General features: G+C 51.5%; 96 protein-coding genes (1 of these 96 running past the window's edge). 45 read left to right on the top strand and 51 right to left on the bottom strand.

Annotated features, from left to right (window positions below):
- The 12 genes from tkt to GJJ30_RS32520 all read left to right on the top strand — a co-directional run.
- On the top strand, positions 1-1,664 hold the 3' portion of the coding sequence (gene tkt, locus GJJ30_RS16205) for a transketolase (protein ID WP_154176206.1). The gene continues 346 nt to the left of window position 1, outside the view; 1,664 of the gene's 2,010 nt are visible here — the last part of the coding sequence; its start codon lies beyond the left edge, outside the window; it ends in the stop codon at positions 1,662-1,664.
- Positions 1,665-1,802: 138 nt separating this feature from the next.
- Positions 1,803-2,249: an RpiB/LacA/LacB family sugar-phosphate isomerase gene (locus GJJ30_RS16200; RefSeq protein WP_154176205.1), complete on the top strand. Its 447-nt coding sequence runs from the start codon at positions 1,803-1,805 to the stop codon at positions 2,247-2,249.
- 157 nt (positions 2,250-2,406) lie between these two features.
- Positions 2,407-3,513, top strand: a complete 1,107-nt coding sequence (gene tal, locus GJJ30_RS16195; RefSeq protein WP_154176204.1) for a transaldolase — start codon at positions 2,407-2,409, stop codon at positions 3,511-3,513.
- A 2-nt stretch (positions 3,514-3,515) separates the two neighbouring features.
- Positions 3,516-4,172, top strand: a complete 657-nt coding sequence (locus tag GJJ30_RS16190) for an HAD family hydrolase (protein WP_154176203.1) — start codon at positions 3,516-3,518, stop codon at positions 4,170-4,172.
- Entirely contained in the window at positions 4,153-5,580 is a 1,428-nt protein-coding gene (gnd, locus tag GJJ30_RS16185; RefSeq protein WP_154176202.1) for an NADP-dependent phosphogluconate dehydrogenase, read from the top strand. The genes GJJ30_RS16190 and gnd overlap by 20 nt, the downstream gene beginning before the upstream one ends.
- Positions 5,577-7,091: a glucose-6-phosphate dehydrogenase gene (zwf, locus tag GJJ30_RS16180; RefSeq protein WP_154176201.1), complete on the top strand. Its 1,515-nt coding sequence runs from the start codon at positions 5,577-5,579 to the stop codon at positions 7,089-7,091. The genes gnd and zwf overlap by 4 nt, the downstream gene beginning before the upstream one ends.
- Positions 7,091-7,819, top strand: a complete 729-nt coding sequence (pgl, locus tag GJJ30_RS16175; protein WP_154176200.1) for a 6-phosphogluconolactonase — start codon at positions 7,091-7,093, stop codon at positions 7,817-7,819. Before zwf ends, pgl begins: the two co-directional genes overlap by 1 nt.
- 205 nt (positions 7,820-8,024) lie before the next feature.
- A complete protein-coding gene (locus GJJ30_RS16170) occupies positions 8,025-8,906 on the top strand; it encodes an oxidoreductase (protein ID WP_154176199.1) in 882 nt (293 codons plus the stop codon).
- Positions 8,907-8,931: 25 nt separating this feature from the next.
- Positions 8,932-9,780, top strand: a complete 849-nt coding sequence (locus GJJ30_RS16165) for an SDR family oxidoreductase (protein WP_229313168.1) — start codon at positions 8,932-8,934, stop codon at positions 9,778-9,780.
- Between the two features lie 66 nt (positions 9,781-9,846).
- On the top strand, positions 9,847-10,650 hold the full coding sequence (locus tag GJJ30_RS16160) for a helix-turn-helix domain-containing protein (protein ID WP_154176198.1): 804 nt from the start codon (positions 9,847-9,849) through the stop codon (positions 10,648-10,650).
- An 11-nt stretch (positions 10,651-10,661) separates the two neighbouring features.
- On the top strand, positions 10,662-11,558 hold the full coding sequence (locus GJJ30_RS16155) for an alpha/beta hydrolase (RefSeq protein ID WP_154176197.1): 897 nt from the start codon (positions 10,662-10,664) through the stop codon (positions 11,556-11,558).
- Positions 11,559-11,678: 120 nt separating this feature from the next.
- Positions 11,679-11,810, top strand: coding sequence for a hypothetical protein (locus GJJ30_RS32520; protein WP_262885375.1), 132 nt, complete (start codon positions 11,679-11,681; stop codon positions 11,808-11,810).
- A gap of 435 nt (positions 11,811-12,245) precedes the next feature.
- Here the strand turns inward: GJJ30_RS32520 and GJJ30_RS32195 are convergent, their stop codons facing one another.
- Positions 12,246-12,443 (bottom strand): hypothetical protein, encoded by a 198-nt coding sequence (locus GJJ30_RS32195; RefSeq protein ID WP_205880570.1) that lies wholly within the window; start codon positions 12,441-12,443, stop codon positions 12,246-12,248.
- Between the two features lie 250 nt (positions 12,444-12,693).
- On the bottom strand, positions 12,694-13,317 hold the full coding sequence (locus tag GJJ30_RS16145; RefSeq protein WP_154176196.1) for a pyridoxamine 5'-phosphate oxidase family protein: 624 nt from the start codon (positions 13,315-13,317) through the stop codon (positions 12,694-12,696).
- Positions 13,318-13,425: 108 nt separating this feature from the next.
- On the opposite strand from GJJ30_RS16145, the gene GJJ30_RS16140 reads away from it, so the two are divergent.
- Positions 13,426-14,895 carry an aminotransferase-like domain-containing protein gene (locus tag GJJ30_RS16140; protein WP_154176195.1) on the top strand — a complete coding sequence of 490 codons (1,470 nt, stop codon included), beginning with the start codon at positions 13,426-13,428 and terminating at the stop codon, positions 14,893-14,895.
- Between the two features lie 9 nt (positions 14,896-14,904).
- Here the strand turns inward: GJJ30_RS16140 and GJJ30_RS16135 are convergent, their stop codons facing one another.
- From GJJ30_RS16135 to GJJ30_RS16125, 3 genes are all read right to left on the bottom strand, one after another.
- Positions 14,905-15,672 (bottom strand): cupin domain-containing protein, encoded by a 768-nt coding sequence (locus tag GJJ30_RS16135; protein WP_154176194.1) that lies wholly within the window; start codon positions 15,670-15,672, stop codon positions 14,905-14,907.
- 139 nt (positions 15,673-15,811) lie between these two features.
- Complete coding sequence (locus tag GJJ30_RS16130) at positions 15,812-17,191, bottom strand: hypothetical protein (RefSeq protein ID WP_154176193.1); 1,380 nt, start codon at positions 17,189-17,191, stop codon at positions 15,812-15,814.
- Between the two features lie 90 nt (positions 17,192-17,281).
- Entirely contained in the window at positions 17,282-17,653 is a 372-nt protein-coding gene (locus GJJ30_RS16125; RefSeq protein WP_154176192.1) for a hypothetical protein, read from the bottom strand.
- A 171-nt stretch (positions 17,654-17,824) separates the two neighbouring features.
- Between GJJ30_RS16125 and GJJ30_RS16120 the strand changes: the two genes are divergently transcribed.
- Positions 17,825-18,541 carry an SDR family oxidoreductase gene (locus GJJ30_RS16120; protein ID WP_154176191.1) on the top strand — a complete coding sequence of 239 codons (717 nt, stop codon included), beginning with the start codon at positions 17,825-17,827 and terminating at the stop codon, positions 18,539-18,541.
- 76 nt (positions 18,542-18,617) lie between these two features.
- Here GJJ30_RS16120 and GJJ30_RS16115 read toward each other — a convergent pair whose 3' ends face one another.
- Complete coding sequence (locus GJJ30_RS16115) at positions 18,618-19,013, bottom strand: T9SS type A sorting domain-containing protein (RefSeq protein ID WP_154176190.1); 396 nt, start codon at positions 19,011-19,013, stop codon at positions 18,618-18,620.
- Between the two features lie 220 nt (positions 19,014-19,233).
- Here GJJ30_RS16115 and GJJ30_RS16110 point away from each other — a divergent pair, with 220 nt between their 5' ends.
- A complete protein-coding gene (locus GJJ30_RS16110) occupies positions 19,234-20,793 on the top strand; it encodes a serine hydrolase (RefSeq protein ID WP_154176189.1) in 1,560 nt (519 codons plus the stop codon).
- Positions 20,794-20,862: 69 nt separating this feature from the next.
- Here the strand turns inward: GJJ30_RS16110 and GJJ30_RS16105 are convergent, their stop codons facing one another.
- Entirely contained in the window at positions 20,863-22,191 is a 1,329-nt protein-coding gene (locus tag GJJ30_RS16105) for a DEAD/DEAH box helicase (protein WP_154176188.1), read from the bottom strand.
- A gap of 194 nt (positions 22,192-22,385) precedes the next feature.
- Between GJJ30_RS16105 and GJJ30_RS16100 the strand changes: the two genes are divergently transcribed.
- The 3 genes from GJJ30_RS16100 to GJJ30_RS16090 all read left to right on the top strand — a co-directional run bounded on the left by GJJ30_RS16100 (position 22,386) and on the right by GJJ30_RS16090 (position 26,721).
- Positions 22,386-22,781, top strand: coding sequence for a Dabb family protein (locus GJJ30_RS16100; RefSeq protein WP_154176187.1), 396 nt, complete (start codon positions 22,386-22,388; stop codon positions 22,779-22,781).
- Between the two features lie 209 nt (positions 22,782-22,990).
- Positions 22,991-23,761, top strand: a complete 771-nt coding sequence (gene budA, locus GJJ30_RS16095; protein ID WP_229313166.1) for an acetolactate decarboxylase — start codon at positions 22,991-22,993, stop codon at positions 23,759-23,761.
- Positions 23,762-23,922: 161 nt separating this feature from the next.
- On the top strand, positions 23,923-26,721 hold the full coding sequence (locus tag GJJ30_RS16090) for a M14 family metallopeptidase (protein ID WP_154176185.1): 2,799 nt from the start codon (positions 23,923-23,925) through the stop codon (positions 26,719-26,721).
- Between the two features lie 267 nt (positions 26,722-26,988).
- Here the strand turns inward: GJJ30_RS16090 and GJJ30_RS16085 are convergent, their stop codons facing one another.
- Positions 26,989-27,399 (bottom strand): DoxX family protein, encoded by a 411-nt coding sequence (locus tag GJJ30_RS16085; RefSeq protein WP_154176184.1) that lies wholly within the window; start codon positions 27,397-27,399, stop codon positions 26,989-26,991.
- A 129-nt stretch (positions 27,400-27,528) separates the two neighbouring features.
- Here GJJ30_RS16085 and GJJ30_RS16080 point away from each other — a divergent pair, with 129 nt between their 5' ends.
- Complete coding sequence (locus GJJ30_RS16080; protein WP_154176183.1) at positions 27,529-27,867, top strand: winged helix-turn-helix transcriptional regulator; 339 nt, start codon at positions 27,529-27,531, stop codon at positions 27,865-27,867.
- Between the two features lie 104 nt (positions 27,868-27,971).
- Here the strand turns inward: GJJ30_RS16080 and GJJ30_RS16075 are convergent, their stop codons facing one another.
- Together GJJ30_RS16075 and GJJ30_RS16070 are read right to left on the bottom strand one after the other, a co-directional pair.
- On the bottom strand, positions 27,972-28,751 hold the full coding sequence (locus tag GJJ30_RS16075; protein WP_154176182.1) for a M90 family metallopeptidase: 780 nt from the start codon (positions 28,749-28,751) through the stop codon (positions 27,972-27,974).
- Positions 28,752-28,867: 116 nt separating this feature from the next.
- On the bottom strand, positions 28,868-30,739 hold the full coding sequence (locus GJJ30_RS16070; RefSeq protein WP_154176181.1) for a CocE/NonD family hydrolase: 1,872 nt from the start codon (positions 30,737-30,739) through the stop codon (positions 28,868-28,870).
- Between the two features lie 146 nt (positions 30,740-30,885).
- On the opposite strand from GJJ30_RS16070, the gene GJJ30_RS16065 reads away from it, so the two are divergent.
- Positions 30,886-31,755: an alpha/beta hydrolase gene (locus GJJ30_RS16065; RefSeq protein ID WP_154176180.1), complete on the top strand. Its 870-nt coding sequence runs from the start codon at positions 30,886-30,888 to the stop codon at positions 31,753-31,755.
- A gap of 3 nt (positions 31,756-31,758) precedes the next feature.
- Here the strand turns inward: GJJ30_RS16065 and GJJ30_RS16060 are convergent, their stop codons facing one another.
- Both GJJ30_RS16060 and GJJ30_RS32190 read right to left on the bottom strand, forming a co-directional pair.
- Positions 31,759-33,144, bottom strand: a complete 1,386-nt coding sequence (locus GJJ30_RS16060; RefSeq protein ID WP_154176179.1) for a DUF4403 family protein — start codon at positions 33,142-33,144, stop codon at positions 31,759-31,761.
- A gap of 134 nt (positions 33,145-33,278) precedes the next feature.
- Positions 33,279-33,458, bottom strand: coding sequence for a hypothetical protein (locus GJJ30_RS32190; RefSeq protein WP_154176178.1), 180 nt, complete (start codon positions 33,456-33,458; stop codon positions 33,279-33,281).
- Between the two features lie 218 nt (positions 33,459-33,676).
- Here GJJ30_RS32190 and GJJ30_RS16050 point away from each other — a divergent pair, with 218 nt between their 5' ends.
- The gene (locus tag GJJ30_RS16050; protein WP_154176177.1) at positions 33,677-33,871 is read left to right on the top strand and encodes a hypothetical protein; all 195 of its coding nucleotides are present in this window, start codon (positions 33,677-33,679) and stop codon (positions 33,869-33,871) included.
- A gap of 10 nt (positions 33,872-33,881) precedes the next feature.
- Here GJJ30_RS16050 and budA (GJJ30_RS16045) read toward each other — a convergent pair whose 3' ends face one another.
- From budA (GJJ30_RS16045) to GJJ30_RS16035, 3 genes are all read right to left on the bottom strand, one after another.
- On the bottom strand, positions 33,882-34,682 hold the full coding sequence (budA, locus tag GJJ30_RS16045) for an acetolactate decarboxylase (protein WP_154176176.1): 801 nt from the start codon (positions 34,680-34,682) through the stop codon (positions 33,882-33,884).
- Between the two features lie 71 nt (positions 34,683-34,753).
- A complete protein-coding gene (locus tag GJJ30_RS16040; RefSeq protein WP_154176175.1) occupies positions 34,754-36,898 on the bottom strand; it encodes a xanthine dehydrogenase family protein molybdopterin-binding subunit in 2,145 nt (714 codons plus the stop codon).
- A 126-nt stretch (positions 36,899-37,024) separates the two neighbouring features.
- Complete coding sequence (locus tag GJJ30_RS16035) at positions 37,025-37,483, bottom strand: (2Fe-2S)-binding protein (RefSeq protein WP_154176174.1); 459 nt, start codon at positions 37,481-37,483, stop codon at positions 37,025-37,027.
- Positions 37,484-37,593: 110 nt separating this feature from the next.
- Between GJJ30_RS16035 and GJJ30_RS16030 the strand changes: the two genes are divergently transcribed.
- The 3 genes from GJJ30_RS16030 (at position 37,594) to GJJ30_RS16020 (ending at position 40,122) form a co-directional block, all read left to right on the top strand.
- Positions 37,594-38,061 (top strand): GNAT family N-acetyltransferase, encoded by a 468-nt coding sequence (locus GJJ30_RS16030; protein ID WP_154176173.1) that lies wholly within the window; start codon positions 37,594-37,596, stop codon positions 38,059-38,061.
- A gap of 97 nt (positions 38,062-38,158) precedes the next feature.
- Positions 38,159-39,067, top strand: a complete 909-nt coding sequence (locus GJJ30_RS16025) for an oxygenase MpaB family protein (protein WP_154176172.1) — start codon at positions 38,159-38,161, stop codon at positions 39,065-39,067.
- Between the two features lie 56 nt (positions 39,068-39,123).
- Positions 39,124-40,122 carry a 3-keto-disaccharide hydrolase gene (locus GJJ30_RS16020; RefSeq protein ID WP_154176171.1) on the top strand — a complete coding sequence of 333 codons (999 nt, stop codon included), beginning with the start codon at positions 39,124-39,126 and terminating at the stop codon, positions 40,120-40,122.
- Between the two features lie 108 nt (positions 40,123-40,230).
- Here GJJ30_RS16020 and GJJ30_RS16015 read toward each other — a convergent pair whose 3' ends face one another.
- The 7 genes from GJJ30_RS16015 to GJJ30_RS15985 all read right to left on the bottom strand — a co-directional run bounded on the left by GJJ30_RS16015 (position 40,231) and on the right by GJJ30_RS15985 (position 49,595).
- Positions 40,231-42,876, bottom strand: coding sequence for an ABC transporter permease (locus tag GJJ30_RS16015; protein ID WP_229313164.1), 2,646 nt, complete (start codon positions 42,874-42,876; stop codon positions 40,231-40,233).
- Positions 42,873-43,208 (bottom strand): PadR family transcriptional regulator, encoded by a 336-nt coding sequence (locus GJJ30_RS16010; RefSeq protein WP_154176170.1) that lies wholly within the window; start codon positions 43,206-43,208, stop codon positions 42,873-42,875. Before GJJ30_RS16010 ends, GJJ30_RS16015 begins: the two co-directional genes overlap by 4 nt.
- Positions 43,209-43,635: 427 nt before the next feature.
- Positions 43,636-45,828 (bottom strand): alpha-galactosidase, encoded by a 2,193-nt coding sequence (locus GJJ30_RS16005; protein ID WP_154176169.1) that lies wholly within the window; start codon positions 45,826-45,828, stop codon positions 43,636-43,638.
- Between the two features lie 89 nt (positions 45,829-45,917).
- Positions 45,918-46,274 (bottom strand): DUF4406 domain-containing protein, encoded by a 357-nt coding sequence (locus GJJ30_RS16000; protein WP_229313162.1) that lies wholly within the window; start codon positions 46,272-46,274, stop codon positions 45,918-45,920.
- 100 nt (positions 46,275-46,374) lie between these two features.
- Positions 46,375-46,911 (bottom strand): RidA family protein, encoded by a 537-nt coding sequence (locus tag GJJ30_RS15995; RefSeq protein ID WP_154176168.1) that lies wholly within the window; start codon positions 46,909-46,911, stop codon positions 46,375-46,377.
- Between the two features lie 42 nt (positions 46,912-46,953).
- Positions 46,954-48,087 (bottom strand): FAD-dependent oxidoreductase, encoded by a 1,134-nt coding sequence (locus GJJ30_RS15990; RefSeq protein ID WP_154176167.1) that lies wholly within the window; start codon positions 48,085-48,087, stop codon positions 46,954-46,956.
- A gap of 338 nt (positions 48,088-48,425) precedes the next feature.
- Entirely contained in the window at positions 48,426-49,595 is a 1,170-nt protein-coding gene (locus tag GJJ30_RS15985; RefSeq protein ID WP_154176166.1) for an alpha/beta hydrolase family protein, read from the bottom strand.
- Positions 49,596-49,724: 129 nt separating this feature from the next.
- Here GJJ30_RS15985 and GJJ30_RS15980 point away from each other — a divergent pair, with 129 nt between their 5' ends.
- From GJJ30_RS15980 to GJJ30_RS15965, 4 genes are all read left to right on the top strand, one after another.
- A complete protein-coding gene (locus GJJ30_RS15980) occupies positions 49,725-51,131 on the top strand; it encodes a sulfatase family protein (RefSeq protein ID WP_154176165.1) in 1,407 nt (468 codons plus the stop codon).
- Between the two features lie 39 nt (positions 51,132-51,170).
- Positions 51,171-52,571, top strand: coding sequence for a sialate O-acetylesterase (locus GJJ30_RS15975; RefSeq protein ID WP_154176164.1), 1,401 nt, complete (start codon positions 51,171-51,173; stop codon positions 52,569-52,571).
- A 237-nt stretch (positions 52,572-52,808) separates the two neighbouring features.
- The gene (locus GJJ30_RS15970; RefSeq protein WP_154176163.1) at positions 52,809-53,840 is read left to right on the top strand and encodes a M4 family metallopeptidase; all 1,032 of its coding nucleotides are present in this window, start codon (positions 52,809-52,811) and stop codon (positions 53,838-53,840) included.
- Between the two features lie 26 nt (positions 53,841-53,866).
- On the top strand, positions 53,867-54,160 hold the full coding sequence (locus GJJ30_RS15965) for a protealysin inhibitor emfourin (RefSeq protein WP_154176162.1): 294 nt from the start codon (positions 53,867-53,869) through the stop codon (positions 54,158-54,160).
- 56 nt (positions 54,161-54,216) lie between these two features.
- Here GJJ30_RS15965 and GJJ30_RS15960 read toward each other — a convergent pair whose 3' ends face one another.
- Both GJJ30_RS15960 and GJJ30_RS15955 read right to left on the bottom strand, forming a co-directional pair.
- Complete coding sequence (locus GJJ30_RS15960) at positions 54,217-55,839, bottom strand: RagB/SusD family nutrient uptake outer membrane protein (protein WP_154176161.1); 1,623 nt, start codon at positions 55,837-55,839, stop codon at positions 54,217-54,219.
- 126 nt (positions 55,840-55,965) lie between these two features.
- Positions 55,966-58,962 carry a SusC/RagA family TonB-linked outer membrane protein gene (locus GJJ30_RS15955; protein WP_170299204.1) on the bottom strand — a complete coding sequence of 999 codons (2,997 nt, stop codon included), beginning with the start codon at positions 58,960-58,962 and terminating at the stop codon, positions 55,966-55,968.
- Between the two features lie 541 nt (positions 58,963-59,503).
- Here GJJ30_RS15955 and GJJ30_RS15950 point away from each other — a divergent pair.
- Positions 59,504-59,686, top strand: coding sequence for a hypothetical protein (locus GJJ30_RS15950; protein WP_154176159.1), 183 nt, complete (start codon positions 59,504-59,506; stop codon positions 59,684-59,686).
- A gap of 14 nt (positions 59,687-59,700) precedes the next feature.
- Here the strand turns inward: GJJ30_RS15950 and GJJ30_RS15945 are convergent, their stop codons facing one another.
- From GJJ30_RS15945 to GJJ30_RS15930, 4 genes are all read right to left on the bottom strand, one after another.
- Positions 59,701-60,609: a Nif3-like dinuclear metal center hexameric protein gene (locus GJJ30_RS15945; protein WP_154176158.1), complete on the bottom strand. Its 909-nt coding sequence runs from the start codon at positions 60,607-60,609 to the stop codon at positions 59,701-59,703.
- A 170-nt stretch (positions 60,610-60,779) separates the two neighbouring features.
- Entirely contained in the window at positions 60,780-62,054 is a 1,275-nt protein-coding gene (locus tag GJJ30_RS15940) for a dipeptidase (RefSeq protein WP_154176157.1), read from the bottom strand.
- Between the two features lie 63 nt (positions 62,055-62,117).
- On the bottom strand, positions 62,118-63,581 hold the full coding sequence (locus GJJ30_RS15935) for a SusD/RagB family nutrient-binding outer membrane lipoprotein (RefSeq protein ID WP_154176156.1): 1,464 nt from the start codon (positions 63,579-63,581) through the stop codon (positions 62,118-62,120).
- A gap of 104 nt (positions 63,582-63,685) precedes the next feature.
- The gene (locus tag GJJ30_RS15930; protein ID WP_154176155.1) at positions 63,686-66,790 is read right to left on the bottom strand and encodes a SusC/RagA family TonB-linked outer membrane protein; all 3,105 of its coding nucleotides are present in this window, start codon (positions 66,788-66,790) and stop codon (positions 63,686-63,688) included.
- 616 nt (positions 66,791-67,406) lie between these two features.
- On the opposite strand from GJJ30_RS15930, the gene GJJ30_RS15925 reads away from it, so the two are divergent.
- The 3 genes from GJJ30_RS15925 (at position 67,407) to GJJ30_RS15915 (ending at position 72,641) form a co-directional block, all read left to right on the top strand.
- Positions 67,407-68,267: a polysaccharide deacetylase family protein gene (locus GJJ30_RS15925; RefSeq protein ID WP_154176154.1), complete on the top strand. Its 861-nt coding sequence runs from the start codon at positions 67,407-67,409 to the stop codon at positions 68,265-68,267.
- Positions 68,268-68,417: 150 nt separating this feature from the next.
- A complete protein-coding gene (locus GJJ30_RS15920) occupies positions 68,418-70,166 on the top strand; it encodes a T9SS type B sorting domain-containing protein (protein WP_154176153.1) in 1,749 nt (582 codons plus the stop codon).
- A 108-nt stretch (positions 70,167-70,274) separates the two neighbouring features.
- Positions 70,275-72,641: a T9SS type B sorting domain-containing protein gene (locus GJJ30_RS15915; protein WP_154176152.1), complete on the top strand. Its 2,367-nt coding sequence runs from the start codon at positions 70,275-70,277 to the stop codon at positions 72,639-72,641.
- A gap of 82 nt (positions 72,642-72,723) precedes the next feature.
- On the opposite strand, the gene GJJ30_RS15910 is transcribed toward GJJ30_RS15915, so the two are convergent.
- From GJJ30_RS15910 to GJJ30_RS15900, 3 genes are all read right to left on the bottom strand, one after another.
- A complete protein-coding gene (locus GJJ30_RS15910) occupies positions 72,724-73,251 on the bottom strand; it encodes a hypothetical protein (RefSeq protein ID WP_154176151.1) in 528 nt (175 codons plus the stop codon).
- Between the two features lie 253 nt (positions 73,252-73,504).
- Positions 73,505-76,759, bottom strand: a complete 3,255-nt coding sequence (locus GJJ30_RS15905; protein WP_154176150.1) for an amidohydrolase family protein — start codon at positions 76,757-76,759, stop codon at positions 73,505-73,507.
- A 216-nt stretch (positions 76,760-76,975) separates the two neighbouring features.
- Positions 76,976-77,299, bottom strand: coding sequence for a hypothetical protein (locus GJJ30_RS15900; protein ID WP_154176149.1), 324 nt, complete (start codon positions 77,297-77,299; stop codon positions 76,976-76,978).
- A gap of 329 nt (positions 77,300-77,628) precedes the next feature.
- On the opposite strand from GJJ30_RS15900, the gene GJJ30_RS15895 reads away from it, so the two are divergent.
- From GJJ30_RS15895 to GJJ30_RS15880, 4 genes are all read left to right on the top strand, one after another.
- The gene (locus GJJ30_RS15895) at positions 77,629-79,059 is read left to right on the top strand and encodes a Gfo/Idh/MocA family protein (RefSeq protein WP_154176148.1); all 1,431 of its coding nucleotides are present in this window, start codon (positions 77,629-77,631) and stop codon (positions 79,057-79,059) included.
- Positions 79,060-79,075: 16 nt separating this feature from the next.
- Positions 79,076-80,482 carry a putative oxidoreductase C-terminal domain-containing protein gene (locus GJJ30_RS15890; RefSeq protein ID WP_154176147.1) on the top strand — a complete coding sequence of 469 codons (1,407 nt, stop codon included), beginning with the start codon at positions 79,076-79,078 and terminating at the stop codon, positions 80,480-80,482.
- Between the two features lie 72 nt (positions 80,483-80,554).
- Positions 80,555-81,727, top strand: a complete 1,173-nt coding sequence (locus tag GJJ30_RS15885) for a Gfo/Idh/MocA family protein (RefSeq protein ID WP_154176146.1) — start codon at positions 80,555-80,557, stop codon at positions 81,725-81,727.
- 108 nt (positions 81,728-81,835) lie between these two features.
- Complete coding sequence (locus GJJ30_RS15880) at positions 81,836-82,684, top strand: ThuA domain-containing protein (protein ID WP_154176145.1); 849 nt, start codon at positions 81,836-81,838, stop codon at positions 82,682-82,684.
- Positions 82,685-82,690: 6 nt separating this feature from the next.
- Here GJJ30_RS15880 and GJJ30_RS15875 read toward each other — a convergent pair whose 3' ends face one another.
- Entirely contained in the window at positions 82,691-83,926 is a 1,236-nt protein-coding gene (locus tag GJJ30_RS15875) for a TlpA family protein disulfide reductase (RefSeq protein ID WP_154176144.1), read from the bottom strand.
- Positions 83,927-83,996: 70 nt separating this feature from the next.
- A complete protein-coding gene (locus GJJ30_RS15870; protein ID WP_154176143.1) occupies positions 83,997-84,908 on the bottom strand; it encodes a serine hydrolase in 912 nt (303 codons plus the stop codon).
- A 141-nt stretch (positions 84,909-85,049) separates the two neighbouring features.
- On the opposite strand from GJJ30_RS15870, the gene GJJ30_RS15865 reads away from it, so the two are divergent.
- From GJJ30_RS15865 to GJJ30_RS15855, 3 genes are all read left to right on the top strand, one after another.
- The gene (locus tag GJJ30_RS15865; RefSeq protein ID WP_154176142.1) at positions 85,050-86,684 is read left to right on the top strand and encodes a Na+/H+ antiporter; all 1,635 of its coding nucleotides are present in this window, start codon (positions 85,050-85,052) and stop codon (positions 86,682-86,684) included.
- Positions 86,685-86,862: 178 nt separating this feature from the next.
- The gene (locus GJJ30_RS15860) at positions 86,863-89,283 is read left to right on the top strand and encodes an ABC transporter permease (RefSeq protein ID WP_154176141.1); all 2,421 of its coding nucleotides are present in this window, start codon (positions 86,863-86,865) and stop codon (positions 89,281-89,283) included.
- Between the two features lie 91 nt (positions 89,284-89,374).
- On the top strand, positions 89,375-91,240 hold the full coding sequence (locus GJJ30_RS15855) for a CocE/NonD family hydrolase (RefSeq protein ID WP_154176140.1): 1,866 nt from the start codon (positions 89,375-89,377) through the stop codon (positions 91,238-91,240).
- 7 nt (positions 91,241-91,247) lie between these two features.
- On the opposite strand, the gene GJJ30_RS15850 is transcribed toward GJJ30_RS15855, so the two are convergent.
- Both GJJ30_RS15850 and GJJ30_RS15845 read right to left on the bottom strand, forming a co-directional pair.
- Positions 91,248-92,318, bottom strand: a complete 1,071-nt coding sequence (locus GJJ30_RS15850) for a hypothetical protein (RefSeq protein ID WP_154176139.1) — start codon at positions 92,316-92,318, stop codon at positions 91,248-91,250.
- A 211-nt stretch (positions 92,319-92,529) separates the two neighbouring features.
- Positions 92,530-93,000 carry a Dps family protein gene (locus GJJ30_RS15845; protein WP_154176138.1) on the bottom strand — a complete coding sequence of 157 codons (471 nt, stop codon included), beginning with the start codon at positions 92,998-93,000 and terminating at the stop codon, positions 92,530-92,532.
- Between the two features lie 243 nt (positions 93,001-93,243).
- On the opposite strand from GJJ30_RS15845, the gene GJJ30_RS15840 reads away from it, so the two are divergent.
- Positions 93,244-94,209 carry a YihY/virulence factor BrkB family protein gene (locus tag GJJ30_RS15840; RefSeq protein WP_154176137.1) on the top strand — a complete coding sequence of 322 codons (966 nt, stop codon included), beginning with the start codon at positions 93,244-93,246 and terminating at the stop codon, positions 94,207-94,209.
- A 4-nt stretch (positions 94,210-94,213) separates the two neighbouring features.
- Here GJJ30_RS15840 and GJJ30_RS15835 read toward each other — a convergent pair whose 3' ends face one another.
- The 5 genes from GJJ30_RS15835 to GJJ30_RS15815 all read right to left on the bottom strand — a co-directional run bounded on the left by GJJ30_RS15835 (position 94,214) and on the right by GJJ30_RS15815 (position 98,957).
- On the bottom strand, positions 94,214-94,417 hold the full coding sequence (locus tag GJJ30_RS15835; RefSeq protein WP_154176136.1) for a hypothetical protein: 204 nt from the start codon (positions 94,415-94,417) through the stop codon (positions 94,214-94,216).
- Between the two features lie 121 nt (positions 94,418-94,538).
- A complete protein-coding gene (locus GJJ30_RS15830) occupies positions 94,539-96,272 on the bottom strand; it encodes a glutamine--tRNA ligase/YqeY domain fusion protein (protein ID WP_154176135.1) in 1,734 nt (577 codons plus the stop codon).
- Positions 96,273-96,336: 64 nt separating this feature from the next.
- Positions 96,337-96,933: a bifunctional nuclease family protein gene (locus GJJ30_RS15825; protein ID WP_124870547.1), complete on the bottom strand. Its 597-nt coding sequence runs from the start codon at positions 96,931-96,933 to the stop codon at positions 96,337-96,339.
- 112 nt (positions 96,934-97,045) lie between these two features.
- Complete coding sequence (locus GJJ30_RS15820) at positions 97,046-98,008, bottom strand: electron transfer flavoprotein subunit alpha/FixB family protein (RefSeq protein ID WP_154176134.1); 963 nt, start codon at positions 98,006-98,008, stop codon at positions 97,046-97,048.
- Positions 98,009-98,219: 211 nt separating this feature from the next.
- Positions 98,220-98,957, bottom strand: coding sequence for an electron transfer flavoprotein subunit beta/FixA family protein (locus GJJ30_RS15815; protein WP_154176133.1), 738 nt, complete (start codon positions 98,955-98,957; stop codon positions 98,220-98,222).
- 233 nt (positions 98,958-99,190) lie between these two features.
- Between GJJ30_RS15815 and GJJ30_RS15810 the strand changes: the two genes are divergently transcribed.
- Both GJJ30_RS15810 and GJJ30_RS15805 read left to right on the top strand, forming a co-directional pair.
- Positions 99,191-99,520 carry a tetratricopeptide repeat protein gene (locus GJJ30_RS15810; RefSeq protein WP_154176132.1) on the top strand — a complete coding sequence of 110 codons (330 nt, stop codon included), beginning with the start codon at positions 99,191-99,193 and terminating at the stop codon, positions 99,518-99,520.
- Between the two features lie 64 nt (positions 99,521-99,584).
- Positions 99,585-100,430, top strand: a complete 846-nt coding sequence (locus tag GJJ30_RS15805) for a sugar phosphate isomerase/epimerase family protein (RefSeq protein WP_154176131.1) — start codon at positions 99,585-99,587, stop codon at positions 100,428-100,430.
- 58 nt (positions 100,431-100,488) lie between these two features.
- Here the strand turns inward: GJJ30_RS15805 and GJJ30_RS15800 are convergent, their stop codons facing one another.
- Positions 100,489-101,607, bottom strand: a complete 1,119-nt coding sequence (locus tag GJJ30_RS15800) for an oxidoreductase (RefSeq protein ID WP_154176130.1) — start codon at positions 101,605-101,607, stop codon at positions 100,489-100,491.
- Between the two features lie 85 nt (positions 101,608-101,692).
- Positions 101,693-102,271: a Crp/Fnr family transcriptional regulator gene (locus tag GJJ30_RS15795; RefSeq protein ID WP_154176129.1), complete on the bottom strand. Its 579-nt coding sequence runs from the start codon at positions 102,269-102,271 to the stop codon at positions 101,693-101,695.
- 162 nt (positions 102,272-102,433) lie between these two features.
- Here GJJ30_RS15795 and glgP point away from each other — a divergent pair, with 162 nt between their 5' ends.
- Positions 102,434-104,092, top strand: a complete 1,659-nt coding sequence (gene glgP, locus GJJ30_RS15790) for an alpha-glucan family phosphorylase (protein WP_154176128.1) — start codon at positions 102,434-102,436, stop codon at positions 104,090-104,092.
- Positions 104,093-104,223: 131 nt separating this feature from the next.
- Here glgP and GJJ30_RS15785 read toward each other — a convergent pair whose 3' ends face one another.
- From GJJ30_RS15785 to GJJ30_RS15775, 3 genes are all read right to left on the bottom strand, one after another.
- Positions 104,224-104,946: a hypothetical protein gene (locus tag GJJ30_RS15785; protein WP_154176127.1), complete on the bottom strand. Its 723-nt coding sequence runs from the start codon at positions 104,944-104,946 to the stop codon at positions 104,224-104,226.
- A gap of 24 nt (positions 104,947-104,970) precedes the next feature.
- Positions 104,971-105,447, bottom strand: a complete 477-nt coding sequence (locus tag GJJ30_RS15780; RefSeq protein WP_154176126.1) for a Uma2 family endonuclease — start codon at positions 105,445-105,447, stop codon at positions 104,971-104,973.
- A gap of 181 nt (positions 105,448-105,628) precedes the next feature.
- The gene (locus GJJ30_RS15775) at positions 105,629-106,870 is read right to left on the bottom strand and encodes a BaiN/RdsA family NAD(P)/FAD-dependent oxidoreductase (protein WP_154176125.1); all 1,242 of its coding nucleotides are present in this window, start codon (positions 106,868-106,870) and stop codon (positions 105,629-105,631) included.
- 108 nt (positions 106,871-106,978) lie between these two features.
- On the opposite strand from GJJ30_RS15775, the gene GJJ30_RS15770 reads away from it, so the two are divergent.
- Together GJJ30_RS15770 and GJJ30_RS15765 are read left to right on the top strand one after the other, a co-directional pair.
- Entirely contained in the window at positions 106,979-108,049 is a 1,071-nt protein-coding gene (locus GJJ30_RS15770) for a DNA/RNA non-specific endonuclease (RefSeq protein WP_154176124.1), read from the top strand.
- Positions 108,050-108,181: 132 nt separating this feature from the next.
- Positions 108,182-108,673 carry a helix-turn-helix transcriptional regulator gene (locus GJJ30_RS15765; RefSeq protein ID WP_154176123.1) on the top strand — a complete coding sequence of 164 codons (492 nt, stop codon included), beginning with the start codon at positions 108,182-108,184 and terminating at the stop codon, positions 108,671-108,673.
- A gap of 146 nt (positions 108,674-108,819) precedes the next feature.
- Here the strand turns inward: GJJ30_RS15765 and GJJ30_RS15760 are convergent, their stop codons facing one another.
- From GJJ30_RS15760 to GJJ30_RS15735, 6 genes are all read right to left on the bottom strand, one after another.
- Entirely contained in the window at positions 108,820-110,073 is a 1,254-nt protein-coding gene (locus GJJ30_RS15760) for an alpha/beta hydrolase family protein (RefSeq protein ID WP_154176122.1), read from the bottom strand.
- 114 nt (positions 110,074-110,187) lie between these two features.
- Positions 110,188-111,141 (bottom strand): hypothetical protein, encoded by a 954-nt coding sequence (locus GJJ30_RS15755; protein ID WP_154176121.1) that lies wholly within the window; start codon positions 111,139-111,141, stop codon positions 110,188-110,190.
- Positions 111,142-111,153: 12 nt separating this feature from the next.
- A complete protein-coding gene (locus tag GJJ30_RS15750) occupies positions 111,154-111,693 on the bottom strand; it encodes an outer membrane beta-barrel protein (protein ID WP_154176120.1) in 540 nt (179 codons plus the stop codon).
- Positions 111,694-111,843: 150 nt separating this feature from the next.
- Positions 111,844-113,184 carry a glycosyltransferase gene (locus tag GJJ30_RS15745; protein ID WP_154176119.1) on the bottom strand — a complete coding sequence of 447 codons (1,341 nt, stop codon included), beginning with the start codon at positions 113,182-113,184 and terminating at the stop codon, positions 111,844-111,846.
- 143 nt (positions 113,185-113,327) lie between these two features.
- Positions 113,328-113,708, bottom strand: coding sequence for a cupin domain-containing protein (locus GJJ30_RS15740; RefSeq protein WP_154176118.1), 381 nt, complete (start codon positions 113,706-113,708; stop codon positions 113,328-113,330).
- 317 nt (positions 113,709-114,025) lie between these two features.
- The gene (locus tag GJJ30_RS15735; protein WP_154176117.1) at positions 114,026-115,288 is read right to left on the bottom strand and encodes an asparagine synthetase B; all 1,263 of its coding nucleotides are present in this window, start codon (positions 115,286-115,288) and stop codon (positions 114,026-114,028) included.
- Between the last annotated feature and the right edge of the window lie 55 nt (positions 115,289-115,343).

Below are 115,343 nucleotides of genomic sequence, written 5' to 3'. Positions count from 1 at the left end.
TCACGACCGGGCCGCTCGGACAGGGTTTTGCCAACGGTGTCGGGTTTGCAATCGGACAGTATCACCTGGCCGCCCGCTACAACAAACCGGACTTCCCGATTTTCGACTATAAAATTTACGCCATTTGCAGCGACGGTGACATGATGGAAGGCATCACGTCCGAAGCGGCTTCGCTGGCTGCTCACCTGCAATTGGGCAACCTGATTTATTTCTACGACGATAACCACATTTCCATCGAAGGCAGCACGGATCTAACGTTTACGGAGGATGTTGCGCAGCGGTTTCTGGCGTACGGCTGGCATGTGCAGGTCGTACCGGACGGCAATGATCTGGAAGCCCTTTCGCTGGCGGTAAAAGCCGCGCAGGCCGAAACCAAGCGCCCTTCGTTGATCAAGGTCCGGACGCACATCGGTTTTGGTAGTCCGAATAAAGAAGATACAGCAGAGGCCCACGGCTCGCCTTTGGGACCGGATGAAGTCAAACTGGTCAAGGAAAACTTCGGATTCGACCCCGAAAAATCATTCGTCGTGCCGGATGAAGTGCTTGATTATTACCGGAAAATCGGTAAGGAGCGGGCGAAGAAGGAAGCCGAGTGGAATGAGCTGTACAAGGCTTATAAAGCAAAATACCCCGAGCTGGCGGCCGAATACGAGCTCACCAGCAACGGGAAATTGCCCGCAGGCTGGGAAGAAAAGATACCGGTTTTTCCGGCTGGCGGGGAGAAGATTGCAACCCGGAAAGCTTCCGGCAAAGTTCTGAATGCCATCGCCGACGATCTGCCGCATTTGATCGGTGGTTCCGCCGATCTCTCGCCATCGACGGATACGGATCTGAAAAACTACAAATCGTTCTCGACCGAAAACCGGGAAGGCCGCATTTTCCACTTTGGCATCCGTGAACACGCGATGGGAGCGGTTTTGAACGGACTGGCCGTCACGAAAGGTATAATTCCGTACGGTGCCACGTTCCTGGTTTTTTCCGATTACATGCGTCCGACCATCCGGCTGGCGGCCATTATGAAACTCCGGCCCATTTACATTTATACCCACGACAGCATCGGTTTGGGCGAAGATGGCACCACCCACCAGCCCATCGAACATTTGATGGCGTTGCGGGCTATTCCCAACGTCGTGGTTATCCGGCCGGCGGATGCCAACGAAACCGCTCAGGCCTGGCGCGTTGCCATTCAGCATCCGGGCGGCCCAGTGGCAATTGTGCTGACCCGCCAGGGTTTGCCGGTTATTGATCAGGAAAAATACACCAAAGCGACGGAGCTGGAAAAAGGTGCTTATATTTTGTCGGATTCCGAAAAAGAGCCCGATTTAATTCTGATTGGCACCGGTTCGGAAGTTTCATTGTTGTTGCAGGCGCAGGAGCAGTTGAAAAAAGAGTCCATTGCTGCCCGGGTGGTTAGCATGCCCTCGTTCGAGTTGTTCGATCGGCAGAATGCTGCTTACAAGGAAAAAGTATTTCCGAAAACGCTGAAAAAGCGCCTGGCTGTGGAAGCCGGAGCCTACATGGGCTGGTATAAATACATCACCGACGAAGGCGATATTCTGGGCATGACGTCGTTTGGGGAATCGGCTCCGGCGGAGGATTTGTTTAAGAAGTTCGGCTTCACGGTGGAAAATGTGGTGAAGCGAGCCAAGGCATTGTTATCTTAAACTTCACTTCATTATTCGGTGTTCGTTATTCGATATTCAATATTTAAAACGTGATAAATGAATATCGAATACTGAATAACGAACACCGAATAACGAAGTGAGGCTAACGAAGTAATTGGAAATGTAAACTCCTCTCTCATGAAAATAGGCATTGCCGCAGATCATGGCGGTTTCGATCTCAAAGAAACGCTGCGCGATTTTCTGACCAATCTGGGATACGATGTTGTTGATTATGGCGCTTATCGGCTGGATAGTCTGGACGATTACCCGGATCTGATTATTCCGCTGGCGCAGGCGGTCGCCAGTCAGGACGTTGAGCGGGGCGTAGCGGTTTGCGGAAGCGGGGTAGGAGCGGCCATTGTGGCCAACAAAATACCGGGCGTGCGGGCGGCTCTGATCAACGACCATTTTTCGGCGCATCAGGGTGTAGAAGACGACGATATGAACTTAATTTGCCTCGGCGGACGTATTACAGGTAATCGCGTCGCCGAAGAATTTGTCCAGACGTTCCTCGAAGCCCGATTCAGCGGTGCCGAACGGCATTTGCGAAGATTGAAGAAAGTGATTAGTCTGGAAAATAAATAGGTTTTAATAGCTGGATGGTTCTGATGGCTAAATGGTTGGCGCACGCGTTCATAAGCGTGCGCCAGCCAACCATTTTTAACCATTTACACCATCCAAGCATCAGAACCAACCAGCAATATTGGAACTCCAACCATAAACAAAAAACCATAAACTACACATGGCTACCAATCGTGTTAAACAGATTCATGAGTTTGGCCAGAGCATCTGGCTGGATTTTATCGACCGGAAAATCATGGACTCCGGCGAATTGCAAAAGCTGATCGACGAAGATGGCGTGCGCGGCATCACGTCGAACCCGGCGATTTTCGAAAAAGCCATCAGCAGCAGTTCCGATTACGATGAGGACATCAAAAAGCTGGCAAAAGAGGACAAGAGCAACGAAGATATTTTTTACGGTTTGGCCGTCAGCGACATTCAGCGGGCGGCTGATCTGTTTAAACCGGTTTATGAAGAAGAAGTAAAGGGCGCTGACGGATACGTGAGCCTGGAAGTTTCGCCGTTTCTCGCGCTGGATACCGAAGGCACCATTCAACAGGCGCGGGAACTTTGGAAAGCCGTCGATCGCGAAAACGTAATGATCAAAATTCCCGGAACGGCACCCGGTTTGGCGGCCATTCAAACGGCCATCAGCGAAGGCATCAACATCAACGTTACGCTGCTGTTTGGCCTGGATCGCTACGAAGCCGTAACGAATGCCTACATTTCCGGCTTGGAAGCCCGCGTGGCGGCTGGGCAGCCGATCGACGGAATTGCTTCGGTGGCGAGTTTCTTTTTGAGCCGTATTGACGTCATGGTCGATCCGCTACTGGACGAAAAAGGAGCACCCGAACTAAAGGCTCAGGTGGCAATTGCCTCAGCCCGCAAAGCCTACGAAATCTACAAACGCGTCTTCAACGGCGAGCGGTTTGCCAAACTGAAGGAAAAAGGAGCGAAACCACAGCGGTTGCTGTGGGCCAGCACGAGCAGCAAAAACCCGGACATTCCGGATACGAAATACGTCGAAGAATTGATTGGCCCCAATACCGTCGATACGGTTCCGATGGAAACGCTGGTTGCATTTCGTGATCACGGGGTAGCCGAAAACCGCCTGGAAAACGATCTGGACAAGGCGACGGCGACGCTGGAAAAACTGAAATCGGTGGGCATCGACATCGACCAGATTACGCAGAAACTGGAAGACGAAGGCATCGAAAAATTCAATAAACCGTACGAAAAACTGCTGGCGGCCATCGACACGCAGAAAAAAGCCCTCGAAACCGCCTGAAAATGGATTTGGCACCGCTCAAAATACTTTTTCTGGATGTTGGCGGTGTGCTTCTGACCAACGGCTGGGGGCACGAATCGCGGCAAAAAGCGGCTAAGGAGTTCGGGTTCGATTACCTGGAAATGGATGTATTGCACGATTTTATGTTCAATACCTACGAAATTGGTCGAATCACACTCGATGAGTATTTGGACACGGTTGTCTTCAATCAGCCACGCGACTTTACGCGGGAGGATTTCAAGGCGTTCATGTTTGCGCAATCGCTCGAACTGCCCGATATGCTGCAATGGCTGATCGAGTGGAAAAAAGAAAACCGGGATATCCGGATTATTTCGATCAACAACGAGGGGCGCGAACTGAACGAATACCGCATCAAAAAGTACAAGCTGCACCGTTGTTTCGACGCTTTTATTTCCTCCTGCGAAGTCGGGATGCGGAAACCGGATCCCGGCATTTTCCGACTCGCGATGGGCGTAGCGCAGGCACGTCCGGAGCAGTGTCTGTATTTCGACGATCGGTTTATGCTGGTCGAGGCCGCCCGTAAACTGGGCATCAATGCCATGCAGCACCAGGGATTTGAATCGACTAAAACCATTCTGGAAAAACTTAAAAACCAACCGATAAACTTGCACGAGTTCAATGGCAGAAACGAACTATAATTTTGGAATGATCGGCCTGGGCACAATGGGCCGTAACTTGCTGCTGAACATGGCCGACCACGGTTTTCCGGTCGCCGGTTACGACATCAACCCGGATCAGGTGGCCGGTTTTGAAAAGGAAGGCGAAGGAAAACCGGTGAAAGGATTTACCGATCTGAAGGCCATGACGCAGAGCCTGACGAAACCGCGGGCCATCATGATGCTGGTTCCGGCGGGAAAACCGGTCGACAGTGTCATCGAAAATCTGCTGCCGTTGCTCGAACCCGGCGACATCATCATCGACGGCGGCAATTCCCACTTTACAGATACCGTTGTTCGGGATAAATTTCTGGATGAAAAAGGGTTTCACTTTTTCGGGATGGGCATTTCGGGCGGTGAAGAAGGTGCCCGCAAAGGGCCGAGCATGATGCCGGGCGGTGACAAAGGCGCTTACCTGACCTTAAAACCGATCTTCGACGCCATTGCCGCCAAAGTGGACGGCGCTCCCTGCGTGACCTACATCGGGCCGGGGGCTTCGGGCCATTTCGTTAAAATGGTGCACAACGGCATCGAATACGGCCTGATGCAGCTCATTGCCGAAACCTACGAGGTGTTGCGCAAAGGACTTCAGCTCAACACGGGCGAACTGCACGCGCTTTTTGCCGAGTGGAATGAAGGCCGTTTGCAATCCTTCCTGATTGAAGTAACGCGCGATATTTTCGGATTCAGGGAACCGGGCGCTGATCAATACCTGCTCGACCGGATCAAAGATCAGGCGAAATCGAAGGGAACCGGCAAATGGACCTCACAGGTGGCCATGGATCTGGAAGTGCCCATTCCGACGATCGATACGGCGGTGGCCATGCGCGATCTGTCCAAATACAAAGCGCTGCGAACTAAAGCCGCCAAGCTGTACGATCAGCCCATCGCGCCACTGGACGTTGATAAAGAAGAGTTTCTGAAAACCATCGAACAGGCGCTGTATTTCAGCACGATCCTGACTTACGCGCAGGGACTTGATTTGCTGTATCGTTCGTCTATTTCATACGGTTATAACCTGAATCTGGCCGAGATTTCGAAAATCTGGCGGGGCGGCTGCATCATCCGGGCGACTTTCCTGAACGATATTTTTAACGCCTACGAAAAAGCGCCGAGCCTGGAGCATCTGCTGCTCGACGAAACCGTTGCCGGTTTGGTTAACGACAGCGTTGCGGGCATGCGGACGGTGGTTGCCAAGGCGGTTTCGGCGGGCATTGCGCTCCCGGCCTACGCGGCAACGCTGACGTATTTCGATGCGTTCCGCAGCGAAAACATGCCGTCGAACCTTATTCAGGCCCAACGCGACTATTTTGGGGCGCATACGTACGAACTCATTGACAAAGAAGGCGTTTTCCACACCCACTGGACGCCATTTCCCGGTAAACCATGAAATCAACGAGTAAACCGCAGCCAACCGTGTTCATCATTTTTGGTGGAACCGGCGATCTGGCCTGGCGAAAACTGGCTCCGGCCCTGTACAACCTCTACTTAGACGGCTGGATGCCCGACCATTTTTCGATCGTGGGAACCGGCCGCACGAAACTCAGTGACGAGGAGTTTCGGGAAAAATTGCTGGAAGGTGTCAACCTATTTTCGCGCAGCGGAAAAGCTCAAAAAGAGCAATGGGACGCCTTCAGCCCGAACATTTATTACCAGGTTTCGGATCTGAAAGACACCAAAACGTACCAGGAACTGGGGTCACGGATTGAGTCGTACGAAACCGCCTGGAACGAGAAAGCCGACCTGATTTATTACCTGGCTGTTGCGCCGAATTTCTTTCCGATCATTGCGGATAACATTGCGAAAAAATGCCCGAAAGAAGGCATGGATCGCACCCGGATTGTGATTGAAAAACCGTTCGGCCACGATCTGGAGTCGGCAAAAGCCCTGAATAAGCTGTTGCAGGGCATTTTCGACGAAAAACAGATTTACCGGATCGACCATTATCTGGGCAAGGAAACCGTACAGAACATCATGGCGTTCCGGTTTGCCAATGCCCTGCTCGAGCCGATCTGGAACCGCAATTACATCGATCACGTCCAGATTTCGGTCACCGAACAACTGGGCGTCGAAGATCGGGGCGGTTACTACGACGGCGCCGGAGCGATGCGCGACATGGTGCAGAACCACATTTTACAGTTGCTCTGTCTGATTGCGATGGAACCGCCGATCAACCTGGACGCCGACGAAATCCGGAACCGCCGGGTGGACGTTCTTAAATCCATGCGTCGGTTCGACGCCGACGCGATCCGGTTTTCGGCCGTTCGGGGGCAATACGGCCACGGCTGGATCGAAGGCAAGGAAGTACCGGGCTATCGCGACGAGCCGGAAGTGAATCCCGAATCGAACACCGAAACCTTTGCCGCCGTGAAGTTTTTTGTCGACAACTGGCGCTGGCAGGATGTCCCGTTTTACCTCCGCACCGGCAAACATTTGAGCCAGTCGGCCTCGGTGATTTCGATTCAGTTCAAGAACATTCCGCACTCGATTTTTCCGTCCGAAGCCGCCGAAAACTGGCAGCAAAACCGTCTGGTTTTCAGCATTCAGCCCGAAATGAGCATTCGCTTGCAGATGCAGGCCAAACGGCCGGGGCTGGACATGACGCTGAATCCGGTGGATCTGGTGTTCGATTACAGCGGCACCTACCACGGAAAACCGCCCGAAGCTTACGAAACCCTGTTGCTCGACACGATGCTGGGCGACCAGACGCTGTTCATGCGGAGCGATCAGGTGGAAGCCGCCTGGGACCTGATCATGCCGATTTTGCACGCCTGGGAAAGCAAGAAAAGCCTGAGCTTCCCGAATTACCCCGCCGGTTCGTGGGGCCCCGAAAACGCGGAAGCGTTGATTGCGCAGGACGGTTTTCACTGGTTTACGCTGCCGCTTAACGGGAAACACTGATGAGCCAGCCCATTCTGCATATTTCTGAAACGGCCGACGCCACCGTCCTGGCGTTGGCCGACTTTTTTGTCCGGACGGCCACCGAATCAATTGCCGAAACCGGGCGGTTTTCGGTGGCGCTGTCGGGTGGGAGTTCGCCGAAAAAACTGTATGAACTGCTCGCTTCGCCCGATTACAGCAGCCGGGTGAACTGGAAAAAAGTCGATTTTTTCTTTGGTGACGAACGCTATGTTCCCGCCGACGATCCGGACAGCAATGCGCTGATGGTGAAAAAAGCCTTATTTGATCCGCTGCGTATTCCAGCGGAAAACATTTTTACGGTCGATACCAGCCTGCCGCCAGACGAGGCCGCCGAAAAATACACCGAAGCCATTCGGAAGCGGTACCAGGCCGAACAGGTTCGATTTGATCTGGTTTTGCTGGGTTTGGGCGACAATTCGCATACGGCTTCGCTGTTTCCGCACACGCCCATTTTGCACGATACGTCCGTGTCAGTCAAGGCGGTTTTTCTGCCTGACCAGAATGTTTACCGCATTTCGATGACCGCCCCGCTAATCAATCTGGCGTACCAACTGGCGTTTCTGGTGTACGGTTCGGGCAAAGCCGAAGCCGTCGCATCCGTCCTCAACGGCACCAAAGACATCGAAAACCACCCCGCCCAACTCATCCGTTCCGCCGAAGGCGATGTGCATTGGTTTCTGGATAAATCGGCGGCTGCTCAAATTTAAATGGTTGGATGGTTTGAACGGTTAAAAATGGATGGCTGACGCACGCTTATGAACGCGTCAGCCATCCATTTTTAACCATTTAGCCATCCAGCCATAAAAAACCATTCTTTAAATATTGAGCTTTCCAACAAACCACCTTTGAGCGTTTCAACAAAGTGGAACGTGTCGTTTCTGCCGACCTTTGTCAAAAATAAAAATAAAGGCAATGACAAAAGTTTGGTTTATTACCGGAAGCTCTCGTGGATTGGGACGCAGTTTGACGGAAGCGGTTTTGGCAAAAGGCGATCGGGTGGCAGCCACGGCCCGAAACATAAGTGCCCTTGATGATTTGGTTTTAAAATATCCCGGTCAGATTTATCCGATAAGACTGGATGTAGTTCAGTATGAGCAGGTTCATCAGGCCGTTGACGAAGCGGTTTCTCATTTCGGGCGGATCGATGTGCTGGTGAATAATGCCGGTTTTGGGATTATTGGAGCGGCCGAAGCCTTTACGGTGGAGCAGGTGCGGAGTCAGCTCGAAACGAATCTGTATGCTCCCATTGAAATCACCCGGGCGGTTTTGCCGCATATGCGTCGGCAACGATCCGGGCGGATTTTGCAAATCAGTTCGGTGGGCGGTCGCGTGGGTAATCCGGGCTTGACGATGTATCAGGCGGCTAAGTTCGGTCTGGGCGGCTTTACCGAAGCTCTGGCTAAGGAAGTTGCTCCCCTCGGCATACACGTAACCAGCGTTGAACCCGGCGGTTTTCGGACCGATTGGGCGGGCGATTCCATGACGTATGCCGCTCAGGTCGAGGGCTACGAAACGACCGTTGGTCAACGGATTGAATTTATTAAAAGTGGCCAGTTTGTGCCGGTCGGTGATCCCGAAAAAGCCGCTCAGGTAATGGTTGAACTTGCTGAACATCCCGAACCGCCGATTCATCTGGTTTTGGGAAGTGAAGCGGTCGGAATTCTCAAACAGGCCGACGTGGCCCGGATGGCCGAATTGGAAAAATGGATGCCGGTCAGCCTTTCAACCGATCACGACGAAGCGGAGGATTTTTTGGCCACTTCGCTGGGACAAACCATTTTGAACGAAAAGTAACACACCATCACACACCAGAATTAGTATGCAAAGTCTGAATAAAACCATCCTGATTACCGGAGCATCTTCCGGAATCGGAAAAGCGGCCGCGCTGAAATTTGCGAATGAAGGCTGGAATGTCATCGCAACAATGCGGAATCCGGAAAAAGAAGAAGAACTGACGAAATTTCCAATGATTTTAATTGCCAAACTGAATGTGCAAAAACCGGCTACAATTGAGTCGGCTATTCAGGCAGGAATGGATCGGTTCGGTAAAATAGATGCGGTGATTAATAATGCGGGTTACGGTCAGAACGGAATCTTCGAAGCCACTAATCCGGAGCAGATTTACCAACAATTTGATGTCAATGTGTTCGGCGTAATGAACGTAATTCGGGCGTTACTTCCCCACTTTCGCCGGCAGAAATCCGGTTTAATTCTCAACATTAGTTCGGGTGCCGGACGGTTTACCTTGCCGTTGATTTCTCTCTACGCGGCCTCTAAATTCGCGCTGGAGGGATTTTCAGAATCCCTTTCCTTTGAACTGGCACCGTTGAACATCAAGGTGAAAATCATCGAACCGGGTGGCACGGAGACGAATTTCAGCAACGTCACCCGTGAACAATTTGCCCATGATCCGACATTGACAGATTACAATACCTTTCTGGAGGCATCGGGTAAGATGTTCGGAGAATTGGTTGCCCACCGTCTGGTATCCGCCGGGCAAGTGGCAGATGTGATTTATGAAGCCGCAACCGATGGTTCGGATACACTTCGGTATATAATTGGTAATGAAGATTTTAAGAAGAGGCTATCTGCCAGGGCGCACCTTCCTGATCAGGAATATGTCAATTTCATCCGCTCGAGTTACACAAAATTTTTACCAGTCAATTGATTGAATTTTGATTCAGGGATGTTTTACCTACGTAGAACATCTCTGATTTTTTCTGACGATTTACCTATGGAAAACCGGGAAGCGGTTAAATCTCCGCAGATTGTTTATAACTGCTATTACACGAGAAGCCGCGAAGGGGAACAGTTTATTCCCGAACACATTTTAAGTTATCAGATAGCGGGAACACTCGTCATGAATGATGGCAATAAGGAGTACGTATTTAATGAAGGAGCTATTCGTTTCTGCAAACGGAATCACCTGGTTAAATTTAACAAAACTCCACCGGATAATGGTGAATTTAAATCGCTTTCGCTTTACTTGGATCAGGAAACCTTACGTAATTTTAGTTTGGAATACGGTATCGAACCCGAAGGAAATAAAAATGATGATGCGGTTTTAAACCTCAATTACAATCCGCTTTATCAAAGTTATATGAATTCGTTGATGCCGTATTTACAGGGGAGTGAAAGTATACCGGCAAGTCTGCAAGCGTTAAAATTAAAAGAAGCCATTCTGATTATCTTGCAGGCTAATCCCGAATTAAAGAATGTCCTTTTCGATTTTGCGGAACCCGGTAAAATTGATCTGGAAGGGTTTATGAATAAAAACTTTCATTTTAATGTCGAATTGAAGCGGTTTGCGTATTTAACCGGACGAAGTTTAGCTACATTTAAGCGGGATTTTGAAAAAATATTTCACTCGTCACCCAGCCGCTGGTTGCTTCACCGAAGGTTGCAGGAAGCGTATTTCCTGATCAAGGAAAAAGGCAAAGCTCCTTCCGATGTGTATCTGGAACTGGGATTTGAAGACCTGTCCCATTTTTCATTTGCTTTTAAAAAGGCGTACGGAATGGCTCCTTCCAAAATTTAATTCAAACGCCAATGTCCTGGCTTCGTTTTCTCTGGCAAATTCCGACCGCACTGCTCGTCCTGACCGCGTTGCTTTTTTTGATCAACGAATACTCGATTGCCCGGCCCAGCGAACGAACCAACGACATTCCGTACCTTTCCCCCAATTCGCCAGAGTTTAGCGCCGAGCGGCACGTGCTTGACGTCTACGCGCCAAACCAGAAAACCGCTCAGTTGCGGCCAGTCGTGATTTTTATTCACGGCGGTAATTGGGATAGCGGCAGCAAAAACTTGTATGCGTTTATTGGTCGGCGACTGGCAAAACAGGGCGTGGTGGCCGTCTTGATCAATTACCGTCTTTCTCCGGCGGTTCGGGTTCCGGCGATGGCCGACGATTGCGCCCGGGCGGTTTTGTGGACGACCCAGCACATTGGCGAATACGGTGGTGACCCCAACCGGATTTTCGTCATGGGGCATTCCGCCGGTGGTGGTCTGGCGGCTTTGGTAGCCACAGACCGTCAGCTTCTTGAAAAATGGAAACTACCCTTCAACGCCGTGAAAGGCGCTATTCTCGACGACCCCGCCGGGCTGGATATGTTCGATTACTTAAAGAAAATGGAGTTTCCCGGCGATGAGCAATACCTCGTTCCGTTCAGCACCGATTCGACGGTCTGGCGCGCCATGTCCGCACTTTATCAGGTTACGGCCGCGGGTCCGCCGATCCTGCTTTATACCGGCAGCCGGACGTATCCGGGCATCATCAGAAGTACGCAGAAATTTCACCAGCGACTGCTGGAATTGGGCGTGAAGCACGAGTACAAAGTTTTTCCGGGCAAAAAACACGTCGGTATGGTGGCACAGTTATTCTGGAAAAATAACCTCATCTACCAGGATTTACTCAAGTTGGTTGGCGCCCCAAAGTCTGACTAAAACGCCAAAAACCGCACCTGCCTCACTTCGCACCGAGAAGCCTCCAACCTAAAGCCTATCAAAAGCCCGAAGGGCTGCCCTATGGATTACCCCGGATGCAATCAGGGGCCACCGACACCCTTGGACACCCTCCTTCGAATCCCACAACCCGCCAAAAGCCCGAAGGGCTGCCTTATGGATAACCCCGGATGCAATCCGGGGCCACCGACACCCCTGGCCACCACCGCTGCCATCAACCTGCCAAAAGCCTGAAGGGCTTTCCCGTGGATAACCCCGGATGCAATCCGGGCCCACAGGGCTACTGACACCATCGCCCCCACGACAACCCCGAACGGGGTTGACTTAATAGAGAACCAATAATTCAACCCCGTTCGGGGTTGTCGAGTAATTGGGTCATTTGTATCCCCGGATTGCATCCGGGGTTATCCACGGGAAAACCCTTCGGGCTTTTGGCGGGTTGTGGGATTCGATGGAGTGTGTCCAGGGATGTCGGTGGCCCCGGATTGCATCCGGGGTTATCCACGGGAAAGCCCTTCGGGCTTTTGGCGGGTTGTGGGATTCGATGGAGTGTGTCCAGGGATGTCGGTGGCCCCGGATTGCATCCGGGGTTATCCACGGGAAAGCCCTTCGGGCTTTTGATGGATTAGTGGTTGCGGTGTCGTGCTTACTATTCGGAGACAAATTCGGTCAAATGGAAAGCGTTTTTTTCAAAACCACCGTCGTCTCCTGTTGCCGCTGGTTGACAAACTTTTTGCCTTTCAGAGCTTTGGCTTTGGCGGCTTTCGGGTCTTTCACCAGAGCTAAAACCGCCGGTAAGATTTTAGCAATATCGGTGTCATTATCAACATCGAACAACCAATCGCCGAGGCCAATAGCGCGCCACATAAAGCCCTTACTGGTCTGTTCGGCCAGGGTCGGCAAACTTAGCGGAAAACCGGACAGTGCGGGGGCTTGTTTCAGAAAATCCCGGCGACTCTAGTTTTGGAATTGGCCCGCTGGACCGGTGAAGTGTTTTCACTGGAAAGCATGAAGGAGAAGTCAGGATGAAAACCGCCGGACTTCTTGTAAGCCTAAGAACGCAAATTTCCTACTCAAACCAGAACCGTTGTTCAATCGTGTTGTTGTTTAATGCTCCTCAGCGGAGATAATCGGGCAGGGGCAAGGAAACGCTCGATTCGTCGGGAATGGCCGCGTGCCGAACTGTTTCGAGGGGAATAACCCCCGACCAGATCGGTAACTCCCGATCCTCGGGTTCGTCATTGGGACCGCCCGTCCGGATTTTGGCGGAAGCCTCATCCAGCGAAAACGCCAGAACCGTCGTCTTACGCACTTCACTGGCGGTTTCCTTGCGCAGATCATCCCAGCGGTTCGGAATCAATTTATTGGTAATCAGAACGAAGGCGGTAACTTTCTCGTCATGGTCCTCCACTTTTCGGGCAGTGGCAAAAATGATCACCGAGCGGTAATTGACAGAATGGCTGAAACCGGATTTGGCCAGCACCAGGCCGTCGAGCAGCGTGACGGAAATGCAAACCGGAATGCCTTTTTCAATTTCCCGGATGAAATGGCTCCCGACCGATCCGTGAATCAGAAGCTGATCGCCATCCCGCGCAAAAGCCGTCGGAATTGACCAGGGCTGCCCGTCGATGGCGTAACTGATGGTACAAAATAACGCTTCGTCCAGAATGGAATAAATGCGTTCGGTATCGTAATGCGCCCGCTTGGCGGAGCGGCTGGGCGTAGTGCGCGGAGTTTGCATAAGCAGGTTGTTTATTGTTTTCAGTATACGGTTTTAAAATAGACTTCAAATTTGCATCTTTACCGGACTATGTAAATCCTCCGGTTTTTATAATAGAAGTAGTCCGGTATGATTCCGCTGAAAACGCTGATCGTTATTGATAAAACCGCCGATGCATCGATTTTTCTGCAAGTGGCCGAACAACTTCGCCGGCTCATCAATGAGGGGTTGTTGCCTGCCGGTCAGAAATTGCCGGGAACGCGGCAGCTGGCCGAATTGCTTCAACTGCATCGCAAAACCGTTATCGCAGCTTACGACGAGTTGCTGGCGGAAGGATGGCTCGAAACACGGGCCGGAAGTGGAACGTATGTTGCCACGCATTTGCCGCTGGTTCGACCGCAATTTATTGGGAAAGAGGTTGATAGTGAATCTGTAAGCGAGCAGCCCGGTTTTACCTTTACACCAAAACTGCACCTGATTCGACCCTTGCTGCTGATGGCGGATGGATTGCGGCTGGACGACGGTTTTCCCGACATCCGGCTTGCTCCGATGGACGAGTTGGCCCGGGCCTACCGCAGTTATTTCCGCTGGGGAAATCCGCAGCAGCACTTCGGTTACGGCGACCCCAAAGGCAACCGGCTTTTGCGCGAGGAACTATCGGTTTTTCTGAATGAAACCCGCGCCTTGCGAACCACGGCGGACAATATTCTCATTTCGCGCGGGAGCATGATGGGGATTTACCTGACGAGTTCAACCATTCTGAAACCGGGTGATGTTGCGGTGGTGGGCGAAACCAACTGGTCGGGAGCCAATATGAATTTTCAACAAGCCGGAGCGGAATTACTGACGATTCCGGTCGATCAGCACGGCATCGATGTGGAAGCGTTAGCGGTTATTTGCGAACGTCGCCCGGTTCGGCTGGTGTACGTGACGCCCCACCACCATTATCCGACAACGGTTACGCTCCCGCCCGACCGGCGACTTCGGTTGCTGCAACTGAGTCGGCAACACGGTTTTGTGATTCTGGAAGATGACTACGATTACGAGTTTCACTACCTCCGTCGGCCGATTTTGCCATTGGCCAGCGCCGATCCGCACCGCATGGTGATTTACATCGGTTCGTTGTCCAAGTCGGTGGCTCCGGCATTCCGGATTGGCTACGTGGTGGCGCCCGAAACCGTGATCGACGAAATGGCCCGATTGCGACGCATTATGGACCGGCAGGGCGACTCGATGCTGGAGTTTGCCGTTGGGCAATTGTTTCGCAACGGAGACATGAGACGGCATCTGAAGAAAGCGCACCAGACCTATGCGGCACGTTGCGCTCATTTTTGTTCTTTGGTAACCAATGAGTTATCGGATGGGGTACAATTCAGTCAACCCGAGGGCGGCCTGGCGGTTTGGGCGACATTTGCTCCGGAAATTAATCTGGTGGAACTGGCTCAAAAAGCAAAAACCGCCGGGCTGATGCTGTCGGATGGCGTGGCACACAACCCGCCGGGGAAATGGCTCAACAGCACGCGACTGGGTTTTGCATCGAGTACCGAATCCGAGCTGGAACAAAGTGTGGCGATTCTGCGGAAACTGACCCGCGGTTGAGGAAAACCGCTACTCGAACTGAAACGCAAAATAGGTACACGAGCCTTTGGCGGTATTCAGAATGCCGTGCGGAACGTTGGATTCCAGGAAAATAATGTCGCCCACCTGCGCCGATTGCATTTTGCCGTCGATGCTTTCCTGTGCGGTATTTTCGATCAGCATCAGGATTTCGGCGGCCCGGTGGGTGTGGGGCGGATGGCTCCATAAACCCTCGTTGAGCGTCGTCACGTGCATTTCGAAGCGTTTGCACATGACGGTAGACTGGTCAAAAATATTACGACGCCCGCCGTTGGTGTTGGGTTTGTACACCACATCTTTCCAGTCGACCCAGAAAGAACCGCCTTCCATGCGGGTCAGATCCAGGTCCGGGACCTCCTTGGAAGTGTACCGCATGACGTGGTAGGTCACCGGCGCCGAGCTTTTATTTTCCAGCCGGTGGGCGTCGCCGGGCACGATCAGCACGACACTGCCCGGCCCCAGGGTTTTGATGCGGCTCCCGAGTGAAACCGTCAGCTCACCGGTTTTGACAATAATCATGGCTTCATCTTCCAGGATTTCAGCCGGTCGGGAAGGCTGATTCGGCGGAATTGTGATGCCGTGAACGCTGAAATTGTTGAAATCCCGCGTCGTGCCTTCCACAATCGTCCGATCCTCAAAACCGCCCCTTTTCTCGACCGGAGCCTTCTCCCAGGAATAAACCTTAGAAGGGATGGTTTGGGCGAAGGCGGATCGCGCACTAAACACGGTCAGGAAGAGGAAGGAAACGAGTAGCTTCATAAAAACAGAAATGGTTTGCTAACCGGAAAAGGCCAATGGCCATCGTAATTACTTTTCTGGTTCTGTGCATTTTTCCAGCTGGACAAAAACACAATCAGGAGCTTTGCGGGCTCCTGATTGTGTTTATAGCGGACGAAACTTATCGGCGACCACCTCCGTGGAAACCACCGCCCCCATGAAAACCGCCCCCGCCACTGCGGAAACTGCCACCGCCACTGCGGAAGCCGCCCCCGTTAAAATTGCCTCCGCCATTCCGGAAGCCACCACCGCTGTAGGTGCGACCGCCCCAATTGCCTCCGTAGGCACCAACCCGGCCACCGGGGCTGTAGGAGCGATTAACACCGGCTCCAACGCGACCTCCGTAAAAGCCGCCCCGGCTCATCATGCCATTCCGGAAATACGGCCGGGCCGAGCCCACGTATCCCCGATAACTTGGCACAAACCGGTTGCTGTACCGCATGCCCCGGTAATAACCTCCGAACCGGTTGTAGAGGTAGGGATACGCGTAATAGCCCCGGTTAATGAACCAGCTGTTAAAACCAAACGCCGGAAAACCGTACAATCCAAAACCACCCAGTCCGTAGGAAAGGCCAAAACCGCCCCAGTAAGCCCCGGGATACCAGAGTGGCGAACCGTACCAGTACGGATAGCCAAACCAGTAGGAGTAGGGGTTCGCGTACATCATACCTCCGGCGTAACCTGCCGGAGGAAGAATGTATCCGTTGGTTTGCGCAAATGCCTGAGCGGCCTGATTGAGTTCACGACCCGCCTGCGGGTCGGCGTCGATTTTCTGTTTGTAGTCGGCCACCTCGCGATCGTGCTGAACGGCCAGACTGTCGTGCAGCGAAGCCAGTTGCTGATTCAGATCACTCGGATTGGCGGCATACTGTTCTCCCAACTGCGCTGTCAAATCAATGTTGTTCGTCAGCGTCACCAGCGCATCCGGGAAATTCAGCAACTGCCGGAAAGCCGCCTGGGTCGATCCGTCAAAGGGACTGATCAAGCGATCGAACGACTGGTCGGCCCGTTGGTTCAGCTCATCGGCCTTGACCAGATCGCGGTTGTGATTTCGGTACAGGTGCCAGGCGGCATCATGCAGGTTTTCGTCCGAATTTGGGACCATCCGGTCGATGGCATCGCGGTTCAGATTGGTCGGCGATTGCGCCAGTTTCCGGAGCAGATCCGGATACCGGGTCAGCTCATAAAACCAGCCCTGTTTTTTACGATCAAATCCGCTGATCAGGTTTTCGAACGAGGAGCGCGTGTCTTCGCGAACGTCCTGCAGTTGCGTCAGCACCTGCGTATACTGGGCCGCGGTGAGAATCGATTGCCGGATGTCGGCATCGTAGGGAGCGATGGAATTAAGTAAACCCTGCTGGGTTTCCAGACGGCTCGACTGGCCGAAAACCGTAATACTCAGCAGAATGAATAAGGTTGTCAATGCGTTGCTGCGGAAACCCCAACGGTTGATCGTGGTTTTCCGGGGAGCCATCCCATTGGCATGAAAAAGCGTTTTCATGACGATTCGATTGGATGAAATGAATACTAAAATGGTAAGCAATGTATTTAATGCAAGTTCCGGTTTAAGCAGCGGAAAAAATCGGTATCATTACCCGCACAAAATCTTCCAGGTGTGGAAAAGAACAAAGAGCGGAGTTGACCGGTAAGCCTTGTGGAACGGCTCAGAACGAAAACCGGCCGTTTCCGATGCCAGTACCCATTTTCCCCGATTAAAATAGGATTCATTGGGAAAACCGCATGCAGTTGACTGGTCGTTGCCGGACGAATTATCGTCCGTTGGCAATACCCACTCTAAAGGAAAGAAATGATCGGTGGGTTGGGCAAATGCGAAATGTGACGATTTGAAGCAGGAAGCCGTTGAACGGTCTGGGGTAAAAGCGGGAACCGCCGGTTTTGCCTGAACGAGCGATCCTGCCACCACCAGGAGCAACCACGTCAATATGACAAACCGTCTGTTCATATACCTTCGATGAAAATTCCCGATTCGATACCTTTTAAACGTAACGAAGTGCAAATTTGTTCTCTCGATTCGTGAATTGATAATCGGGTTCACTCGTAAACTTTCCCCGAAATCTCCGGGTTATGAAACCAGCAGACGGAAGCTGACTAGTAACAAATTTATTTCAGAAACATGGCAGAAATTATCAAAACCGCCCTCATCACCGGCGGTTCGAAAGGCATTGGCTACGGCATTGCCGAAGTATTGATCAAAGACGGAATTCGGGTCGCCATCACCAGCCGGTCGGCGGAAGGTGCAGACAAAGCTGCGGCTGAACTCAATAAAATCAAGGCCGGTTTTGCGCTCGGTTTTGCCGCCGACGTACGCGATCTGGCATCCCAGCAACAGGCCGTCGATGCGGTTTTGCAGCAATGGGGACGGCTGGATTACGTAATTGCCAACGCCGGTGTTGGCCATTTTGCGCCCATTCAGTCGCTGACACCCGAACAGTGGCAGGAAACGATCGACATCAATCTGACCGGGGTTTTCAACTCCATCAAAGCTACTTTATCCGCTTTGAAAGAATCGGAAGGCTATTTTATTACCATCTCGAGTCTGGCAGGCACCAACTTCTTCGAAAACGGGACGGCCTACAACGCCAGCAAATTCGGGCTGGTCGGCTTTTCTCAGGCGCTGATGCTCGACTTGCGCAGCGAAGGAATCAAAGTGAGCACGATCATGCCAGGCTCCGTGGCGTCGTATTTCAACAACCACGAACCGAACGAAAAAGACGCCTGGAAAATCCAGCCCGAAGACATCGGCCAGATTGTCGCCGACCTGATTCACATGCCCGCGCGGACGCTGCCGAGCAAGATCGAAGTTCGGCCATCGCGCCCCGGCGGTAAATAAGATGGGCTGAAACCGCTCCTTAAAAAGAAGCCGACTTTTGCATTCGGCTTCTTTTTTATGCTCACCCAGGATAGGATTAATTCATGGCAATGTGCCGTTCTGTCGCTACGGCGGGGGCGGTGGTGTGCAGTTTGACTTCTTTCACCTGTTTGTTCAAACCGTCGGACACTTCGACCTGGTAATTACCGTCTTCCAGCTGACCCAGGTCAAACCGGATGGCGGATGATTCGGTGCTTTTATTCAGTTGTTCCGTGGCCAGCGTTTCGCCCGCTTCGTTTTTCAGGGTAACGTGGATTCGACTGCCTTTGGCTTTGTTCACGTTAACCCGGATTTTCGCGCTGTTGATTACCGGATAAACGACGGATTGGAAAGTGGCGATTTTTTCGGTGCCGACGTTGGGATCGTTGGCAAAACTCACGGTTGAAGCGCCTAACGTTAAAGCGATTAATGCGGATGCGAATAGTGATTTCATGGTATTTGTTGTTTAGGAGTTGTTTTAGTATCTTTTGTTTTCTGGACTACTGCGGCTGATTGACGATTCGTCGTTGCGATGGTTCAAAGGAATAGCGAAATGAGCTACCTTGCTATGCATAGTACTCGGGCGGTTGTGGCGATATGTGAACGGTTTGTCGGCATGACGAATACAAAAAACCGCTAATTTGCTATATTTAGTGGTCATCAACCTTCTCACTATGAAATCACCGTTACTATTCGTCGCTCTATTTTTCGTATCTTCCTTACTTTGTAAGCCGGTTTTTGCGCAGGTCATTACCTCGGCCCAAATCGATCAGCTGGTCGAACGGACCTTAAAAACCTTCGAGGTGCCGGGCATTGCGGTCGCCGTTGTTAAAGACGGAAAGGTGATTCATTCCAAAGGCTATGGGATTCGCTCGATCCACTCGAAGGAGAAAGTGGATGCCAACACGCTGTTTGGTATTGCCTCCAACAGCAAAGCGTTTACGGCGGCCACGCTTGGCATTCTAATCGACGACGGCAAGCTGAATTGGGATGATAAAGTCGTCGATTACATTCCGGAATTCCGGCTGTATAATTCGTACGTCACCGAGGATTTTACCATTCGCGATCTGCTGACTCACCGCAGCGGTTTGGGCCTGGGCGCGGGCGACCTGATGTTTTTTCCCGATTCCAGCGATTTCACCCTGAAGGATGTCATTCATAACCTCCGGTATCTGAAACAGGTTTCCGGTTTTCGGACCAAATACGATTACGACAATCTGCTATACATGGTGGCTGGCGAGGTCGTCAAACGGGCTTCGGGCCAGAGCTGGGAAGATTTTGTTGAAACCCGGATTATGAAACCGCTGCAGATGGAAAAGAGTGCCGCGTCGTTTTCGCGACTGAAAGACAAATCAAATGTAATTGATGCCCACGCCGTCATTGAGGGAAAACTGCGGACGGTACGACGGGGCCGGCTCGACGTAGGCAACTCGGCCGGAGGCATCAACAGCAGTATTAACGACTTGAGCAAGTGGGTGATCATGCAACTCAACGGCGGAAAATACGGCGACGGTTTGTCCAAAACCCTGTTCAGCGCCAAAGTCCAGGACGAAATGTGGACGCCCCAAACCATCATTCCCGTCCGGAATCCGGGTCCGTACAACACGCACTTCAGTGCTTATGGCCTGGGTTGGGGACTGAGCGATGTGAAAGGGTACAAACAGGTTACGCACACCGGCGGACTGCCCGGCATGGTGACGCAGGTGACGCTGCTGCCAGAACTTAAACTGGGCATTATCGTACTGACCAATCAGCAGGCCGGAGCGGCTTTTACGTCCATCACCAACCAGATCAAGGACAGTTATTTCGGCATCACCGGAACCGACCGGGTAAAGGAATACAGCGATCGATTGCGCGAAAATACCGCCAGTGCCGATAAAGTTACAGATGAGGTCAGGAAAGTAGTCGAAGCGCAAAAGAGCGCAGCCAAGCCGGATCTGAATTTTTACGCCGGAACCTACCACGACAACTGGCTTGGCGACGTTTCCATTGCCGTTAAAAATGACCGACTTCTGTTTGCAGCCAAACGTTCTCCTCGCCTGACGGGCGAATTATACTTTTACAAAGGCAATACGTTTGTCGTGAAATGGAACGACCGTAGCCTGGAAGCCGACGCCTTTGTAATGTTCGGGCTCGATTATGAAGGAAAACCGGTTTCCATGAAAATGAAAGCCATCTCGCCCCTGACCGACTTCAGCTACGACTTCCACGATCTGGAGTTTGGGAGAAAGTGATTGTTGACCATTGACGATGGACGATCGACCATCGGCTTTTGGCAATGGTCGATCGTCCATCGTCAATGGTCATTCCCCCCTCGCTACTTCAATCTTATACCTTTTCCCTTTCATTTTTTCGTCCTTGATTTTGGCCAGAAGGCTTGGGACTTTCGACTTCCGGACGGCCGCGAAGGAGACAAAATCCTTGACTTCGATCAGGCCCAGATCGCCTTTTTCGAGCCCGCCTTTCTGGGAAAAAAAACCGACAATATCGATTTTGTTGAGTTTATTTTTTCGACCGCCACTGATGTAAATGGTCTGAAAACGGGGCGGTTCGGGCAGCGGTTTTCTGGCCGGAATGCTGAATTCTTCGAGCGATTCGGGCAAATACCGGGGGCGTTCTTCGTCGCGGCTGAGCAGGACATAGGCCGTTCCGGACGCTTGCATCCGGGCCGTCCGGCCGTTGCGGTGCAGAAACTCGTGTTCGTGCAGCGGCAGCTGAAAGTGAATGACGTATTTCATTTCGGGAATGTCGAGCCCACGTGCGGCTAAATCCGTCGTAATGAGATAATTAATGCTGCCATTCCGGAACTGGATCAGGGCCCGCTCGCGATCATCCTGCTCCATGCCGCCGTGGTAAAAAGCGGCATAAATCCCCAATTCGTTCAGGAATGCACTCGTCCGCTCGGCGGTATCGCGGTGGTTACAAAAAATCAGCGCTGCTTCGGAATCCAGCGAACAGATCAGCCGGAACAGGGTATTGGTTTTGTCTTTCTCCTCCGAAAAAACCGCTTTGATTGTCAGTAGGTTAGCTCGATCATCGTCGGAAATAAAATCCAGTTTCACGGGCGAACGAACCCCCGTGAAATCCGGGATGGAAATTCCGGCAGTGGCCGAAACCAGGACGCGTTTGCTCAGCGACCGCAAACCGCCGATGATGAACGCCATTTGCTCCTGAAAACCGAGTTCCAGGGATTTGTCGAATTCGTCGAGCACCAGCGCGTGAATGCCACCCGGATCGAAGGTGTTGCGGTCGAGGTGATCGGCAATGCGACCCGGTGTACCGATCAAAACCGCCGGTGGATTGCTCAGATTCTGGATTTCGGTTGCCATTGGATGCCCGCCGTAGCAAACGTTGACCTTGTAACCCGTTCCCATTTTTTTCCAGACGTGCTCAATCTGCAACGCCAGTTCGCGGGTGGGCGCCAGGATCAGGCACTGAACGTTTTTTTGGTCCGATTTGAGCAATTGAAGTACGGGTAACAGAAACGCCAAGGTTTTCCCGGAACCGGTCGGAGCGAGCAACAGTACGGCTTTCTCCCGAACGATCGCTTCCCGCGCTTCGGTTTGCATCGGGTTTAAAGCCGCAATTCCCAGGTTCGCCAGAATGGGCGAAAGATCTAAATTGGTTTCCATACCGCAAAAGTAAGGTAAATTACCGGCCCTGAAGGTTCATTTTCGGGAAGCACTGTATCATGTCTCGGATTTAGTTGGAGAAAGTATTTTGCAGAAAAGAGAAAAGCCCGGTTTTAATTCGGAGAATCTTACCCACTTTTGTCTTTTAACCAACGAAATTACCTCAGAAGCCGCCAGCGCGGACCGAAAGTTTTATGAAAGAACAATCACGTCGGGAGTTTGTAAAAAAGGGTGTCGGGGCCGGGCTTGGACTCGGTTTATCGGGCAACGCTCCGAAAGAACTATTTGTCCATCACGTTTATTTTTACCTGAAAAACCCGGGCAGCGAGGCCGATAAAGCCAAATTGCTCGAAGGGCTAAACAAACTGGCTAAAGTGCCGACAATCAAGCTGGTGCACATCGGAACGCCCGCGCCAACCACACGTTCGGTCATTGAGCGTTCGTACACGTTTTCGTGGCTCTGTTTTTTCAATAACCTGATGGATGAGGAGCTTTACCAGACACATCCGATTCACCTTAAATTTGTCGAAGAATATTCGTCTCTCTGGGAAAAAGTGATTGTCTACGATTCCGTCGGCCCCAAGCGGTAACACCCCAATCCGCAACCCCGGCAGCGCCGGGCCGTCGATGAGTTCGGAAACCCCGTCAGCGGTCGCAGACCCTGACGGCGGTGAATTTAAGCTGAATAAATTTAAACCGCCGTCAGGGTCTGCGACCGCTGACGGGGTGTGCTAGTCCTAAACTCCTCTTGTAAATGATAACTTATTTACCTTTAAGAATCAGTAAACCGCTTGGTTTCTTGCTGACGATCACCACATACCTCCTCCAAGGCTGCTCCCAAAAACAATCCGCCGAAACCGCCAAGCCACCGGTTTCGGATTTTATGTACCAGTATTCGATCATTGACGCGCTGTTGGCGGGCGTTTTTGACGGCAACCTCACGCTCGGCCAGTTAAAAACCAAAGGCGATTTCGGCATCGGAACATTCAACCGGGTGGATGGCGAACTGATTGTCGATCAGGGTAACGTGTACAAAATTAGGTACGATGGCAGCATTCAGGAGGTGCCGGATACGGACAGTACGTCGATTGCGTTTGTCAAGTTTTTCAAGGCCGATTCAACGTTCATTATCAAAAACATCACGCTGGATGAACTGGAGAAAAAACTGCTGGCGGTTTTGCCCGCCAACGAAATGTACGCCATTCGGATGAAGGGCCATTTTGAAAAACTGACGTCCCGCGCACCTGGCGCAGCCAGAAAACCGTACCCCAGCCTGAAAGATCACCTGGCGAAACAGCAGCATCTGTTCAACTTAAGCAATACCGATGGGGTAGTCGCCGGTTTTTTGCTACCAGGCTACATCGCCAAGGTCAACGTACCCGGTTTTCACTTTCATTACCTCGCGAACGATCACAAATCCGGCGGGCATATTTTCGATTTTACCGCGACTGAACTGACGGTTGAGATCGATAAAATTCAGGGTTATACCGTCGAACTGAACACCCATGCGGATTTCGATAAAGTCGGGTTGGAGAAAGACCGGCAGGAAGAGTTGAAAAAAATTGAATAAGCGATTCCGCAGCATCTTTTATAGTATTCGTTCCATTTCTGTAATTTTCAATAAAATATATGGTTATCATTATAAATGGTAAAATTATATTTTGTGACTGGGTTACGGTTGTGAGAAAAAAATAAGTTAATTCGTCTTATCAACGAACGAACCTCCGTCCCATGAAAAGGTATTTTTTACCCGCTTTATTTTGTTTACTGACTCTGAGCCTGACCCAGGTTCAGGCCCAAAATATTCCTTCGCCGAAGGACCATTTCGGGTTTAACATCGGCGACGATTACCAGCTTGCTACCTACACCCAAACCGAAGCGTATTTTAAGAAACTGGCCGCTTCGGACCGGACCAAACTGGTCGATATCGGGATGACTGAGGAAGGGCGGCACCAGTACATGATCATCGTGTCGTCGCCCGAAAACCTGAAAAAACTCGACCGGTACAAGGAAATTTCCACCAAAATGGCCCGCGCCGAAGGCCTGACCGAGGAGCAGGCGAAGGCAATGGCCGCTGAAGGCAAGGCGGTGGTCTGGATCGATGGCGGTTTGCACGCAACCGAAACCGTTGGCACAATGCAACTCATCGAAACCGCCTGGCAACTGGTGAGTCGCAAAGACCCCGAAACGCTCCGGATTCTGGATAACGTTGTCATTCTACTCACACACGCGAACCCCGACGGGCAGGAACTGGTCAGTAGCTGGTACATGCGCGAACCGAAACCGGAGAAGCGCCTGCTTGAAAATGTGCCGCGCCTTTACCAGAAATACGCCGGTCACGACAACAACCGCGACTTTTTTATCATGAACATGAAAGAGTCGCAAAACATTGGCCGTCAGTTGTTTATCGAATGGCTGCCGCAGGTTATGTACAACCACCACCAGCGCGGACCGGCCGGTTCGGTGCTGGCGGGGCCGCCGTATCGCGATCCGTTCAACTACGTGTTCGAGCCGCTGATGATCACCGGGATCGATGCGCTCGGTGCGGCCATGATCAACCGGCTGAACGCGGAAAACAAACCCGGTTTTACGCGCCTGGGCGGTTCGGTTTTCTCGACCTGGTACAACGGCGGTTTACGGACGACTACGCACTTTCACAACATGATCGGTTTGCTGACGGAAATTATCGGCAATCCGACGCCGGAAGACGTGCCACTGGTGCCAAACCGCCTGATTCCCAACGGAAATACGCCCTTTCCGGTGACGCCCCGGAAGTGGTATTTCAGGCAGTCAATCGATTATTCCGTTTCGTTGAATTATGCTACGCTCGACTACGCGGCCCGGCACAGCGATCAGTTGCTGTACAATATTTACCGAATGGGCAAAAACGCCATCGAGCACGGCAGCTCGGATTACTGGACGCTTTCGCCGAAGCGGATTGACGCCATCAACCAGAATTATCAGGCCGATTTAAGGAAAACGCCACCGACGAGCGGAACGGCAACGACGCCCGACCAGTACGGTTTGTTGCCGCGCGGGGGCGGCATTCCCGTGAAATATTACGATGCGGTTTTGAAAGATCCTGCCCTGCGCGACCCGCGCGGATACATCATTACGACCGATCAGCCGGATTTCCCGACGGCGGTCAAGTTCCTCAATGCGTTGATCAAAACCGGTATTCAGGTGCAGGAAGCCACGGCGGAGTTTACCGTAGCGGGCAAGAAATACCCGGCGGGTTCATACGTCGTCAAAACCGATCAGGCGTTCCGGCCGCACGTGCTGGACATGTTCGAGCCGCAGGATCACCCGAACGATTTTCAGTATCCGGGCGGTCCGCCGGTGCGTCCGTACGATGCCGCTGGCTGGACCCTGGCTTACCAGATGGGCGTCAAAGTGGACCGGATTCTGGACGGTTTTGACGGTCCCTTCCGGAAATTGCCCTACGGCGAGTTGCAAATGCCAAAAGGCAAGATGGAAACCGGCACTGTCGCGGGCTACACGTTGAGTGCGCAGACCAATAACGCATTTATTGCCGTCAACGATCTCCTGAAGTCGGGCGTCGACGTATACCGGTTACCGACGGGTACAGCCGGGAAACTGGCAGCCGGAGCGTTTTACGTTCCGGGTTCGGCCAAGGCCAAAACGTTGCTGGATAAATCGGCAAAGGAGTTGGGACTGGAAATTACGGGCGTTGGCAAAAAGCCGATGGGGGCGCTGGTGAAGGTGTCGCCCGCGCGGATTGCGCTGTGGGATGCCTACGGCGGGTCGATGCCGTCGGGCTGGGTTCGCTGGCTGATGGAGCAATACCGTTTCCCGATGCAGGTCATCTATTCGCAGGACATCGACGCCGGTGATTTGCGGAAGAAATTCGATGTGATCGTGTTTGTTTCCCGGGCCATTCCGGCGGTGGGCGCTTCCGGTTCCGGTGGGGGCGAAGGCGGTTTTTCGAATCGGGAGCCCAAAGCTGAAGAATTGCCCGCCGAATACCGTCCGTGGCTTGGCAAAATTACGGCCGACAAGTCGATTCCGCAGTTGAAGAAATTCCTGGAAGCGGGCGGTAACGTCGTCACCATTGGCAGCAGCACAAACCTGGCTTACCACCTGGGATTGCCGGTAAAAAATGCGCTGGTGGACATGAACAGCGCGGGCATTGAGCGACCTCTATCGAACGAAAAATACTACATTCCGGGCAGTATTCTGCGCATTGATCTGGACTCCACCCAGCAAGCCACCTGGGGATTATCATGCCAGACGGACGTTTATTTTGATGCCAGCCCGGTTTTTAAAATCGCGCCGGATGCGGTGGCCAAAGGCATTGTCAAACCGCTGGCGTGGTTCTCGACCGCCAAACCGCTGCGCAGCGGCTGGGCCTGGGGGCAGGCCTATTTGCAGGACGGCGTGGCGGCTTTTATGGCCCCGGTCGGTTCCGGCAAACTCTACGCCTTCGGACCGGAAATCACCTTCCGCGCCCAGGCGCAGGGAACGTTTAAGCTGTTATTCAATCAGTTGTATTCTACTTCATTGCCATAAAAGCGACTTGGTCTATAAATCCCACGGGCCGGGAATGAACGCGGAAGCGGTACATTTCCGGCCCGTTTTCGTTAAAATAGGTTATCAAAATTGAAGCGTTTCCTTGACTTGGATCGGTTCTCAACCAAGCCCCCAATCCCCTAAAGGAGGCTTGAAACTCCGGAGCAGAAGCCCCCTTTAGGGGGTTGGGGGCAACCATAATAGAATGAAGACAGCCTTAACACCCTGCAACATAAAAAGCTTTTCTCCGCGGGATACTAAAACCGCTTATCGTGCCGGAATCGGTGCTTTCCTGGATCTTCCCCAGGCAACAAAAGCCGCAAGCAGGGCAAACACAATATTAGGTGCAATCCCGGCGGCTTCTCCCCGGGAAATATGGAAAATGCCCGCGCAGATCATCTGGACTACGATGGCAATGGCGGTAATGGGCGTCAGGCCGGGCCTGATCCGGAGCAGGGAAGGCAGAAGAATGCCAACTGCCCCCAGAAAATCGAATACGCCGGTGAGTTTCACGAGTTCAGGGGGAATTTGCGCCGTCCAAGGCCACATCCTGGAAAGCTCGGCAATTGGCTGAAAAAGTTTCAGGTAGGCCGCCCAGCTGAAACTGGCGGCAATGAGAATCTGGGCAACCCATAAAGCAATGTGAAGGGCTATTGGCGGTTTTGGATAATGAGTCATGAGTTGATCCGGTTTTAAGAACGGACCAAAAGTATTTATATTCGCTGTCCGTTGGAAAGCACTTTCCGGTTGGAAAGCAGATGCCAACGAGCTAGTATCATTAGAATCACTAAAACGAACCAGAAAAATATGCTGACCGGAGAGGGGTGTCCTAAGAATATGCTTTCGATCAAAGATGCGTTGGAAGCGCTGGAAGGAAGCTGGAAGTTGTTGATTCTTTTTGCGTTATCGTCCGGCCCCAAACGCTTCAAGCAGATTTCGAAGGAAGTCAGCGGGATTTCCGACAAAACGCTCTCGAAAGAATTGAAGAACCTGGAGCAGAACAAACTGATCACCCGGGAAGTATATGACACTTATCCGCCGACTGTCGAATACGCCATCACGGCGCATGGCAAATCGCTGGAGAAGGTAATGGAGGAACTTCACTTCTGGGGACTAACACACCGAAAGGAGATTATTGGCAAGTGATTTTTAGTTGTTTCGCGAAGCTGAGCGGAGGAAAGCGAAGTTCAGCAGAGAAAAATAACCTCCGCTGAGCTCTGCTTTCCTCCGCTTCGTGAAATAGCTGTTTCTTAACCTTCCCCCGGCCGCTGCTGAAAAATCTCCTCCAACGTAGCAAACAGCTCGGGATGTTTCTCCTTCAGTAAATCCGGGCGTTTAAAGAAGTATTCGGAAACGACGGCGAAGAACTCGGCTTCGTTGGTTGTGGCGTAGGGATTGATGTCAGAGCGGTTTTTCTGGATATCGGCGATGCTGGCGTGAATCAGTTGAAGCCAGGGTTTAAGGTGATTGCGGTCCAAGAGGTATTCGGGCGCGCCGTCGGTGGAACCGTCGGCTTTGTCGAGCAGGTGGACAAACTCGTGAATACCAGTGTTTTCCTTGCTGGTTTCGTTCGCAAAACCTTCGTGCAGTGCCGGTTTGGAGAGCGCCATCGTGCTTTGCAGCGCCCCGCCTTCGCCCACCATGCCGAGGATGTTACGGTTTTTGCCAGACGTTTCAAAGTCGGTATTGAAACGGTCGTCGTACAGCAAAACCGTCGTCAGGCGGTAAAACGACCAATCTTTAAACCCGAAAATTGTAATAACGGCGCTGCTGGCTACCAGCACCCGGTCCAGCTCATCGACGGTCGTGCCAACACCCTCGATGCGGGTGTGAGACAGGAATTGATCGACGCGCTGTTCAAAAACCGCCTTCTCTTCATTGCTCAGCGCGCGGTAATACGCGACGTGTTCCTCCAATAAATCACTATAGCTGGCCGATGCGGGCGGGCTAACCGCAACGCTCCGTCGCCGGTAATTCCAGATCAACCCGCCGAGCAGTAACACGGCCAGCAAAACTAATGCGTACGCCATTTCAATCAATTTGAGAAAGTTTAATAGTTTAACGTTTATGGTTTCAGGTTATGAGTGACTCACGGACAGAAATTTGTCTCAACCTTTAACCACGAACCATAAACCGTAAACGTTTTTCACTTCAAAACCGGCAGTAAAATACGGCTGGCGGCTTTTCCGCTGTGGTGAATTTTGATTGTTGCCTTTTGAAAATCAGCTTCTTTGGCGTGGTAAATATCCACGAATTTCTGCGGATTCCGGTCGACCAGCGGAAACCAGCTGCTTTGGATCTGTACCATCAGCCGGTGGCCTTTTTTGAACGTGTGTGCAATGTCGGGCAGTGCGTATTTCACGGTCGTGACCTGATCGGGAACAAACGCGACCGGTTTTTCGAAACTGTTCCGAAACCGTCCGCGCATTACCTCTCCGCGCACCAGCATCTGATAACCGCTCATGATGTATTTGTCGGCCTTGCCGTATTCAAACTCATCCGGGAAAACATCGATCAGTTTCACCACAAAATCGGCGTCGGTTCCGCTGATGCTCACCTGCAAATCGGCGGTCAGCGGCCCCGCGAGGGTCAGATCTTCGGTCAGTACGTCGGTTTCGAACACCAGCACATCCGGTCGATTGGCCGCAAACCGCTGATCGTCCGTCATATACTCGCGGGTGCGGAGCGTTTTAATCCCTTCGGCGTACGGCACCGGTTTGGCCGGATCGCTGACGTAGGCCGTGAACGAATCGCCGGCCGAAGCCGGTTTTGTATAGCTCAGAGTGCCCTTGGGTTGCAGATACAGGGCGGTTTCGGAGGTGTTGGCCGGGGGCCATTTTTCCAGTTGGTGCCACTGATTTTCGCCGGTATAAAAAACCGTTGCCTCCTTGATCGGATCGGCGCTGCCTTTGCCTTTCAGGTAAAAATTGAAAAACGGAATTTCGACATTCGTCGCGTACCATGCACTGGTTGGGCTGCCAAACTGCACGTTACCGAGCGACGAACCGTCGCTGCCACGACCGGCCCACTGCCCGTGAAACCACGGTCCCATGATGATTTTGTTGGTATTTTTCGCCTTGCTTTCGATGGCTTTGTACGTCGTCCAGGCGCCGTAGCAATCCTCCGCGTCGAATAGACCGCCCACCACCAGGGTTGCGGTTCCGGGCGAAATGTTGTTGACAAAATTGCGGACGTTGCGCGATTGCCAGAAGCTGTCGTAGTTTGGGTGCTGCATCAACTCTTTCCAGAACCGCACGCTATCTCCGGCAAAGGTGGTCAACTTCGGCAGCGTGCCGTTGCGAAGGAAAAATTCGTAACTGTCTTTCGTGACTACCTCCATCGGTTTCGGACCCACGGTTGTTGGTTTAGGCCGGGGCATACCAAAACCGCGCCGGATGTAGAAATTGAACGCATCCATCAGCATCAGCGCCCCGTTGTGGTGAAAATCGTCGCCGAGAAACCATTCCGTCACCGGGGCCTGCGGACTGACGGCCTTCAGCGCCGGATGGTTGCTCAAAGCCGCCATCGTCGAATAAAAACCGGGATACGATATGCCGAAAACGCCCACCTTGCCGTTGTTGTTCGGCAGGTTTTTCACCAGCCAGTCGATGGTATCGTAAGTGTCGGTGGCTTCGTCGACGTCCGTTTTGGCCTTTTTTGCCGGATTGTAAGGCCGGACATCCTCGAAGGTTCCTTCGCTCATCCAGCGGCCGCGAACGTCCTGCACCACCATGATGTAGCCTTCTTTCAAGTATTCCCGGTAGTGATTGCTCCAGAAATTGCGATAGGCGGTTTCGCCGTAGGGCGCGCAGGAATACGGCGTTCGGGACATCAGAACCGGGTGTTTTTCTGCATTGTCTTTCGGAGCGTAAATGGACGTGAAAAGCTTCGTGCCGTCCCGCATCGGAATGTAAATTTCCTGTTTGGAATAATTCGTTCGAAACCAGGTTGAATCGGGCGTTTGGGCGTGCACAAAAACTGGCAGCAGAGCCAGCAGAATCCGGTAAATGAGTTTCATGGTTGTATTCGGTTACGAAAGCAGTGAACAAAAAGTAAGATAGGAAAGAAAAGCAGAAAAACCCACTTCTGACGGGATAAACCGCTAACTTGCCGTTCATTCGTGCGGTTTTTTATTCGTTTCAACTCAAAATCCAACGATTGTTCATGCGATTTCTGTGGCTCATTTGCCTGCTGTTTTCCCTGTCTGCGTTTGCGCAGGAAAGTAAAGTGTTCGACGACCTGACGGTCAAAAGCGCCATCCTGAAAAAAGACAAAAAGTTTGCACTTTACCTGCCTCCCGGTTACGAAAACTCCCAGCGGTCTTACCCGGTTTTGTATCTGCTCCACGGCGGTGGTGACGATCAGACAGCCTGGCTCCAGTCGGGGAATATGCAGAATATTGTCGACCGGGAAATTCGGGAGGGCCGCATCCCGCCGATGATTGTGGTGATGCCGGACGCCGAAATGACGTTTTACCTCAACAGTGCCGCCGGGAAATACCAGTTCGAAGATTTTTTCATTAAGGAACTGATTCCGCACATTGAAAAAACGTACCGCTGCCGGGCGGAAAAGCGGTTTCGGGCCGTAGCGGGTTTGTCAATGGGCGGTTTTGGCTCGTTGCTGTACGCCATGCACCATCCGGATTTGTTCGGTTCCTGCGCGGCTTTCAGCGCCGGGGTTCGGACCGACCAGCAAATCCGGGAAATGCCGCATCAGGAATATCTGCGACGGTATCGCACGGCGATGGGTGAGTTGAAAGAAACCGATAACCGCATCACCGACTTCTGGAACCAGAACAGCATTCTGTATCTGATCCAGAAAATGCCGGAAGCGCAGAAAAAAGCCGTCCGGTTTTACCTCGATTGTGGCGACGACGACCAACTGCTGTATAAAGGCAATGCCGAAATGCACACGCTGATGCGGGACCTGAACATTCCACACGAATATCGGGTTCGCAACGGCGGCCACACCTGGGAATACTGGCGCAGCGGTTTACCGGATGCGCTGCAATTCATCAGCCAGAGTTTTTTGTAAATCTTACAACTTCCTGACCTGAACCGCCACCTTCGACTGGACGTTGATCAACGCCTGGATGCCATCGGGTCGGATCGCGATTTTCCGGGGCGTAAATCGAAAAGATTGAATACCAAGGGAGGTTTTTTGGCCGCTTTTGCCTTTTTTGAAGGCTGTACTGATTTTTTCCGGAAGCTGTTCAATTTCACCGCCCAGCGAAATCGTCAGGAAGCTTTCGAGCGCTTTGACCAGGCCGTCGTGAACCAGCGAATTGGAAAATTTGGAAAGCTCACTGACCGTTTCGGCATCAAAATCCAGGTCTTTGACGGACAGCGTGTTGGTCGTCGTGTCAAACGTCGGTCGACCGCGCAGATACAGCGTTCCGTTCAGTAAACCGCTGATATCGGTTTTAACAATCAACGCCCGTTGTCCGCCATACACCGAAGCTTTTTTGATGGTAATGGTCCCGAACAGCAACATCTTTTTTTCTTTGGCCAGCAACCGGGCCAGCATCTGATTAATATCCTTGTACGGAATAAAGCTCAGCAAGTGCAGATCCGAAAGTTGAGAAACGGAGTCGCGTTTCTGCAATTGGGGCAGTTTAACGGGTGAATTCGGGGGTTCTGTGGCTTGCAACACGGTTTTTGATTCCAGCGCAATTCGCAGATGCGTGGTTATTTTTTGCTGATCACCTTCGATGGGGCTGGCGGCAACGCTAAGGGGTTTGGGTATTAGCCAAAGACCTAACGATTTGTCGATCAGCAGCGGTTGCTGGATGTTGAGCCAGATGGGCCCGACCATTCGGTCGAGCCGCAATTCTTTGTAAACCGCCGAGTCGATGGCGGTTTCGATGGACGACTGGTGTTTGTCGAGGAGTTTTTTGGCAAAATTGGTCAGCGAAATCTCCTTGCCCAGCAGCCGGATTTCCGGCTCTTTGATCCAGTCGAAATTCGTAAACTGCACCTTACTGGCCAGCCGCCAGTTGGGCGTTACCGTCAGCGGGCTTTGAAAATTGATCTGGAGGGAACAGAACGGTTTTTGGTCAACCGTCTTTTCGGCGCTGAGGGGCGAGTTGATGTAGAGGCTCAAAGGCGCCGAAAATTTTACCTGCTTATCGGCATATTGAATATGGACATTTCCCGACCGAACGACTTTAAACGGAAATATACCCCCTTTTTTTCCTCCTGCAGAACCTTTTCCGACCAGAACCGGATCAAGCTCCCGGTTGATTTTTTCCTCTAATTCTTTGACCGTAAACGTTATGGGGCCTGCCAGATAGGAGGTGTCGCGCGGGATGGTCGCATCAAAACCCTCGGCTTTGGGCGGTTGCGGATTGGTTTTTCCGCAGTTCGTCAGGGAGAAAATCAGGAACAGGCCGAGTGAACAATGAATTAACTTCAACGTGGTCATTCAGAAGGATTGGGCGTAATACGTTACTCTCTGGTTATAACAACGGTTCAATTCCCGATGTTTGGGTCAACTATCAATTTAAGTGATTTCTAGGTTCATACCTGTTGCGAAATCGAAATGGGTAAAAACACGTTCTACTTTTTCGGTGCCTTGGGGGGCTTTTTCTTGAAAATATTATAATCTTTAAGTTGATTTTCTTCGGCAAATTTGAGAGCCGCTTCATACGACTGAAAGTAGCGGAGCCAGCCATTCTCTTCCGTACTTATCTGAACCGAATGATGCGTAACATTGCAAAGGAGGATATACAGAGCCATATGGGAACGTTGAGTTAGTCAGTTTCCAATTTCCAAACATTATTAATAATGATCATACATTTTTATTGAACGGCCCTGTATACGTAATGGGAAAGGGCCGTTCAATAACAGAATATGTCATATTTTGGTCTGGATCTATATACGTTGTACCTTACTAAATCGTTGATTATTAGTGCAAGACTATTCCATTTCGCTAAGTGTTACTCGGAAACGAACCCATGAAAAATTTTATTCTCATCCAGAAGTCATCGGATGGTAAACCCGTTATTGTCCGTGACTCCGACGGACAGTTGCAATGGTTTTCAACCAAAGCTGAGGCCGTGCGGTTTTCAGCAGATCAAAAGCTCCTCGACTACGAAATCTTCCGGTTGCATTTGGGGGAAATAGACCAGAAATCAGACTCGTTGGTTTAAACGCCTGAATTCACAGGGTGACTTTCCCGAAATCGGTATTGGTGTTCAATTCGACGTAGTACCCTTTGGTGCGATCGATATCCACGGTGATTTGTGTAGCAGTAAAATCATATACGTGGCCGCCCGATTTGAGGTCGTCGGAGAGGTAATGGAAATGAAAACCGGGGACATTCACCTTTTCCATATACGCTGGAATCAGAAAACCTACGGCTACTCCTGTCGTGTTGGTCAGGTTAAAAATGACCTGTGAGCGGGCCAGGTGATCGTTCAGGGTTGGATACGGTTTTTGGGCGGGAGCGGGCGCGCGGGTGGTCATTTTTGCAAACGTACCCTTCAGCCGAATGGCGTGAATCTCGTTGGCGGGCAGCGCGGCCGCGATTTTTTTCTGGATCTGATCCAGCGTCAGGCCCGCCGTCTGGATGGTAAAACTGGAGTCGGCTTTGAAAAACTTGACAAAGGCGAGCGAGGTACTGTCGCGGTCGGCTACTTCGGAAACCGTGCCGTTGGACCGAATCCGGTATAGTTTACCCAGATTGATCACCAACTCACCATCGACGCGGTTGAAGGTGCCAACGCCAAAATCGCCGTGTTTTTTAACCTCTCCGAACGTCAGGTTGCCATCGAAAACACCCGCCTGCAGGGCGCTGATGATGGAGTATTGGTAGAGAAAATCGCTGGAAGACGTGTCGGCCGATTGGGGTGTTTCTTTGGTCGTGCAGCCTTGATAGCCAAATGAGAAGAATATACTGAGGGACCAGCAAACGCGTTTTACCCTTCTGATAAATCGGCGGGCGGTTTTCAAAGCGGGCATAACGGAGTAAGAATACGAAGTAAATGATGGAACGGGATTTAAACGATTCCGCTCAAATCCCGTTCCAAACTTTACGAAACGCCTTTGAAAACTTCGGTTGTTACAAAGGGTTGATTATAAAGGCGTTTGCCGGTGGCTTTAAAGATAGCATTGGCAACGGCCGCGCCCGCCGGTGGGAGTGAAGGTTCACCCAAACCGGTCGGGTCGATTTCATTTTTGACGAAATGGACTTCAATTTCCGGCACCTCGTTCATCCGGATCAGTCGGTATTCGTTAAAGTTTTTCTGGTCGGGAATCCCGTCTTTGAACGTGATATTGCCGTACATGGCGTGACCGATTCCGTCGACGATGCAACCACGCACCTGCTGCTGCGCCCCGCTCTGATTGATGACAACCCCGCAGTCGGCGGCCGAATACACTTTTTTCAGCACCGGTTTTCCTTTTTCCATCACCACTTCGCCGACCTGCGCCACGTAGGAGCGGTGCGAGAAATAGACGCTAAAGCCCTGCGCAACGTTTTTGTTTTTGCCCCAGCCCGATTTCTCAGCAGCCAGTTCAATGACGCCCCGCATGCGGTCGATGTCGTAAGTGATCTTTCCGGTCGGTTTTTGTTTGGCTTTGTCGAGCAATTCCAGCCGGAACTGCACCGGATCTTTCCCGGCGGCATGGGCCACTTCGTCCAGAAACGCCTGCTCGGCAAACGCCAGAAAATTGGTGATCGGCGCCCGCCAGGGACCGGTTGTGATGGGTGATTTGTGGTCGATGCTGTCGATCAGCAGGTTTTCAACGGCGCCCGACGGGAAGTTGTCTTCGCGGGTGGCGTTTCCGGCGTTGATGCTGGCTCCCCGCAGTTTGTATCCGATCAGGGTTCCTTTGTCGTCCAGAGCGGCTTCGAACCGGTAGCGGACTGCCGGGCGGTAAATACCGCCGGTCATATCGTCCTCGCGTGTCCACATCACCTTCACCGGCGCATTGACCGCTTTGGAAACCTGTACCGCTTCGATGGCGAAGTCGGTATTCAGTCGTCGGCCAAAACCGCCCCCCATGCGGGTCAGCTCCAGGGTTACTTTTTCGGGTGGGAAACCCAGCAGTTTAGCCGCCTGATTACGAGCCGCTTCGGGCGTCTGACTGGGCCCGGCAAGCTCCGCGCTGTCTTCCTTAACGTGGGCAAAGAAGTTCATCGGTTCCAGCGGATTGTGAGGCAGAAACGGACATTGGTACTCGGCTTTAACGACCTTGGCCGCGTTTTTAAAGGCGGTTTCCACATCGCCGTCTTTCCGTCGGACGGTGGTGTTCGAGCTGTCGAGCATCTCTTTGAAAATGCGGTTATGGTCGGCCGTACTTTCCAGATTGCCGTCCTTTTCCCATTCAATCTTGAGCGCATCTTTCGCTTTTTTGACCTGCCAGGTCGATTTGCCGACGACGGCCACGCTGTTGTTGATCGTCACGACGTGGAGGATTCCCGGCATGGCTTTGGCTGCGGCCGAATCAACCGATTTGATTTTATACCCAAAAGCCGGGCGCTGCAGCATCCCAATCAGCATACCTTCGCGGTGAAAATCAAGACCGAACAGCGGTTTTCCGGTCAGTATTTTGGGATTATCAACATTTTTGATCGTTTGACCGATCAGGCTGAAATCCTTGATTTCTTTCAGCTTCACATCTGCCGGAACCGGAATCTGGGCGGCATCGTTGGCCAGTTCGCCGTAACTGAGCTTGCGTTTGCTGGCTGCGTGGGTCACAAAACCCTTCTGCGTTGCGCAATCGGCGGCCGACACGCTCCAGCGTTTGGCGGCTGCTTCGATCAGCATGTGCCGGGCGGTGGCTCCGGCTACTCGCAGCCGTTTCCACGAATGCGGAATGGAACCGCTGCCACCGGCCACCTGTCGTTCAAATTTTTTGGTGTCGAGCGGAGCCTGCTCTACCACGACGTTCTTCCAGTCGGCGTCGAGTTCTTCCGCAACGATAATCGGGAAAGCGGTTTTGATGCCCTGCCCAACTTCCGGATTCGGCGACAGAATGGTAATAACGCCCTGCGGATTAATGGACAGGTAACTGTTGAAGTCCACACCGGGCGCAGCCGAAGCCGCGTTTACCAGAACGGTTGGTGTGGCGGCCTCCGACTCCGTCCAGTTGAAGCCCAGCATCAGGCCCCCGCCGGTTGCGGCCGCAATTTTCAGGAAACTCCGGCGGTTATGATTGGGTAATTTGGTCATGTCGGTTGAAGGTTTTATGGGTTTTCGGTATTCCGTTTTCGGTTGTTTGTTGCATTGCAAATGAACAATTAACAATGAATAATGAACGCAATACGTTTACGAGCCGTAAACCGGATACCGATAAACTTATTTTGTTTTTGCGGCTACTTTCACGGCTTCCTTGATGCGGTGGTAGGTGCCACAGCGGCAGAGGTTGCCGGACATCGTGGCTTCGATTTCGGCATCGGTCGGGTTGGGTTTGCGCTTAAGCAGGGCAGCCGCCGTCATGATCTGACCGGCCTGGCAGTACCCGCACTGGGCCACATCGACCGCATCCCAGGCTTTCTGAACCGGGTGATCGCCATTTTTGGACAAGCCTTCGATCGTCGTAACTTTGGAGGCACCAACGGCAGAAACCGGTAACATGCAGGAACGCGTTGCTTCGCCATTCAGGTGAACGGTACAGGCTCCGCATTGGGCAATCCCGCAGCCGTATTTGGTGCCGTACAGCCCGAGATGATCGCGCAGGACCCAGAGCAGCGGGGTGTCGGCTTCGGCTTCGGTCTGGTAGCTTTTGCCGTTGATGAGCAGTTTATACAAGGCCATAGTGAAGAAGTGAGTTTGGAATGGAAGCTAAATTACAAAAATTAACCGCTTTCGGTGCAGAATTAAAACGGATTTATGCAGATTGGGGTCAGTGAAGTAGTTATCTCATTATGAATCAATTTACGTGTAAACGAACCACTGCGGAGGATCCGGATTTTCGGGACCTCATCGCGCTTCTGGATCAGGACCTGCGGGGGCGTTACCAGCCCTATCAGGCTTTCTACGACGGTTTTAACAAAGTGGATGATTTGGCCCGGGTCGTCGTGATTCTGGATAATGAGCAACCGGTCGGTTGTGGTTGTTTCCGACCGACGGACGATCCGATATGCGTTGAAATCAAACGGATGTTTGTGGCGCACGACCACCGAAGAAAAGGCATTGCCGAACGGGTTTTACGGGAACTGGAAAACTGGGCACTGGAAGAACGCTACCATTTTGCCCGACTGGAAACCGGTACCAAGCAACTGGAAGCCGTCGGATTATACCTGAAATCCGGTTACCAACGCATCGAGAATTACGGTCCTTACGCCGGAATGAGCACCAGTATTTGTATGGAAAAGAGGCTGGTTTTTAATTAGGTTGGCGCGTTGCAAATGAATACTTTACAGTGAATAATGAATGCAATGCGTCATTTCCAGTGGAGAATCGCACCGTATACTTTAAACGTTTTCACCGATGAGCAATACGGTTTACAAAAGATTAGCCGGGGTTTTCCGCAATCCGGCGGTTCGGCGGGAGTTGCAGCAACTGGACCCGGAACGGGATTACCAGCGCATGGTTCAGTTGCTGGTGGGCTACGAATTTCCGTTCGATGTGACGCGGGCGCTCGAACTGGCGCTGTTTCACACCTACGCCAGTCCGCGAACTTCGGCGCTGCTGATGCGGACGGGGGAGTTTGAACGGCATGGCCAGAAGCGGTACGACGACACAAGTATTCTGATTGCCTGGTTCATGCAATACGGACTGGACACCGAAACCGGTCGTCGGGCCATCACACACATGAATCGCATTCACGGTTTTTATCAGATTGAGAATGAGGATTTTCTGATGGTGTTGTCGACCTTCATTTTCTATCCCATCAACTGGATCAACCGCTACGGCTGGCGCGAACTGACGCCGGGCGAGGAGCGGGCTTTCTTTCTTTTTTTTCGGGAAGTCGGCCAACTGATGAACCTGACGGATATTCCCGAGACGCTCGAAGACTTACGAAAGTTTACGGACAGGTACGAAGCGGAACATTTCCGGTACGCCGAGAGCAACCGGCGCATTGCCGACGCAACGGTTCGGATTGTGGAAGGCTGGTTTCCAAAACCGCTGCGGTTTGCCGTGCAACCCACGTTTGCGGCTTTGATCAACGACAAACTTCGGGAAGCGTTTGGCTATAAAAAACCGGCGGCCTGGTTCTGTCAACTGCTGGAAGGTTCGTTCTGGCTCCGAAAATGGCCGCTGCGCTGGCTTACCTTCAAACCGTATCCGACGCTGGTCGAGAATACTTTTCACCGGACATACAAAGCTGGCTTGCCCAACCTCGAGGAGCTCGGGCCGGAGAAAATCAGTCAGCGAATCCGCCAGCGGTCGGCGTGAGTAGACCTCCAGCGGTTTTTTCTTATTGAACCTGTCAACTGCAACTATTCATTCGTATGATTTTGTCTCTACAAAAGTTATTTCGCAAACGGGGCCGCCCGGCGGTTAAGCAGAGAAAAAATGAGGTTCGCAGAGAAACTCCGCTTATCTCTGCGAACCTCCGCTTAACTCTGCGATACAGCCTTTTCGCTTTAATATTCTCTCCAGCCTTTTCTCAAAAGAACAACCCCAGTAAAGAAGAATGGATTCAGCTTTTTAATGGGAAAGACCTGAGCGGATGGGACATTAAAGTAGCTGGTGAAGACCTGAATGTCAACTATAAAAATACGTTTCGGGCGGAGAACGGCATGATTCGGATCATGTACGACCAGTACAAAACGTTCGATAACAAATACGGCCACATCTATTACAAGGACCCGTATTCCTATTACATTCTGAAATTCGACTACCGGTTTTTGGGTGATCAGGTGCCGGGTGGCGCGTCCTGGAATGTGCGCAACAGCGGGGTCATGATTCATTCGCAGTCGGCGAAGAGTTTGACCAAAGACCAGGATTTTCCGATTTCGCTGGAGATTCAGACCCTGGGTGGTTTGGGCAAGGGCGTCCGGCATACGGCCAATCTTTGCACACCGGGAACCATTGTCGAAATGGGCGGAAAAGTGATTCCTGATCATTGCATTGACTCGCAATCGAAAACCTACGACGGCGATCAGTGGGTGAGCGTAACCGCCGTCGTGCTGGGTGATTCGATCATCCACCACATCATCGAAGGGGATACGGTTTTGACGTACGAGAAAACGAAAGTGGGGGGCGGTTACATCAGCAAGCAGAACGATTTTGCCTCCGGCCACGTCGGAAACCCGGATTACTGGCTGAAACTGGACAACACACCCTTGAAGGAAGGTTACATTGCTCTGCAAAGCGAAAGCCACGCAATCGACTTTAAAAATATCGAATTGCTGAACCTGAAAGGCTGCATGGTGAAGAACGCTTTGAACTACAAGTCGTACTACCGCGTGGCAGATAACGGGGCATGTAAGTTTAAGAAAAGGTAAGGAGATTATTTCGCGGAGTTAAGCGGAGAAAATAAAGAGTTAAGCAGAGTTAAATTTCTTCTCCGCTTAACTCTTTTTTACTCCGCTTAACTCCGCGAAACAATTTCCTCACTCACTCTTCAACACCTTCGCCGGGTTACTCCGGGCAGCTTTCAAGGTTTGGGAGCCGATGAGCAGAAACGCCAGCGCCATCACCACCAACACACTAATGATCAGCTCGCTGACTCCAATGGGCTGGTGATATTCAAATTTGGTCAGCACATACTGGTCGAAGAAGATGTAGGTAACCGGTAATGCAACCAGAGTGGAAATGAGCAGCAGCAGCAAAAAACCTTTGCTGAGGTGGAAAATCAGGCCGCTTTCGGTAGCGCCCAGCACTTTCCGGATGCTGATTTCCTTGAGCCGGGTTTCGGTCATGAAAACCACCATGCCGAACAATCCCATCGACGCGATGCAGATCGCCAGGAACGTGATGAAACCGATCACCTTCACCATGACTTCAAATTGTTTATAGGCTTCTTCAATCTGGTCGTCGTAAAACGTGGCCTTCAGCGGGTGGATTTTATCAATTTTCTGCCAGGCGGCTTCGATGCCCGACAAAGCCGCCGGATAATCTTCCGATTTGATGCCCACGTTCAGGTACCCGCCGGGTTCTTCGGATGAATACCGGAAAACCGTAGGTTCGATTTTGTGATCCATCGTTCCGTAATGAAAATCTTTTAAAACCCCCACAATGGTCAGCGGCTTGTTGTCCAGCATCACCTGTTTGCCAATTGCGTCGGCCGGGTTGCGGTCAACGATGTGAAATCGTTTCAGAACCTGCTCATTGACAATGACTTCCGTCTCGTTGCCGCTGGTCGGACGGTTTTTAAAGTTGGTTCCGGCCAGAAACCGGTGGTGGTGGAGGGGAATGTAGTTTTCATCGACAAAATTGAGCCAGACCATCGCCGAATCATGCACGCTTTTGGTCTTGTATTTTAACTGCGTTCCATAAATGCTACCCAGGCTGGTAATCATCCGCGAGGTCGCGATTTGATTGACCGCCGGAATTTGGGCCAGTTCTTTTTTCAGCAGCGTACTTTTATTTCCCTGCATCCGAATGTTCAGGATGTTTTCGGTGGTAAATCCGAGGTCGAAAGAGAGAAAACCACGGTACTGCTTATAGCCGATCAGCGTTGTGGTGATGAACATCAGTGAAAATGTATATTGGATGACAATCAGGGCTTTGCGCAGGTTAATATGCCGGAACACCTTGAGTGACGAAGCATCCTTCAGAACCTGAACAGCCTGAATCCGGGAAAAAAACAAGGCGGGTAAAAAACCGGCCGCCAGGCCAACCACCACCGCCAGCAGCAGGAAATAAAGAATTAGCCGGGGCGATAAATCAAGGGTTACCAGGTCGGACAATTGGGGGGCCAATGCCATAAACTGCGTGCGCAGGATCAGAAACAGAACAAACGAAAAGATCAGCGCCATCACCGAAATGATCACCGATTCGGCCATAAACTGTCCCAGGACGTGGTTTTTCAAAGCGCCCACTATTTTACGAATCCCGACCTCGCGCGACCGTCGCATCGACCGGGCGATCGAAAGGTTCGTGTAATTAAAACAGGCGGAAAGGATTACAACCAGTGCGAGCCCGATCAACACCCAGGCCACCGGTTTGGGAAAGTTAACGCCAATTTCGTTGGACAGCCGTCCGCCAAAAATAATTTTGTCCATTGGCTGGAGCGACAGCGTAATTTTCTGGTGTTCGAGTTGTTTATTTTCGGTGGCACTCAGTTTGTCGAGATTGGCCTGAACGGTTTGCAGGTTAGCGGTTTCGGGGAGCGTGAGGTACACGTAATTCTGGTAAATATTGCCCCAATCCAGGATACCACCGTCGGAATCTGCCTTTTGGCCAAGCATCGACGCCAGCGAAATGAGGGCCTCAAACCGGATGTGCGACAGCTTGGGAATATCTTTCAGAACGCCCGTAACCGTGTAATTCGTGGTGTCGAACCGGACGGTTTTCCCCAGCGCTTCCGTTTTTCCGAACAGTTTTAGTGCGGTTTTTTCGGTGACTACCAGCGAATACGGTTCTTTCAGTGCCGTGGCCGGATTGCCTTTGAGCATCGGAAATGTGAAAATCTTCAAAAACGACGGATCAGCCCAGGTTGCCTCCAGGGGAATAATGGTTTCGTCGCTGACCTTTGCGTCACTGTAGAACCCCCGCCGGATCAATGATACTTCTTCAATCCCCGGAAAAGTTTCCCGGATTTTGTAACCGGCTTTCAGCGAAGTGGACGCCAGATCCATCGTCCGTTTGTCGTCTCCCTCGGTTTTGGTTACTATTCGGTAGATTCGGTGTCTTTTTTCGTGGAATAGGTCGTAGGAAAACAGATCGGTCAGGAAGGCGATGACCAGCAGGCCGACGGACATGCTGACCGCCAGCCCGATGATGTTGATGGCTGAAAATAATTTGTTGCGCACGAGACTGCGCCGGGAGGTTTTGAAGTAGCTGCCGAGCATGAGCCAATGAATGAGAAGGTTTAAAAATTCGGGTTTACGGACGGTATAGGGGCGGAAAAATTTCAGCGCATCGAGAATATAAATCCAGCGGGCGCGCCGGATGCCTTTGGTTTTCAGGTTGCGTTCAAAATATTCGTTCATGTCGCCCTCCAGATCCTCGAGCAGGTCGGGGCGGCAGTACCAGTGGAGCAGATTGCGGGCCCAGCGGGGCGGTTCCGGGAGTTTTTGAGTCGGTGTTTTCATACGGAACCCTCCAGATTGAAACCGGGAATAATTCGCCAGAGTGCTTCGCGAACTTCTTTTGATCGAGTCAGGGCAACTTTTCCCGCGTGCGTTACTTCGTAAAACCGCTTGCGTTTGCCGCCCCGCGCACTGGTCGCTTCGCCCATGTGGCTTTTCACTAGACCCTTTTCTTCCAGCCGATTCAAAACCGCATGCACAACGCCCAGCTTGGCCACCCGTCCGGTGTATTTGCCCAGTTCGTCGCAAATGGCTACGCTGTACGCGTCGTTCACCAGCGCCGCACTGGTCAGCAAGACTAACTCCTCAAATTCTCCGAGATTGGTTCCTTTCATGTACAGCGTTTATCGTTTAAGGTGTGGCGCCTAACGTTTATGGCTTAAATTTTTTGGTAACTATCTGGTTATTAGTTTTTTATTAAAATATTGGTGAACTGTATACCACAAACAGTAAACCATAAGCCCATTTTATTCACTAAATGTATGTAAAATGGATTTATAAATTCACTAAATGTATGTATAATACTTGTTGATCGGGGAATGGTCGGGATGAGCGGTTTTTTCTGGTTTAGAAAAGAAGATCTGGCGGACCCGGCAGGACATCTGAAGCGTTCGAGTTCTGAAGAAACGCAATCTATGAAGTACGTAAGATGGTGTTCCTCCGGAACTCAAATGCGCTTTCCTGCCTGTTTACCTACGAAGATTTTATCCCAAAGGGCAATTTTTTGTGGTTAAAAAATAACCGGGTACCTCAATCAATCCCTTAATTACCTTCCGTAATTTCCAAAACCACACTTTGCCGTCTCGCATCGACGGACGGATTAAAACCGACCGTCATTAAATAATCACCCGAATAAACCATTTGGTTGCGGTTGATCGGCGAATTACTTCCGGGATAGACGTTCACTTCCAGAATTTTATAATTCTTTTCCGGATTCAGGCCCCGCAGTTTGATGGGCGCCTGACTGCCTTCCCGGTACCGGTTTCCGACCAGGTAGCTGAACCACATGGCTTTATCCTGCTTTTCGCTGACGTAGAGCACCGATGCAATGTCGTTGGTTTGGGGAGAAACCAGCCGGAACAAATCGCCCTTCCAGATGACGTCTTTGACGCGGTTGTAGGTTTGAAGCGCCTGCTGACTGAATGCCAACTCTTTCTCATCCAGTTTGCTCACGACAATGTCGTAGCCCATTTTGCCCATCATGGCGACGTCCGTCCGGAATTTGATGGATTGTTTCCCCCAATCGGTGATGTGGTTGCAGGTGGCGATGGCCGGGAAAAAATACGAGTAATTCCATTGAATAAAAATCCGCTCCAGGCCGTCGGTGTTGTCGCTGGGCCAAAACTCCGTGAAGTATTTCAGTGCGCCGTAGTCTACCCGGCCACCCCCGCCGGAGCAGAGCATTAAAGGCAAGGTCGGGTATTTGGCCCGCAGTTTCTCCATCACTTTATAAAGTCCCTGAACGTATTCGATGAAGAGGTGGGAAGGGTTGGGGTTTGTGGCCGAGAAGGCGTTGTAGATCACCGCGTTACAATCCCATTTGATGTAGCCCAGAGTCGGATTTTTCGTCAGAATACCGTCCACGACACCGTAAACGAAATCCTGCACCTTCGGATTTGACAAATCCAGGACCAGCTGATTACGGAAATAGTATTCGGAGCGGTTGGGCAGTTTAATCACCCAGTCGGGGTGTTTTTCGTACAATTCACTTTTCGGACTGACCATTTCGGGTTCCAGCCAGATGCCGAATTTGATGCCCGCGCTTTCGGCTTCTTTGACCAGATATCCCAATCCGTGCGGGAGTTTCTGCTTGTTTTCCTGCCAGTCGCCGAGGCCGGTATGGTCGTCGTTTCGGGGGTATTTATTGGCAAACCAGCCGTCATCTAACAGGAATAAATCGACGCCCAATTTTTTGCCGTCTTTGAACAGAGCCGTCAGTTTTTCTTCGTTAAAGTCGAAATACGTCGCTTCCCAGTTATTTAACAGCGTTAGCCGGTTTCCTTCGCCCTGCGGAATGCGGTGTTTCCGGGCCCAGCGGTGCAGATTTCGGCTGGCTTGTCCCTTACCCGCGTTTGAGTACGTAAACAGAAAAGCCGGGGTCACAAACTCCTTATCCGGCGCCAGCATGTACTCCGAAGCGTAGGGATTGATACCCGCAATCAGCCGCAGATTTCGCAGCGGATCGACCTCGAACTGAATCTGATAATTTCCCGACCAGGCCAGCGTTCCGGCAATGACTTCACCGGTTTCCTCTTCCGCCGGTTTGTTGAGCGACAGCAGAAAGGAGGGCGGCTGGAACAGATCGGCCCGGGTTCCGAGTTTGGTGTCGAGCACTTTTAGACCGGCCGTCAGCGGAATTTCTTCGGGATTCATTTCCCGCGCCCAATCGCCATGGAAGTGCGTCAGGTAATAATGTTGCGCCGGAATGTAGAGGTTGGCGGAAGCGTATTTCTGCAAACGAACGGTTTTTTTCTCCGTATGACGAATACTTGACCATTGTTCGATCACATCTTCTTTCTGATAAGCTTTGTAATACAGCTTCACTTCAAACGGATATTGCGGGTCTTTCAGGAAAACCGTGGTCAAAACTACGCCATCTGCGACATTCTGGGTCTCGTGCCGAACGTATTTGAGGTCGGAAGAGGGGTTTCCATCGGCGTGGGAAACCTGGAGCGCCGGTTCCAGCAAGTTTCGACCACCCGCCGGGGTATAAACGGAATTGTAAATCTTCGTGTAATCTTCCCCGTGCTTTTCGTTGTCTGGTAATAGGGCGTAATCCGCTCCATTTTGAAGTCGTTTGCCAAGGTGAATAATGGTCGGATCGCCATCTTTGCTGACCCGGATAACTAGGGCCGTGTGCTGGGTTTCAATCGCGATTTGCGTATCGCCGGGGGCCGCCCCATTAGCGATTACGTTCAAGGAAATAGAGATCAGAAGTAGAAGGAAAAATTTCATGGGCAGCGTTCAGTTAAGGGTAACAAAGCTAAGAAAAGAAGCTTCATGGCCATTCATTCCCGGCAAATGCTGCACAAAATTGACTTCTTTTAAAATTGGATCTCCGCCATCGACTTAAAAACCGCCTTTCCCCGCTGGCGGGCCTGCGTCATCATTTCATCCGCTCCCTGCGAAGGCCCGCCAATGCGCAAAACCGCATCGCAATGGGAGAGCAGATCAATGGCTACGGGATGGAAGATTTTATTAAAAACCGCATCGCCAATCCGTTGTGAACCAGCCGCTTCGATCAACGGCAACGCAACCCACTCGCCAAGCATCGGCAAATACCCTTTTTCCAGTAATTCGAGGGCTATACGGGTCATCTGTGAAACATGGTCGGCAATTTTAACCGGGTCGTCGTTCGTGCCGGAGCGATAAGGACCGGCAATCAGAATCATCTTTTTCATGGGTTTGATCAATTGAAATTTGCAAATACCTGCAAATGTACTTCAGAAATGATCAATAATGATAAAAAATGATATATTTTGATCGAATTATTTTTGCTTTTTATTCCACTTCAACAATCATTTCGACCTCAACGGCGTAATCGGATGGTAAAGCAGCCACCCCCACTGCCGAACGAGCGTGTTTGCCTTTATCTCCAAAAACCTTTACCAACAGATCTGAACAGCCGTTCACTACTTTGGGATGATCCGTAAAATCAGGCGTTGAATTCACCATGCCAAGTACTTTTACGACCCGTTTTACTTTGTTAAGATCGCCAATTTCGGCTTTCAGGGAAGAAAGCAATCCAATAGCCGACAATTTGGCGGCTTCATAGCCCTGTTCCACCGTCAGGTCTTTCCCCACTTTGCCTTTAATGCCGGTTCCGTCGGCCCGGTTGGACACGTGCCCGGATAAAAAAATCAGATTTCCGGTTCGCACGGCTTTCACATAATTGGCCAGAGAGGGCGTGGGTTTGGCGAGTTCAATGCCCTGCTCTTTGAGTTTAGCCTCAACCGACTGGCCAAAAACCGCATTTGAAAATACCGCAAAACCGATGATTAAAAAGGTACAGATGTTTCTCACAAAAGTAGAGTTCATGTAAAGTAAGGTAGGGTTAACTATCTAAAAATTAATAATTTATCAACTTCTCATTTCTTTCATTACCTGCTGGATCGTATCGACGAATTTCTCGGTTACCTCGCGTTTGGGCGTAGTATCCCAGTTTCCTATAATACCGTTGCCACCCAGGTAAATTCCGTCTTTTCGCGAAATAATATTGGCTCCTCGCGCATTGAGTTTATAAGTCACTTCACTTTGGGGAATCAAACAGGCTAGTTGGCCTGAAATGGGGGTTAATTCCTGATCATTGAAAATTTCTTTCGCACCCAACCCCATGCAGTTGACAACGCAAAGTTCGGGCAGGGCGTCGATATCTTCCAGTTTTTTAATCTCCTGAACTTTCAATTTTCCGCCTAACATGATGAACGTGCTGAGCTGGTGATGGAGGTAACTTGGAATATTGAACATCATACTGGACCGCCAGGAAACGTATCTGGCTCCGAAGGAATGCTCCCTGGGACTCAGCTCTTTCCGTTCCGGAATCAAGCCGGGCAAATGGTACACTTCCCCGCCAATCGACGGGTCTATCTGTTGCCGGAACGGTTCGTTACTGACGCCATATTCATCCACCCACGACACAATATCGTCCATTCCGAGCATAAATTGAAACCGCCGGAACGAAAACCGGGTGGCGGTTTCCCACTGGTCATGAAAAGCCTGGGTAGCGATTTTGGGGTCGCAAACCCGCGACGCCGGTGACCAGGTTCCGGTAGCCAGATTGCTCGTTACATTGGGCGGTAAATCTTTGGTGTAAATCGTTACCTCACACCCTTTTTCCTGCAGCAGGCGCGCCGTTGCTAACCCAACGGTGCCCGAACCCAGAACGGCCACTTTTTTTTCGCCGGTCGTCTGAACGAGTTCGCGCGCCAGATTGCCGGTTCCCCACGATAGCGACCAGCCGCTGCCACCGTGGCCGTAATTGTGGACGATGGTTTTGCTTCCCAGGGTTTCTTTGGCAATTCGCGGACCGGATGCCCGAAACGGGCGCAGACCCACGGTTTCCTTCACAATCCGATCCAGTGAAAGCTTTAATTTAGGAACGTGATGCATCGCCTGGGCGGACGACGCTCCCATTCGAGTGGTACAGGAACTAGCTCCGGCAGCAACGGCCAGCGAACCCAACCCGGCCGTTTGTAGAAAGTTTCGACGATTCATAGTCTTACAAGTCCGGACAAGGGTGCCCGATTCGGGAGTTTGGTAAGGTGTTGAATGATAGGAAGACAACCCGATCAGGTTGTCTGAACTTTACTTATGCGGCCGGAATAAATCTACTATGATTTTTGAAAAATCAAAATAAGATTCTGAGGAAATATAAAATATATCCTAATAGTTTGTTGATTATGGCTATTTAAAGATGGTTATATTTTGTTGACCGGTAAAATGTTCTGAAACCCCGGTGTTTTTGCCCGCCAACAGGCATTGCCGTAATCGGGAATATCTTTTCGTGAACTGGATTTGAAAAGCCTGCTCATACGTCATAAGTGCAAAATGCTTTACTTCAGCAGCGCCATGACCGCGTCATCGCCCATCACGGCGTTGGACGGGCGGGGATGGGCCTCAGTAAAAACCTGCAAATCAGTGGGTTTGAGAAGGACATTGGAGCTTTCGTCGATATGCCCGTTTTTCATCACTTTGTTCAAATCGAGTTTCAGGTGAAGGGCCAGAAACCGGTAGGCCGCCACCCGTTTAGATGGGCCAAAATCATGTTTCTCATTCGGCAGGTGAACGTTTTCGACTTTGTTTTTGGCCCCATAAAAACTGTAAATCCGCTGCACATGCGGAAATTCGACATTCGGTGTGTTTTTGGTCCAGTCGCCACCGTCCGAGATCATAATCATCGGGCGCGGTGCTGCCAGCGCGGCAATTTCGACGTTGTTGGTTTCAAACGTAGGCCGTTTGTGAATCGGCATACCGCTTTCGCAAACGCAGCCGCCGAAGAAATGAGCCGAAACCATGACGACCGGTACGGAGACCTTCACCCGCGAATCGAGGGCGGTCAGCAAAAACGTCTGGGTTCCCCCGCCGGATTCGCCCGAAACCGCCACCCGGTTCGTGTCGACTTCCGGCAAACCGGTCAGGTAATCCAGCGCGCGAATGCTGTTAAGCGTCTGTAATTTAGCGGCTTCTGGTAGCTTGTGGTCGCACTGCTTTGAATCGCCGTAACCCAGCATGTCGTATACAAACACGACGGCTCCCATTTTCGCCATTGTAATACAACGTTGCTGCGTCTGTTCCACAAACCGGGCATCTGAGTTGGCGACATGGCCGTGCGGACATAACACTGCTGCGGTTTTTCCCGACATGCCGGTTGGTTTATACAGGTTTCCGGTGATGTAAAAACCGGGCAAACTTTCAAAGGCCACATTTTTAACGGTATAGCCATCCATTTGTCGCAAACTGTGGCTGATCGGTTTCAGAGGAGCGAAGTTCGGTTTGTCCGGGAGTTTCAATCCTTCCCGGATGCCTTGGCGAATCATTGCCGCCCGTTTTTCCCACGATGCTTTATCATTGTAGGCCAGCGCACAATTCTGAAGTGCTTTTGCGCCGTCGGGTTCGCTGAAATAAGCACCCTGACGCAAATCAGGACGGTTGGGATTGGGCTGGGCAAAGGCACTTAACGACAGGAGGGAAATCACAAAGGAACAGGTCAAAGAGGATCGCATTTCAGGTCGATTTTAGGGTTGTGCTAATGTAAATGTTTTTTGGAATGCAGGCAAAATTAGATGCGTTTTCGAATCGACTAATCACCAATAATACCGTTTATTTGCGTTCTGGATAAAAATCGCACGAGTATGACCCAAATTCACAAAACCGCTTTTCTATTTTCCCTACTGGTACTATCGACTTTCTATTTTGTGGCTGCACAACCGGCCAAACAACCCAATTTTATCGTCATTCTGGCGGACGATCTGGGGTATGGTGATCTGGGTTGTTACGGCCATCCGACCATCCGGACGCCCCATCTCGATCAAATGGCCCACGAAGGAACCCGGTTTACGCAATTTTACGTGGCCGCTAACGTCTGCACACCCAGCCGGGCGGCCTTGCTGACCGGACGTTTGCCGGTTCGCAACGGCATCTTTGGCAAACGGGTGGTTTTCTTCACCAACTCGGCCAACGGACTGCCTCCCAGCGAAGTGACGATTGCCAAAGCATTGAAAACCAAAGGTTATCAAACGGGTTTGGTGGGGAAGTGGCACCTGGGTTCGCAGCCGCAATACCTGCCATTGAACTACGGTTTTGATTCGTATTTCGGTTTACCCTATTCAAACGACATGGGTAAAGTTGGTTCGTTTGGCAATACCGCATCGGCACCTGCTCCGCCAAATTCAAATCCGCCTTTGCCCTTGTACCGCGACAACAAGATCATTGAAACCGAACCGGACCAGCGGTTATTGACCAAACGCTACACGGATGAGGTCCTGAAATTTATTTCGACCAACAAGGGAAAACCGTTCTTTATGTATTACGCAAGTCCTTTTCCGCACGTTCCGCTGTATGCTTCGGACGGTTTTTTGGGCAAAAGCAAACGCGGTTTGTACGGCGATGTGGTCGAGGAACTGGACTGGAGCGTGGGCCAGATTCTTAAAAAACTGAAAGACCTGAAGCTGGATAAAAATACCGTGGTCGTCTTTTTGAGCGACAACGGGCCCTGGCTGATTAAAAACCGGCTGGAAGAAAACGGTGGCTCCGCCGGACCACTGTTCGAAGCGAAAGGTTCCACGTACGAAGGCGGAATGCGCGTTCCGGCCATTTTCTGGGGACCCGGTTTGGTGAAAGCCAACACCGTTTCGTCAGCGGTGGCGACGTCGATGGATCTTTTTCCGACGATATTGAATCTGGCGAAAGTTGAGTTGCCGAAGGACCGGACACTGGACGGGCAAAACATCGCGGATTTGCTGGCGGGCAAAACGGACAAAGGAACGGAGCTGGTCTATTATTACGATTCGGATCGGTTGTATGCCATTCGGAAAGGGCCGTGGAAAGCCCATTTTACGACGCATCCGTCGTATTCGCCCGAAGCCCCGACTCCGCACGATCCGGCTCTGCTGTACAACCTCGAAGTCGATCCCGGCGAGCGGTATGAAATTGGTAGCAAGCACCCCGACATTCTGGAAGATTTGAAAAAGGAGTTTGAAAAACACCGGGCGGGCGTGGTTCCGGTTCCTCCGTTGCTGGACGCGATTGTTGAGAAATAGGCGGTTTTTGAGCACATTTGTTTTCCTAAATCGATTTTCATGAAAAAGCTGCTCTTCTTTCTGCTGGCATCCGCGTCGGCCTGGGCCAACGTTTCCCTGCCGTCCATTCTGAATTCAAACATGGTGCTGCAGCAACAGACCGAAATTACGATCTGGGGCTGGGCTGATCCGACGGAGAAAGTCACAGTAACGGCGGGCTGGACGAGCGAACCCGTCAGTGTGACCTGCAACGACAACGCCATCTGGAAAGTGAGCCTGCGCACACCGAAAGCGGGCGGGCCGTATGCGATCACCATTGTGGGGCGCAACAAAGTGGAACTCAAGAATATTCTGATCGGTGAGGTCTGGCTGTGTTCGGGCCAGTCGAACATGGAAATGAGCGGGAATAGCGCCAAAGATGCCCGCGCCGAATTGCCGACGGCTTACAACCCGAATATCCGGTTTTTCAAAATTCCGAAACGGGCCACGGAAGCCCCTCAGGTCGATGTGCGGGGAAACTGGGCGGTTTGCGATTCGCTTTCGCTGAAATACTTTAGTGCCGTGGGGTATTTTTTTGGCAAACGGTTGCAAAATACGCTGAACATTCCCATCGGGTTGATCGACATGTCGTGGGGCGGTTCGTTCATGGATTCGTGGGTGCCGGAAACCATTGCGATGCTGTATCCCGAAACCCGGCGGTCGGCCCAGACGATGCCGAAAGCGCCCTGGGCGCCCAATAAACCGGGCGTGTTGTACAACGGAATGGTCGCGCCGATCACGTCGTTTCCGATTGCCGGAGTGATTTGGTACCAGGGCGAAGCCAACCGGCACGATGCCCCGGCCTATTATAAGCTAACGCATGCCCTGGTTGATTCCTGGCGTGGGGTTTGGCAGAAGGACTTTCCATTTTACTACGTCCAGATTGCGCCGTACACCTACGGCGATAAATACCAGACGGCGGCCACCCGCGAAAGCCAGACGAAAGCGATGGACATCCCAAAATCCGGGATGATTGTGACGACCGACCTGGTGGACAATCTGAAAGACATTCACCCGGCGTACAAAAAAGAAGTCGGAAACCGGCTGGCGGGCTGGGCACTGGCGGAAACCTACGGCCAGAATGTCGGCATTTACAAAAGTCCGCAATACCGCTCAATGCAGGTGGAAGGAAACAAAATCCGGCTTACGTTCGATAATGCACCCAACGGTCTGGTGCTGAAAGGTTCCGACATTGCCGAGTTGGAAATTGCCGAATCTGACCGGGTGTTTTCCAAAGCGCAGGCCCGGATCAAAGGCAACACGCTGGAAGTCTGGTCCGATTCAGTCAAAAACCCGGTAGCGGTTCGGTTTGGGTTTCGCGACGCGCCGGTTCCGAATCTGTTCAGTAAGGAAGGCCTGCCGGTTATTCCCTTCCGGACGGACGACTGGGACCTGGGATTGAGACCGGTGTCTAATCCGTGAAAATGGGTTGTGTCGCGGAGTTGAGCGGAGGCAAAAAGAGGTAAGCAGAGTTATTTTTCTCCTCCACGTAACTCTATTTTACTCCGCTCAACTCCGCGATACAACTCACAAAAACCGGGAAAATACGGTCAGCAATCGGGGGTAAATACTCGTTGATTTTCAGTTGTTTATGATGAAATTTGTTGAAGCTGAACTTCGGCGGCAATACACCCTCACCCTCTAAACTTTTATGGCATCATGAGAAACCATTGCCCGTGCAATTGCCACATCATCCCACCGTTTGTGGTCGACAAACTTAAGGAAGCAGGTGTTGAGATTCCCTCGCAGAAAACCATCAACCGCGAATTCCGGGAACGTCGCGACGAGAAAAACGCGCTCCTGCGCAGTGAAGCGTTTCTGGTGACACCACCCATCAAAAATGCCGATCGTTTTGTTTACGACAGCAAAACCACCCAGCACCAGCGCCTTTTGCTGGTTAGGAAAGAAGGCGGACCGGCCGCACCGGACGCGGTGGTCAATACTGTTTACGAAAATGCTGCTGCGGTGCGTGACTATTACAAAACCGCTCTGAATTATTTTTCGGTGGACAACCGCGGGGCGGATCTGATTCTGAACGTGCATTTCGGAAAAGAGTACGCCAACGCGTTCTGGGATGGCGACGAAATGACCTTTGGCGATGGCGACGGTCAGGTGTTTACCAATTTAGCCAATGCGCTCGATGTTACGGCCCACGAACTGACGCACGGCGTGGTGCAATACACCGCCAATCTCACTTACAAAGGCCAATCCGGCGCGCTGAACGAGCATTACGCCGATGTTTTCGGATCGGTTATCAAACAGCACGCGAAAAAGCAAACAGCGGCTACGGCCGATTGGCTGATTGGTGATGAAATTATGGGACCCACGCTGCAGGGCCAGGCTTTGCGGTCGATGAAAGCGCCCGGAACGGCTTACAATAATGCCTTGATGGGGCAGGACCCGCAACCTGATCACATGTCCAAACTGTACAAAGGAGCGGCCGATAATGGCGGTGTTCACATTAACAGTGGGATTCCGAACAAGGTGTTTTTCCTGGTGGCCACGGCCATCGGAACCGATAAAGCGGCTTTGCTCTGGTTCGAAACGCTGAAAACGCTGAAGCCGACCACCAATTTTAAAAGCTTTAAAACCGCCCTGTTGAAGATCGCGAAAAAGCTGACGACCGCTGGTAATGTGCCGGCAACGACGGAAACGGTTACCAAACAATCGTTTGAATCAGTAGGTTTGTAGAAAAAACCGCTTCGGCCTCAGAATCTATGAAGTTGAGTTATGCCCGCGAAGGCGGCTTATTTTTTCAGGTGTCGGAAACGGAAATCGAAGTAGAGGACCTGCCCGCCGACTTGCAGACACTGGCCCGGAAGCTTCTCGAGAATCCCGATGACTACCGATCCCGCGAGAAGAACGCCAGCCTGCGCGACGGTTACCAGTATCGCCTGGAGCTTCGGGAAGGCCGCAAAAAAGTCAATCTAACTTTTGACGATCTTACCCTGCCCGACGGTTTTCAGCCGCTGATTCAGTATTTGCAGGAAAAAGCGATTAATGACCATTGACGATTGACCATCGACGATTGCCAATGGTCAATCGTCAATGGTCAATCGTCAAAACCCTAATACCCCGGATTTTGCGTCAGGCCCGGATTTAGGGCTCGTTCGCTGGCGGGAATGGGAAATAACCGGCGGAAAACCTCCTTGTTGTCTTTGAAACCCCAGGCGTCTTCGAATTTGCCGAAGCGGATGAGATCGTTCCGGCGCCAGCCTTCCCACGACAGCTCACGGGCGCGTTCGTCGAGCAATTCATCCAGCGTCAGCGTGGTCACCTGATCCGTTTTAGCCCGTTTCCGCAGTTTATTGACCAAAACTACCGGCGTTTGTAATTCGCCCGCGACGGTTGTCGCTGTGGCACCCCGCAGAATGGCTTCGGCTTTCATCAGGTAAATATCGGCCAGCCGGAAAACCGGGAAGTCGTTGCCCTGATACCGGGTGCTGGCGTTAGAATTCTTATCGGGATAAAACTTAACCGACCGAATGCCTTTCGCTTTGGCTAAATCATCATTCCCCACATCCAGTTTGGCGGGAATAACCAACGTAAGATCCGGTGAAAATTCGAGTTGCCACTTGATGGCTGCGGTTCCGTCGGTGCCGGCGTAGGTCGCATCGAGACCTTTTTTCGTTGTGTTGACCAAAATCGGCGTACCATCGAAATTGAATTGTTTCCCCACCAGCCAGGTGTCGTTCCGCACGTCGCCTTTGAGGTTAAATTTGGCGTAAAACTCCTTAATCGTGCTCATCGCAATACTCGGGCGGAACGGAATGCTATACTTGTTCACCAGTTCCGGGTGCGTGGCAAACCGCGTAAAGTGATTGCCGGGAACCACGTTGCCGTCGTACGGTACTGCGAAAATGATGTCCTTGATTTGCGGTCCGTTATCCCCCGCGAAGATGCTCTGGTAGTTGTCATCCAGCGCATACAGGGAGCCCGCACCGGTCAGAATGGCGTCACAGGTAACTACGGTTTCGGCATTTTTCGGTGTTCCGGAATAGACTTCCGCATTCAGATACAACTTCGCCAGCAAGGCATTCGCCATCCATTTGTTCACCCGACCGTAGGTCAAAGCGCCGACGGTTGCGTTCAGATTCGGAATCGATTCTTTCAACTCTTTCTCGATAAATGCGTAAACATCAGCCCGTTTTGACGTTCCGGGCAGTTTGGGATCGCCGAAAACCGTTACGATCGGAACGTTGCCGTACAGGTCCATCATGTAAAAATGAAAGAGCGCGCGCATGGTCCGCAATTCGGCCAGCGCCGTGGTGCGGGCGGGCGAATCGGCCGAAGCTTCAAACAGTTTGATAATCCGGTTAGCGGTATTGATGCCGCTGTAACCCCATTGCCAGACGCTGATGACGTTCGTGTGGTCGATCGTCCAGTTGTGCTGATGCAGTTGCCGATATTGCCCGCCGTCGTCGAAGTTACCATCCCGCGCCGGAATAATGGCTTCATCGGTCGAGAGTGTCTGCATCCGCCAGTATTCAACGGCGTAACTTACTCCGGCCTGATTATAAGCCAGTTGGGTGTAAATCGGACCGCTGGCTGCCACAAATTCCTCGGCGGTTTTCGGGAAGTTCGACGCGGTTAGTTCCGACTCGATTTTGACATTGAGATCGCTGCACCCACTCCCGACAAATCCGAGCGACAGGGCCAGCAAAGCAAGTTTTGATTTTCTATTTTTCATCGTAGTTTTTGTGTTAACGATATTCGGTTTTCTGTTTTCGCCGGGCCGTCGTTACGGTGAGTTGAGGCTGGATAGAAATTTCCGTGACATGAACCTTAAACGGTAAACCGTCAACCGAATACCGATTTAGAATGTGATGTTAGCTCCCAGCACAAATGAGCGGGTTTTGGGATAAAAGTTGTTGTTGTCGATTCCCGGCGTGATGCCGCCCAGGTTCATTTCCGGATCGATACCGCGATATTTTGTGATCACGAAGAGGTTGCTGGCGGTCACGTAAACGCGCAGGTTGCGAATGGCCGGAGCACCGGTTTTAATGGTGTAGCCCAGCGTTGCGTTATCCAGCCGGAGATACGAACCATTTTCCAGATAGCGGCTCGACACCAGGTATGAGTTGATATCCGCAAACGGCTCATCCAGCACAATCCGCGCCTGGTTGTAGGAGTTGGCGTCACTCGGACCGTTCAGTTGGGCCAGCGATGCGTTAAGGATTTTGTTCCCCGTAACGCCCCGCACAAATACGTTCAGGTCGAAATTCCCGACGGTGAAACTGTTGTTCCAGCCGTAAATCAGCTTCGGCTGCGCATTGCCGCCAATCACAAAATCGTCAGAAGTGGGCGAGGTTGTCAGCGTGCCGTCGGCTTTTTTGAATTGCGAAATACCTTTTTCGTTTTTGCCCGCATATTGCCACAAATTGAACGTTCCAATCGCCAGCCCTTCCTTCACGATCTGCGACGAATTACCCGATTGTCCGCGACCGCCGACAAAGGCCGTCCGGATGAAATTCAGCGTGAATTTGTCATTCGATAAAGTCGTGATTTTGTTGACGTTATGAGCCAGGTTGAGGTTGCTGCGCCAGGTAAACCGACCGGTTTTGATTGGGGTGGTCGATAGGGTCAACTCCACGCCTTTGTTACTCATTTTACCGGCATTGGCCGTCAGGGTGCTCACGAAGTACTGCGTGGTCGAAACCGGATAGGTCCAGATCAAGTCGGAAGTCAGTTTGTCGTAGTATTCGAGCGAACCGGTTACGCGGCCTTTCAGGATTCCGAAGTCAAGCCCGACGTTCAGCATGGCGGTTTTTTCCCATTTCAAATCCGGGTTTTCGTTCTGGGTTGGGCCCACGCCGTTGATGTAGCTGCCGTTGTAATAAAACCGCCCGGTTGAACCGTACCGCAGGATGGAAACAAACGGATCGAAGCCCAGCGAGTTTCCGGTTACCCCGTAGCCGACGCGCAGTTTCAAATCACTGAAGGCCGTCACGTTCGCCATGAAAGGTTCTTTGCTGATCTGCCAGCCTGCCGAAACCGTCGGAAATAACCCCCATTGGTTGTTTTTCCCGAACGCCGACGAGCCGTCGCGACGAACCGAAGCCTGAATCTGGTATTTGTCATTGTACTGGTAATTGATCCGGCCGTAATACGAAATCAATCGCAGGGTTTTAATAACCGTTGTACCAAAATCAGGAACAAAACCGGTCGGCGGACTGCTCAATCCTAAGTTGTTGTATAACAGCGCATCCGAAACAAAACCGCGGGTCGATGTCTGAAAACCGTCTCCCTGACGGTCCTGCTGCCAGGAATATCCCGCCAGCACTTTGAGGTCATGATTGCCAAATTGCTTGTCGTAATTGAAGTAAGACTCAATGATTTTCTTGGTGTTCGCATACGACGACCGAATCGCAATACCGCCGGTAGTGAGGGCCCCCTGCGCGTAGCGATTGGCGTAGTAATTGTAATTAATCTGCTCGTCCTGAATGGCAAGGTTGGCATTGTAGAACAGATTCGGCAGGATTTCGGCCTGGATTTTTCCGTTCGCCATGAACGTTTTGGTCTTGCGGTTTTCGGTAATGCTCTCAATTAGCGAAACCGGGTTGGAGTTGCCCCGACCAAAGTTCTCCTTGAAAGTGCCGTCTGCATTCCGAACGTTCACCGTCGGCAGGTACCGTACCATGTTTTCGTACACGCCATACGGAATGGTTTTAGCCGTATTGAACGTATTGCCGACCGAAAGATCGAGCCGCAGCCGATTGTTGAACGCCGAGTGCTGCACGTTGGCGCGAATGATGGTCCGTTCGCGCGACGAACCTTTCAGCACCCCGGGATTGTCGAGGTAATTGACGCTGGCGCCGTACAGCGTGTTGTTGTTACCGCCCTGAAACGAAATCGTGTGGCTGTGCGAAATCGGGCTCCGCATTACCTCCTTCTGCCAGTCGGTGTTGACGTTGTCTTCATCCGCCGGAGCCAGTGTTTTGCCGTTGGCTTTCAGATAGGCCCGGATTTCGTCACCGGTCAGCACGTCGATGCGGTTGGAAACCTGTTCAAGGGCGGTGTAGCCGCTGTAGGTGAGTTGTGACTGACCGGATTTGGCCCGTTTGGTCGTCACGATAATAACGCCGTTGGCCGCGCGTGCGCCGTAAATGGCGGTTGCTGAGGCATCGCGCAGGACGTCGATGGACACGATATCATCCGGCGGAATCAGGTCGATAGACGCATCTGGCACCCCGTCGATGACGTAAAACGGTTGTTGGGCCGACCCTTCGCGCAGCGTGGAAGGGCCGCGAAGTGTAACGGAAGGCGTTCCGTTGGGGTCGCCGGAGCGGGTAATGTTCAATCCGGCAACTTTGCCCTGCAGCAGTTGAGCGGGCGAAACCACCACGCCCCGGTTGAATTCCTCGGGTTTAATGGAGGCAATTGAACTGGTCACTTCCCGTTTTGAAAGCGTCCCGTAGCCCGTTACGACCACTTCCGTCAGTTGTTTCAAATCCGGAGCGAGTTGAATGTTAATCACCGGCTTGCTGCCCACGGTTACTTCCTGCGAGAGGTAGCCGACGTAAGAAAAAATCAGAACCGATTGCGGACCCGCAACCGTGATGGAATACTCGCCGGATGAATTCGTGGCGGTTCCGCCGGTTGTTCCTTTTGCGATCACGGTTGCACCCGGAAGCGGCTGGTTTTTTTCGTCCGTGATGCGGCCGGTGACGGTTACCTGAGCCGCAGCGGTTCGGGTGGCCGGGCCGGTTTTTCCCGGCAGCGTTCCGGCCTGGGCGGGTAGGCCCGTGCAGAGCAACGCCAGAACGGCCCAGCCCGCTGGGAGTAATGGTTTACGTAAAATTGGATTCATCATGTGCATGGAAATTGGTTTGATTGATTAGGTACGGTAAATAGAAATTTAGACGCAGATCACCCGAAAAGTAACCTCTCGAAAGCCGGGCTCTTCTTTTTGGGCCGCGCAAAGTACGGAAACGGGATGTTGACTGGCGTTTACGGAATGTTACGGTTTAGTTACGATTACGAAGACGTTGAGACCTGAACCGGTAATCTGCCGAACGTAAAACCGCTCTGGGGATTTATGAATGAAACAGAGAGATGGCGCGCACTCGGACAGTAGAACTAATAGTAGTACTATTTGGGAGTAAAATAGGAGAAATGTTTGGTGGCAAGCAAATGGAAGGAGAGGAGAATGTGATGAGCGGTTTTAGAAAATAAATTAGCTAATCCGCAGACAGTTACTTTTACGAGCTCGGCGAATTAGCACGCTCCATTTCTTCTAAAAAACAACTTAATTTTACAATGCTTACTCAAGGCAGAGTTTTATGAGTTATTTTCATCCCACCCACCAAAATAAATCGGTTTAAAAATATTCTTAGCGTTTAATCTTTAAAACCATGCACTACGGCGATTCTGTAAAACACAACGACCCCACTGTGAATAACGGTCATCCCATGACCATTTCGAGCATGGACGAAGAAGACAGTCTGGCGCTCTGTCGGCTCGACGATGATTCGGAAGAATGGTTCGATGTGGACGACCTGACGGTTGTCGCGGACTTCGACGATAGTTTTATCTGACTAAATAGCGGTTTTTAAACGTACGTAAACGGAGTTTTGGAGTCGATGTAGCTGATTTTTACCTCAGGCAGTTTCGGCTGCAGCCAGGGCACCAGCCACTGCATGCCCGGCGCTTCGCTCATGATGTGGCCCAAAACGCCAAGTGATAGCTTCTGACCCTGCTGACGGGCATCGCGGACGTATTCGGCGGTTTCCCATTCGCTGATTTCCCCGCACAGGAGTAAATCCGGTTTGTCCTGGCCCATCGCCAGAATGTGGCTGCGGCCGCCCGAGGCACCCGGCATCAGCGAAATCCGCTGGCAGGATTGGTTCAGGTCACCCACCACCCGCATCGTTGCAATGCCCAGGCTGGTCTTCGCGTGAGTAATGATCTGTTTCAACGCCTGGGGAGCGGGGAGCGTGATCAGCCGAGGATTATTCGCATCCATGTATTTTTCCCAACCCAGAGCGGTTACAACGCCCATGCGGATGCCGTCGGGGCGGTGCGAATGCCAGTAATCGTGGAACCGCCAGACGGCAATGCCATTTTTCTCCAACAAGTCGTGTTTTTTCCTGAAAACGTCATCCTTCGCCAGCCAGTCGGTTTCGTCCAGGTGATTATAGAATGTTGGTTCGTGAACGATGATGAAATTGGCCTTTTGCTGAATGGCTTTTTCGATCACGTCCATCGTGGCAAACATCGTGGAAATGATGCCGGTCACTTTCTGATCCGGACTTCCGGATTTGAGCGTATCGACGGTTTTCGGAAACGGTGCATTCGGAATGGTTTTCAAAATCAGTTCCATCACCTGACCCACCGTAACGGGTTGGGCAGCAGGCCAAAACCGCTCGGCCGAACTGACGCCCGGTACGCTTAACAGGATGGTCGCTTTCGTGATCGTTTCGACGAATTCCCGCCGACCCGGTTTTTCCGGCTTTATCATGGCTTTTGTTGTTTTTGAACTCGTTCAAGCGTTTTGGTCGATTCCGGCAAGCTTAACCAATTTTACGGACTTTTTTATGCCTTTATCCATAAAAAATGCCCCACAAAACAGCGGGGCATTTCCGATTTACAAGTTAATACGCAGCACTTTCTCTGTGAAAACCAGTGCGGTTATTTTCCGATCATTTCGGTTGGAGTGCTTTTCTCTACGGCTTTCATGACCCGGAAAAAATTGCCACTCCAGATTTTCTCAATGTCTTTTTTGGAATACCCGCGACGGACGAATTCAATCGTGAAGTTTTCGTACTGACTGACGTCGAAACAATCGGCCAGAGCGCCACCGCCGTCGAAATCGGCACCCATGCCCACGTGGTCGATGCCGATCAGCTTGACAATGTGGTCGATGTGGTCAACGGCGTCTTTCACCGTCGCCAGTTGAACCGGGTATTTTTTGTTCAGCTCCATAAAATCGGCCCGGAGTTTCTTCTGATCGTCTTCCGACAGTTTGCTCATCGCGCCCATCATCGACCGGCGGTCTTTGACGCCCCACTTTTCCAACATGGCTTTCTGGGCCGCTTCGCGCTCGGGGCTGGGCGGAATGGTTTTAACGTAATCACTCAGCAGGTTCAACTGAACGACGCCACCGTTTTTCGCCAGCGCTTTGAGCATGTCGTCGGTCAGGTTGCGCGGGTGGTCGCAGATGGCCTTGGCACCCGAATGTGACGCGATGATGGGGACTTTGGATAACCGGACAACGTCGTAAAACGTGGAATCAGAAACGTGCGAAACGTCGATCATCATGCCCAGCCGGTTCATTTCTGCCACCACCTGTTCGCCTAGTGGACTCAATCCCTGGTATTCAGCTCCCTTCGGATCGGTCGAGGAGTCGCAGATGTCGTTGTTGCTCGAGTGGCAGAGCGTCATGTAACGAGCGCCGAGGTCGTAGAATTTTTTCAGCATGGAGAGGTCGTGGCCCATCGGATAGCCGTTTTCTACGCCAATAAAAATCACACGCTTCCCGGTTTTCCCGATCCGTAACGCATCCTGGGGCGTCGTGGCCAGTTCGGCTTCGGCAATCGTATTCTTCAGCGTTGTGTGAATGGCGTCGAAAATGCCAAGCGCTTTGGTTTTCGCCGTTTCGTGCCCTTCGGGCGTACGCGGACCCTGACCCAGATAAACCGCCCAGAAAATCGCATCCAAACCGCCTTTCCGCATCCGCGGATAATCCACTTTGCTATTGGTGGCGCGGGCATCGTTCTCTTTCGTTACGTCAAAACCGGGGCGCGACAACAGCATCGGCGTGTCCGCGTGGGTGTCGACCGTAAACGCTTTTTCGTGAATTTTCTTTGCTTTTTTCAGCAGGGCTTTTTCGTCATCGTTCGCCGAAGCCGGCAAAAAACCGGTGGCCAGACAGGCCAGCAGGGTAGGGTAAAGCCAGTTTTTCATGGGGAATATTGGTTTAATACAAAGGAAAAAGGGTACATCGGCCGATGTACCCTTTGTGTTATCTTATTTGGCAAACCACAACTTGGTTTTCATGTCATTCTTGCCGCCCTGTTTCGTGAGCGCGTCGTTAAAATTTGTGAAGTTCAACGATTCTTCCGTTCCCGGATAGGGCAGCCGCGTGGGTATGACCCCGCCGTTGGTGTTGATCACGGACGGCGACAAAGCCGGAATTCCGGTGCGACGGAATTCCGTCCAGGCTTCCAGCCCCTGGCCGAACAAGGCGATCCATTTCTGCTCCATGATCTGCGTGTAACCGGCGGTACCGGTTTTCAGCGCATTGGCCGCCAGATAGGCCGCATCCGCCGTTAGTTTGTACTGAGCAAATGACGCGTTGATCCCGGCGGTGTAATTGGTGGCCACGTCGCCCGCGGCCGTGATGCCTTTGTAAGCAAATTCCGCTTTGATAAACAGCAGTTCGGAATAACTCAGGATAACACCGGGAGCGGTTGCCGCCACGAAATACGCACCGACTTTGGAGGTTTTGGCTAATCCGAGCGCGTTGGCATCGGCGGCCGACAACCCATTCGGAACGCCGAGGTAATCGCCACCGGCGGACGGTTTGTCGGCGTAAACCGCCAGACGGGCGTCGTTCATGGCTTTCAGTTTATTGACAATCGTTGCGCTCACCCGGTGATCATCGCGCGTTTTGCGGTTTTGGTTGATCGGATTGTTGTTGTTCGTGGCATCGATGTAGTTCAGCTGAATATTCTCCGCATTCGACGTAATCACCGGATATTTCACCGGATCGCCCAGAATCCGGCCAATTTCGGCTTTGACATCAATCGGGGCATCGGCTTTGCCCAGCATCCGGTTCAGGATACGCAGGCTGAGCGAGTTAGCAAACTTCTTCCACTTGGTCAGGTCGTTACCCAGCAGAATGTCTCCCGCAATGGACTTGCTGGCGTCGTTCAAAACAATCATGTCGTTGGCGGCTTTCAACTCCGCAATCAGTCCTGCATACACATCCTTCTGCGAATCGTATTTCGGCGACAAAGTGCCTTCCAGGCCCATCAGGGCCTCTTTGTAAGGAATATCACCGTAAATATCGGTCAGCAACGAAAACACCCACGAGCGCAGAATAACCGCAACGGCCTGGTAATTCGGATTATTCGAGTCTTTCCCGATTTTGTAAATCCGCTGGTAATCGGCCAGCGATTCGATGTAAAAAATCTGCCAGGACGAGTTGCCGTAAATGTCGCTGGTGATGGTGTACTGATCGACATCGGTGTACTGAATCCGGGCCCAGTACTGCGGAATCAGGTCGCCAATGTCCATGCCCAGCGAACCGCCCCAATAGGCATCGACCGCACTCTGAATGCCATGGGGCAGGAACAGGTCCGCCGTGGCAACGGTCGGCGCGTTGGGGTTGGTGTTCACTTCGTCAAAGTCACCCGTACAGGCGGTTGCGCCCAGCATCAGAGCCGCCAATACGGTTTTATTTCGGAACGTATGAAGTATGTTTTTCATGAAAGTTTTCGGTTTTCAGTTTACGGTATCCGGTTTTCGGTTTGACGTTAGAGAAGCATGCGCCCGCCAACCGAAAACTGAAAACCGTATACCGTCAACGGTTTTTACAAATTGAAACTAATGTTGAAGCCCATCGTGCGGGTGGTTGGCGTCTGGCCGTTTTCGATTCCCTGCAGGTTTCCGTCGTTGTAGTAGCTCGTTTCGGGATCGATGTGGGGAACATTGCTGTGCAGCAGCGCCAGGTTACGACCCACGACCGAAATCGCAATGTCGCGGAACGGCAGACGCTTGAACACCTGCCCCGACCACATATAAGTCAGCTTTACTTCCCGCAGTTTTACGTAGCTCGCATCGAACAGCGTAACTTCGTTGTTTGTCAGGGAGTAGTATTTTTTGTGCCATTCTTCCGACGAAATTTTCACCGTGTTCGGGGTGTAAACCGGGCTTTCGGCTGTTCCGGTATTGACCACGCCCTGACCAACGATGCCGTCTTCGCGACCAACCGTTGTCTCCTTTAATACGCCCGTGTAGCGCCCGATATTCACACTTTGCGAGAAGATGTCGCCACCTGATTTAACGTCGATCAACGTGCTCAACGACAGGCGCTTGTAGGTGAATGTGTTCTGCAAACCGCCGATCCATTTTGGCGTAAAGTTGCCCAGAATCCGGCGGGTCGGGTTGATTTGCGGATAACCGGATTTGTCATAAACCACGTTGCCATTCGGGTCGCGCAGCAGCCCCTGACCGAAGAACGTACCGTAGGGTTGCCCCACGCGGGCTTCGATCGTCATCCCGCGCACGGTTCCCAGCGTGTAAGTCGTCAAACCGTCGGCCAGTTCCACTACCTTGTTGCGGTTGCGGGCCCAGTTCAAACCGATGTCCCACTGAAATGCGCCGGATCTGACAGGAGTTGCGCTCAACTGCACTTCAATTCCTTTGTTTTGCAACTTACCGGCATTCAGTAACTTGGAGTTAAAACCGGTTGCCTGGGAGATGTTGACGCTCAGAATCTGGTTGAAGGATTCTTTGTCGTAATACGTCACATCCAGCCCAACCCGGTTATTCCAGAGTTTTACTTCCGCACCCACTTCGAACGAATTGGTGATTTCCGGTTTTAGATTGGCGTTCAGCATCGTGTTGTTTTCGGCCAGCGAGGGCGTACTTCCCCAGGGATTTTGGTACGAGTACGTCTGCATCAGGTTATACGGATCGGTATCGTTCCCCACTTTGGCAACTCCGGCGCGGACTTTTGCGAACGACAAAACCGGTGAGCTGACGTTGAACATATCCGTCAAAACCGCACTCACCGAAGCCGAAGGATAGAAATAGGAGCGGTTGCTGGACGGCAACGAACTCGACCAGTCGTTCCGGGCGGTCAGGTCAACAAAGAGGTAGTTGCGGAAACCGATGCTGGCAGACGCGTACGCACTGTTGACCTCTTTCTGCGTGTACGAGTTTTCGGCCACTTTGGCCTGACGCGAGTTCCCCAGGTTCCAGACGCGGGGAATGGCTAACTCCGTCGCACCCATGTAGTTCCGCTGGTAATAGTTGAAACGGTGGTTGCCCCCGACGTTGGCACTAATATCGAAATCGCCGAACTTATGGGCGGCATTCAACAGGAAGTCGGAGTTCGATTCACGGATGAAAATTTGCTCCTCGTTGTAGCTGTCGTACTGCTTCGCGCCGTTCAGGTTGTCGATTCGGGCCGCGTTTTTGGTTTTCCGACGGTCGGTATATACGTCCGTGCCGGTCCGACCGGTCAGCGTCAGCCAGGGCGTGAATTTGTAGGTGGCGGCCACGTTGCCGTATAACCGGTCCTTTTCGTTGAACTTCGTGCTGAGGTTTAGTACGTAATACGGGTTGGTCCAGTAGTTGTTGTTCCAGTTGTTCTGGTAAATGCTATTGGGCGCCGTGTAGTTTTTCAGTTTTTCCATATCGACCTGACGACCGAACCAGATGAAATAAAGCCCCCAGTTCGTGCGGTTGTCGCTACCGTCTTTCACGTAGTTCCCCGTCGCCCGAATGCTCAGTTTTTTGGTAAGGTTCCAGCCGGCATTCAGCGAAATGGTTTTGCGTTTGTAATCCGTATTGGGCAAAATACCGGTCTGGTTCAAGTCCGTTAACGACAGACGGAAATCGCCTTTGTCGCTACCACCAGTAATGGAAACGTTGTTGGTCAGCGTCCGACCGGTCTGAAAGAACTGGTTGACGTTGTCGGGATGCGCGATCCAGGGTGTTGGCGTCCGGGTGCCGTCGGCGGCAATTGGAGAGTCAAATTGCGGAAGCAGCCGACCGTCCAGTTTGGGCCCCCAGCTTTCATCCACGCCGTCGTTCACGCCTTTTCCCGTTCCGTCGACGAACGAAAACTGGCCTTTGTTACCCTGCCCGTATTCGTTCTGCCATTCAGGCTGACGGAAAGGGGTGTCAAATGCCGTGTTGGAATTGACCGAAACCCCGATTCCCCGGGTGCCTTTCCCGCTTTTAGTGGTAACCAGAATAACGCCGTTGGCTCCGCGCGAACCGTACAGGGCGGCCGCGCTGGGGCCTTTCAGAACGCTGACGTTGTCGATGTCGTCGGGGTTCAGTGAGGAGGCCCCATTTCCGTAATCGACGCCCGTACCTGAACCGTAGTTGCCGTTATCAATGGGAACGCCGTCGACGACGAACAACGGCTGGTTATTGCTCCCGATCGAACTGGTTCCCCGAATCAGAATCCGCGATGAAGCCCCCGGTGCGCCGTTGGAGTTGGTCACCTGTACCCCGGCAATTTTACCCGATAAAGCGTTGACAAAGTTGGTTGAGCGGGCCTGGGTCATTTGCTTGCCGCCGATTTCCTGCACCGAATACCCGAGTGCTTTTTTTTCGCGGGTTATCCCGAGGGCGGTTACAACCACTTCGCCGAGCAGAGCCGCATCTTCTTCCAGCGAAATATCCAGGGATGTTTTACTGCCAACTGCTATTTCCGTAGGCTTAAAACCGATAAACGAAACAATGAGCGTGGCATTGGCGGGTGTGTTCAGTGTGAATTCCCCATTGGAGTTAGTTGTACTTCCGCGGTCGGTGCCTTTGATCAGCACGTTGGCTCCCGGAAGCCCTCCGCCGTCGGTTTTAGACAACACCCGGCCCTTAAGCGTCAACTCCTGTGCATAGCTGACCAAGCTCAGGAGCAAAGCAATCAGCAGGAAGCAGGAAGTAGAAATTCGTTTCATAGAGATGAAAGATTAATGAAGTGAGATGAAATTGGACTATTATTGTTTTATTGGGTTTTTAAGATTAATATTTTTAAGTTCAAAATATGGTCAATAATGAACAAAAAATTTTAAATATTTAAAAAGAAGGTTTCATATTAGACCTTATTAGGGGTGGTTTACGTGGAAAATTAAAAATGTAATGTAAAATATAAAATAATACAATACCAAATTATATTCTAAAAATATTAAAATAATAAAAAATTATATTGCAAATAATTATATTATGCCGAATAATTATTTATCTAAACTTCTTAATATCGGTATTATTTGATTAATTAATTGAGTTTTCAAATTCTAGCTGTTGAAAATATAATTATTTAAAGTTTATATAAATTCTAGAATCTGCTTTATTACTTTATTAAGAAGATGCAAGAGTGTTCGGCAGGCGACATTTGCCAGTCGGAAGGGCAGCGAAAGGAGTGAATATGTAATCGGCTGCCGTGCAGAAACTCACCTGGCCAGGCAAGTAAAATGACCATGAACCAACCTTTACTGCATTCAAAGTCAGGTTGTTCAGATTGTTAGTTTGAAAGCCGTTGAACTATTTTCTCCTCAGAAAACCGCTTAAGTTTCTATGAAAAAGCTTTTTCCGCTAGTAGTGGGTTATTTTCTGATTGGTTTTCACCCGGTTTTTGCCCAATCCAAACCGCCCCGGCTGATCGTTCGTGGGGATGACATGGGATATTCCCATTCAGGCAATGAAGCACTGGTGAAGTGTTTCAAAGAAGGCATCGAATCGTCGATTGAGGTGATTGTTCCCTCGCCCTGGTTTCCGGAAGCGGTTGAGATGCTGAAAGACATTCCGAATATCGATGTCGGCATTCACCTGGCGTTGACCAGCGAATGGGACAACGTGAAATGGCGGCCTCTGACGGCCAGTCCGAGTCTGCGCGATGCCGACGGTTATTTTTACCCGATGATATACCCGAACAAAAATTACCCCAAACGGGCGCTGGTCGAAAACGACTGGAAAATTGAGGACGTCGAAAAGGAATTTAGGGCGCAGATCGAGATGGGGATGAAAAAGATTCCCCGCGTCAGCCACATTTCCGGGCACATGGGCTGCACCGGCATGGGTGATGAGGTGAAATCCCTGATTCAGAAACTGGCAAAGGAATATAATCTCCTGATTCTGGACCGGAACATGCAGGATTTGGGTGTTACGGGCGCGGGTTACATTGGTCCGCATGCGACATCGGCGGAAAAAATCGAGAGTTTTTCCAAAATGCTCGAAAGCCTGGAACCCGGTAAAACCTATTTGTTTGTTGATCATCCCGGATTGGATTCGCCGGAGCTGCGTGCCATTCACCACATTGGTTACGAGCAGGTTGCCGTCGATCGTCAGGGTGTGACCGACGCCTGGACCAGCCCCAAAATCAAAGAATTGATCAAAGCCAAAGGAATTCAATTAATCGGCTACCGGGATTTGCGATAGTAGTATTTGGTACAAATGTGCCGTCCCTCCAGAACTCAAATAAAATAAATGAAATAGAATAAGTAGCCGAATTCAATAAAGTAGTAACGGGTGCAACGCATCCGGGATTTTCCGCGTATGTACTGACGAAACCCGGAAATCCAACCTCCCATGAATGTACTGCTACTTCGAATCCGCTTGTTGCTGATGCTGGCCCTGTTGTTTGGAGTAACAAAAGGATTCGGCCAGCAGTTGGATTGTGCCAACATCGGTTTTGAGGAAGGGACCACCCGAGGCTGGATTCTGTCGAATGGCGTGGTGACAGATGTGAATCAGAAGGTCGAATACCAGAGCGAAGTGCTGGGTTCTTTTCAGAATGGCCATCTGATTACGAGTAGCGGTAACGATCCGCTTATCACCAGTGAGGTTATTCCGATGGTGGCACCGGGTAGTAACTATTCAATTCGGATCGGAAATGTAACCCGGGGCGGGCGTTTCGATCGCATCAAAGGCTCGTTTGTCGTCACGCCCGATAACACCCTTTTTCAGTACAAATTTGCGGTAATTCTCGACAACCCGGCCCATCAGGTCTGGCAGCAACCGGAATTTATGATCCGCATCACCACGCAGGATGGCTCAACCATCGGGTGTAGTTTCTACAATGTAACCTCAGCCGGAACCATCGACGGTTTTAAAAACCAGGGGACGATTCGCTACCGGAACTGGACAACGGGCGCGGTTAACCTACAAAGTTATGTCGGTCAGACGATTACGGTGGAAGTTACTGCCCACGGTTGTACGGAAATGCGGCACGTAGGTTACGCATATTTCGACGCCCAATGCCTGAAAGCCGAGATTACGACCGCTTTGTACTGCCCATTGATCGATCCGAAAATGGTCTTGAAAGCGCCGGAAGGCTTTGCGACCTACGTCTGGAGTACCGGCGAAACGACCCCGACCATCGCGATCAATCCCGTTCAGGGCGCGAAGTACTGGGTGAAAGTGAAACCCTTTTCCAGCCTGAACGAAACCTGCGAATTCCAACTGAACCATACCGTCAGTTTTGAGCCACAGAAAGAACCGGTGCCCGTGACGGCTTCAATTTGTGAGGGCGATGGCTATGTCGTTGCCGATTCGACGTACCGCAAGGCTGGTACTTACCTGACCCGAATCAAGCGGGGTGAAAATGTGTGCGATAGCCTGGTGAAAACCATTCTGAGCGTCCGGCCGTTGGCGCGCAGCTCGCAGACGGTCACGATCTGCGAAGGAGAAAGTTACACGGTGGGCACGACGGTTTATAAAACCGCTGGATCGTATGAAACGCGGATTGAACGGCCCAAACCGCTGTGCGACAGTATTGTTACGACAAACCTGAGCATCAAATCGATTGAATTTCTGGTCAGTTCGGATACGATTATTCGGCCGAACGCCAGCGCCCAGCTTCGCGCAACGGTTTCTTCGGCCGGGAATTACAAATACCAGTGGAGTCCGTCTGAAGGATTAGCGTGTCCGACCTGCGCGGTCACGACCGCAAAACCTTCTGAAACAACTCGTTACACGTTGATTGTCGAGGATCTGGAGTTTCATTGCCAGAAAACCGCATCGGTCGAAGTGACCATCGGCGACTGCACGATCCACACACCAACGGCTTTTACACCAAACAAAGACGGAAATAATGACGTCTTTCTGATTTTGGGGACCGACTGCGTGACAGAGGTGAAAGAATTTCTGATCTACAACCGTTGGAGCGAGGTCATTTTCCGAAAACAGAATTTTCCGGCTTCCGACCCGGCGTATGGCTGGAATGGCGAGTACCTGGGCGAGACCTCCGAAAGCGGTATTTATACGTATAAAATAAAAGTTGCTTATATCAACGGGAAACTTGACGAACGGCGCGGTACGGTTATGCTCATTCACTGACATTGTTGAATTAATTTTTAGTTTGCAGTATTAAAAAAAGAGTAACTTTATAAGTACATTTTGTTTCTGTCATTACCAGATTTCTATTGCCAAACTCTCTACCTATCCATGTTTCTCGCTGCTCACCGAGCTTTGCTCTGGCTACTTCTGCTGGGCTTTGCCATGCCTGTTCTGGCTACTCACCAGGTGGGCGGTCAGATCGAAATGCGGGCCATTGGCGACACGCCGGGGCATTTTCGGATAATCGTTACCAATTACCTCGAAGACAATAACCGGGCGGCCCAAACTACGGGCGGTGATATCGGTATCTTCCGTCGGCGGGACAATCAGCGGATGATGGTTTTTTCGGTGCGGGAAACCGATCAGCGGCAAAAGGTGGTTTTTACGAACGAAGCCTGTGCTACCTCCCAGAACCAGCGGATGATTGTGGCAACCTTTGGGGCTGATATTCAGCTCAATCCGTTGGATTACAATGATGCGGCCGGGTATTACATGTCGTTTCAGACCCAGAACCGGAACGCCGGAATCAATAACATCACGAACCCGCTCCAAACCGGTTTTACGTTTTACCTCGAATTCCCGGCACTGGTAAAAGACGGGCAGTATTACAACAACTCGTCCCCTCGTTTCAACTCCATCAACGGCGAGTATCTCTGTATCAATGAGCCATTTACATTTCCGTTTGGGGGCGTCGATCCCGACGGTGATGAGTTGCGTTACTCGATGATTACGCCATTGAATAAAAACGGCGGAAACAGTCGCACATCGGAAGTTTCGTCGGGGCCGTATCCGGATATTCAGTGGCTACCCGGTTTTGCCCCGAACAGTTCAATTCCCGGAAATCCGACGCTGCAGGTCGATTCCAGAAGCGGACAGTTGTCCGTGACACCCAGTCAGTTAGGGCTGTTCGTGTTTGCTGTGAAAGTTGAGGAATACCGGAATGGAATTAAAATTGGCGAAGTTCGCCGGGATTTTCAGTTTCTGGTTATCGATTGTCCACCGGTCACCGCCCCCAATCCGCCGGTTTGGGCAACCGGCCAGCTCCCCGCCACCGACTTCACGATTTGCAAAGGTAAGTCGCTGGAACTTCAAACCTCCCTGAATCCGGACTGGAATTACCAGTGGCGACGTGATGGCATCAACCTGGCAGATGCCACCGGCACTAAACTGACTGTTAATGAACCCGGAACCTATTCCGTTTTTGTTTCGCTGAAAACGCAGTGCGGGAAAGCCAGCGGTTCGCAGAATGTGAGAGTAAACGTGATCGATCTGAGTTCGTCGATCAATCCTGCCGGGCAATTATGCGCAACCGACGGCTCCGTAACGCTGAGCGTTCCGGGGGGCGTCAATATGAAATACGATTGGTTTAAGGATGAAAAACCGGTAACCGTTCCGGCAACTGATAATACATTAACGATAACCCAACCGGGCCAATACCGCGTTACACTCACGCAAACCCAGTTTGGGTGTACCTATACAACACCGACCGTTTCCCTCACGCGGGCTCCGGTGGTTCAAGCCGACATCCGGTCCGCCCAAACCCGCATTTGTCCCGGAGCATCGCTTCCGCTCGAAGGTCTGGGCGGGGTCAGTTTTGCCTGGCAACGCGACGGTCAGCCGGTGGCGACGGTCAGTGATCCGATTTTTTCGGTGCAAACCGCTGGTACATACGTGGTTGAAGTCACCGCGGAAAATGGCTGCAAGGCGGTTTCAAAACCATTTGCCGTTGAACAGATTCCTCCGGTGACGGTCACGATGGAAGCCATACCGTCGGTTTGTGGCACGGAAGGACCGGTTTATTCGCTGACGGGAACACCAGCGGGAGGGACGTTTGCCGGGCCGGGTGTTTCCGGAAATCAGTACGATTCAAAAGCGGCCGGAATTGGCAATCACGTGTTGACGTACAGCATTAATTTCGCGCCCGAATGTCCGGCGGCCGTGGCCCAGCAAACCGCCGTAGTCGCGCCGATTCCCACGGTTTTGTTTCCCGAAGAAATCATTACTTCGCCCGGTACCTCGCTGACTATCAGTCCGCAACTGACCGGCGATCCGGTGCGTTTTGCCTGGTCACCACCAACCTATCTGGCCGACGCGACCGAAGCCAACGCGCGAGTCGAGAACATTGGCGACGACATAGTTTATACCCTGAACGTTGAAAATGCTACCGGTTGCAAAGCCGAGGGGACGTTGGTCATTACGGTTTATGAGCGAATCTGGGTGCCGGGCGCTTTTACGCCCAATGCCGACGGACAGAACGATGTCTGGGAATTAAAGAACGTCGAAGCCTTTCCGGACGTTGAAGTAACCGTTTTTAACCGCTGGGGCGAGGTAATTTACTGGTCAAAAGATGGGTATACGCATCCATTTGACGGCACGATGAAAGGCGAAGCGGTTCCGGCGGGTGCTTACGCCTATGCGATTCGATATAAACCTGATTCGAAATTATTGCGGGGAACATTAATGATCCTGCGCTGATAATCAGATTTTTACGGTAAAACAAAACCGCATCGGAAATTTGATCCCGATGCGGTTTTGCTTTCGCTATATACTGAATTTTTTATTTGACCGGAATGGTTTTAACGGCAATGGTAACACCGTTTGCTGAAGTAATACCAAGGGGTTTGCCGTAGGTATCGATCAGGTTTTTCCAATACAAGTCACCGGGCGCAGTTGAATTTCCGGCAATCACGCGGCCAAAATCAAAATTGGTTTCCGTCAGGTTGGTAATGTTCCAGACATCGGGGGCCGGAAGGGCGGGAGTAGTCAATGTAAGTTTCGTATCGTTGTCCGATAAAGCCCATTTCCCGCTTGTGCTGACACCTTCTAAGCTGGTTTGAACAAAGTCACCCCCGGTTTTAAATTGCATGCGGAATTTACTCATATCCAGCAGGTTAGTCGAGCCACCTTTGGTGTAACCAGGAATGGGGGCAGCAGCTCCCAAACCTACTGTTCCGCTTTGAACTTCCCAGGTATTAATCAGCATTTCCGCTTTGGTTTTCACCGCAGGCGTTGTGTCATCATCGTCTTTATTGCAACTCACAAATACAGTTGTGCCAAGTAATAGGAACAGAAGGGCTTTTTTCATGGGATCAAGTTTATCAAGCTATAAGTTTTAGCTCGCAATTTAATTGAAATATTTTTGGATCAATGGGCGTAAACCGCGTTTAAACAACGGTTTGTAGCCTAATATATTATACGGTAACAAGATTGCGGGTTTCGGTGTACAGTTTATGGTTTTCAGTTTATTGTATTCGGTTGTGGTCCCCGCTGAGACTGACACAAGTTGCCACAAGAACGCGTCCGCCAACCGAATGCCGTAAACTGAAAACCGCAAACCATCAATGCAACCCCTGGCAAATACAATGAATGTGGCCGAAGCTTTGGGTTTCGGCGTGCCATTCAAAGGCGTCGTTATAGCGGTTATTTTCCCAGAAAAACTTACTGCGCGGGCGGTTGTAATTGCCGGTTTCGTTCATCGAAGCAGCATCGAAAAGACGACCGTTAACCATCACAAACTGAATCGCTTCGCTGTTGCGAAGGTCTTGTAACGGATTTTTGTCCAGCACCAGTAGGTCCGCCAGTTTTCCAACTTCCAGCGATCCGATTTCCCGGTCAAGTCCCAGGTTTCGGGCCGGAATGATGGTGGCTTGTTTTAGCGCCTGCAGATTTGAAATACCGCCCTGTCCGAGCATCCAGAGTTCCCAGTGCGCTCCCAGACCCTGCAACTGACCGTGCGCTCCGAGGTGAACACTCACGCCCGCGTCGGAAAGTTGTTTAGCGGTCTGCGAATTGCCTACGTGCCCGAATTCTTCATCCGGCAGCATCGTCCGCCGACGAGATCGGCTGTCGACCACGGCGCGGGGCGTAAACCGCAACAGGCGTTCCTGCTCCCAGACATTCATTTTCTGGTACCAGTAATATTCGCCCGAAACACTACCGAAAGCTACGATGAGCGTCGGCGTATAACCGGTTTTGCTGTTGCTCCACAACGACACCACGTCTTTGTAAACCGGATCGACCGGAATATTGTGTTCGATTGTCGTGTGACCGTCCATGATCATGGTCATGTTGTGGTTGAAAAACGAGCCACCTTCCGGTACCACCATCATGCCCAGTTCGCGGGCGGCCTGAATGATCTGCTGGCGCTGGTTCCGGCGGGGCTGGTTATAGCTTTTGACCGAAAACGCGCCCACGGCTTTCATCCGGCGCAGGTGCGAACGGGCGTCTTCGAGGCTGTTGATGATCGTTTTGAAATCACCGTCGGCACCGTACAGGATCGTTCCCGTTGAATACACCCGTGGACCGATCATCCGACCGGTTTTGACCATTTCTGATTGGCTGAAAACCATTTCGGTGTTCGACGACGGATCGTGGACGGTCGTGACGCCGTAGGCCAGATTCGTGAAATACGACCACTGCTGCTGGGGTGATTTGCCGTCGCCGGTGCCGATGTGCGCGTGCGTATCGATCAGGCCGGGCATGATGGTTTTCCCAGTCGCATCGATGATTTTGGCCCCCGCCGGAATGCTGACCGAACTGGCTGGTCCTACCGCCAGAATCTTGTTGTCCTGCACCACCACAGTTCCGTTTTCGATCACGGCATCGTCTTTCATCGTTAAAACCGTGCCGCCTTTGAAAGCCACAATGCCTTTCGGAACGTCGGTGGTAAGTTTCAAACCGATCGGAAGGCCGGTGCTGTCGATCGCTGGCAGTTTTTCGGGAGCGCCTTCGACAAATGCAAAACTGTTCTGAATGGAACGTGTGAAATATTCGGGGCCAATGGTCCAGTGCAGTTTTTTGCTGTCGGTCGACCAATGCAGGTAATCGCCCGCGTCGCGCGTGACTTTATAAACCGGGAAGGCCCTGGTGCCGCCCGAAAGATCGGCGGCTTTCCCGGCCTGCGTAAACGGAGCAATGTAGACCTGAAAAAGCTCCTGAAACGCAATCCAGCGGTAATCAGGGCTGGGAACGAAGCGCGTGGCATATTGCGACGTAAAATGCGTTTGCTCGTCGGCATTGTTCAGCGTCACGCTCTTGAAGGCCTTCGTAGCGCCGTCTTCCACAAAATAAATCCGGTCGCCGGTGCTGTTGAAAAGCGGGTCTTCGCCGTCTTCCCGAATGAATTTTGGCGTGCCGCCGTTGGCCGCCATGACATACAAACCGGGTTCCTTGCCGTACGCAAAACCCATAAAACCGTTTCCGGTCGATTTCCGAAACACGATCTGGGTACCATCAGGTGAGAAAACCGGGGTGTTGTAAAAGCCCTTTTCCCGCGTCAGGGTTTCAATTTTGCGGGTTTTCAAATCCAGTTTCCGAATGCTACCCGTCAACGAATCATTCCAGGTGGTGTAAAGGAGAAACTTTCCGTCGGGGCTGAAACTGGGTTCGTACTCAAAACTGGCGGTTTCTTTCGTCAATCGTTCGGGCTGGCCGTTGGGCAGCGTTTTCGTATAAAGAAAACCGGCAGCGTGAAAAATCAGCGTTTTTTCGTCGGGCGACGTGCGGGCGTGGCGAATCATTTTGGACTCAAACGTCGGCGAAAAAACCGTCTGCGGAAAACGTACGGCGTCGGTCACCGTCAGTTTGGCATTGACCGAAAACGGGATCTCAACCCCTTTGGCCGTCGACACGTTGACCCGGAATAATTTACCTTTGGCCCAGATCACCAGCTCTTTGCCGTCGGGCAGCCAGTCGTAATTCGGATACAAGCCCATGATGGCCCAGGCTTCCTGCTGGTCTTTATTCAGCTGATCGAAAACCGGAAACTCCTCACCGGTTTTCAGGTCGTGGATGAACAACACGGTTTTGGTACGAACGCGCCGGACAAAAGCCAGCTGCCGACCGTCGGGCGAAATCTGCGGACGTGTGGCCCCACCTGGTCCAGTGATGATATTCTTCACTTCGCCGGTTTGCCGATCCAGCCGCCGGATGGCGTAAATCTGCCCATTCGGGTCTTTGTTGTACTGGAAAATTGGCCCCGGACTGACGTCTTCGCTGAAATAAACATAACGACCATCCGGCGAAACGCAGGGTTCACCGGCGTCCTGCTGGTCGTTTTTTCGTTTGGTGAGCTGCAGACCCGACGTAATTCCTCCGGCGTGATACAGCCAAAGCTCACCGGCGCCGAGCGACCGGCGACTCGTAAAGTGCTTGCGGGCAATGAGATACTGGCCGTCGGGCGTCCAGACGGCGTTGTTCAGTAACCGGAAATCTTCGTTGGTAATCTGGCGCGGACTGGAACCGTCGCGGTTCATCGTCCAGATGTTGTCGCCACCGGCGCGGTCGCTGGTGAACGAAATCCGCTTGCCGTCGGGGCTGTAGCGCGGCTGAATGTCCAGCGGTAAACCGCCTGCCAATAATTTGGCCGTTCCGCCGGTGATGGGCAAGGTGTAGAGGTCGCCCAGCATATCGAAAACGATTTCGCGGCCATCGGGACTCACGTCGAGGTTCATCCAGGTGCCTTCACTGGTCGTTAAACTGACTTCTTTGGAAGGACCGTGCGAAGCGGCCACATCCCAGGTGTCTTTGGATTTTTGGGCAAACGATAGGGTCGAAGCCAGCAAAACAACGGCAACGGTGTACAAGTTTTTCATAGTGGGAGCGAAAGACTCCGAAAGATACTCATTGCACCGAAAAGAAGCGGCCAAAACCGCAAATAAGGAACATCCCCGCGCGGTTTATCGCCAGCTACAAAGATTTTGTTCGAACCGGATTTGAAGAAGAATGCAGGGAGCCTTGCACTTTTCGGGAAAGCTGAATCGTTACCAACCAAAAGGCATCAACCGGTTTCGGACTATATGGCCGAATGGTCAATGCCAGAAGAAAAGGTGGTTTTTTGAAGATGACTCTAAACAGGTGGTGGCGCTATTTATAACTTTCGATGTACCACTGATCGATGAACTCTTTTTCTGACTTCGTTCAAAAGCGATGGCGTCGCTGGTTGTCGCAATCAGGCCCTTTGCCTTCAAATTCTTCGCCGACTGATTCAATAATGCCTGCTTTCCTTTGGTTGGCGCTTTTGCTTTCGATTTTCCAGCGTTGATGACACCGTAACTCGGCCCTCCACAGGCCAGCATCCACATGCCGATCGCCAGCCCAAGGGCCGACTGAATTAATTTAACGTTCGTATTCATCTGGTGTGTATTTGTTGTTTATGCTGCGAAAGTAAAACCCAGACCGGATGGAACGGAATAAAATAAGGTCAAGTGGAAAAAATCGGGGTTTAAGTGGAGGATTGTTTCGGCGAATCGGGCGGTTATTGGTACGTTCTTGAAAAATGAATAGTAAAAATCGACGCGTCGTTTCTTATTGTAGGTAGACAAGGATTAAAGAGAATAGATTAATGACTTAAGGCCTTAAAAAGTGGGATCATCTTGCTTCTTTTCGCTTAGGTCTGATGGTCGAATTCAGTCAGATAATCGGTGCGTTTTTAAGGAATAACCTCTATCAATCTAGCCATCTTATGGAACCGGATAAAAAATCAGTTGTAACCAGAAGGAAATTTCTCGACTTGTCGGCCAAAGGGGCTCTGGCTACGACGGCCCTCGTGAGTGGTTTTCCCAGCATTGTACCGGCCTCGGTATTTGGCAAAAATGCGCCCAGTAACCGCATCAACGTCGGCGCGATCGGGGTGGGGCGAATTTCGCGGACGCACGATTTGCCAGGCGTCTGGCAATACGACAATGCCCTGATCATGGCGGTTTGCGACGTGGACAGCAAGCGGGTTGAAGAAGGAAAGCAACTGGTCAATGGGGTTTACGCCAAGAAATCCGGTAAATCCTACGATGGCGTAAAAGGCTACGGCGATTACCGCGAACTCCTGGCTAACAAAGATATCGATGCGGTTTTGATCAGCACGCCCGACCACTGGCACGCGCCGATGGTGGTGCACGCTGTCGAAGCCGGAAAGGATGTTTACATGCAAAAACCGGCTTCGCTGACCATTTCGGAAGGGCGGTTGATGGCCGATGCCGTGAAAAGAACGGGTCGGATCATGCAGGTGGGCAGTCAGCAGCGGTCGTCGAACCAGTTCCGGTATGCCGCTGAACTGGTGCGCAATGGCCGGATCGGAAAACTGAAAACCGTCTACGTCGGTTTGCCCGGCGATCCTTCGGGCGATGTGGAACCCGAAATGCCCATTCCGAAAAATCTGAATTACGACATGTGGCTCGGCACAACACCGGAGGTGTATTACACCGAAAAACGGGTGCACCCCCAAGTGGGTTACGACCGGCCGGGCTGGTTGCGCTGCGAGCAGTTTGGCGCGGGAATGATTACGGGCTGGGGCTCGCACCACATCGACTGTTCCCACTGGGCGATGGATACTGAATATACCGGTCCGATCGAAATCTGGGGGAAAGCCGATTTCCCGAAGAGCGGTTTGTGGGATGTTCACGGGATATTTCGCACCGAGGCTATGTACGAAAACGGGGTGCACATGATCGTGAGCAACGAACTGCCCAACGGGATCAAATTTGAAGGAACCGACGGCTGGATTTTTGTGTCGCGCGGTGATGCGGCAGTAACCGCCAGCGATCCGGTTGCCAAACAAAATGCGGCTAAAGCGCTGGATGCCAGCGACCCCAAGATCATTACATCCGTGATTGGTCCGAACGAAATTCACCTGCCGGTGAGCAAGGAACACCACGGCAACTGGCTGGAAAGCATCGTTAGCCGCAAGGAGCCGATTGCTCCCGCTGAGGTTGGTCACCGTTCGTGCTCGGCCTGTCTGCTGCATCACGCGGCTATGAAACTGCCCCGGAAACTGTATTGGGATCCGAAAAAAGAGCAGTTCAAGAATGACCCGGAAGCCAATAAACTTTTAGCAAGAACTCAACGATCGGCTTACGCCATTAAAACCGTAGCTTCATCAAAAACCGCCAAATCCCGTTAACGGAGCACCCATTCGAATGAAAATATCGCCCATTATTGGCAGCCTGTTTCTAGCTGCGCTGATTACCGCCTGTCAGTCTGAGAAAAGCAAGGATGACATGATTCACCTGATTACGCTCGATCCCGGCCATTTTCATGCCGCGCTGGTTCAGAAAACCATGTATGAAGGAGTCGATTCAACGGTCCAGGTGTATGCGCCGGATGGTCCGGAAGTGCAGTTACACCTCGATAAGATTAACGGTTACAATAGCCGGGCGGAAAACCCGACGCACTGGCACGAAGACGTTTATCTGGGCGCGGATTTTCTGGATAAAATGCTGGCCGATCAGGGCAAGGCCAACAAGGCGGCCAGCGTGGTGGTGATGTCGGGCAATAACCGCCTGAAGACCGATTACATTCAGAAAACGATTGCCGCCGGTTTTAACGTGCTGGCGGATAAACCGATGCTCATCAGCGCGGCCAATTTCGATAAACTGAAAGATGCGTTTGCCACGGCGGAGAAAAACAAGGTGCTGCTTTACGACATCATGACGGAGCGCTACGAAATCAGCACGCTGTTGCAGCGGGCGTTTTCGATGCAGCCGGACGTTTTTGGGACGCTGGAAAAAGGAACGCCCGAGAACCCGGCCGTGACCAAGGAAAGTGTTCACCATTTTTACAAAAATGTGTCGGGCAGCATTCTCACCCGGCCGTCGTGGTTCATGGATGTTGCCCAGCAGGGCGAAGGAATCGTTGACGTAACGACCCACCTGGTCGACCTGGTGCAGTGGGAGTGTTTTCCGGAACAAACGATTGATTACCAGAAAGATATCGCGCTGACTTCCGCCCGCCACTGGACAACGGATATGACCCTGAGCCAGTTTACGGCCATTACGAAACAGAAGGCTTTCCCGGATTACCTGAAAAAAGATGTGGTGAAAGACAGCGTCTTGCGGGTTTACAGCAACGGCGAAATCAACTACCAGCTGCGCGGAGTGCACGCCAAAGTGTCGGTGATCTGGAAATACAAGGCTCCCGAGGGAACCGGCGATACGCACTATTCGATCATGCGCGGCACCAAAGCTAATCTCATCATCCGGCAGGGAGCCGAGCAGCAATTCAAACCGACGCTGTACATTGAAGCGATTGGAAAAGAAGCCGATACGGAAACTGCACTGAAAACCGCTTTGCCAGTTATTCAGAAGACCTATCCGGGTGTTGATGTAAAGAAAATTGCCAAAGGTTGGGAAGTGGTCATCCCGGAAAAATTCAAAGAAAGCCACGAAGCACATTTCGGTCGGGTTGCAGAAAAATACCTCGAGTACCTGAAGACCGGTTCGTTGCCCGCCTGGGAAGTTCCGAACATGCTGGCCAAATACCACACGACCACGCAGGCGCTGGAACTGGCCAAACGCACTTCCGGATCAACCGTCGCTACGCGGTAATTCGTGATTACTGAACCTGAAAATTTAGCACTAAACGACCAAAAATCACGGGCTTTGATCCGTGGGTACGCTATGAAACGACAAGCAAACCGACGCCGGTTTATCAAGGAATCCGTCGCCACCGCGGCCGGTCTGGCCGGCCTGAGTGCCCTGCCGAATGAGCTACTGGCAGCCACTGAACCACCGCATTCACTGCCTCTGGTGGGTCGCAGTGCGCGGCCGCAGGGAGCGCCCCGAATCCGGTTTTCGGCCATTGGGCTTAACCACGGCCATATTTACGGGCAGGTGGAAGCCGTTATTCGGGGTGGTGGACAGTTGGTTTCGTTCTACGCCAAAGAACCGGAGCTGGCCGCTGCCTTCACCAAACGCTATCCCGAAGCCAAGCTGGCCAAAAGCGAAAAGGAAATCCTGGACGATAATTCCATTCAACTGGTGGTCAGTGCCGGAATTCCTGACGAGCGCGCCCCGCTCGGCATTCGCGTCATGAAAGCCGGGAAAGATTACATGGCCGATAAACCAGGTATTACGACGCTCGAACAATTGGCCGAGGTTCGGAAGGTTCAGAAGGAAACCAAACGAATTTACTCGATCATGTACAGCGAACGGTTTGAGAACAAGGCAACCATCAAAGCGGGCGAACTCGTCAAAGCCGGTGCTATTGGAAAAGTGATACAGACCATCGGCCTCGGTCCACACCGCATAACGCCGAAATCCCGGCCCGAATGGTTTTGGGACAAACAACGGTTTGGCGGCATCATCTGTGACATTGCTTCGCACCAGTTTGATCAGTTTCTGTTTTTCACGGGATCGACGCAGGCCGAAGTAGTGGCTTCGCAGGTAGGCAATACCAACCATCCAGATCACCCGAAGTTTGAAGATTTCGGCGACGCGATGGTGCGCGGCAACGGCGGAACCGGTTACATCCGGGTCGACTGGTTTACGCCGGACGGCCTGAAATCCTGGGGAGACGGCCGGTTGACGATTCTGGGGACGGATGGGTTTATGGAAATTCGCAAGAACGTGGACATCAGCGGGCGCGAAGGTGGCAATCACCTCTTTCTGGTCGATAACAAGGAAACGAAAACCATCGATTGCAGCCAGGTGGTAACGCCCTACGGTTCGTTGCTGATCGACGACATTCTAAACCGGACCGAAACCGCCATGACCCAGGCTCACTGTTTTCTGACCACTGAACTGGCGTTGAAAGCCCAGAAACAGGCTCAGGATGTAAAATTGAAGGTTTAATATTTGACCATTGACGATAGACCATAGACCATTGACGATCAACAATGGTCTATGGTCTATCGTCAATGGTCCAGCGTCTATGATCATCAGTCAGATAATCTATTTCCCATGAATCGAATTGCTACAACTTTTCTGACCGGTTTATTGCTGGTGCTGACCGCATCGGCGGGCTGGAGTCAGAAGGAAGAAAAGGTTAACTGGAAGAAAATCAAGGTATTGGTGTATACCAAAAATGGAAAGGGCTATGTTCATGACAACATTCCTTTTGCGGTAAAGAGCATCCAGAAAATGGGGGAGGAGAACGGTTTTAAGGTGGACGTCTCGGACCAGCCGACGGTTTTTACCGAAGATAATCTGAAGCAATACACGTTGCTGATTTTCCCCAGCACGAATAATGATGTTTTTGATACGGACGAGCAGCGCCTTTCCTTCCGCCGGTATATCGAAGCCGGGGGCGGTTTTGTGGGCGTCCATTCCGTGACCGGCACCGAGCGAAACTGGACCTGGTTCAAGCGCATGATCGGCGGCACGTTTGCCTGGCATCCCAAATTCCAGAAGTTTAAAACCACCGTCATCGACACGAAACATCCGTCGATGGAGGGCATTCCCAAAGTGTGGGAAAAGGCCGACGAGTTCTACTTCACGAAGGAAATGTCACCGGGACCCACGGTCGTTATGGCGCACGATTTGACTTCGCTTACCAGCGACGAACCTGAAAAAGTAAAGATGTTCGGCGGGACGTTTACGAATCTTTATCCGGCGGCCTGGTACTATAATTTCGACGGCGGCTACACCTGGTGTACGACCCTGGGCCACGATAAAAAGGATTACTCGGAAGATCCGATGTTCATCAAACACATTTTTCAGGGCATCCGGTACGTGGCCAGCCAGGTCAAAAAGATCGATTTTAGTAAAGCGTACGCCGATTCGCGGGATGCCCCGATTCGGGATAATTAAAACCGCTTACTCGTCCAGTAATTTCATGATATCCTGCCAAACGGCCTCGGCACTGCTGGGCCGTTTGGCGTTTAAATCCGCCATCTGCCCTTTTTTGTCGATCAAAATATACCGCGGAATGCTTTGAATGCCGAAGTATTGCACGATTCGCGACCGCCAGCCCCCTTTCGACCAGCCCTGTTCGCCCGGTAATTGATGGGTTTTCACCGCATTTTTCCAGTTGGTTTCCGAATCGTCGATGGAAATGTACAGGAACGCTACTTTTTCCAACTGCTTCTTCGTCAGACGCTCATAGAGTTTTTTGGAATGCGGCACTTCGCCAATGCAGGGGCCGCACCAACTCGCCCAGACGTCGAGATAAACCACTTTTCCCTTAAAATCGTCGAGCGTGACCGACTCGCCGTTCTGATTCACAAACGAGAAAACGTTGGGATCGACGGCTTTCTTTTTCGCGGCAACCTCTGGTTTGGGCTCGTCTTTTCGGGCCATTACCGCTCCGCAGCGGGCTTTTACCAGATCGGCATATGTCGCAGAATTGGGCGTGGCAGTGAGCGCGGCAAAAACCGTGCGGACGGACGAGGGCGCGGCTTTTTCACAATTGTCGAGCAAAAGCCGGGTCAGCGTATACTGGTAGGGCAAACCGCTCAGGTGCTGGCGGGCAAAACCGGCTTTCTCCGGCAGAATCTTGTCCAGGTCGTTTTGCGTGTATTTGGCAAAATTCCGGGCTTTGGAATTGAAATACGTCACGTAATAGAACAGGAAATTCCGGTACGGTTCGGACGTCATGGCGGTTTCATCATTGACCTTCGACTCATCGAACCCTTCCAGCATCACGGCGGGCAGCGACGGCACGGTTTGCTGAGTCGCCTGAACGTTCGTCCGCACAATGGGCCAGGCCATGAGCAAATGCCAGTAATTCCAGCGAATGCAGTTTTCAACGTATCTTTTGAAGTTCTCGGAAAATTGACCCGCCTGCGGATAGTCTTTGTAAAAAGCCTGTTGGGCTTTCCGGGCCGTAAACAGGTTCATTTCCCAACCATCGACGCCCAGCGTCTGCGCTTTGGCGTATTGGGCCGGAGCGTCGAAATCACTTTTAAATTTTTCGGTAAACTCCCGTAAAAACCGTTGTTCAACCGCAGCAGTGAATAGGGTTTCGGGTTTTGCCCCCGGATAAATATCCTGTGAAAAGCCGTTTGTGACCAGGCCGGAAAACAGCAGCAGGAGTAAAGCGATTTTTTTCATAATTCTTTATTGAATCTACAAGCAAATAATGGTCCAGATCTGATATGAAAACGGGCATTAAGCTGGCTTATTATTTCACATACTGGTAAATCAGGCCGGAAACGGTCGCCAGCGTTTCGGTGGCAGCCGCATCATCCGGCATTTCTTTTGAAAGTAGAACGATCACGTATTTGCGGCCATCGGGGAGGTAAACAATCCCGGAATCGTGACGAACCGTCGCGAAAGAACCGCTTTTATGGGCTACTTTCACGTCATTCGGCAATTTCGCCGGAATCACGGAGCTGAAGTGCTGATCGAGTAACACCTTGATCATTGCTTCCGATGCCTGGGAACTAACGGCCTTTCCGGTGGCGATTTTTTCAAACAGCACCATCAGGTCGTAGGCCGTAACGGTATTGTTCAGCCCTTTCTGGAAGGCTTTGGTGTCTTCCACGCCCCGCAAAACGTTGCTGTTTTTAGCCCCCAGTTCGCGCATGGTTTGCGTCACTTTTGTAGCATCCACCAAGTCGATGATGAGGTTGGTAGCCAGGTTGCTGCTGACAATAATCATATCGTACATGAGCGAATAAAGCGTCCGCTTTTTGCCGACTTCGGTGTACAATTTCGTTTCGCTGTCGTCCTCGGGCCGGAGGCTGTAGAGGCTGCCGTCGGCGATGCTTTTGAATTGGTTTTTAATCAGAACAGAATCCGTCAGGGAAAACCGCTTCTGAGCCACCTGCTTGTACACTTCGACCATCACCGGCGTTTTCATTGTACTGGCGGCATGAAAAACCTCCTGTTCCCGAATCAAAAGTTCACGTCCGTTAGTTAAATCTTTGAAAGCGACCGCAAACCGCCCCGGCTGCTTTTTGAATTCGAGCTCAATCTGCTGTTTGAGTTGCTCCAGCGTTGGTTTCGATTGAACAAAAGAGGCAAAACCGATCAGGGAGATCAGGAAGAAAGAAATACCGCGCCGAATGGCTTTGTTTTTTTGAAAAACCATAACTTGATTCCGTTGAAATCGGACGAACTATCCGCGTACGCTTACAAACCGATGCCCTTAATAGGCTTGTTAATGGGCCGAATTCCCGGTTTTTGAATTTTACAAGGTAAGCATTTTCGTTAAACAGACCCGTTTGACCCGATGACCAATCTTGAAATTGTTTTGATATTAATGGCCATTCTGGCCGCATTGGCTTCGGTGACGCAGAAACTGAAAATTCCGTACCCGATTCTCCTGGTGATTGCGGGACTGGTGCTGGGTTTTATCCCCAGCATTCCAGACATTCACCTGGACTCGGAAGTGGTCTTTTTAATTTTTCTGCCACCCTTACTCTTCGAAGCTGCCGGTAACATTTCGTGGCACGAATTCAAAGCCTATCGGCGCCCCATCGGGATGCTGGCGGTTTGGCTGGTTTTCCTGACGACAGTGGCCGTGGCTGCAGCCGCGCATTATTTCATTCCCGGTTTCACCTGGCCGCTGGCGTTTGTGCTGGGAGCCATCACCTCACCGCCCGACGCCGTTGCTGCGACGAGTGCCACGCGCGGGCTGGGTCTTCCCCGGCGGCTGATCACCATTCTGGAAGGCGAAAGTCTGGTCAATGACGCGTCGGCGCTGATTGCCTACCGGTACGCTGTGGCCGCCGTCACCAGCGGGAGTTTTGTGCTCTGGCAGGCCGGTCTGCAGTTTCTGGTTGTCGCTTTGGGCGGAGTCGCCATCGGACTGGCCATTGGGTACATTTTTACCAAAATTCATAACCGGCTCGAAAATCCGACGGTTGCCACCACGATCACGCTGTTGATGCCTTTCATGGCCTATTTGGTGGCCGAGCACCTGCATACCTCGGGCGTATTGGCGGTGGTGGCTACCGGTTTGTACCTGGCCTGGCATTCCTACGAAATCTATTCGTTTCAAACCCGGATGCAAATCAACGGTTTTTGGAATATTCTGATTTTTCTGTTGAACGGTTTTGTCTTTATTCTGATCGGTTCTCAATTACCCGTGATAACGAAAAGTATCGGGGGCGATTCCATACCGGCCTTAATTGGATACGGTTTGCTCATTAGTTTTGTGGCGATTATTACCCGGATTATTTGGATTTTTCCGCTGGCTTATCTCTACGCCATGATGCGAAAACGCGGGAGACGGGTTTTCCGGTTTAGCTCCAGCGAACTGTTCATCACCTCCTGGGCCGGAATGCGGGGTGTAGTTTCCCTCGCGACGGCCCTGGCGTTGCCCATTACCCTCCGCAATGGGCATCCGTTTCCAATGCGGAGCGAAATTTTGTTCATATCCTTCATGGTGATTCTGGTCACGCTGGTGTTGCAGGGGCTAACCTTACCGGTGTTGATCCGGCGGCTGAACGTGAAAGAACCGCCGGAGAAAGTTCTGGCAGAAGAGAAGAAAATTCGACTGGCCATCACCACCAGTTCGATTACGTTTATCGAAGGGGAGCTGTCACTGAATCTGCACGATGAGGTGTTGAGCGAACTGAAAAACCGGTTTGAGCAGCAGACCAACTACCTGAATGGTATTTTGCGAATGGATGAAAAACCTAAAAAAGGAGAACCCATTTCCGGACCGAATTTCTTTAAAGAGTTTGTTGAGAGCGAATTAGCAATTGTTGACCACCAGCGCGACCTGATCATCCAGTGGCACAAGGACGGGACCTACAGCGACGAGGCCATTCGGCGGATTGAGCAGGAACTCGACATCCGAAGTCTCAGTTTGGAAACCCAGTTGCGCCGGTTGCGGCCCGCGGAAACGATGGAATTATAAGCCTTTCAGCGGTTTTCTTCCTTTTTTGGATTACTTCATGATCGGATTTCGGTCGCAACCGGGTTAAAATTACTCTATTTCGAAGCTAAGTCGGTATTCTTTTTTAATTGTGCGTATTTTAGGGAGTAAATGAAATTCCTCAAAACCGTTCCCTGGTTATTCTCTCATTTTCAGGCCCATGCTTCGACATTACTCAACCGTCGTTTTTCGAACCATTCTGCGAAATAAAATTTACACCGGCATTGTCATCACCGGCCTGGCGTTCGGGATGGCGGCTTTTCTGCTGATTTCCGGTTACGTCCGCTTCGAGCAAAGTTACGATCGGATTCATCCGAACGGCGACCGGGTGTATCGAGTCGAAAGCGTCTTTTATAAAAACGGAGTACAGACTGAACATTGGGCGACCAGCTCCAATGGCTACGTCCCGGCTATGAAACAGGCTTTTCCGGAAATCGAAGCGTTCACGCGCATCGCCTGGCGGGGCTCGACCCGCGTCGTTCGGTACGAGGAAGCCAAGTTTCGGGAGGACCACGTCTGCTTTGCTGACTCCAATTTCTTTACTTTTTTCGGCTATCCGGTTCTCAAAGGTGATCGGCGGACGTTCCTGACCTCGCCCAATACCATCGTGATTTCGGAATCGGCGGCCCGGCGGTATTTCGGAAACGCCGATCCATTGGGCAAATACCTGGATGTCAGCACCATTGCGAGTTCGTATCATTGCGAGGTAACGGGCGTGTTTGCCGATTTACCGTCCAATTCGACCATGCAATTTAGTATGCTTATGTCCTTTGCCACGTCGAACCGGCGCAACTGGGATTTCTGGTACCAGCACGAAAGTTACTCCTTTGTCCGGCTAAAACCTCAAACCGATCCGGCGAAGCTGATTGCCAAATTCCCGGCCTTGTCAGAAAAATACAAAACCGCCGAAGCCCTCCGCGACCATGTCTGGAGCATCGACCTGGTTCCGCTGCACGACATTCACCTGAATCCGGCTACCCAGAACGAAATTGAGATCAAGGGCAATCGCCGGGCGGTTCAATTTTTGTCGGTTATCGCGTTCGTTATTTTGATCATTGGCTGGGTCAATTACATCAATCTGTCGACCGCCCGGGCGATGGACCGGGCGAAGGAAATCGGCATTCGGAAAACCATCGGTTCGCATCAGTCTCTGCTCGTGTTTCAGTTTTTATTCGAATCGCTGCTGCTCAACGTGCTGGCATTGGTGCTGGCCGTCTTGCTTGTGGTTATCGCTCATTTCGTTTTGCCGGGCTTTCTGGACATTCCGACGACTTCATTCGACTGGAGCGAACCCACGCAGTATGCGGTTTTTGCGGTAATATTTCTGGTTGGAATCGTGGTTTCGGGCATTTATCCGGCGCTGGTTTTGTCGCGGGTAAAACCGGTACTTGCCTTAAAAGGCCAATACCGGTTTACGGGCAGCGGGGCGGTTTTGCGCAAAGGACTGGTCGTTTTTCAGTTTATGGCCTCGATGATCCTGATTGTCGGGACGTTTGTCGCTGGGCGTCAATTGGCGTACATGATGAATCAGGATTTAGGAGTTCGCGTGGATCAGGTGCTGGTGTTGAAAGCGCCCGTGAAAACCGATCATTATGCGCAGAAAACCCAGACCCTGAAAAATGACCTTCGGGCCGTTCCGGGTATTACGGAGGTGACGGGTTCGGGAGCAGTGCCGGGGAAAGAAGTGGGGCAGATGCTGGCCAACCGCCGACTGCACGAAGGTCCGGAATCCGATCGGCTGTACGAAATGCTGATGATCGACTTTGATTTCCTGAAAACCTACGACCTGCAACTGGCTGCGGGTCGTGCATTCGACCGCAGCCGCCCCGCCGATTCGACGGGGCTGATTCTGAACGAGTCGGCCGTCAGGCAGTTCGGATTTAAATCGAACGAAGATGCCATTGGGGAAAAAATCCTGCTGGAGGTGACCCATGACCGCCCGAATGAAATCATTGGGGTTGTCAAAGATTACCACCAGCAGGGGCTCCAGAAGCAGTTTACGCCCCTGATTTTATTCATGGACCCCGACTACCGCTGGCTTCCGACGGATTATTACTCTCTGAAAATCAGCACTAATCAGGTAGATGGCCTGGTCGAAAAAGTGCAGACGGTTTGGGGGCGGTTTTTCCCGGAATCGTCGATGGACTACTTCTTTCTGGATGATTTTTTCAACCGGCAATACCGGCAGGATCGTCAGTTTGGCCGTACTTTCATTCTGTTCTCGTCGCTGGCGATTCTGATTGCCTGCATGGGCTTGTTCGGAATGACTTCGTACAACACGGCCCGGCGGACGAAAGAAATTGGCGTTCGGAAAGTGCTGGGCGCGTCGGTCGCCAGTGTGTTACGATTACTGGCCTGGGAGTCAATGCGTTTGCTACTCGTGGCTGGTCTGCTGGCGATTCCGGTTTCGTGGTATTCCATCCACCAATGGCTGTCGGTGTATGCCTTCCGGATCGAGCTGAACCCGTTTCACTGGCTGATTCCGATGCTGGTTCTGGTTTTGATTGCACTGGCCACCATTAGTTTTCAGACGATTAAAGCGGCTTTAAATAATCCGACCAAATCGCTTCAAAATGAGTGACGTACCAAAGGACTGGAGGAATGATCTGGTTTCACATTTGTTGATCGCGAGTTACTATCTAAAAAAACGGACTGAGTCCGTCGGTACATCTATGAAAATCTACGTTTTGATTATCTGTTTTTGGGCAATTTCCATTCAAAGTTTTGCCCAGGCTCCGGCAGCCAATCCGTTCATCAAAGAAAATTACAACAAGTTCGAATACCAGATTCCGATGCGCGACGGGATCAAACTCTTCACGGCGGTTTATGTTCCGAAGGACATTTCGGTGGAAAAGAAATACCCCATCCTGATGCAGCGAACGCCGTATTCCTGCCGCCCATACGGGACGGATCAGTTCCCGGCCCGGCGGCTTGGCCCTTCTGAATTTGTTCTAAAAGACAAGTATATTATTGTCTATCAGGACGTTCGAGGACGCTGGATGAGCGAAGGCGTTTTCCAGGAAATGACTCCGCAAATTCCCAATAAAAAGTCTAAAACCGATGTCGACGAAAGCACGGATACCTACGATACGGTCGACTGGCTGATTAAAAACGTTGCGAATAACAACGGTAAAGTGGGGCAGTGGGGAATCAGTTACCCCGGTTTTTATGCTTCGGCAGGCACGCTGAGCGGTCACCCGGCTTTGGTGGCGTCGTCGCCCCAGGCACCAATGGCCGACCTCTGGCGGGACGACAGCTACCACAACGGCGCTTTTCTGATTCCGCACAACTTCAATTTCTACCCTTATTTTACGAACCGGACGGACGGAACCCCAACGAAAACGCCGTCTGCTAAGGAATTTAACTACGGCACGGAAGACGGCTACGCGTTTTTCCTGAACCTCGGTCCGATGAAAAATTCGCAGAAAGCCGGGTTATACGAAGGAAAAGATCCGTACTGGAACGGCAACCTGGCCCACCCGAATTACGATCAGTTCTGGCAGTCGAGGAACATTTTACCGCACCTGAAAGGTATCAAACACGCGGTGATGATTGTCGGCGGCTGGTACGACGCTGAGGATTTGCACGGTATTTTCAAGACATATGCAGCCATTGAAAAGCAGAATCCCGGCATTTACAACATTCTGGTGGCAGGTCCGTGGACGCACGGCGGCTGGAACGATACCGGCGATCAACTGGGCAGTGTCAATTTTGGCGAAAAAACCGGTCCGTATTTTCAGGAAAACGTGGAGCGGAAGTTTTTTGCGTATTTTCTGAAAGGTGAAGGCGATGCGAAATTTCCTGAAGCCCAGGTTTTTGAAACCGGAAGTAACAAATGGCGGAACTTCGACGCCTGGCCGCCCAAAGCCGCCGTTGAAAAAAATCTATACCTGCTGCCAACTGGAAAACTGACTTTTGATGCCCCGGCAACCAGCAGCGGTTTTGCCGAATTTGTGTCCGATCCGAAGAAACCGGTGCCGTTTACCGAAACTATTTCGCTGGAAATGAACCGCGATTACATGGTGGAAGACCAGCGGTTTGCCGCCCGTCGGCCTGACGTTTTGGTGTTTCAGACCGACGTGCTCGACAAAGACGTGACGCTGGCCGGTAACATTCTGGCGAATCTGAAAGTATCGACCACCGGCACCGATGCTGACTGGATGGTGAAGCTGATCGACGTGTATCCGGGCGATGCAAAAGATAACGCGAATACGGCTAAAAACGAGAAAATGAGCGGTTTTCAGCAAATGATCCGGCACGATGCGTTTCGGGGGAAATTCCGCGATGATAAAACCAATCCCAAACCGTTCAAGCCGGGCGAAGTGACCAACGTCAACTACGAACTGATCGATATTCTACACACCTTCAAAAAAGGCCACCGGATCATGGTGCAGGTTCAGAGCACGATGTTTCCGCTCTATGACCGGAATCCGCAGAAGTTTGTGCCAAACATCCACAACGCCAATGAATCCGATTATCAAAAAGCAACCCACCGCGTTCACGGTGGGAGCTTGTTGAAAGTTCGGGTGGTGGACTGAGCGGTTTTTACAGACAACCCCCAAATGCGCCGTTCAGGTTAAATCGAAATCGGTCTTCGGCGTAATACTGCATGGTATTCGGGGTCGTGCAACCGCCTTTGGCCACAATGGCATCGAAGGTAGCGTTATTGACAACGAAAAAATCTTTTGGCCCGATGCCTATCGGAAGAACCCAGGAAAGCTGAAACTCAACCATCTGGTTGGAGCCAACTGCCAGTGTTGCCAGACTTGACAGGTCGACGGTCACCAGGTTGGAGGCTTCCAGGCGCGAGGGCAGCGAGGAGTTGGAATACCGAAACGAATACGTTGGAGCCGGGCCCGCCGGAGCCGTCTTTAACCGTTTGATGTACGCCCGAACCTTGAACGTAGCTGATGGTCCGGAAGTGGAGAACGCCTGGGCTGTCGTGAGGTTAATGGCGCAATCGGCAGACGTGAGCGCTTTGATGAGTGCCGGGCCGGAATTCTGCAAAACCTCAATGCTTTCAAAATTGAATTCGGGCGGATATTTCAGGCACCGTTCAAGTTCGCAGGGCGTCTCTTTGGTCAGAAAACAATAGATAAATTTGGAGATCGGGAGTAGGAGTCGGGCGTAGGCTGTCCAGGACCGATTGATCAGATCTTCTTTTTTGAGTTGCAGCGGAATTGTCATCGGGCTGGGCGCATCCACCAGCTGGTAATCCCATTGAAACGCTTTCGACGTTATGAGTTGTTCCCCCGGCAATGTGATCACGTTCTCTTTTAGGTACTGCGCAATCGGGTAGGCTTCGCCCAACAGGAATTGGTTCTTTTCATCGTACAGCATCCGGAGAATAGCCGGATTTTTGACTTTCTTCATCTGGGCCAACTGGTCCTGCGTCAGAGTCAGTCGCGAACCGTAATAGACCCCTTTGTCATCTTTACGAACCGGATTCAGCGGAGGGGCGGCTTCCGCTCGTTCATCGAGCACAAGCGTTTTTCCATCAAGGCCGACCAACGAGACTTTAAGCGAATTACTGGAAACCTTTTGCGGATCAATCTGGCAACTGACAACGGCCAGAAACAGGAGGGCGAACGTAGCGAAGGCGATTTGTTTCCACATGGCGTTCAGGAGGATAGGATGATGCGAACAAAAAAATATCATCCGAATCTAACCTATTTTTTACCGGAGAAACTTCAATTATTAGGCAACGGTAGAACGTTTAATTAAATGGTAATGCGTTAGTTATGAAAAAGGATGATAGGCTCTTTTGTATAAAAATCAAAAAACCGGTATCTGATCGGATACCGGTTTTTTAAACGAAAAATTAGTCCTACGACAGATATTTCCGCAGCATCCACGCCATTTTTTCGTGGTCTTCCATCAGGTTGGTCAGGAAGTCGGCAGTTCCGGCGTCGTCGAGTTCCTCACACTTGCTGACGTCTTCGCGTAGCTCGCGAATCGATTGTTCGTGGTCGTCCAGCAGCCGTTTGAACATATCCGGGGTCTTAATCTCGTCACTTTTGTCCTCTTTCAGGCTGGTGAGCTTCAGGAAATCTTCCATTGTCGAAACCGGTCGACCTCCCAGGGTACGGATGCGCTCGGCTACTTCATCGATGGCCGCTTCGAGCTGCTTGTATTGTTTCTCAAAAAACTCGTGGTATTCCAGAAAACTCGGTCCGGCCACGTTCCAGTGGTATTTGCGAGTTTTGATGTATAAAACGTGTTGGTCGGCCAGAAGGGCGTTCAAAAGCTCGTTGACTTGTTTCAGGGTGTCTTGATCAAGACCAATGTTGAGTTTCATGTCGTTTGTGTCTTAAAATGAGAGGACGGTTTTTCAGGTCCCGTCCATTCTAAAACCATCGGAAAGCCGCTTTGTTTGCTGGAAAACCCAAACAACACTTGATCATTCTTGTTTAGAAATAGTCAAGAGAGAAGAAAGACAAGAGAAGTGAGAGGTTGGATAAGAAAGGTGAGAATAGCGACTCGGTAAATGATATTTTGTCTCTCGTCTATACTCTCTTGTCTATTAAAACTCATCAACGTTATGAAACAGTCGAAAACGAAACGGTTTTTTTCAGATGCCTGGACTTTGTTGTTGGGAACGTACAACGGTTTTTCAAACGACCGGGGACTAAAACTCAGTGCGGCACTGGCTTATTATACGGTTTTTTCGCTGGCTCCTTTACTCGTTCTCCTAATCTCGATTACGAGTATTTTTTACGGTGAAGAGGCTATTCGGGGGCAGGTTTTTTCGCAAATCAACGGACTGGTTGGCAATCAGGCGGCCGCGCAGATTCAGGAGATGATCAAAAGTGTGGAGCTTTCGGGTAAAACCAGTGTAGCGCTGATCACTGGAATTGTTACCCTGATTCTGGGGGCAACCAGTATTTTTGTTGAAATCCAGGACTCGATCAACCTGATCTGGCGCGTGAAAGCCAAACCAAAAAGGGGATGGGTTAAATTACTGAAAGACCGCTTATTATCGTCGTCGCTCATCGTCAGCCTGGGTTTCCTGCTGGTCGTTTCGCTGATTGTTAACGGGTTAATTCTGGCATTAAGTGATACGCTGACCCGGTACTTCCCGGATATTGCCGTCATTTTTGCCGAAATATTTAATTTCCTAATTAGTCTGGCAGTAATTACGGTTTTGTTTGGAGTCATTTTTAAAGTTCTTCCCGATGCCAAAATTGCCTGGAAAGATATTCGCTGGGGGGCGTTTTTCACCGCGCTGCTCTTTATGCTGGGCCGGTACCTGATCGGGCTATACATCGAAACCACCAGCACCGGTTCGACTTACGGAGCCGCCGGTTCGCTGATCGTGATCCTGGTCTGGATTTATTACACAGCGGCTATTTTGTATTTCGGCGCGGAATTTACCCAGGTGTATGCCGAACATTACGGTATTAAAATCGAGCCCGCCGATTACGCGGTTTACGTCGAACAGCAGGAAAAAGAACGGGACGTTAAAACGCTGCCACCACAGAAAAATACCGAAACGGTTAAGGATTAAGCAGTTATTTCAGATTTGAATAACCGTATTCCTTGCGTAGAATTTCTTTAAGAATCGTTTCCTCTTCATCGTCCAGTCCGGCAACGGTCAGGCGGGAGGCATCCGGTTCGACGGTAATCGCGTGCTGTTTGTCTTTATTTAAAAAAGGCATCCGTTTAGCGATGACTTCGGTTGCGTCCTGCTGCAGTTTTTCCTGTTGGGGAGTCATATGTATGGGGTTTAGCGGTATAGGGTTTTCTGTTTACGGTGGTTAACACATACTTGCTGGCGCAAGATCAATGCCGTTAAAGGTGCCGTTGACAGAAAACCGTATACCGAATACCGTAGAATTACGATTTGCGCTGTTCTTTCGCCCAGGTGTCTTTCAGGGTTACCGTCCGGTTAAAAACCAGTTTTTCGGGCGACGAATCATCGTCGATACAGAAATATCCCTTGCGAATGAATTGAAAACGATCACCGGCCTGGGCGGTTTTCAGGCCCGGTTCCACGAAAGCCTGTACGGTTTCCAGCGATTTTGGATTGATAAAATCTTTAAAATCACCTTCTTCCGAGGACGGATCTTCAACTGTCAGCAAACGGTCGTACAATCGGACTTCCGCCGGAACCGCATGGGCCACCGACACCCAGTGAATCGTACCTTTTACATTGATTCCCGACGTATCCGAACCACTCCGGCTTTCGGGAATGTAAACGCACCGCAGTTCAATGACTTCGCCTTCCTCATTTTTGACGACTTCCTCACACTTGATGATGTAGGCACCTTTCAGCCGAACCATGCCGCCGGGGAATAAGCGGAAGTATTTCTTGGGCGGATTTTCCATAAAATCGTCCCGCTCAATGTATAATTCCCTTGAAAAAGGAACATTGCGGTGACCACTTGCGGGATCTTCCGGATTGTTTTCAATTGCTACTTCATCGACCTGACCTTCGGGATAATTGGTCAAAACCACCTTGATCGGTTTTTCGTCGACCACCGCCATCACCCGCGTTGTGGTTTTGTTCAGCTCTTCGCGAATGCAGAATTCGAGCAATCCCACATCAATTAAGTTGTCGCGCCGGGCAATGCCGATGCGGTCGGCAAACTCACGAATACTGGCCGACGTATAACCACGACGGCGCAATCCGGCAATCGTCGGCATGCGCGGATCATCCCAGCCACGGACGTGGCCTTCGTTGACCAGTTGCAATAGTTTCCGTTTGCTCATGACGGTATACGTCAGGTTCAAACGGGCAAATTCGATTTGCCGGGACGGAAAAATAGCGAGCTTGTCGATATACCAGTCGTAAACCGGTCGGTGAACTTCAAATTCCAGCGTGCACAGCGAATGCGTGATCTGTTCGATGGAATCCGACTGCCCGTGCGCGAAATCGTACATCGGATAAATACACCACTTGTCGCCTGTGCGGTGGTGGTGAATGTGTCGGATCCGGTACATGATCGGATCACGGAAGTGCATGTTCGGCGACGCCATGTCGATTTTCGCCCGTAACACTTTGGCACTATCCGGAAACTCGCCCGCTTTCATCCGCCGGAACAAGTCCAGGTTTTCCTCGACGGACCTCGTGCGGTATTGGCTTTCCTTACCGGGTTCAGTGGGCGTACCTTTTTCCGAAGCGATCACCTCCGCCGTCGAGTCGTCAACGTACGCGTAGCCTTTCTGAATCAGATTTTCGGCAAAAGTGTAGAGCTGATCGAAGTAATCGGACGCGTAAAATTCATTCTCCCACTCAAAACCGAGCCAGCGAACGTCAGCTTTAATCGAATCAACGTATTCGGTATCTTCAGTAACGGGGTTTGTATCGTCGAAACGGAGGTTGGTTTTTCCGCCGTATTTATCCGCCAAGCCAAAATTCAGGCAAATGGATTTGGCGTGACCAATGTGTAAATAGCCGTTGGGTTCGGGCGGAAAGCGCGTATGAACGCGTCCTCCGTTTTTGCCATTGGCGATATCCTCTTCAACAATTTGCTCGATGAAATTCAGCGAACGTTCCGCTGGCGCATCGCTCCGGCGTTCCGATTCGTCAGATGTACGAATATGAGTATCTTTGGGTACCTCAGACATACCGCATTATTCAGGTGATGAAAGTACTAAATTAAGGCCTTGGCTCGGCTTTGGCAACGATAGGCTAGTTCCGACGGCTCATTTCGTCCCGAATTTTGGCGGCTTTTTCGTATTCCTCCTTTTTCAGGGCTTCATCCAGCGATTGCTGGAGCTCATCGTACGTCATGTCCTTCAACTGCTCGGTCAGGGACCGCGACGAGCGGGACGTCGTCTGGGGAACGAGTTCTTCCTGTTCCTCGGCCTCATCGGTGGCGCTGGCGGTAATACCGGCTTCGGAAAGAATGGATTCGTAGGTGTAAATCTGAACGTTGAACCGGATTCCGATCGCAATGGCATCGGACGGGCGGGCGTCCACTACGGTTTCGCGCGTACCGTCGGTGCAAACAATGCGGGCAAAGAAAATGCCTTCCCGCAGGTCAGAAATAACGATTTCACGAACCGTAAAGCCGAATTTGTCGGCAAATGATTTGAAGAGGTCGTGGGTCATCGGGCGGTTGGGCACAATCTTCTCGATCTCGATTGCGATGGCCTGCGCTTCAAACATACCGATGATGATCGGCAACCGGCGGTTCCCGTATTCTTCTCCCAAAACCAGTGCAAACGAACCCGACTGCGATTGGCTGGGCGACAAACCTAAGATTTCAAGTCTAATCTTCTCCACGACGCAAAGTTAATAGAGTTTGGGAGTTTAGCGGTTTGCAGGTTTAGGAGTTTTTCGTCTGAAACTAAAAAAAACCAAAAACCGCCAACCACAAAACGCCCAAACACGAGTGTTAAAGTTCTTTTACCGCTTTCGTCAGCCGGGGCAGGACGTCGAACACGTCACCAACAATCCCATAGTCCGCCGATTTGAAAAACGGTGCTTCCGCATCTTTGTTGATAACTACAATGACCTTCGATGAGTTCACGCCCGCCAGGTGCTGAATCGCGCCGGAAATGCCGCAGGCAATGTAAAGATTCGGGCTGATTTTGATGCCCGTTTGGCCGACGTGTTCGTGGTGAGGCCGCCAGTCGAGGTCCGAAACCGGTTTGGAACAGGCCGTAGCTGCGTGCAGCGCCTTCGCCAGATCTTCCACAATGCCCCAGTTTTCCGGACCTTTGAGTCCCCGGCCCGCCGAAACGACCAGATCGGCTTCGGGCAGCAAAATGTCGCCGGTTGCTTTTTCGACATTGGTTACTTTAACTACAAAATCGGTATCATTCAAAACCGGACTGAAGGCTTCGACGGGAGCTGTTGCATCGGTTTCTTCGGGTGTAATCGTATTTTTTTTGATCGCCAGAATTTTTTTCTCCGCCGTCAATTCCGTAATCGCGAAAGCTTTTCCGGTGAAAATACTGCGTTTGACCCGAAAACCGCCCGACAAATCCGGCAATTCGATCACATTAGCGGCCAAACCGGCTTTCAGTTTCCCGGCCAGCCGAGCGGCCATCGAATCGGCCAGCGACGATTTTGCCAGCACAATGATATTAGCGCCTTCCTGATTGGCGGCTTCGGCCACGACGCTGGCGTAGGCCAGGGCATTGCCTTCGTTCAGCCGGGCGTCGCTGGCGTGAAGCACTTCCGTCGCCCCAAACCGGCCGGCTTTGGCCAATTCGTCGGTGCTGCCTTCGCCCAGTACGAGGGCGGTGGCTGTGGTGCCGGTTTGTTCGGCGACTTTTGAACCGTAATAGATCGCTTCAAGCGACGATTTCTTGATCGCTCCTTCTTCTAATTCCGCAAATATTAAGACTGACATTTTAGAGTGGATTTATTGACTGTCTAAACTTTAAATTTCCCTTCTTTCGCGTTGCCCCCAACCCCCTAAAGGGGGCTTTAATCGGTGTACTAAAGCCCCCTTTAGGGGGTTGGGGGCAATATAGAAAGCATGATTTACTATTTTTGGACAATCTCTTAAAGGTTTGGAAAAGAGTTATTTCGCGGAGTTTGGCGAAACAACTCCCTTAAACTTATATCACTTTCGCTTCCGTACGCAGCAACCTGATCAGCGTTTCGGCCTCCTCCGCGGGGATCATTTTGCAGGCTCCACGGGCGGGGGGGAGTTCGTAGCTGGAAATCTGGGTAAGTGTGTCTTTTCCGGCCGGTTCAACGACGGTCAGCTTCTTGGTGCGGGCCGTCATGATGCCACGCATGTTCGGAATTTTCCATTCGGCGATCGGTTCCTGGCAACCCAGCACCAGCGGCAAACCGGCCTCCAGATCCTCGTGGCCGCCTTCGATTTCCCGTGTGATTTTCGCCGTTGAGCCTTCGATGTCCAGTTTCATAACCGGAGAAATCGACGGAATGCCGAGCATTTCGCCCACAATGCCGTGTACCTGCCCGCCGTTGTAATCGATGGATTCGCGGCCCATCAGGATCAGATCGTAGCTGTTTTCTCTGGCGACGGCAGCAATCTGTTCGGCCACAAAATAGGCGTCGGTTGGCTCGGCATTCACCCGGATGGCGTCGTCGGCCCCAATCGCGAGGCATTTGCGAATAACCGGTTCGGCATCGGCTTCCCCGACGTTCAGAACCGTTACCGTGCCACCCTGTTGTTCCTTCAGTTCCACCGCCCGAGAAAGGGCGTAGTCGTCGTAAGGACCGGTGATGAATTGCACTCCCGCTTTATTGAGTTTGGTATTATTGTCCGTGAGCGTAATTTTGGTGATGGTGTCCGGCACACTGGTGACACACACTAAAATCTTCATGTTGTCCGTGGTTTAGATGTGATGCTGGCAAAAATACAAACTTGCCGGGAATAAAACGTATGCTTGCATACTATTTTTGGCTATTGGTTTACGGTTTTCAGTTTTCGGCATTCGGTGTGATTATCTGCCAGAACTGACGCATTACGCGTTCGGTATTCGGTATTCAATATTCGATATTTTAGAAAGCGTATGCCTCCGAAAACTGAAAACCGCAAACCGTAAACGAAACCTGAATGAACAATAACCGCATTCAACTGCTGCGGCAGTTTATTGAAGAACAACCCGATGATCCGTTCAATGTTTACGCGCTGGCGATGGAATACCGGAATGAACAACCCGCGGAGAGCTGGAAATGCCTGAAAAAGCTGCTGGACGAACATCCAACGTACCTGCCGACGTATTATCAGGCGGCTGACCTTTGCACCGAGCTGAATAACCGCTCCGAAGCGGAAGCTATTTACCAACGGGGCATAGAGCTGGCCAGGGAACAGAAAAACGAGAAGGCTTTGCTGGAACTGAACCGGGCGTACCGGGCCTTTCAGGACGATGATGACGAATGGTGAAGCCGGATGTGAACAGTAGGCCATGCGGTTTCCGGCCTTTTTGCGATAAACCTCATTAACGATCATGAAAAAATACGTTCTGTTGACATCGGTTGCCTTTCTGCTGACTGTGACGACATTCGGTCAGCGGTTTAGTAAAACGTTGAAAGACACGCCCGGCATGGTATCGTATACCATGCGGAATGAATTCGCCAAAGACATGCCCGGAACGCTCGACAAAATCAAGGCGATGGGCATTACCAACATCGAATTTTCCAGTCTTTTCGGTAAAACTGCCGCTGAAATTCGCAGCGAGCTCGACAAACGCGGCATGGTCTGCACCAGCCACGGCGTTGGGTATGACGACCTGATGAAAAAGATGGACATGGTGATTGCCAATGCCAAAACACTGGGTGCCAAATACGTCCGGCTCGCCTGGATTCCGCATCAGGGGAAATTTACGCTGGAAGCTGCCCAAAAAACAGTCGAGGAGTTTAATATGATTGGCAAACAGCTGAAAGACAAAGGGTTGATGTTTGTTTATCACAACCACGGGTTCGAGTTTGAACCGTACGAAAATGGTACGCTGTTCGATTACATTGTTCAGAAAACCAACCCGGATGATGTGAGCTTTGAAATGGATGTGCTGTGGGTGTACTTTCCCGGTCAGGACCCCGCCAAACTGCTCGAAAAATACCCGAAACGCTTCAAGCTGATGCACATGAAAGACCTCAAAAAAGGTGTTCAGGGGAATATGTCGGGCGGCACTCCTCCCGAAAATGACGTGGCTCTGGGATCGGGACAAATCAATCTGGCGGCCGTTCTGAAAGCCGCTAAAAAATCATCGATCGAGTATTTCTATATCGAAGACGAAAGCCCATCGGCGCAGCAGCAGGTGCCGCAGAGCATGGCTTATCTGAAGTCGATTTAATTCTGCTAACAGGAACGCGTATTTGACGGATTTACGGATTTTTATCCGTGTAAATCCGTCAAATCTGTTCAATCCGCGTTCCCATCCACTTCCGCGTGTTTGCCAGCGAAACCGTGGGCTTGATCATTCCAGATTCAAACGGCAGCAGCGGTTCTTTCCGAAAAACCTTCTGCGGAAAATCCGGGTTGGCAATGGCGTAACGACCAATTGCCAGTAAATCACCCAATTCCTCTGCAAGAATCCGCTCTGCCAGATTCAGCTCGTGCAAACCGCCGTTCGCGATAACGGGGCAATCCAGCAGCTGACGGGCAATCCCGGTCGACGAACTGCCGTCGGCATAGACGCATTCCCGTTGCCAGCCACCCCCTTCGGCGGCAATGTGCAGGTAATCGGGAGCCGCTTTTTTGACTTCCGCAAAAACCGCCCGGGCCATGTCCGCGCCTTCTTCCCAGCGATAAGCCAGGTTATTCACCTTGCCTTCTGATAACCGTAGGCCAACGATAAAATCATTCGGAACTACTGCCCGGATTTCACGCATCAGTTCAGCGATAAACCGAAACCGGTTTTCCACGGAGCCACCGTACTGATCGGTGCGCTGATTCGTATAAGCGGTCAGAAACTGGTCGGGCAGGTAACCATTGGCGCCGTGAATTTCGATGCCGTCAAAACCGGCATCAACGGCATTTCGGGCCGCTTTAACGTACCCGCTGATCGTCGTTTTAATTTCTTCATTGGTCATTTCTTTTGGAAGGGAAAACGCATCCAGACCTCCGGATGAAGCCGACGGTTTGCCAAGTGGTTGGATGGCCGAAGGAGCAAGGGTGTTGGTTAGAACTTGTGACAAACCGCCCGCGTGCATGAGCTGGCAAATGAAAACCGTCGGGAATTTTTTTACCCGCTTCGTGAGTTGACGCCACCCATTTACCTGTTGATCAGTGGCAATTCCGGGTTGGTTGGGGTTACAGATCGAAGCGATTGAATCGGGGTAAACCCCTTCGGTAATGATTGCAGCAAAACCGCCCCGGGCAAAGGCTTCATAATAATCGGCCATTGCACCGGTCGGAACTCCCTCGGCGGTGGCGCTGACACGAGTCATGGGTGCAACGACAAACCGGTTCGCCAATCGGTGCCGATTTAGAGTAATGGAATCGAAAAAAGAATGTGTATTCGGGTTCATTTTGTGATCGTTTAATGACCACAAATCTCCGTCGCTTTCCTTTTTCAACACTTAAACCAGGTGAAGAAAACCGCTAAAACTAGTTTTAGAAACCGGGCTTTTCCCGTCTCAGCTTACTCAGAAAAACCGGGGTAATGCCCAGGTAGGAGGCAATGTCTTTCAACGGAATCCGCTGAACAAGTTGCGGATTGGCTTTCAGAAATAGCTGGTACCGCTCGCTGGCCGGAACGCTCAGGTTTTTGATCACCCGCTGGGAGGTGGCAATCAGGGCGTTTTGATTCAGGAGTCGAAAAAACGTTTCCAGTTTGGGAACGCGTTGATACAATTGATCGAGCGATGGTTTATCGATCACCAGCAGCGTAACGGGTTCGAGGGCTTCGATGTTGAACGAGGAGGGAGTGCTGTTGATAAAACTGTCCAGATCGCCCGCCCAATGGTCTTCGACCGAAAACCGCAGGATGTGATCAACGCCCTGGTCGTCGGTATGATAGGATTTCAGGCAACCGCTCACCACAAAACTTTCATACCGGCAAACATCGCCCTGTTGGAGCAAAAATTGCCTTTTCTTCAGTCTGCGAACCGTAAAATGAGCGGATGCCAGCGTAAACTCGTCATCCGTCAGAGGGATTTTTTTCTCAATGTGATGGCGCAGGGTAGAAAACATGTTGCCAGAAATGAGGTTCTTTAGTGACGAAACCGACGCAAAGAAACGAATGGTTCCGGGTTGGAATTACTTCAATTCATTATTTTCCTTAAATGGTCCTATCGGGTCTTTTGTTATCTTGCCAGTCAACTACCATCACACATTCAACCGTACTTTACCCGAATGACAAAATCAAATTTGCCGCAGGCGTTCCGCCATCCTTATGAATTTGATCCCCGATTCAAAAAATCCGTTGCTTACTTTTCAATGGAATTTGCGATCGATCAGGCGTTTAAAATCTATTCCGGGGGGCTGGGTTTTCTGGCCGGTTCCCACATGCGCAGCGCGTTTGAACTGAAGCAGAATGTAATCGGAATCGGAATGCTGTGGAAATATGGCTATTACGACCAGACGCGTAAAACCGACAACGCCATGGATGTGCTGTTTCGGGAAAAAATATACGGTTTTCTGGAAGATACCGGCATCAAATTTACAATTGAAGTGCACCACACACCGGTTTGGGTCCGGGCGTATTACCTTGATCCAAAGCACTTTGATACCGTGCCGATGTTTTTTCTGACGACGGATATTGACGAGAATGACTGGCTGGCCCGTTCGATTTCGCTCCGGCTGTACGACAGTATTGCTTCGGCCAAAGTGGCGCAATGCATGATTCTGGGACTGGGTGGTGCCAAACTGCTGGATGAGCTGGGCTATGAACCGGACGTTTACCATTTGAACGAAGCCCATGCGGTTTCGGCGGCTTTTCATTTGTACCAGAAATACGGTAGCGCCGACGCGGTTCGGAAACGGATGGTATTCACGACCCATACGCCCGAAGAAGCCGGGAATGACAAACACGACATTAACCAGCTGAATGTCATGAGTTTTTTTGGTCAGGTGCCGTTGGAGACGGTTCGGGAAATTACGGGTATTGATGACAATGTCTTTAACCACTCGCTGGCGGCTCTGCGACTCAGCCGGAAGGCCAATGGCGTATCCAAACTACACGGTGAAGTGTCGCGGCATATGTGGGGCTCGTACAGCGATATTCCCGAAATTACGCACGTAACGAACGCTCAGAATTTGCGGTACTGGGCTGACAATGAACTCGAAACCGCCCGGAAGAAAGGGGACGGGAGGGCCGTTGCCGCCCGGAAAAAAAGCCTGAAGCAAACCCTGTTCAAAACTGTGGCCGACCAGTGCGGCAAGCTCTTTGACCCAAACGTGCTGACGATTGTCTGGGCGCGCCGGTTTGCGGGTTACAAACGACCGGATTTGCTGGTGCAGAACTCTGAGCGGTTTCAGCAATTGATGAACAACCCGAAATATCCCATCCAGTTTATCTGGGCCGGAAAACCGTATCCGTCCGACGAGGGTGCCACGCACACCTTCAATTCGCTGGTGTATTTGAGCCACCTTCACAAAAACATGGCGGTTTTGACGGGGTATGAACTGGCATTATCGAAACAGTTGAAGGATGGTTCGGATTTGTGGCTGAACACGCCGATTGTTACGCGGGAGGCTTCCGGGACGAGCGGCATGACGGCGGCCATGAATGCAAGCATCAATTTCTCCACCTTCGACGGCTGGGTCTGCGAGTTTGCTGAGCATCAGAAAAATTCATTTATCGTGCCCGTTGCAGCGCCCGGTTTGTCGTCCGAAGAGCGGGATGCATCCGATCGAACGCATTTTTTCGACCAGCTGGAAAATGTAATCCTGCCGCTTTACTACGAAAAACCGGACGAGTGGAATGCGTTGACGCTGCAAAGTATGAACGACGTCAACGGCTTTTTCAACTCCAACCGCATGGCGACGGAATATTACGAAAAGATGTATTGAAGAGTAAGGCTTGTTGAGAAACCCTGACAGCGGTCGAAGACCCTGTCAGCGGTTGAAAAATGTACTGAGCAATTAAAATTTGTTGAGAACAAGGTTTGCCGCTGACAGGGTCTGCGACCGCTGTCAGGGCTTTAAAGCGGCAATGTCGGCTGGAAGTCGTGATAAATGTTGGTCAGTCCGCCCAATTTGGCGCGTCCCTGCCAGTCATAATCAAGCTGATCGAGGCCCAGCATGGCAATGTCTTCCAGCGTGGCCACGCGTTTGTCCGGTTTCAGCGTGCCCCCGAACTCGCCGGGCCGGGCCGACGGATTCCACTGGTATTCAGGATCGACGAGGGTGCCGCGCGGATACATGATACCCGGTTGGCCTTTCCCGATCAGGTTAAGATTCAGGGGATGGCCGTCGGGCGTACCGGGAACCAGGCCCCAGCCGTGCCCGATTTCGTGGGCTTCAGTTGTCGAACCATCGAAACCCACGTTGTCGAGCCGGAAAAAACCGGTATTGCTTTTCAGCCCATCCATGTATGAAATCCCGCCCAGTGCATTGTCGGTTGCGGTTTCGACCCGGAAAAACATCTTTTTAAAGTCCCGGTTTTTCTTCAGCAACGGTAGCGGATCGTCGACGAAAGTGCCGATTACGTGAAAGCGAATCAGAAAATCGATATCGTCGAGGGAGAGAATAACCGCCGGTCGATCCCAAACCCGGACTACATTATAGGCAATTCGGTTGGCCAGTTCGTCAGTAGCGACGGAACCATACAGGTACAGTTCGGTAAAAACCGTAATCGTTTGATCCGAATCGTTTTTAAAGACGTTGTGATTTCCCGAAAAGTCCAGAAATTGGGGCGTGGGCATCGATTGCTGACCGAAGAAACGGATTTATTTAAAGATCTCCTGCAACGAAAGCCGGATGTCCATAACCCGATCAATCAACGTGTCCTCCCGACCGGCCTGAAAAGTCTGGTACTGCTCCGGACTGTCAAAAACGTGGATTTGCCGGAAAACCGGATCAACAACCCAGCATGATCGTGTTCCGGCTTTAAAATAATTTTCGGCTTTCTTAATAAACTGCTGGTTATTTTGGGAAGGGGAAATAATTTCAATGGCACAGAGTGGGGGAGTCGTCATTTCGACTTCGTCGTTGAAAGCTTCATAAGAAGTTGGCGGATACAACGCAATATCCGGAACGACTCCGCCCGTCGGCAAATCGACACTGATTTCGGAGAGAATTGTAAACCGGTCGCCCGTCAGTTTTGCAAATGCGATGATCAGGCGACTTTGAATAATGGCGTGGTTTTTACTCGGCATTGGTTTTCCGCGTTCGAGTTCGTATTGAGAGATCGTTGGGGTTTCCATACCGCTGTTTTTTTATCAAAAATAACATTTTTTCCCAGTTGCTTCACTATTTTCCAGAAAGTGGAATCCAATCCATCGCTGGCATTGCAACTCTAATGGATCGATCAATTGGATCAAGCCTGTAAAAGGAATTTGGTTATACAATAATATGATTTTCTACCGGCTTAACGAACGGAATGGCCTAAATGCCGATATTTTTCCCTGCTACGTAGCCCGTCGTCCAGGCATTCTGGAAATTAAAACCGCCCGTGATGCCGTCGACATTCAGCACTTCGCCCGCAAAAAACAGCCCCGGAAACTGCTTGCTTTCCAGCGTTTCAGGCTTGAGCGCGTCGGTTGCGATTCCGCCACAGGTAACGAATTCTTCCTTAAACGTACTTTTGCCGGAAACCGCAAATGTATTGTTGGTCAGCAGGTTAATCAACCGGTTTTGGGCTTTGCCGGCCAATTCGGCCCATCGCTCCGTTGGCGAAATACCGGCTTCCGTTGCCAGTGCCGACCACAGCCGTCCCGGCAGTCCAAACAGCGATTGCGTCGCTACCTGTTTTTTGGGATGCTGTTGCCGGTAACTTTGCATCTGCTCCCGCACCTGGTTTTCGTTCAGGGCCGCCAGCCAGTTGATGCGGATTTCGTGGGTGTAATTCAATTCCGCCAGCTCGCGTGCAGCCCAGGCCGACAGGCGTAAAACCGCCGGGCCGCTGAATCCCCAGTGGGTGATCAAAACCGGTCCGCGTTGTTCCTGCTTCGTGCCGGAAACCCGAATGATGGCGTCCGGCACGGAAACGCCCGCCAGCGACAGCAGCGGATTGTTGGGGGTATTGAACGTAAACAACGACGGCACCGGCGAAATCAGTTGTTTGGGCGCTTGATCGGCTTCGTCCAATCCCGGAATCCAGCCGTAGGAAGCCGGTTGCGGATAACCGCCAACCGCAATCAAAACCCGGTCGACGAGCCAGTTTTCGCCGGAAAGCGTTTCAATTTCCCAACGCCCATCCGAAGGAATCAGTGATTTGACCCCGCAGCTCGTCCGGATTTGAACGTTCAGCCGACGCGCTTCCTGCAGTAAACACGAAATGATCGTTTCGGATAAATCGGTAACCGGAAACATCCGTCCGTCGGCTTCGGCTTTCAGGCGGATGCCCCGGCTTTCAAACCAGTTGACGGTGGAAGCCGCATCGAATTGTTTGAGTAAGGGACGCAAAAAGGATTCGCCACGCGGGTAGTTTTTGATCAGTTTGCGATTGTCGAAACACGAATGCGTTACGTTGCAGCGACCACCTCCCGAAATCCGGACTTTGTTCAGGACGGTTTTGCTTTTTTCAAGTAACGTAATTTCGGCGTTCGGGAACGTTTCGGCGGCAGTGATGGCTCCAAAAAAACCGGCAGCTCCCCCACCGATAACGACAATTTTAAATGACGGCATGCAGAATCAAACTTTAAGGGCAACAACTGACAAAATTAATAACCGTATTTGTGTATTCGGTAACAATTATCGAATGCCAACTTTGGAATGTATTCGTAACTTAGCACCATGTTTTTTCGTTCGCCAAATACCCCTGAGCATGTTCATCGGAGTGGATTCCGGTTGCGCAGCAATACGCTGATTCTTCTCCTCATTTTCTTCCTGATCGGCCTTTTCCTGCATTATGGCGGGCGAACGGAACCGGTTGTGGCTTTCTGGAATGATATCAAAAGCCTGGTGGGGATCAAATCGTCGTCGAAAGAAACCGCGAAGGAAAATCCCTACAAAGCTCCCGAACCGACGCAGGAAGTAGCCGCCGACAACACGGACACGGAAGCGAGCGACGACCGGTCGATGCTGGAAAAAGCCAAATCGGAGGGCCGGGAAAACCGCTCGGTTCCGAAAGCCAATAGTACAAAAAAGCTGTTCGATTTTGAAAAACTGGTCGATTTTACGCTGCCGACCGTTCAACCAACCGACGAAATCATTCGTCACGACGGCTACACCCTGCGGTATCGCGAAGAATACGAACAGGCCGACTGGGTTTCGTACCCCTTGCTGGAAAACGAAATTCTGGGCGATGCCGAACGCAAAAATGAGCAGTTTCAGCCCGATCCGTCAGTTGAAACCGGTTCCGCTTTGTCGTCGGATTACTCCCGTTCCGGCTACGATCGCGGGCATCTGGCCCCGGCGGGCGACTTCAAGTTTTCGAAAGAAATGATGAAGCAGACGTTTTACATGAGCAACATCAGCCCGCAGGTGCCGGATTTTAATCGGGGAATCTGGAAAAAACTGGAAGAACAGGTGCGGGTCTGGGCGTTGCGCGATCAGGGAATTTACGTCGTTACCGGCCCGGTTTTGCGACCCGGTTTACCGACCATTGGCAAGAAAAATCAGATTGCCGTTCCCGAATATTATTACAAAGTGCTGTTGTATTGCAACAATCCGGATATTCGAATGATCGCTTTTCTGTTGAAAAACGAGGAATCCGACGGCTCACTGAAGCAGTTTGTCGTGACGGTGGATGAGGTAGAAAGACAAACCGGAATCGACTTCTTCCCCAAAATTCCCGACAAACTGGAGCAGCAACTGGAAAGCGCCCGACCGTCTCAGATGATCGCCAACTGGTTCGGATTCTGATGTCGGTTGAGAAGGCCAAAATGCCATTTCAAGTACCGAATCCCGCACTTTGTGACCTTCAAGGTTTCCGTGGGCTGAAAAGTTGAATTACTTGTCATCGATTTAAGTAATTCACTACGTCCCGTAAACAACATGTATCCGCAATCGACACCCTTTAACTCATTAAAAACCATTCTGAACAGTGCCCTGAACGGCAACAGAGACCATGTTGAAGCCGTTTGTCAACGGATGGGCATCAACCCGACCGAAGTCTTCGATTACGTTTGTCAGGCAATGGAATACGGAGCGGGTTATCGGCAGACGCAACCGGTGGCCGAGCAGGCCCGCGCCATTGTTCTCCGCCGACTGGATCACCAGCAAACCGCTCAGATCGAAGATGTGGCCGATGAATTGGGGTTATCGGTGCGGTCGCTGCAACGCCGTTTACAGGCCGAGGATGTCAATTTTCGGGAAATAATCGATTACGCCCGCCGGGATATCGCCCTGCGGTTGATCCGCACCACGCAACACAATATCAACGAAATCGCCTGTGTCATGGGATATGACGAACCGAGTTCGTTCCGCCGGGCCTTCAAAAAATGGACCGGTCATAATCCCAAGGCGTATCAACTGTCGGCTTGTTAGGAGAATGGTGTGCGGTTTTCGGTTTTCTGTAAACGCTGGCAGGAATGAGAATAAGGGATTTAATGGCAAATATTGAAAAGTGAATAACGAATATCGAATACTGAATAACGAATATGGAACACTGAAAACCGTGTTCAGAAAACTGGCTATTGCTTGAAAAACGTATCCGCGAATCGCAGGAATTGGGACCAGTCGTACCATAAAACGTCGTGGTCCCCAGGGCGGATGTGGTAACCGATTCGGCCCTGAACCGATTGATTCAGTGGTGGTTGTGTGGTTGCTGGTAAACCGTTCGTTCCTAAAAACCGGTAAACGGCATCAGCCGCCTGGGCGCTGGCAAACTCACCTGAAGGATCGGAACCCTTGTCGTTTTCGGCGCTGGCAACGTAAACCGGTCGGGGCGCAATCAGCGAAATAACCTCGTGCTGATCGAAAGGCAGCAGCGAGTCCTGATCCATGTATTTCTGAAAATTTCCGCAAAACCAGTGCGGAAAAACCGTGTTCAGCCGCCGGATGTTTTCGCCCCGGCCCCGACGAAACAGTTTGGCACCGCCCGCGCCCGATTCGTTGCTGATGACCATCGCAAAACGCGGATCGGTCGCGCCCCCCCACAAAGCCGCTTTCCCCAACCGCGACCAGCCGAAAACCGCCACCCGTTTGGCGTCGATGGCGGAGTCGGTTTGTAAATAATCCATGATTCGGCTCAAACCCCACGCCCAGGCCGCCACCGTCCCGAAATTGTCACCGCGATTTTGAAATTCGGGATACAGCGGATGAACGCCCGTTGTAAAACCGGTTTTCGGATTATCGGACGCAATGTCTTCGCGGTAGGCCGTCACCAGCGCATAACCCCGTTTCAAAAGACTATCGACCGGCCACTGACGGGCGTTGATGCCCCGGCAGGCTTCGGTCGAGCGGTGATCGGCTACGCAGGACACATCGATGTACGGATTTCCGCGACCCGACTCCATCCAGCTCGTGGAAATCCGTATACCGGGATCGGGATTGATGGCGTGATTTCCCCAGAAATTCAGGCCCAGGATAGCCGGAACCGGTTTTTGGACCTGATTCGGCAGGTAAATCAACACGTCGATGCGCGGCCCGCTCTCCAGTCCGTTCAGAAAAATGGCGATCTGTTTGCGGGTCGCTTTTCCGCCCAGCGCCTTCGGATCGGTGTCAAAAACGGAAAACGTCATTTTCGGCGGTTTGCCGGGTGCGTGGCCGTACATTTCGTTCGCAAACCACTCCAGCAACTCCCCACGGCGTTCGGTCTGCCATTGCCTGGCGGTTTTGACCGGTTTGCCATTTTTAAAAATAAGCGGATTGGGCAAGGAAGGCGATTGGGCCCGAAGACTGATGACGTTGAGCAGAATCAGGAAGCTGGAAAAGGCCGTTTTCATTGCGCAAAGTTGCTGGAATTTCTGACGGATGGTGAATAAATCGGCCGAAAACAGAAAATCCTGCCGACAAAGCCAGCAGAATTTCGATACCTAACCTGAAAAATATGCAAAAGTTTACTTTTGGGAATCCAGATCCTTCACCCAGTTTTGGGCAAAGGTTCGCGCGGCCTGAACCGGTTCTTTGCCCATGCGGAACAGCAGTTTCCAGTTATCGGGTTTGTTGCGGTATTCCGGATTCACGAATTCCATTTTAGAGCCGCGTTTCGTCAGTTGTGCGTCAAAATCGACGCTACCGGCCAGGGCAATAAAGTCGTTCAGCCGCTGCTTCAGCGCGGTGTTTAAACCGGGAGCGGTTTTATATTCGGCCAGCCGTTTCTGATAGTCGGCCGCCTGTGCCTTCTGCTCTGCCAGTTCGCCCTCCACATTCCCCCGGTTTTGCGCCATTTGCTTCTGGAGCGATTTGTTCGAGTAGGCAACATATTGCTTCTTGAACTCGTCCGGTTTGGTTTTGGAGAGCGCCTGTAACCGTTTCAATTCCGTTAATTCCTGCGTTTTGGCGGTTTTTTCTTGTCCTTCAGCATTCGAAGCTTCCTGCTGTACCATCTGAATCTGGCTTTGAATCATCATGGCCAGCGTAGCAGGCGGCATCTGGCTGAAGGCATTTTGAACCATCGCAGCCTGCTGGTTATAAGCCGCCTGAACGTCATTCATCGAGGTGTTTTGCGCCTGGGCCGCATTGCGGGTTTGGTCGTCACTGACCCCGTATTTGTTCTTCAGCCAGTTCTGATACCGGTTTTTAAAATCGGCGGAACTAACATATGACCGCACCACCGCGCCCATCGCCTGAACGGCGGCCACGCGCGAACCGTCCGGAATGTTCTTCGCCAGTTGCCGAACCTTCTGGGAATAAGTGGCGGTGAGGTGGTCCGAGGTAACGTTGGTGAATGCAGTTTGCTGAACCTGCTCGGTGGTCAGGGCGAGGTCGGCCACAATGTCGGCGGGCCGGGCGGCTATCCACCACCCACCGGCGACCACGGTGAACGCTACTACAAAAAAGTTCTTTTTCATTGCCGGATCGTCTTACTTGAATTTGGCCGTCAGACCGACGCGTAAAACCGCCACGCCGTAACCGATTTCAGCAAAACCGCCGATTTTTTCCGAGAACATGTACCGCGAACCGAGGTGCAGCCCCAGGAAAAGGGAGTTACCGTAAGGACTGTAATAGTCGCGCGAAGAACCGTAGGTATCGCTGTAAGAAGAAGTGCGGAGACCCAGCGAAATGCCCGCGTACGGGTCGAATTTGCTATCGCTAATATCCAGGATATCACCGAAATGGTAGGAGCCTCGGGCCGTGAAAAACAGAAAGGTGTAATTCCATTTGTAGCCACCACTGTTGTAACCGTAACGGGCGAAATCGAACGAGCCGCCGACCGATAAATTGTCTTTTATCGTGTATTCGAACGACGCACCGATTGGCAAACCGCGATACGTGTAGGTGCCAAGTCCAACGCCGGCGTTTAGAAATTTCTCGCCTTTTTCGATGGTTTGCGCCTTGGCAGAAGGCATAAGGGCGACAGCGATGAGCCACGCCAGAATGGTCAGTAGTGTTAATTTTTTCATGATGATATATTTGTTGTTGTTTGTTTAAACCGGTTTTATCGCCGGTTTCTGATTACAAAGATACCTGAGCTAAACGGCCGCCAGGATGTCATTTTACGCAGAAAAGGCGCATTTGGCGACAATTTTCGACCGGTTTTCAAATCGGGGAAATTAAACCAGCACAGGCTCCCTTTTCTGAATGGATACAGTCTGCGGACGCAGCGATTCACCCAGAACTTCGGCGATGTAGTTTTCGCACAATTCATTCGGATTATACGCCGAAAATTCTTTCTGCAGTTTCGCGATGCTTTGCCGGTAAACCGGATTCTTCAGCACGTTCGTTACCTGCATCCGGATCTGCTCGGGAGTCGGGGTTTCCGTTTTCAGATTCACACCCAGCCTGAAATAACCGATCCGGGCCGTGATCTCGTTTTTCCCTTCGTGGACGCCCGCAGCCACCATCGGCAGTCGGTTTTGAATGCTCTGCATGACCCCGCCGTAACCGCCGTTGGTCACGTAAACGTCGCAATACGGCATGATTTCGTTGAAGTCGATAAAGTCTTCGATGATCAGGTTGGCCTGCGGATACCGCGCCCGAAGCGCATCGGTTTGGGAGCCGCCGGTCGTGGCGATCACCAGGAATTCCGAGTCTTTAAAGGCTTCGAGCGTCGGAACGATGATCTTCTCGGGGTCCCGTTCAACGGTTCCCTGTGTAACCAGAATAACTTTCCGGTATAGTTTAAGGAGATCGTAATGGGCAAAACCGTTTCGCACCCCTTTCGTATACGGAAGCAGCGGACCGACAAACCGGACGTTGGGGCTCATATCCCGCCGATTATATTCAAAACCGGGCACCCCACTCTGGAGATAGACGTCGGCTTCCCGAATAAACGCATCGAAAACAAAATCCCGGGTTGGTACCAGTCCGTGCTGGCGCAGCAACCGGTTATAAAGTTCGGTGCACGGTTTTAGAAGAACGTTTTGGGTCAGGTACCGCATGATATTCTGTTTGCTTTTTCCCCAAAAACCGGTCGCCGGTTCCAGCCCCATGCCAGCCGGGGGCAGGTCCCTTGAACTTTCCGCCAGGGGAACGATACCAATCGTGCCGACCGGAATTTCCAGCAGTTGTTTGAGGATGGGCGCACCCGTAAATAGGGCGTCGCAGATCAACAGTTCAAACGGGAATTCCTGATAAATATCGATTACATCGGCGACAAACTCTGGCGCGCGGTTCAGAAATACCTCGTTGATATCGAACCGAAGCCGGGCGATGGTTCCTTTTATCCGCTGGCGTTCGGGAAATAATTCTTCCAGGGTATCCTGATTGACCACTTTGGCCGCCTGAAAAGGGTAGACCGGAATGCCCAGTTTTTGAGCTTTGGTAACGTACCGGCCACCGGTATACCAGCGGACATCGTGGCCCAGTTCCTGCAAATGTTTGGCAATGCCCGTCAGCGGATTGAAATGCCCGTCGGCGGGAATGGTTGCGAAAAGAATTTTCTTAGCGTTCATGATTTGTTGTTTGATTGGCAAGGTGTTCAGAATCGGAAATAATTGCCCTGGCCAGTATAAGAATTCCTGAAAGTCAGGGCAATAGCTTCCAAGCAAACCCCTTCAGAAAGGGGGTTACGAATTTATATTGAAGTAAAAACCGCTTAAATCACCGAAGCAAATTCAGGCGAAATGCTGTAAAAATACAGGCAGGAATGCGTCGACTGATTGCGCAGGGTGTGCCGCATGCCAGCCGGAATGGTCAGGGATTGACCGGCGGTCAGGCGAATCCAGCGATCACCGGCAAAAATTTCCAGCTCGCCGTATTCGACCGAAAAATATTCCTCTTCTTCGGAATGGGTGTGGAGCGCCGTTCCGCAGGCTCCGGCCGCCAGCCAGACTACGCCGTTATCAACTTTGGAATGAGGCTGCGTGGGCAAAAACCAGTACTTGATTCCGCAGGTAGCCGCCAAATCGAGGTCGGCTTCGCGGATGGCAACGTGAGAGAGATTCAACGTGGCCTGTGAGGTTACGAATGTGTTCATGGTTTCCGTACTCGGATGTATTTGTTGTTTATGGAAAATACGAAGTGGTTAACTTCATAATCCAAAGGTCATCGCTTTGGCACGATCTTCCAAAGCCGTTTGGAATGAACACGTAAGTTTGATGTTTGAACTGGAAACTTTGCGGGGTGAAACCGGTAGCTTTTGGGAGGTGAGAGATTGTTGACGATCGACCATTGACGATTGACTATGGTCGGCGGTCAATCGTCAATCGTCAAATAACACAAAACTATGGTCGGCGGTCAATCGTCGATGGTCAATCAACACAATCTGTTCAATATTGAAACAACTCCCCGGTTTTACGTCTTCTGCTTTTTCTTTTTAGCAGCCGGGAACAGGATGTTGTTCAGAATCAGGCGGTAACCGGCTGAATTTGGGTGCAGGTTCAAGTCCGTGGGTTCTTCGTTGATTTCGTGCCGGTAATCTTCCGGGTCGTGGCCGCCGTAGAACGTGAAGAAGCCCTTTCCGTAAGGGGCGTGCAGGTAGCGCGCTTCGTTGGCCGCCCGGTTTTCAGCCAGCACCACCACTTCCGGTTTAATAAATCCTTTCTTAAACGCGGTCGTCTGGCCCATAAAACCCTTGATGATATTCATGTGATTCTGGGTCAGCATCGTCGGAATCGGGTCCCATTTGGCAGAAAACTGAAAGAGCGTGAAGTAATCGTTCTGCTCGATCAGACCGCGTTCTTCGGGCTGGTTATCGATGTTGGAAAACTCGATCTGGTAAGGGTTGATGTACACCTGAAAATTCCGGAAAGCGAGGGTCTGGCTGTAATCCAGCTTGCTATTGGCGGCCGGATCGGCCGGATCGCCGTCGTAAATCGATTCCGCAATGTCGGTATTCTGGGTCGCCAGGGCGATATCGTAGGTATCCGTGGCATTACACATGGCAAACATGTAGCCGCCACCCAGGCAATAATCCCGAATTTTTTTGGCGACATTTCGTTTCAGTTCCGATACCTTACTCAAACCGTATTTCTTCGCAATTAACTCCGCTTCGCGCTTTTGGGCCTGGTACCAGGGTTGGTCGCGGAACTGGAAGAATTTGCCGTACTGGCCCGTAAAATCTTCGTGGTGCAGGTGCAGCCAGTCGTACTGCGCCAGTTTTCCGTCCATCACTTCTTCGTCAAAAACCGTCTCATAGGGGATCTCGGCGTAGGTCATCACGAGCGTCACGGCGTCATCCCAGGGCTGCTTGGTTTTGGGGGAATATACGGCCACTTTCGGCGCTTTCTGCAATTTTACTGCGTCCATGTTCACATCCGGCGACGAAACTTCCGCAATGATCTGATTACCCTGCGCATCGGAAATGACCTCGTAGCTGACGCCCCGAATCACCATTTCGTTGACAAATTTCTGCGTGTGCGGCAACATAAAACTGCCGCCCCGGTAGTTGAGGAGCCAGTCGACTTCGGTATCGAACTGGCGTAAAACCCAGTATGCAATGCCATATGCCTTGAGGTGATTCTTCTGACTTTCATCCATTGGAATCAGGATTTTCGACGCAAACAGGGGAGTCGTCAATGCCAAAATGAGGATGAGCGGTAAGAGCAGCCTTTTCATCGGTAATCTTTTTTTAGCTGTTTTGAGTAGCTTTGTATCTACTGGTAGTAAACGA

The sequence above is a fragment of the Larkinella terrae genome, assembly GCF_009668025.1.
GTDB classification, from domain to species: Bacteria; Bacteroidota; Bacteroidia; order Cytophagales; family Spirosomataceae; genus Larkinella; species Larkinella terrae.
This window is presented reverse-complemented; position numbering and strand designations above follow the sequence as displayed.

Bases quoted from the DNA above. Each gene is read 5' to 3' on its own strand.
- GJJ30_RS15885 (WP_154176146.1), top strand. From the start codon at position 80,555: ATGAAACGACAAGCAAACCGACGCCGGTTTATCAAGGAATCCGTCGCC.
- GJJ30_RS15835 (WP_154176136.1), bottom strand. From the start codon at position 94,417: ATGACTCCCCAACAGGAAAAACTGCAGCAGGACGCAACCGAAGTCATC.
- GJJ30_RS16070 (WP_154176181.1), bottom strand. From the start codon at position 30,739: ATGAAACTCATTTACCGGATTCTGCTGGCTCTGCTGCCAGTTTTTGTG.
- GJJ30_RS15855 (WP_154176140.1), top strand. From the start codon at position 89,375: ATGAAAATCTACGTTTTGATTATCTGTTTTTGGGCAATTTCCATTCAA.
- pgl (WP_154176200.1), top strand. From the start codon at position 7,091: ATGAGCCAGCCCATTCTGCATATTTCTGAAACGGCCGACGCCACCGTC.
- GJJ30_RS15955 (WP_170299204.1), bottom strand. From the start codon at position 58,962: ATGATGAATCCAATTTTACGTAAACCATTACTCCCAGCGGGCTGGGCC.
- GJJ30_RS15750 (WP_154176120.1), bottom strand. From the start codon at position 111,693: ATGAAAAAATTAACACTACTGACCATTCTGGCGTGGCTCATCGCTGTC.
- budA (WP_154176176.1), bottom strand. From the start codon at position 34,682: ATGCCCGCTTTGAAAACCGCCCGCCGATTTATCAGAAGGGTAAAACGC.
- GJJ30_RS16015 (WP_229313164.1), bottom strand. From the start codon at position 42,876: ATGAAAACACCGACTCAAAAACTCCCGGAACCGCCCCGCTGGGCCCGC.
- tal (WP_154176204.1), top strand. From the start codon at position 2,407: ATGGCTACCAATCGTGTTAAACAGATTCATGAGTTTGGCCAGAGCATC.
- GJJ30_RS15765 (WP_154176123.1), top strand. From the start codon at position 108,182: ATGTATCCGCAATCGACACCCTTTAACTCATTAAAAACCATTCTGAAC.
- GJJ30_RS16155 (WP_154176197.1), top strand. From the start codon at position 10,662: ATGTCCTGGCTTCGTTTTCTCTGGCAAATTCCGACCGCACTGCTCGTC.
- GJJ30_RS15870 (WP_154176143.1), bottom strand. From the start codon at position 84,908: ATGGTTTTTCAAAAAAACAAAGCCATTCGGCGCGGTATTTCTTTCTTC.
- GJJ30_RS15930 (WP_154176155.1), bottom strand. From the start codon at position 66,790: ATGAAACGAATTTCTACTTCCTGCTTCCTGCTGATTGCTTTGCTCCTG.
- GJJ30_RS16170 (WP_154176199.1), top strand. From the start codon at position 8,025: ATGACAAAAGTTTGGTTTATTACCGGAAGCTCTCGTGGATTGGGACGC.
- GJJ30_RS15910 (WP_154176151.1), bottom strand. From the start codon at position 73,251: ATGAAAAAAGCCCTTCTGTTCCTATTACTTGGCACAACTGTATTTGTG.
- GJJ30_RS15840 (WP_154176137.1), top strand. From the start codon at position 93,244: ATGAAACAGTCGAAAACGAAACGGTTTTTTTCAGATGCCTGGACTTTG.
- GJJ30_RS16140 (WP_154176195.1), top strand. From the start codon at position 13,426: ATGATTCCGCTGAAAACGCTGATCGTTATTGATAAAACCGCCGATGCA.
- GJJ30_RS16160 (WP_154176198.1), top strand. From the start codon at position 9,847: ATGGAAAACCGGGAAGCGGTTAAATCTCCGCAGATTGTTTATAACTGC.
- GJJ30_RS15980 (WP_154176165.1), top strand. From the start codon at position 49,725: ATGACCCAAATTCACAAAACCGCTTTTCTATTTTCCCTACTGGTACTA.
- GJJ30_RS16130 (WP_154176193.1), bottom strand. From the start codon at position 17,191: ATGAAAACGCTTTTTCATGCCAATGGGATGGCTCCCCGGAAAACCACG.
- GJJ30_RS15995 (WP_154176168.1), bottom strand. From the start codon at position 46,911: ATGAACTCTACTTTTGTGAGAAACATCTGTACCTTTTTAATCATCGGT.
- GJJ30_RS15770 (WP_154176124.1), top strand. From the start codon at position 106,979: ATGTTTTTTCGTTCGCCAAATACCCCTGAGCATGTTCATCGGAGTGGA.
- GJJ30_RS16200 (WP_154176205.1), top strand. From the start codon at position 1,803: ATGAAAATAGGCATTGCCGCAGATCATGGCGGTTTCGATCTCAAAGAA.
- GJJ30_RS16105 (WP_154176188.1), bottom strand. From the start codon at position 22,191: ATGGAAACCAATTTAGATCTTTCGCCCATTCTGGCGAACCTGGGAATT.
- glgP (WP_154176128.1), top strand. From the start codon at position 102,434: ATGACAAAATCAAATTTGCCGCAGGCGTTCCGCCATCCTTATGAATTT.
- GJJ30_RS15940 (WP_154176157.1), bottom strand. From the start codon at position 62,054: ATGAAAAACTGGCTTTACCCTACCCTGCTGGCCTGTCTGGCCACCGGT.
- GJJ30_RS15990 (WP_154176167.1), bottom strand. From the start codon at position 48,087: ATGAATCGTCGAAACTTTCTACAAACGGCCGGGTTGGGTTCGCTGGCC.
- GJJ30_RS15785 (WP_154176127.1), bottom strand. From the start codon at position 104,946: ATGCCCACGCCCCAATTTCTGGACTTTTCGGGAAATCACAACGTCTTT.
- GJJ30_RS15915 (WP_154176152.1), top strand. From the start codon at position 70,275: ATGTTTCTCGCTGCTCACCGAGCTTTGCTCTGGCTACTTCTGCTGGGC.
- GJJ30_RS15945 (WP_154176158.1), bottom strand. From the start codon at position 60,609: ATGATAAAGCCGGAAAAACCGGGTCGGCGGGAATTCGTCGAAACGATC.
- GJJ30_RS15745 (WP_154176119.1), bottom strand. From the start codon at position 113,184: ATGAACGCTAAGAAAATTCTTTTCGCAACCATTCCCGCCGACGGGCAT.
- GJJ30_RS15970 (WP_154176163.1), top strand. From the start codon at position 52,809: ATGAGAAACCATTGCCCGTGCAATTGCCACATCATCCCACCGTTTGTG.
- GJJ30_RS15965 (WP_154176162.1), top strand. From the start codon at position 53,867: ATGAAGTTGAGTTATGCCCGCGAAGGCGGCTTATTTTTTCAGGTGTCG.
- GJJ30_RS15880 (WP_154176145.1), top strand. From the start codon at position 81,836: ATGAATCGAATTGCTACAACTTTTCTGACCGGTTTATTGCTGGTGCTG.
- GJJ30_RS16020 (WP_154176171.1), top strand. From the start codon at position 39,124: ATGATTTTGTCTCTACAAAAGTTATTTCGCAAACGGGGCCGCCCGGCG.
- GJJ30_RS15905 (WP_154176150.1), bottom strand. From the start codon at position 76,759: ATGAAAAACTTGTACACCGTTGCCGTTGTTTTGCTGGCTTCGACCCTA.
- GJJ30_RS15740 (WP_154176118.1), bottom strand. From the start codon at position 113,708: ATGAACACATTCGTAACCTCACAGGCCACGTTGAATCTCTCTCACGTT.
- GJJ30_RS15815 (WP_154176133.1), bottom strand. From the start codon at position 98,957: ATGAAGATTTTAGTGTGTGTCACCAGTGTGCCGGACACCATCACCAAA.
- GJJ30_RS15920 (WP_154176153.1), top strand. From the start codon at position 68,418: ATGAATGTACTGCTACTTCGAATCCGCTTGTTGCTGATGCTGGCCCTG.
- GJJ30_RS16135 (WP_154176194.1), bottom strand. From the start codon at position 15,672: ATGAAGCTACTCGTTTCCTTCCTCTTCCTGACCGTGTTTAGTGCGCGA.
- GJJ30_RS16060 (WP_154176179.1), bottom strand. From the start codon at position 33,144: ATGACCACGTTGAAGTTAATTCATTGTTCACTCGGCCTGTTCCTGATT.
- GJJ30_RS16165 (WP_229313168.1), top strand. From the start codon at position 8,932: ATGCAAAGTCTGAATAAAACCATCCTGATTACCGGAGCATCTTCCGGA.
- GJJ30_RS16075 (WP_154176182.1), bottom strand. From the start codon at position 28,751: ATGGCGTACGCATTAGTTTTGCTGGCCGTGTTACTGCTCGGCGGGTTG.
- GJJ30_RS16120 (WP_154176191.1), top strand. From the start codon at position 17,825: ATGGCAGAAATTATCAAAACCGCCCTCATCACCGGCGGTTCGAAAGGC.
- GJJ30_RS32190 (WP_154176178.1), bottom strand. From the start codon at position 33,458: ATGGCTCTGTATATCCTCCTTTGCAATGTTACGCATCATTCGGTTCAG.
- GJJ30_RS15800 (WP_154176130.1), bottom strand. From the start codon at position 101,607: ATGAACCCGAATACACATTCTTTTTTCGATTCCATTACTCTAAATCGG.
- GJJ30_RS16080 (WP_154176183.1), top strand. From the start codon at position 27,529: ATGCTGACCGGAGAGGGGTGTCCTAAGAATATGCTTTCGATCAAAGAT.
- GJJ30_RS15935 (WP_154176156.1), bottom strand. From the start codon at position 63,581: ATGAAAAACATACTTCATACGTTCCGAAATAAAACCGTATTGGCGGCT.
- GJJ30_RS16110 (WP_154176189.1), top strand. From the start codon at position 19,234: ATGAAATCACCGTTACTATTCGTCGCTCTATTTTTCGTATCTTCCTTA.
- GJJ30_RS15865 (WP_154176142.1), top strand. From the start codon at position 85,050: ATGACCAATCTTGAAATTGTTTTGATATTAATGGCCATTCTGGCCGCA.
- GJJ30_RS15985 (WP_154176166.1), bottom strand. From the start codon at position 49,595: ATGCGATCCTCTTTGACCTGTTCCTTTGTGATTTCCCTCCTGTCGTTA.
- GJJ30_RS15805 (WP_154176131.1), top strand. From the start codon at position 99,585: ATGAAAAAATACGTTCTGTTGACATCGGTTGCCTTTCTGCTGACTGTG.
- GJJ30_RS15950 (WP_154176159.1), top strand. From the start codon at position 59,504: ATGCACTACGGCGATTCTGTAAAACACAACGACCCCACTGTGAATAAC.
- GJJ30_RS15760 (WP_154176122.1), bottom strand. From the start codon at position 110,073: ATGAAAACGGCCTTTTCCAGCTTCCTGATTCTGCTCAACGTCATCAGT.
- GJJ30_RS15780 (WP_154176126.1), bottom strand. From the start codon at position 105,447: ATGGAAACCCCAACGATCTCTCAATACGAACTCGAACGCGGAAAACCA.
- zwf (WP_154176201.1), top strand. From the start codon at position 5,577: ATGAAATCAACGAGTAAACCGCAGCCAACCGTGTTCATCATTTTTGGT.
- GJJ30_RS16000 (WP_229313162.1), bottom strand. From the start codon at position 46,274: ATGAAAAAGATGATTCTGATTGCCGGTCCTTATCGCTCCGGCACGAAC.
- GJJ30_RS16085 (WP_154176184.1), bottom strand. From the start codon at position 27,399: ATGACTCATTATCCAAAACCGCCAATAGCCCTTCACATTGCTTTATGG.
- GJJ30_RS16065 (WP_154176180.1), top strand. From the start codon at position 30,886: ATGCGATTTCTGTGGCTCATTTGCCTGCTGTTTTCCCTGTCTGCGTTT.
- GJJ30_RS15895 (WP_154176148.1), top strand. From the start codon at position 77,629: ATGGAACCGGATAAAAAATCAGTTGTAACCAGAAGGAAATTTCTCGAC.
- GJJ30_RS15850 (WP_154176139.1), bottom strand. From the start codon at position 92,318: ATGTGGAAACAAATCGCCTTCGCTACGTTCGCCCTCCTGTTTCTGGCC.
- GJJ30_RS15830 (WP_154176135.1), bottom strand. From the start codon at position 96,272: ATGTCTGAGGTACCCAAAGATACTCATATTCGTACATCTGACGAATCG.
- GJJ30_RS15735 (WP_154176117.1), bottom strand. From the start codon at position 115,288: ATGAAAAGGCTGCTCTTACCGCTCATCCTCATTTTGGCATTGACGACT.
- GJJ30_RS16030 (WP_154176173.1), top strand. From the start codon at position 37,594: ATGAATCAATTTACGTGTAAACGAACCACTGCGGAGGATCCGGATTTT.
- GJJ30_RS15795 (WP_154176129.1), bottom strand. From the start codon at position 102,271: ATGTTTTCTACCCTGCGCCATCACATTGAGAAAAAAATCCCTCTGACG.
- GJJ30_RS15775 (WP_154176125.1), bottom strand. From the start codon at position 106,870: ATGCCGTCATTTAAAATTGTCGTTATCGGTGGGGGAGCTGCCGGTTTT.
- GJJ30_RS16040 (WP_154176175.1), bottom strand. From the start codon at position 36,898: ATGACCAAATTACCCAATCATAACCGCCGGAGTTTCCTGAAAATTGCG.
- gnd (WP_154176202.1), top strand. From the start codon at position 4,153: ATGGCAGAAACGAACTATAATTTTGGAATGATCGGCCTGGGCACAATG.
- GJJ30_RS16115 (WP_154176190.1), bottom strand. From the start codon at position 19,013: ATGAAATCACTATTCGCATCCGCATTAATCGCTTTAACGTTAGGCGCT.
- GJJ30_RS15960 (WP_154176161.1), bottom strand. From the start codon at position 55,839: ATGAAAAATAGAAAATCAAAACTTGCTTTGCTGGCCCTGTCGCTCGGA.
- GJJ30_RS16035 (WP_154176174.1), bottom strand. From the start codon at position 37,483: ATGGCCTTGTATAAACTGCTCATCAACGGCAAAAGCTACCAGACCGAA.
- GJJ30_RS15900 (WP_154176149.1), bottom strand. From the start codon at position 77,299: ATGAATACGAACGTTAAATTAATTCAGTCGGCCCTTGGGCTGGCGATC.
- GJJ30_RS15875 (WP_154176144.1), bottom strand. From the start codon at position 83,926: ATGAAAAAAATCGCTTTACTCCTGCTGCTGTTTTCCGGCCTGGTCACA.
- GJJ30_RS32195 (WP_205880570.1), bottom strand. From the start codon at position 12,443: ATGTGGCGCGCTATTGGCCTCGGCGATTGGTTGTTCGATGTTGATAAT.
- GJJ30_RS15755 (WP_154176121.1), bottom strand. From the start codon at position 111,141: ATGAAAAAGAACTTTTTTGTAGTAGCGTTCACCGTGGTCGCCGGTGGG.
- GJJ30_RS16090 (WP_154176185.1), top strand. From the start codon at position 23,923: ATGAAAAGGTATTTTTTACCCGCTTTATTTTGTTTACTGACTCTGAGC.
- GJJ30_RS15860 (WP_154176141.1), top strand. From the start codon at position 86,863: ATGCTTCGACATTACTCAACCGTCGTTTTTCGAACCATTCTGCGAAAT.
- GJJ30_RS16145 (WP_154176196.1), bottom strand. From the start codon at position 13,317: ATGCAAACTCCGCGCACTACGCCCAGCCGCTCCGCCAAGCGGGCGCAT.
- GJJ30_RS15975 (WP_154176164.1), top strand. From the start codon at position 51,171: ATGAAAAAGCTGCTCTTCTTTCTGCTGGCATCCGCGTCGGCCTGGGCC.
- GJJ30_RS16025 (WP_154176172.1), top strand. From the start codon at position 38,159: ATGAGCAATACGGTTTACAAAAGATTAGCCGGGGTTTTCCGCAATCCG.
- GJJ30_RS15820 (WP_154176134.1), bottom strand. From the start codon at position 98,008: ATGTCAGTCTTAATATTTGCGGAATTAGAAGAAGGAGCGATCAAGAAA.
- GJJ30_RS15925 (WP_154176154.1), top strand. From the start codon at position 67,407: ATGAAAAAGCTTTTTCCGCTAGTAGTGGGTTATTTTCTGATTGGTTTT.
- GJJ30_RS15890 (WP_154176147.1), top strand. From the start codon at position 79,076: ATGAAAATATCGCCCATTATTGGCAGCCTGTTTCTAGCTGCGCTGATT.
- GJJ30_RS16005 (WP_154176169.1), bottom strand. From the start codon at position 45,828: ATGAAATTTTTCCTTCTACTTCTGATCTCTATTTCCTTGAACGTAATC.
- GJJ30_RS16050 (WP_154176177.1), top strand. From the start codon at position 33,677: ATGAAAAATTTTATTCTCATCCAGAAGTCATCGGATGGTAAACCCGTT.
- GJJ30_RS15810 (WP_154176132.1), top strand. From the start codon at position 99,191: ATGAACAATAACCGCATTCAACTGCTGCGGCAGTTTATTGAAGAACAA.
- GJJ30_RS16190 (WP_154176203.1), top strand. From the start codon at position 3,516: ATGGATTTGGCACCGCTCAAAATACTTTTTCTGGATGTTGGCGGTGTG.
- GJJ30_RS16125 (WP_154176192.1), bottom strand. From the start codon at position 17,653: ATGAACAGACGGTTTGTCATATTGACGTGGTTGCTCCTGGTGGTGGCA.
- GJJ30_RS16100 (WP_154176187.1), top strand. From the start codon at position 22,386: ATGAAAGAACAATCACGTCGGGAGTTTGTAAAAAAGGGTGTCGGGGCC.
- GJJ30_RS16010 (WP_154176170.1), bottom strand. From the start codon at position 43,208: ATGAAAGGAACCAATCTCGGAGAATTTGAGGAGTTAGTCTTGCTGACC.
- GJJ30_RS15845 (WP_154176138.1), bottom strand. From the start codon at position 93,000: ATGAAACTCAACATTGGTCTTGATCAAGACACCCTGAAACAAGTCAAC.